Raw genomic sequence first — 110,046 nt, forward strand, 5'->3', positions numbered from 1 at the left:
GCTGATCAAGTTGCTGGCATCCAGTGTCGACTTCCAGTCGCGGCTCAATCCCACGGACCGCATCGAGGTGCTGTTCTCGCAGCCCGATGGCGACGACCAGGCGTCCGACGAATCCGAGCTGCTTTACGTCTCCGCGACTTTCGGCGGCACGACGCGAAATTTCTACCGTTTCCAGATGCAGGACGGCAGCACCGACTATTTCGACGAAAACGGCAGCAGTGCCGAGCAGTTCCTGCTGCGCAATCCCTTGCCCAATGGCCGATTTACATCCGGGTTCGGTGCGAGGCGCCACCCCATTTTGGGGTATGTGAAGATGCATACCGGCACCGACTGGGCAGCTCCCGTAGGATCGCCGATCATTGCCGCGGGCAATGGCGTCGTCGAAAAGGCCGGCTGGGCCGGTGGCTATGGCAAGCAGATCATCTTGCGTCACGCCAATGGCTACGAGACGTCCTACAATCACCAGAGCGCGTTTGCCAAAGGCATCGAGCCGGGTGTTCGCGTTCGCCAGGGTCAGGTTATCGGCTATCTCGGCTCAACCGGCCTCTCCACCGGTCCGCACCTTCATTACGAACTGATCGTCAACGGCACCAAGGTCGATTCGATGCGCGTCCGCCTGCCGGTCGGCAAGACGCTGAAGGGCGACGACCTCGTCGCCTTCAAGCGCGAGCGCGAACGCATCGACGACCTGCTCAAGCAGGAAGACAGCAATCAGTTGAAGGTCGCGAGCGCCAAGATCGAAGGCTGAGCCGACGTTTTTCGTGGTCAGCCGTGCTGATTCGCCGTGTCGCGCGCCCATGGCAGCCGCGTCCCGGAAACCGTCGTCCAGGCGGTGATTGCCGAAAGCAGGCAAAGCAGCGCGGTCACCGCGGCAACGGCTGCGAATGCCGCGTCGCTGGCGGCAAGTCGTGCCGCATCGAGGCCGGGCGCCAGGCCGGCGGGCGGCGGTTCGCCGAAACCCGGAAGGCCGGTGCCGGCACCGGTGCTGAGCACGCCAGCATAAACCCAGGCCGCCAGCGATCCCATCGCCGCCACGGCGATCAGGCCGCCGATCCGCGAGACGGCGTTGTTGATGCCCGAGGCCGCACCCGTATCCTTGTCCTCGACCGCCGTCATGATGGCGGTCGACAGCGGCGATACCACCAGCGCCATGCCGAACCCCATCAGAGCCATCAGCGGGAATACCCCCAGCCAGAAACTGTGGATGCCCCAATAGGCCAGCAAGGCAAGTCCGGCAAAGGCAAGAGCCACAACCAGACTGCCGCTGGCGATCGGAAAGCGAGGCCCGATGCGGTCGGACCACTGGCCAACCGGTCCGGATAACAGTGCCATCAACGCCGACAGCGGCAGGAATATAAAGCCGACCTCGGCCGGGCTCAGCCCCCATCCGGCGATCATGAGCATCGGCAGATAGAACAAATTGGCCGACAGGGCGAAATAAAGGAAGAAGGTCGCCACGTTGGCGCCCGCGAACGCGCCGATTCGAAACAACGACAGGTCAATCATCGGCTCGCGCCGCCGGCGCTCGAAGACGATGAACACGACGAGCAAAACCGCACCGGCGGCGATACTCGGGCCGGACATCAGCCCCTCCCCGTCACCACTCATCGAGGTCAGGCCGTAAGCGAGAGCTCCGAACGCCAATATGGCGAGTGCAGCGCCGCCGAGATCGAGGCTGCGCTTTTCCGCCGGCGCGTCGGCAGGGACCTTGGCCAGCAGAAGATAGATCGAGATAAGACCGAGCGGCAGATTGATGGCGAAGATCGCCCGCCAGATGCCGTTGCCGAACACCGACAGCACGAAGCCGCCCAGCACCGGGCCGAGCGCCGTCGTCAGTGCCGATGCCGCGGCCCAGATGCCGATCGCCCGGCCGCGTTCCTTTTTTGGATAGGCTTTGGCGATAATGGCCAGGCTGCCCGGCACCATGATGGCCGCTCCGATACCCTGGACAGCCCGAAATGCAATAAGCATCGCCGGGTTAGGCGCCAGCGCGCAGGCAAGCGAGGCGGCAATGAACAGGACGATGCCGGCGACGAAAGAGTGGCGCAGGCCGAAGCGATCGCCAGCGGCGCCGCCGACGAGAATGAGGGCTGAAAGCGTCAACGCATAGGCGTTGGAGATCCATTGCGCCTCGGCCAGGCTGGCGCCGAGATCGACGCGGATCGCCGGCGTCGCAATGGCCAGGACCGATCCATCGATAAAACCGAGTGCGGAAGCCAGAATCGCGGCGATCAGCACGAACCGCCGCTGCGCCTGCGGGCAGAACGTGTCGGCCGGAAGTGGCCCGGTCAGGGGAACGGCGCCTGTACCGACTTTGGTTGGCGTGTGCATGCCGCCTTACCTAGACCGCCGGCATGCCGCCGACAACCGGCCAGCAGGCTGCTCTCGTTGAAACCAGGCCGAACCTGGCCATACAGACAGGAGTACGCCAGTCCGGGTGCAAACGGTGGATGCCGTGCTAGATTTTCCGCAACGCTGCAACAAGGGGGAACTACCGCATGAAACGACCGCGCGAACCCTCGGCGGAAGGACGCGGGCGCGTCGTCGGCATCACCGACGGCGTGTTCGCCATCGCGCTCACGTTGATCGTTCTCGAGATCAGGGTGCCGGCGCATGAAACGGTGCATTCCGAAAGCGCGTTGATCGCCGCGATCACAGCACTGGCGCCGCGCTTCCTGACCTATGCGCTCAGCTTCCTGACGCTGACCATCTTCTGGTTCGGCCAGCAGGCGCAACACAGGTTGATCGCAAAATCCGACCGGCGACTTGCCACGCTGAACCTCTGCTTCCTCGGCTTCATCGCCTTGCTGCCGTTCTCGACCGATCTTTTGGCCGACTTCCTTGAATTCAGGACCGCGGTGCTCGTCTACTGGCTCAATCTTCTGATGCTGGGACTGACGCTGCTCGCCAGTTGGCGCTACGCGGACAAAAATGGATTCCTGGCCGATGGTGTCGACGCGGAGACCACCCGAACGGTCTATCTGCGCATCGTCAGGCACAGATCCTGTGGGCGATCGGCGCGGCACTGTGCCTAGCCAGCCCGTTGCTCAGCGTCGGCTTCATCCTGGTGGTGCAGCTGACCTATGCCGCAGCGCTGCGCGCCACTGCTGCGCAAGGTCATCGGGTGACATCGTTCATCGCAGTGGGCTGTCGCAAACCGTGGAAGTTGGCCGAGGCCCCTCAGCTTCGTCATCCCTGGGCGAAGCAGGAGCGAAGCTCCGTCGCGAAGACCCTGGGATCCATGCCGTGATCTCGGCCGAAGGGTGCGGCAGAGCAGAATTCCGCGCCGTCGCGGTGCTCCATCGTAACGGCATGGATCCAGGGGTCTGCGCCGCGTCGCTTCGCTCTTTGCTCCGCCCCAGGATGACGACACGATAGGGTTTCGGCAAATCTCCAAGGCTGGCGATCTGCGAAAGCATCCGACCTGCCAAACTTTTGAACCAGGGAAATTACTCGACGAACTCCACGATAACGCCGGGCGTCACGATCTTGGCGAGCTCGCGCGCATCCCAATTGGTCAGCCGCACGCAGCCGTGGCTTTCGGTCTTGCCGATCTTGGACGGATCGGGCGTGCCGTGTATGCCGTAGGTCGGCTTGTCCAGTGCGATCCAGACCGAGCCGACCGGGCCGTTCGGCCCCGGCGGGATGGTCAGGATCCTGTCGTTTTCGCCCTGCTTGAAATTGATGTTCGGGTTGTAGGTGTAATTCGGGTCCAATGCGACACGCGACACCGCATGCGTGCCGGACGGCGACGGCGTATCTGACGAGCCGATAGTCGCCGGATAGGCTGCGACAAGCTTGCCCGCCGCGTCGTAGGCACGGACCTGCTTGTTGGCCTTGTCAGCGATGATGCGCGCCACCGGCGTCGCCACCAGCCTGCCGAAATTGGCAACCTTGATGATGGTGCCCGGACGATTGAAATTGGCGTCCGGATTGAGCTGCTTCAGATAGGTTTCATCCATATGGAAGCGCTCGGCCAGCGCTTCGGGCACCGACGTGTAGCCCATGCGGTCGAGCTGGGCCTTTTGGCTGTAGTCCTCCGGTATCGAGGCAACATAAGGGCCGGCCGCATCCTCGGGCGTGATCGTATAGGAGGCGAAGGCATCGCCGCCGGATTGCGCCAGGGCCGCCTGGATACCGATCGCGTCGGTCGATTTCAGATTGCTGCCGGTGATCTCGTTATAGGCGGCGAGCGCCTTGTCGACATTCGAGCCGAAGCGTCCGTCGATGACACCGGGCGACGCACCGGCGCGGTCGAGCAGCACCTGCAACGCCGCCACGTCCTGGCGGGCGCCGAGCGAAAGCGACGGGTCGACCGCCTTCTTGCCGCCAGTGCTTGGCGGCGGGGCTGTGTTTGGCGGCAAGGCCGCCTGCTCATTCGGCACTGTCGGCTCGACCGGCTCGATCGAGGCCTCGTTGAGCGGCTGGCGCTCGATGGTGCGTGGCCTCACCGGCTGCGCTGCCTCCGGATAATCGTTGCCGTAGCCGTCATCCCGTGGCGCTTCGGGGAAGGCTTCCACCGAATTGTCGCCGTAGGGGTCGTACTCGTCGGCCGGCGGCACGATGATCCTGCCTTCGTCTTCCAACTGCCTGCGGCGGAACCGGGCCGTGTCCTCAGGGTCGTCGAGATAATAGGGATCGTCCTCCTCGACCGGTCCGAGGTTGCGCAAGCGCTCGCGGCGCAAAACACGGCGGTCGAGCCTGGTCTGCGGCGGCTGGATGGCGATGACCTTGCCGGTTTCCGCATCGACGATGACGCGGTTTCCCCTGGCGTCGTAGTAGATATCGAGATTGCCGTCCTGGGCGATCAGAACGCCGCCCGCATCGGCAGTGCGAACAACCCCAGGCGCGGTGTCCGCCAGGGGTGAGGCCATCGCATTAGACGCCAGCGTCCCGGCAGCGAGCGCTGAAAGGGTGAAGATGGTGCGCAGCATGGTGGCCAAGATTCTCCGGTCCGTAAATGCAGCCGTCGGCGTTGTCCCCTCGGAGCGCCGCGCGTCCTTTCGGACGCCAAGGTCGCTCCAACACCTAAACCTCCGCATCGTGCCATGCGAAAATCGAATCCGATCTTCGGGCCGATGCGGCAGGTGAACCCCTTCGACGGCAATCAGTTGTCAACCATAAGGTTCCAATATGAACCGGGCATGAAGATGGCGGATTTCTGACCGATTAACCGGCAGCGAATCCCAATTCCTTGCGCGCCTGCTTCGTCAGCTTCAGCACGACGAGACGGTGGCTTTCGCGCAGATAATCCTTCAGCGCTTCATCATCCATGCTTTCGCTTGTCCGGCGCTGGATCCATTTCATGCCGCGCGAGGCGAGATACGGCGCCGGCCGAAGGCCCGGCTGTTCCCTCAGCACGTCATAAGCGATCTCGGAGCATTTGAAGGTGACGAACGGCTCCTTGCCTTCACTCCAGCCGCCGATCGCAAACACCTTGCCGCCGACTTTCCAGACATGGGCGCCACCCCACTGCACGACATGGGTCGTCGAAGGCAGCGAGGCGCAGAAACTGTTGTAGTCGTCCAAAGTCATCTGCGCCCCGCCAGTGGTGTTAGACCATGGACCGACGGTCGGCGTAGCAAAAAGCGGATGCCGGTTTTTCGGAAAAGATCATGGTCGAAATTGAAGCTAGGAATTCCATCCCGATTCGATCGGGATGGAACAGGCTCTTGGCTTGAACTCAGGCGGCCGCCTCGGTTGCCACGACTGCGGGCTTCGAGCGGAAGTTCAAGCGGTCGGATCCGGCGGTGACCTTGACAGTCGAGCCGTCGAGGATCTCGCCGAGCAGTATCTTTTCCGCCAGCGGATCCTGCAATTCCTTCTGCATCACCCGCTTCAGCGGCCGCGCGCCATAGGCCGGGTCGTAACCCTTGGCCGCCAGCCAGTCGATCGCCTCCTGATCGAGCGAAAGCGATATCTTGCGGTCGACAAGCAGGTTTTCCAGCCGCTTGAGCTGGATTTGGACGATCTGGCCCATATCCTGGCGGCGCAGCCGGTGGAACAGGATGACCTCGTCGATGCGGTTGAGGAATTCCGGCCGGAACGAAGCCCTGACGACATTCATCACCTCGTCGCGCACGACGTCGACATCCTGGTCCTCGCCGAGATTGACCAGATATTCGGCGCCGAGATTGGACGTCATGATGATCAGCGTATTGCGGAAGTCGACCGTGCGGCCCTGCCCGTCCGTCAGCCGGCCGTCGTCGAGCACCTGCAGCAGCACGTTGAACACGTCCGGATGCGCCTTCTCGATCTCGTCGAACAGCACGACCTGATAGGGCCGGCGCCGCACCGCTTCGGTCAGCGCGCCGCCTTCCTCATAGCCGACATAGCCGGGAGGCGCGCCGATCAGCCGGGCGACCGAGTGCTTCTCCATGAACTCCGACATGTCGATACGCACCATCGCGCTCTCGTCGTCGAACAGGAAGCTGGCCAGCGCCTTGGTCAGTTCGGTCTTGCCGACGCCCGTCGGCCCGAGGAACATGAACGAGCCGAGCGGCCGGTTCGGGTCCTGCAGGCCGGCGCGCGCACGGCGTACCGCCTTCGATACTGCCTGCACGGCCTCGCCCTGGCCGACGACGCGCTTGCCGATCTCGTCTTCCATGCGCAACAGCTTGTCGCGCTCGCCTTCGAGCATCTTGTCGACCGGGATCCCCGTCCAGCGCGAGACGATATGGGCGACGTGATCGGGGCCGACCACTTCTTCGACCATGCCGGCCTTGCCATCCCTGGCTTCGGCCTGCTTCAGCTGCTTTTCGAGTTCCGGGATCTTGCCGTAGGCAAGTTCGCCGGCGCGCTGGAATTCACCCTGGCGCTGGGCGATGGCAAGTTCATTGCGCGCCTCGTCGAGCTGTTTCTTGAGGTCGGCGGCAAGCCCGAGCTTCTGCTTCTCGGCCTGCCATTTCGAGGTCAGCTCGGTCGATTCCTCCTCGAGGTTCGAGAGTTCCTTCTCGAGCCGGGCGAGCCGGTCCTTCGAAGCGTCGTCCTTCTCGACCTTGAGCGCCTCGCGCTCGATCTTGAGCTGCATGATGCGGCGATCTATCTCGTCCAGCGCCTCGGGCTTCGAATCGACTTGCATGCGGAGCCGCGACGCGGCCTCGTCGACCAGGTCGATCGCCTTGTCCGGCAGGAAGCGGTCAGCGATGTAGCGGTTGGACAGGGTTGCGGCCGCGACCAGCGCCGAATCCGAGATGCGCACCTTGTGGTGCTGCTCGTATTTCTCTTTCAGGCCGCGCAGGATCGAGACGGTGTCTTCGACCGTCGGCTCATTGACGAAGACCGGCTGGAAGCGGCGGGCAAGGGCCGCATCCTTCTCGACATGCTTGCGGTATTCGTCGAGCGTAGTGGCGCCGACGCAGTGCAGTTCGCCGCGGGCCAGCGCCGGCTTCAGCAGGTTCGACGCATCCATGGCGCCATCCGCCTTGCCGGCGCCGACCAGCGTGTGCATCTCGTCGATGAACAGGATGATGCCGCCGGCGGCGGACGTGACCTCGGAAAGCACCGCCTTCAGCCGCTCCTCGAACTCGCCGCGGTATTTGGCCCCGGCGATCAGCGAGCCCATGTCGAGCGCCATCAGTTGCTTGTCCTTGAGCGATTCCGGCACATCGCCATTGACGATGCGCAGCGCCAGCCCTTCAGCGATCGCCGTCTTGCCGACGCCGGGTTCGCCGATCAGCACCGGGTTGTTCTTGGTGCGGCGCGACAGCACCTGGATCGTGCGGCGGATCTCGTCGTCACGGCCGATGACCGGGTCAAGCTTGCCCGCGCGAGCGTCCGCCGTCAGGTCGCGCGCGTATTTCTTCAGCGCGTCGTAGCCCTGCTCGGCGCTCGCCGAATCGGCGGTACGACCTTTGCGTACGTCGTTGATGACCTGGTTCAGCTTCTGCGGCGTGACACCGGCCTTGGCCAGGATGTCGGCCGTCTTGGCCGATTTTTCCATGGCGAGCGCCTGCAACAGCCGTTCGACGGTGACGAAGCTGTCACCGGCCTTCTTGGCCAGTTCCTCGGCGGTCGAAAACACCTTTGCCAGCGGCTGGGCCAGATAGAGCTGGCCATTGCCGCCCTCGACCTTGGGCATTGCCTCCAGTGCCGTTTCGACACCGAGCTTGACGTCCCGGGCATTGCCGCCGGCACGCTCGATCAGCGACGCAGCCAGGCCCTCGTCGTCATCGACGAGGACCTTGAGGATATGCTCGGGGGTGAATTGCTGGTGATTGCGGGAAAGCGCCATGGTTTGCGCGGACTGGATAAAGCCGCGCACGCGCTCGGAATACTTTTCAAGATTCATGCCTGTCTCCTTCCGTCACCGGCCCGCTTCGCGGCACCGGATCAGATTGCGGTGACGGACCCGCCCGTTCGAGCCGGATCCTGTTCACGCAAGATATGGGACGCAAACCACGGACCCTCAAGACGCCTCGACACTGGCGAATGGATAATATTGCGAGCGCGCAAAACAAAAACGGCGGAGATTTCTCTCCGCCGTCCATACATGTCCCGCAAAAGTGCGCAGCGGTTTTGCGATAACGATATGCATCACAATAAGAACCTAACGCGTGTCGCATGAGGCCGGTCGAACGCGACGCGCTTTTGGGCTAAAGGATGCCCTAAGATCGGCCGAACGTTTTTTCGATCAATTCTCGACGTCTGCGATCACAGCTTGACCGCCGGGGCTTTCAGCCGGCGCTGCATCGACATTGCCAGCGTCGGTATTGCCAGTCTCGGTATTGCCAGACCCGGCATTGCCAGTCTCGGCATTGCCAGTCCCGGCATTGCTTGTCTCGGCACTCTGAGGGCCGGCGTTGTCGTTGCCGCCATTTGCCTGTTCGACATTGAGGCGCGGGCGACGCGGACGCCTGGGGCGGCGGGCCGGGCTGCTTTCGGCAGCGGCTTCGTTGAGCTCGGCCTGGGCGGCGAGACCCGCCGGCGAAAGGTTGTCGAATTGCTGTGCGGGCTCACCCACAAAGATCGGCTCAGCTGCCCGCACGGGCTCCGCCTGCGCCGGAACCTCGTCGCGCCGTGGCTGTTCGACGCGCTGGCCACCCTGCTGCTCGCCGCGCGAGCTATACTCGCCACGCTGGCCGTTCTGGCCGTAACCGCCATTGGGGCGACGGTCGCGGTGGCGTCCGCCATTATTGTCGCGGCCGTCACGGTTATCGCGGCCGCCGCGATTGTCACGGCTGTTTTCCTGGTTCAGCGCCAGCTCGGCCGGCGTGCCATCGATGACCGGCTGCGGGCCGGCCCCCTGATTGACCGTCGAGCCCGATGTCTCGTTGGCATTGTTGTTGCCGGCATTGTCGAACTCGTCGCGATCCTCGTCGCCATCATCGTCGAAATCATCGCGAATCTGCTGGGCGTTCTGGATCGGCATCTGCGCCTGAGCGGCTGCGATGATGCGGTTGTAGTGTTCTGCATGCTGGAGATAGTTTTCCGCCATCACCCGGTCGCCGGAGCTGTGCGCGTCACGGGCTAGGGTTGCGTACTTCTCGGCAATCTGCTGAGCCGATCCGCGGATCTTCACGTCCGGGCCGTTGCTCTCATAGTTGCGCGTCAAGGGATTCGGCCCCTTACGGTTGTTGTTGTTATTGTTATTGCCGCCGCCGCCATTGTTGTTGCGACCGCGCATGCGCCTGTTTTGCTGTTGTGGCCTCATTAGACTCTCTTCACTTTGAAATTTTCGAAAAACTCTTCACGAACGGAGGCGCTCATGCGGCCAGCCGTTTCGTTCCTTCACCGGCGTTCGCCCGCATCAATTGCGTTGGCGCCACGTGCCATCCTGTTCCGGTTACTTCACTTGCCGGACGATTCCCGCACGAAGCTTGGGCGTCGTTTGCGCAAGAAGGCAGCTATTTCCAAGGAAAACCGAATCGCTAAGAGCACTGCCTGCTTCGTCTCATCCGGTTAACGCGACCCTAGCCGCATTCCCCAGTATTGCCAAGCGCTTTTTTCGCACTGCATCACGGCTTCCACCGTTCGAACACAAGAACTCTGTCGTTTCCGCCGAGATCACGAAAAGCCCCGACCGAACGGTACCCGGCCGCGGAGAATATCTCCGTAACCTGTTGGTGCTGCGTATGGCCGATCTCGACCGCAATCCTGCCTTGGACTTCCAAATACGCTGCCGCTCCTGCGGCGAACTTCCTGTAGGGGCTCAGACCGTCCACACCGCCATCCAGGGCCAGGCGTGGATCGAAACCGCGGACCTCGTCCTGCAGATTTCCAATGTCGTCTGAGGGTATATAGGGAGGGTTTGCGGCAATTACATGGTACCGGCCAGAAACTTTTTCAAACCAGTCGGATTTGAGCGCCGTGAACCGGCTGGCCAGCCCCAATTGCCTGGCATTGCGCGTGGCGGTGGCCAGCGCTTCTTGCGAAATGTCGACGCCGGTGGCGGTCGCAGTCGGAACCGCGCTGAGCAACGCCAGCGCGATGGCACCGGTGCCGGTCCCGAGATCGAGGATGCGGCAACCGCCTTCGCGTGCCGCCATTGCCTTGACGAAAGGCAGCACCGCCTCGACCAGCGTTTCGGTATCCGGTCGCGGCTCCAGCGTTTGCGGCGAAAGCGAAAGGCGCAAGCCGTAGAATTCGCGGTAACCGAGGATGCGGTGCACCGGCTCGCCGGCGATGCGCCGGCGCAAGGCGGCATCGATTGCCGCCGTCACGTCCGCATCGACCGCGCACCCAGGATCGGCGATGGCCTGCGTGCGGTTGGTGCCGGAAAAATGCTCGACGATCAGCCTGGAATCGAGCGCCGGATCCGCAATCCCGGCTGCGGCGAGCCGGTTTCGCGCTTCCCGCAGCAGCGGCGCCAGAGTGGCGGGCAGGCTGTCAGCCATCGATGCCTATATCGGCGAGCAGCTTCGACTGGTGATCGGCTATCAGCGCGTCGATGATCTCGTCGAGTTCACCCATCATCACCCGGTCGAGCTTGTAGAGCGTCAGGTTGATGCGATGATCGGTGACGCGACCCTGCGGAAAATTATAGGTGCGGATGCGTTCCGAGCGGTCGCCCGAGCCAACCTGCGACTTGCGCGATTCTGAACGTTCCTCGTCCGCTTTGCTGCGTTCGAGGTCGTAAAGCCTGGCGCGCAGGATCTGCATGGCCTTCGCCCGGTTCTGGTGCTGCGACTTTTCCGCCTGCACCACCATGATGCCGGTCGGCAGATGGGTGATGCGCACGGCCGAATCGGTGGTGTTGACGTGCTGGCCGCCGGAACCCGAGGCCCGCATCGTGTCGATGCGGAGGTCTTCGGCCCGGATGTCGATGTCGACCTCTTCGGCTTCCGGCAGCACCGCGACCGTCGCCGCCGAGGTGTGGATGCGCCCGCCCGCCTCGGTCGTCGGCACACGCTGCACCCGGTGCACGCCGGATTCGAACTTCAGATGGGCAAAGACGCCCTTGCCCGAAACGGTGGCGATGATTTCCTTGTAGCCGCCGACCTCGCCTTCGCTGGCCGACACCGTCTCGAAACGCCAGCCATGCGCCGCTGCATAGCGCTCGTACATGCGAAACAGGTCGCCGGCAAAAAGCGCCGCCTCGTCACCGCCGGTGCCGGCACGGATTTCGAGGATGGCGTTCTTGTCGTCTGCGGCATCCTTGGGCAACAGCAGGATCTGGATGTCCTTTTGCAGCACCTCGATGCGATGCTTGACCTCCGGCAGGTCGGCCTCGGCCAAGGCGCGCATCTCGGCGTCGGTGCCCTTGTCGGCCAGCATCGCCTCCAGATCGGCCTGTTCGCGCTCGGCGGCACGCAGTGCCCTGATCTTTGCCACCATCTGCTGGATGTCGGCATATTCGGAAGCCATCCTCACATAGGCGTCCGGCGCCGGCCCGGCCGACATCTGCGCTTCGAGCATGTCGAAACGCTTGACGACTTGATCCATACGGTCGCGGGGCAGGTTGATCATGGTCCTGGAACTTCGATGGGATTCACGTCAGGGCGAGTCGAAAATGACGGATTTCGAGAACCGGAGCGGAATGTACATTTAAGTACATGAGCACCGGAAGCGCAGAAAATCGACATTTGCAGGCCGCCCTCACGTGAATCTACAGCGGTATGGAGCGGTCGTCGGCAAACGCCTGCAGCAGCGCCCGCATCGGCAGGCCATGCGCCGGCGCCATCAGATTGTCGTCGAAGAACGCTTCCAGCTCGCTGAGCGGCAGTTCAGTCAGCATCGCCTTGACCGGGCCGATCGATGCCGGCGACATCGAGATCGAGCGGTAGCCAAGGCCGATCAGCGCCATCGCCGAAATCGGCTTGCCGGCAAGTTCGCCGCACAGGGTCACCGGCGTATGGTTGCGCGCCCCGGCGTCGGCAATCTGCTTCAGGACGCGCAGGAACGGCGTCGAGAGCGGGTCGAAGCGGTCGGACAACTGGGTGTTGCCGCGATCCACCGCCATGACGAACTGGAACAGGTCGTTCGAGCCGACCGAGACAAAATCGACCGCCTTCATCAGTTCGTCGAGCTGGAACAGCAGCGACGGCACCTCCAGCATGGCCCCGAGTTTGAGGCTGGTCGGCAAATGATGGGCAAAGCGCGACAGATGCCGCACCTCGCGATCGATGATCTCGCGCGCCTGCGCAATCTCGCCGAGTTCGGTCACCATCGGCAGCATCAGCTTCAGTTCGCGTCCGCCGCACGCCTTGAGCAGCGCGCGGATCTGGGTACGCAGCAATCCGGGCCGGTCGAGCGTCAGGCGGATGGCGCGCCAGCCGAGCGCCGGGTTCTCTTCCTGGATCGAGCCCTTGAAATAGGGCAGCACCTTGTCGCCGCCGATATCGATGGTGCGGAACGTCACCGGCTTGCCGCGCGCCGCTTCGAGCACGTCACGATAAAGCCGCTCCTGGGCTTCGGCGCGCGGAAAAGTCGAGGCGACCATGAATTGCAGCTCGGTGCGGAACAGACCGATTCCGGCCGCACCTGCTTCGGCCAGTTGCGGCAAATCCACCGCCAGTCCGGCATTCATCAGAAGATCGACCTGGACACCGTCCTTGGTCACCGACGGCTTCTTGCGCAGCTCGCGGTAGACCTCCTGCCGCCGCGCCCTGAAGCGCACTTTCTCGGCATAGGCCGCCTCGAGGTCGGGCTGCGGGCGCAGATGGATCGCGCCTTCCTCGCCGTCGACGATGATGGCATCGCCGTTTTCCGCCATGGAAACCGCGCCCTTCATCTGGCCGGCGACGGGTATGCCCATGGCTCGCGCCACAATGACGACATGGCTGGTCGCGGCGCCGTCTTCCAGCACCAGCCCGCGCAGCTTGTCCCTGGGATAATCGAGCAGCTCGGCAGCCCCCATCGAGCGGGCGACGATGATGGCGTCCTTGGGCAGCGAGGCCGCGACGTCCTCCGGTCCGCGCCCCATCAGTTGCCGCAGCAGCCGATTGGCGAGATCGTCGAAATCGCTCATCCGTTCGCGCAGATACGGATCGGTCATGTGCAGCATGCGGGCACGCATGTCGCTCTGCACCTTTTCGACCGCCGCTTCGGCCGTCAGGCCGTTGCGGATCGCCTCCTCGAGCCGGCGCACCCAGCCGCGGTCGTTGGCGAACATGCGATAGGCTTCGAGCACCTGGCGATGCTCGCCCTCGAAGGCGACGTCGCGGCGCTCCAGCATGTCGTCGATGGACAGCCTGAGCGAGCCGAGGGACGCGTCGAGCCGCCTGACCTCTTCCTCGCTGTCCTCGTTGAACAGGTTGGTGACGACGATACGCGGCTCGTGCAGCACCACATGGCCGAGCCCGACGCCTTCATTGAAGGACAGGCCGGTAAAGCTTACCGGGCGACGCAGATCGAGCTCGAGGCCGGGCCTTGTCAGCCGCTCCAGATCGCCGGTGGCGATCATCTCGGCGATCACCATCGCCGTCGTTTCCAGCGCCTCGACCTCGTCGTCGCGATAATGGCGCATGGTCTTGTTCTGCACGACCAGGACGCCGAGCGTCCGCCCTGCCCGCAGCACCGGCACGCCGAGGAAGGAATTGTATATCTCTTCCCCTGTCTCCGGCAGGTAGGCGAAGGCAGGATGCTCCTGCGCGTTGGAGAGGTTGAGCGGCCGCGCCGAGGCCGCGATCGTGCCGACCAGGCCTTGGCCCAGCCTGAGCTGCGCCAGGTGGACGGCGTTCGGGTTCAGGCCTTCGGTGGCGTAGAGTTCGAGCACCGAATCGGCGCGCAGAACATAGAGCGAGCAGACCTCGGCAACCATGTTGGAGGCGATGTCGCGCACGATTCGGTCAAGCCGCTCCTGCGGCTCCAGCGGCTCTTGCATGAGCTCGCGGAGCCGTTTCAGCAAAACGCGCGGGCCACTGGCCGAATCACGCATCGCGGCTTCTTCTCCAATAGCGTTTCAACCGGTGCAGGTTGCCCTGCACAGCGGCACAAACGCAACAACTCAATTAGAGCGCCATCGTCCAATTGGACGCATAAAGACCGCTCCAAGCCTTTCGATCCGCCGCATCCGCCTTCCGAAAATCGACTCCGATTTTCGGGCCGATGCAGTCTGCTACTGCTTATCCAGACCGTACACGGAATGCAAAGTGCGAACTGCTAGTTCCGTATAGGGACCGTCGATCAGGATCGAAATCTTGATTTCGGACGTCGTGATGGCGCGGATGTTGATCGCGCGGTCGGCCAGCGCCTTGAAGGCGGTGGCGGCGACGCCTGCATGGCTGCGCATGCCGATGCCGATGACCGAGACCTTCGACATGCCGGCTTCCGACTGCACCACGTCGTAGCCGATCGTCGCCTTCAGCCGTTCGAGCACGGCAAGCGCCTTGTCGACGTCGCCGGATGGCACGGTGAAGGTCATGTCGGTGAACTTGCCGTCCTCGGAAATGTTCTGGACGATCATATCGACATTGATGTTGGCCTCGGCCAGCGGCCCGAAAATGCCGGCGGCGACGCCCGGCCGGTCGCCGACGCGGCGCAGCGAAATCTGCGCTTCGTCCTTGGCATAGGCAATTCCGGTGACGACCTGCTGTTCCACGATCTCTTCCTCGTCGCAAATAAGCGTTCCCGGCGGATTGAGCAAATCCCCCATTCCGGGTGCATCGGGATCGTCGAAGGACGACCGCACAAAGGTACGCACCCTGTGCACCATGGCAAGCTCGACCGAGCGCACCTGCAGGACCTTGGCCCCGAGCGACGCCATTTCGAGCATTTCCTCGAAGGAAATCTTGGCCAGCCGCCGGGCCTTCGGCTCGATGCGCGGATCGGTCGTGTAGACCCCATCGACATCGGTGTAGATATCGCAGCGGTCGGCCTTGACCGCCGCCGCGATGGCGACTGCGCTGGTATCGGAACCGCCGCGGCCGAGCGTTGCGATCCGGTTGTCCGGCCCGATGCCCTGGAAACCGGCGACCACCGCCACCTGGCCTTCGCCGAAGCGCTTGATCAGGAACGCACCATCGATATCGAGAATGCGCGCCGCGCCATGCGCGTTATCGGTCTTGATCGGAATCTGCCAGCCTTGCCAGGAACGGGCATGCACGCCGATGTTCTGCAGCGCGATCGCCAGCAAGCCGGCCGTAACCTGTTCGCCGGAAGCGACTACGGCGTCATATTCGCGCGCATCGTGCATTGGCGAGGCCTCGCGCGTCCATTGCACGAGCTCGTTGGTCTTGCCGGCCATCGCCGAGACCACCACAGCGACTTCATGCCCGGCATCGACCTCGCGTTTGACATGGCGCGCCACATTGCGGATGCGGGCGATGTCGGCGACGGACGTTCCGCCGAATTTCATCACGATGCGCGCCATGGAAGCGAAATGCCTTTGACTGGATGCCGGACCGAAGGCCGAAAAGTGGAAAAATGCGCCACGCTGTAGCGAGGCGCTCAATGCGCGGCCTCCTTAGCCAAATGACAGTCGTTTCGCAAGGCGTGCCGCCGCTGCCGGCCGGGCGACACACCAGCGCAGCATCGTGCCTGCCCTGCGTCTTGCCAATATGATGCGCGCTTCAGCCCAGCTGTGCCGTGGCTCTCCACAGGCGCGGATAGTCGAGGACGAAGCCTACCGGCGAGACCTCCAGCATCTCGTTGTAGCCGAACATCGGGGCGGCATAGGCGTAATGTGCCGCATCGACGCGCTGATAGGTCTGTTCCAGGCGCACGAGCCTGAGTTCGGGAAATGTCAGATAGGCTGCCGGCGCGGGCGTCGCCATACCGACATCGAGGGCAAAACGGCGAAGCGCCAAAAGGTTTGTGGCGGGCGTGAAGCCGAGATCGACATCGATGAGACCGTCGACTTCCGCTTGATGCTCGCCGTTCAGCGTCCATTGGCGCTCGGTCAGCCGATCGATCCCATAATGCAGCTGTTGCGTGCCGACAAAGCCGTCGGCGCGCGCCGAGCGTGTACGCCAATCGGCGTCGCAGTCCACTTCGTACGCGATGCTGCACGGCTTGCCGTCCTGGACGAAAAGCGCGTGTCCCCTTAGGTTCCACCCGGAACTCGCTTCCGACAGAAGGCAAGCGTCGTGGCCTTCCTGGTCAAGCCGGCGCCAAAGAATGGAAGCAACCGCTCGCATCATTGCGCACTCCTACAAACCCGATGTCTCTGCTTCGTCCGCCAGAGCTTAGGCGTTTCCTTCCGGCACACCATCAACTGACACGTGCTGACACAAATGCAGCGGGCAAAAGGCGGCGCCGGCAGGCATCGCGCGCATCGCGCAGCCGGCGGTGAATTTCGCGCCTTGACATTCGCAGCCTCGCGCCCGACTTCCTAGCGTCCGAGGAGACCACGCCATGCCTGAGCCCCGACGATCGACGATCGATGCCGGAGAGGTGGAACGCTTTTCCGCCCTTGCCGCCGAATGGTGGAACCCGAACGGCAAGTTCCGCCCGTTGCACAAGTTCAACCCGATCCGGCTTGCCTATATCCGCGACCAGGTGGCGGCCCGCTTCGGCCGCGATCCGCGTGCGGCACGGCCGTTCGAAGGCCTGCGCTTCCTTGATATCGGCTGCGGTGGCGGGCTTTTGTGCGAGCCGATGGCGCGGCTTGGCGCCGAAGTGGTCGGCGCCGATGCCTCCGCCACCAACATCGAAGTGGCCAAGCTGCATGCTGCGGAAGTCGGCGTGAGCGTTGATTACCGCGCCACCACCGCGGAAGACCTGGCCGATGCCGGCGAAAAATTCGACGTCATCCTCAACATGGAAGTGGTCGAGCATGTCGCCGATGTCGATCTGTTCCTGGCCAAATGCGGAGAGATGGTCAAGCCCGGCGGCATCATGTTCGTCGCCACCATCAACCGCACGCTGAAGGCCCTGGGCCTGGCCATCATCGGCGCCGAATATGTGCTGCGTTGGCTGCCACGCGGCACCCACCAGTTCGGCAAGCTGGTGCGCCCCGAGGAACTGGAAAAGGCGCTTGCAGGTGCTGGCCTGACCGTCATCGACCGCACCGGCGTCACCTACAACCCGCTCGCCGACCGCTGGCAGCGCTCGAAGGACATGGACGTCAACTACATGGTGCTGGCGGAGAAGGCATCCGTCTGAACTTACGCCTCCTCGCCCCTAGGTCTTCTGGCTTTGCGCCTTGGTGGTGATGAACACGCCGGCGGTGATGATGACGGCACCGGCCCAGGTCAGCAGTTGATAGCGCTCGCCGAGGAAGAGGGTCCCGGCAAACAGCCCGACCGCCGCCGCGACGTAGCCGATCTGGCTGAGATAGACCGGGCCGCCGACCGCTTGCAGGCGGAAGAAGAAGGCGAACATCGCCGAGGCTGATGCCACCTGTGCCGCAGCGACCAGCGGCACGCCGCCGAGCGAGCCGAATGCATTGCCTTCCAGCAGCACCAGAATGCCGGCAAGCAGCATCAAGGCTGCTGCCAGATGGCTGCCGACGGCGAGCTCGATCGGGCCGGTGCCTTCGGGCCAGTCGACGGTACGGTAAATGTTGCCGGCGGCGAGGCTGACGGGGATGAGCAGGCCCATCGCAACCCAGAAAAATTCGGCCGGCTGGCCCGCTTCGCCGCGCGTCACCGCCACCATGACTGCGCCCACGAAACCGACGGCGATGCCGACGACGCCCAGCGTGGTCGGGCGCCTGACGCCGAGCAGCATCGAGAACACCAGCGTGACGACCGGCGACAGCGTGAACATGATGCCGCTATAGCCGGCGCCCAGATGCGGAATCGCTGAAAACATCAGCAGATTGGGGATTGCGTAGGAGACGGCCGCGGTCACGAAGAAATAGCGCAGCCTGTGCAGCGTAAGCCGCATGCGCTGCCCGTTGAGCAGCAATGCGCACAAAAGCACGCCGCCGGCGCCAAGCGAGATGACGAAGGCCCAGACCATGGCGGGCACGCCGGCCGTCGTCGCGATCTTGCCGAACGGCAGCGTCAGGCCGAGCAGTCCGCCGGTGACGACCAGAAGGCCAAGCGCCGAGTCCCAGAGAAATTTCATCGCACCATCCCGTCGCCCGTTCGCGGCCCTTGGCCTACACCACAAGCTGAGGTAAGATAGTATAAAGATTCTTCACGTCAAGATACATAACGGTGAGAGACATGGATCGCGCGGCAAAAGCGATCGAGCAATGGAAAAAGGAACGGCCGGATCTCGATGTCTCGCCGATGGCCGTGCTTGGACGGTTGAACGAGGCCGCCTCGCTGATCGCACGAGAGCGGCTGGCGCCGCTGTTTGCAAGTTACGGGCTGCAATCCGGAGAATTCGACGTGCTGGCGACGCTGCGTCGTTCCGGGCCGCCATATGCGCTGACGCCGACGGCTCTGTACGAGGCGACGATGGTGACGTCGGGCGCGATGACCAACCGCCTCGATCGGCTCGAGAAATCCGGCCTGATCAAGCGCGGGCCGCACCCCGACGATCGCCGCGGGATTATTGTGCAGCTGACCGGGAAGGGCCTCGCTCTGATCGATGAGGCGGTGACCGCTCACGTCGCCAACGAGCACCAGATACTTTCTGGGTTAGCACGCCCGGAGCAGACCATGCTGGCACGCCTGCTCGAAAAACTGATCGCGAGCCTGAACTAACCGAACCGGCCAAGGGCCGGGCCGAGGGGATGGAAAAAGCTCAGATCTTGGTCGCAGAGCCTCGTTTGGGCCGGCGAACAGCTCTGATCTTGCCGCTGTTTCCGCCACCGCAGAAAAACTGGTCGCCGCCATCGGATTCGAGCCCCGACACGCCTGTTCCCGGCGGCATATCGAGCTTCTCCAGAACCTTTCCCGTTTCAGGATCGATCCGCCGGACATCGCTCTCCTCGCCCTCCCAAGTCCCATGCCACAGCTCGCCGTCGACCCAGCTGACGCCGGTGACGACGCGGTTGGAAACGATGGTGCGAAGGATTGCCCCTGTCTCGGGATCGACCTGATGAATCTTTCGGCCCCGATGCTGCCCGACCCAGAGCGTTCCTTCGGCCCAGGCGAGCCCGGAATCACCGCCATTGCCAGGCGCCGGGATCGACGCCAGCACCTGGCCATTCTTTGGATCGATCTTCTGGATGCGATCCTCGGCGATTTGATAGAGGTGCTGGCCGTCGAAGGCCGTTCCGGCGTGTGCCGCGACCTCGATCGAGCGCACCACTTTGCCGCTTGCCGGATCGAAGGCGTTCAATCTGTCGCCTGAGGCAAACCAGACATGCTCACCGTCGAAGGTAACGCCGTCTACGTGGTCGACACCCGGAAAGGGTCCGTATTCACGGATGATTTCGGCAGAGGATCGTTCCATAATTCCATCCTAGTAGCCCGGCAGTGGACCGGGGAGTAACAAGATTGTCGGGAAACCCGGCAGCGGCGGGGTCATCCAGCGACGCGCCCGTCCGCGGCCGAACGACTGCACCTTGCCGGCTTGGGCGAGCTGCTCGAGCGCCCGCTGCACGGTACGCGAACTGGCTCCAAGCGCAATCGCCAGGGCCGAACTCGACCAAGACTCGCCGTCAGCGAGGAAGGCGAGCACGGCGGCATGCTCTTCTTCGACGGGCGGCGCCAGCACGACGACCTCACCTGCGCGGCGCGGCGCCAGCGCAAACCCCCGCTTCGTCGCGCTCACATCGGCCAAGCTACGAAGCTCCGCGCGAAGCCGCCCGACTTCGACCCGTAACCGTGCGCGATGTGATTCGTCCGCGTCCTTTCCGCGGAAAGCGAGCGCGATAAGCGTCGATCTTGCCACGTCCCCCGGCCAGGCTTCGGCCAGCGCACGGGCCAGCGCGAACAGCACCGGGCGGGTCGCCAGCGAGACGACCGTATCTGCTACCCGCACGACATTGCGGCATGCATCCACCACGAGCGCCCCCGACGCCAGAAGCGCTTCGACTTCATCGAGCAGGAGGGGCCGTTCCTCACCACGGGCGATAAGGCGTGCCGCCGGCGTATCCAGCACCACCGACGCGCTCTCCACCTCCGCGATCAGCGCGGGAATGCCCGCCGCGCGCGCCCCACCCGCCGCCAGGCCGAGTGCGGCGCGCGCAGGACCGGTCCGCAAGCGGCGGATGGCGATGCCGGCGACAGCCAGCTCGTGGGCGGCCCGCGATGCCGGCGGCAGCGGCGAGGGATCGAAGCCGTCCAGCCTGCGCTCGGCTTCGTCGAGATGGCCGATCAGCAGCAAGCGCCGGACTTCGAGGTTGCGCGCATGTGCGGCATTGACGCGGTCGCCATGCCTTTCAAGCGTCGCCCGCGCGGCGTCGAGTGTCTTGGCCGCCCAGGCGAGGTCGCGCGAGACGAGCGCGATCTCGGCCTCGGCGACTATACACCTCGCGCGGGCCACGGCCTCCCTCGGACTGAATGCGTGTGCCGCCCTTTTTAGAAGAACCTTCGCCCGAACCAGATCGCCAAGCTGCGCCATTGCGATACCGCGCAACGCCAGTGCCGGCGCATCGTCGCGCAGCGCAACCCGCTTCAAGGCGCCGAGCGGATCGCCCGCCGCAAGCGCATGCGCCGCGGCTGTAATCAGCGAGTCCATCGGAATCCCGTCACACTTGTCACTCCCATGGCTTCGACATCCGGCGCTAAGTCCATCTCACCAACCAGTCGTATCGACAACGGCGACTGTAGCCAACCTGAGTTGCGGCGCGCCAACCTTGAGTCGCGGCTAGATTGTGCACTGGGCTCGAACGCAACGATAAGCACTAGGAGAGACGCAGTGAAGATCGAAGGTACAGCCATCCTGGTGACTGGCGCCAATCGGGGCATCGGTCGGGCACTGGTCGAGGAAGCCCTGAGCAGAGGCGTAAAGCGCGTCTATGCCGCAACCCGCCAATCCATGGCCCACCCGGACCGGCGTGTGACGTCCCTGACCATGGATGTGACCAACGTTGCGCAGATCCGGGAGGCCGTCGAGAAGATCGATGCTCTCGATATCCTCATCAACAACGCCGGCGTATCGCCCTTCGATGACCTCAGCGACCGTCGTGTGCTCGAACAACAGCTCGCCGTAAACCTCTTCGGATCGTATGACGTTACCCAGGCTCTGCTGCCGTTGCTGGCCCGGTCGCGGGGAGCCATCGTCAACATTCTGTCGCTGGCCTCGATTGCCGCCCTGCCGTTCAGTCCGGCTTATTCGATCTCGAAGGCGGCCTCATTCTCCCTGTCGCAGTCGTTGCGCACCCTTTTGGCCGGACGGGGTGTCAGCGTCCACAGGGTCCTTCCCGGCCCCGTGGACACGGACATGACCCGAGGCCTGGACATAGCGAAGGCCTCTCCGGAGTCTGTTGCGTGGGCAATCCTGGACGGCGTGGAGAATGGCGAGGAGGAGATCTTCCCCGATCCCATGTCGGAATCCGTGGCGGAGGGCTGGCGCAGCAGCGCGGTCAAGGCGCTTGAACGCCAGTTTGCAGCCTATGCGGAAGCAAGCCCGGCAAGTGAAGCAAGCCCGTCAGGCAGTGGGCATGAAGGAAAGAGCGAAACGATTACCCGCGAGGCCCATCCGTGCTGCTCGGCCTGAAACGAACGCTTGTGGAAGAGAGCGGCAGCATCGCCGCCCTCGACGCAGCCGGTCGCCTGTCGCCGACGACGGCGCCGACCTTCACGATCATGGCTCTGCCTGGCGAAGAATGCCTCGCTATGTCTGGAGCAAGTTGACCGATCAGTTGCGGTCGTCGGGGAAACTTGGAATAGGCAAGAATTCGACGCCATCCTCGGCCAGGCTCTTGGCCTCCTCCAGCGTCGCCTCGCCATAAATGCCGCGCGGATCGCTTTCGCCGAAATGGATCTTGCGCGCTTCCTCGGCAAATTTATCGCCAACATAATCGGCGTTCTCGCGCACCTTCTCGGCAAGCGCCTTGAGCTGCGCCAGCGCCTGCTTTTGTGCCTCGCCCATGGCCAGCGCGATCTTCTCCTGGCTGCGCCCGGTCGAGACGGCAGGCGCCATCAGCGCCTTCTCGACCTTGTGCGAGCCGCAGGCCGGGCAATCGATGAAACCGCGCCTCTTCTGTGTGTCGAAATCGTCGTTGCTGCGGAACCAGGCCTCGAATTCGTGCTCGTGTTCGCAGATCAGGGAAAAGCGGATCAAGAGGCGGCACCCCTGAGCGGCATTGCCTCCGCCGAACCGGCGTTTACGGCAAAATCGCGTGCGTTTTTGAGATTCGGTATCTTCTTGCGCGCGGCGACTGACTGCGCCGGGTCGATCTCGGCGACGATCACCGCCGGCTCGTCATGGGCAGCCTCTGCGACGATGCGGCCCCAGGGATCGACGATCAGCGAATGGCCATAGGTTTCGCGGCCGTCCTCGTGCACGCCGCCTTGCGCCGCGGCAACCACATAGGCGCCGTTCTCGATGGCGCGCGCCCTGAGCAGCACATGCCAATGCGCTTCGCCGGTCTGGCGGGTGAAGGCGGCGGGCACCGAAAGCAGATTGGCGCCGGCCAGCGCCTCGGCACGGAACAGCTGCGGAAAGCGTAGATCGTAGCAGACGGCAAAGCCGATCTTCACGCCATTGATTTCGGCGACGACGGCCTCGGTGCCAGGCTCATAGGCGGCGGATTCGCGCCAGCTCTCGCCATTGTCGAGATCGACATCGAACATGTGGATCTTGTCGTAGTTGGCAATCGTGGCACCGTCCGGCCCGAACAGAAGGGCGCGGTTGGCAAGCTTGCCGTCGGCGCGCAGAATGGCGGTCGAGCCGATATGCAGGAAGATGCCGAGCTCCTTGGCCAGCCTCCGCGACGTCGAGACGACGATGTCCTTGTCTTCGGAGGTGAAGGAAGCGGCCCGCGCTTGGCTGTCGCGGATCAGCGCGCCGGTCATTTCCGGCGTCTGGACATAGGACGCGCCAAGACCTGCCGCCTCGCGGACCAGCCGTTCCAGATCGACCGCATTGCGCTCCGGGCTGGTTCCCGAACGCATCTGGATCGCCGCTGCCTTGAAAGCACCCCCAGTCTTGAAAGCACCCATCGTCATGTCCTTACCTGGTCGAGCCGTTGGCGAGCAATCCGTCCAGCCGTCCTTCCGCCTCCAATTCGTGGAGATCGTCAGAGCCGCCGACATGCGTGTCGCCGATGAATATCTGCGGAAAGGTGGAACGGCCATGGGCCCGGGAAATCATTTCCTGGCGCAGTTCCGGCGAGAAGGAGGCGTCGTGCTCGGTATAGGCGACGCCCTTCCTGTCGAGCAGCCGCTTGGCCGCGGTGCAATAACCGCACATCATCCGCGTGTAGATCGTCACATCGACCATCGGTCAGCAATCCTGCCTCGTTCTGCTGTCATATAGGCTATATAGGCGCCGATTCGTCGGCCCGAAAGTCCCCCGGCAGCACGCGCGCGAAGGTCAGTACGTCGACCGCGCCGGCACCGCCCTTCGTCAATGCCCTGGCAACCGCGCGGACGGTGGCGCCGGTGGTGTAGACATCATCGATCAACAGCACCCGGCGGCCGGCGATTTCGATCTCCGCCTCATCCGGCACTTTGAATGCGGCGCGAACATTTTCCTCGCGTTCCCGCCGCTCCAGCCCGACTTGCTGGCGCGTGAGTTTGACGCGCTTGATGGCTGATGGCGCGAAAGGCCGCTCCCCGAGCTGCGCCACCGCCCGCGCCAGTTCCGCGGACTGGTTGAACTGCCGTCGGAAGAAACGCCGCCAGTGCAGCGGCACCGGCACGACCACGTCGGCCTCGGCGATGAGCTCGGCACCGGCGCGAAGCATCCAGCGCGCCATCCACGGCGCCAGATCGGTGCGGTCCTGGTATTTCAGCCCTTGCACCATCTGGCGGGCAACGCCGGAATAGGCGACCGCCGCCCGCGCGCGCTCGAACGGCGGCGGGTCGGCTATCGCCTCCGCCGACAGGAAACCCTCACCCATACTGTGGGTGAACGGCGTGCCCATCACCGGGCACCATGGCCGTTCCAGCAGCCTGAGTTTCGGCCAGCAGGCGCCGCACAACACGCCGGGCTGCGAGACATGGCGGCGGCAGCCGGCGCAGACCGGCGGGAACAAGAGGCGCGCCGGCCAGCCCAATGCCTTGCGGGCAATGCTCTTGATCGCAATACGCTTGATCTCTGGCATGGGATCGGCCACGTGGTTGGTCCTCCGCATCACTATATCAGAGAGCGAAGCACAAGGACCTGCCCATTGCAGCCTGTAATCGACACCTCGCTCTGGCTGGCGCGCAAGCGCCGGGCACTGACCCGTCCCATCGCCGGCACGGATTTCCTCATGCGGCGGGCGGCCGAGGATCTGGCCGACCGGCTCGGCGCCGTCGAACGCAGGTTCGGCAAGGCGGCCTCATTGTTTTGCCAGACGCCGGCAGCAGCAGAGGTGCTCGCCGAAAGCGGCAAGGTGACGGAAAACGTGCGCGTCGAGGCCGACGCCGCTTTCCTGGCTGGCCAGCCAGGAGTAGTAGCGCCGTTGGAAACCGTGCCATTCGAACCGGAAAGCCTCGACCTCGCAGTCTCGCTGCTGTCGCTGCAGGCGATGAACGACATTCCCGGCATGCTGGTGCAGATCCGCCGGGCGCTGAAGCCGGACGGGCTTTTCCTCGGTGCCTTCGCCGGCACAGGTACGCTTTCCGAGCTGCGCGAAAGCCTGCTTGCCGCCGAGACCGAGCTCTATGGCGGCGCCAGCCCGCGTGTGATCCCGTTCACCGACGTCCGCGACGCCGGCGCGCTGCTGCAGCGCGCCGGCCTGGCACTGCCGGTTGCCGACGTCGAGACGATCACGGTGCGCTACGATTCGCTATTTGGCCTGGTCGCCGACCTGCGCGCCATGGGTGAGACCAGCGCGCTTGTCGACCGCAGCAGGCGGCCGGGCACGCGAGCGCTGTTCGCGCGCGCCGCCGAAATCTATGCGGAGCGGTTTTCGGATGCCGATGGCCGCGTCAGGGCGAGTTTCTCGGTGGTCTGGATGTCAGGCTGGGCGCCCGATGCCTCTCAGCAAAAGCCGCTGAAGCCGGGCTCCGCAAAAATATCGCTGAAGACAATCCTGGAAAACCCCGGCGGCCCCTGAGCGTATCCTTGCGCAAAAGCTAAGCGTATCCCACCAAAGCCAAGCGGGTCACTGCGCAAAAGCGTTGGCAAGCCTGCTGCTGTTGTCGCTGAACAGCCACTGAATCGCATCGGCAGCCCGGCCGACACCAGCGACAATGGCAAGCGACAGCACGGCAACGATCAAACCATATTCGATAGCCGTCGCACCCCTCTCGTCTTCTAAAAATCGTTGCAGCAAGATTTTCATGGGCGCCCATCCCTCTTGCCCGAACCTAGCGCCGACCCGTTAAGAAAGGTTAACGCGACAGGCTTAACGCGCGGTGAACCAGCCGCATTCCAGGAAACAGCCGAATCCTAGATATCTGTTGAGGAGTCAGCAGTCGCCGCTGCTTCTGCCATCGGCCCGTATAACGCAGACCGAACTGGGCAGCGGCTGCAGCACGCTCTTGCGTAGCGTATAGCTATCGCGCTGGCCGATCGAGCCGGTGCTCATCGTATCAAGCCCGTCGCGGGCAAACTGCGAGCGGGTCCGGCTGTCGAGGTAGGGCGTCGCGATCAAGGCCAGAGCCACCGCGGCCGAGCCGAACAAAAGGGCGATGCGCAATATTCCCATGCCGGCATTGGCGGCACCAGGAAGGCGGTCGGGCCAAGGCGAGTCCCAGTCCTTGTCGAGGCTCATGCAAAATCGCTCCCCAGCGGTGGAATCGGCGTAACCGCCTAGCGTCAATTTTTCACGGCTAGATAAATCTTTCATTAACGCCTGCTGCCAGCGCGTTGCGGCGCTGCCCGCTTACGGAGGTCGGCCGTTAGAGCAGATCGATGAGGAACTGGATCAGGGGGGCATCGGCCGGCGGCATTGGAAAATCGCGCATCTGGCGCGGCCGCACCCATTTCAGCACCTGGCCTTCCTTCGGCCGGGCAATGCCGCGGAATCGACGGCAGACGAACAGCGGCATCAGCAGGTGAAAATCGTCGTAGGAATGGCTGGCGAAGGTGAGCGGCGCCAGGCAAGGAATATCGGTCTCGATGCCGATCTCCTCGTACAATTCGCGGATCAGGCATTGTTCCGGCGTCTCGCCGGGCTCGACCTTGCCGCCCGGAAACTCCCACAGGCCGGCGAGTTGCTTGCCTTCGGGCCGCTGCGCCAAGAGGACGCGCCCGTCGGCATCGACCAGCGCGCAGGCGGCGACCAGGAGCAGGCGTTTGCCGACCGTATCCAAGCCGCTCATGCGCCTTGTGGCCGGCGATAGTGATAGCGATAGACTTCGTCGAATCCGAGCGAGCGATAAAGCGCCAGCGCCGGCGCGTTGTCCGCCTCGACCTGCAGCCAGGCTTCCCGCGCCCCGCGCAGCCGCGCCCATTTCAATGCCGAACGGATGAGGTGGCGGCCATGGCCCTGATTGCGCACCGACCTGTCGGTGGCGATCTCGAACAGGCCGGCAAGGTCGCCGTCATGCACGCAGATCAACGTTGCCAGCGGTTCGCTGCCGGCCTCCAGCGCAAACAGCCCGGCCTCCGGCTGGATGGCGCCGATGATCTCCGACAGGCCCGGCCGCAGCGACACATCAGAACCGCTCACCTTGAGCGCCGCGCCGATGAAACGGCTGATGTCCCTCAACGGAATCTGGTCCATGGCATCGTCGAGCGCGGCGTCGGCCAGCGGCAGCCGCATGACCAGCGACTCCGCGAACGTGCTCCAGCCTTCGCTGTCGAGGTACTTTGAAAGATCAGGCCCCGACAGCGGTGAGATGCGAAAGGTCAGCGGCCTGCCATAAGCGTCGAAGCGGCGGCTGGCGCGACCGATGCGCTCGGCAATGTGCTGGATGTCGCCCGGATCGAGCGGATTGACCGAGTTCAGCCGCTTGGCCGGGTGGCCGGCCGTCAGCCGCACCACCCAGGTACCGTCATAATGGACGGCGGCCGCCGGCCAGGCGCGAAAGCCGGCCGCCTCATAGCGGCGCACGATCGCCAACACGCTTGCCGGATGTCTGGAAGCCAACGCCATCAGCTCCGATAATCGCCGTTTATGGCGACATATTCCTTGGTGAGATCGCAGGTCCACACCGTCGCCTTGCCGCGGCCGATGCCGATATCGGCGCGGATGCGGATCTCGTCGCGCTTCATATACGCCGAAGTCGCGTCCTCGGAATAGGCGGCGTCGCGCTCGCCCTGATAGGCTAGGCGGTTGTCGCCGAACCAGATCGACAGAAGGTCGCGGTCGGCCGGTTCGCCGGCCTTGCCGACGGCCATGACGACGCGGCCCCAATTGGCGTCCTCGCCGGCGACTGCCGTCTTGACCAGCGGCGAATTGGCGATCGACAGCGCGATGCGCTTGGCCGAGCGGGCCGATTTGGCCCCGGTGACGGTGACCTCGACCTGCTTGCGGGCGCCCTCGCCGTCGCGCACCACCTGCAGCGCCAGCGATTTCAGCACCTTGCCGAGGGCACGGCGGAAGGCGCCGAGGCGCGCATCCTTGGGGTCGGAAATTGCCGGCGCGCCGCGCCTGGCGGCAGCACCCGTGGCGAACATCAGCAGCGTGTCGCTGGTCGAGGTGTCACTGTCGACGGTTACCGCGTTGAAGGTCTTGGCCGTGCCGCGCGACAAGAGATCCTGCAGCACGGGTGCTGCGATCGGCGCGTCGGTGGCGACGAAGGAAAGCATCGTCGCCATATCGGGCGCGATCATGCCGGCGCCCTTGGCGATACCGTTGATGGTGACGTCGGCATCGCCGAGCTTGACCGTCACGGTCGCCAGTTTGGGATAGGTGTCGGTGGTCATGATCGCCTTGGCGGCTTCGGTCCACAATTCCGGCTTGCCGTCCTTGACCAGCCCGGCCAGCAGATGGCTGAACTTGCCGGCGTCGAGCGGTTCGCCGATCACGCCGGTCGAGGCCAGGAACACCTCGCCCGCTGTGCAGCCGGCCGCCTTCGCCGCCACCTCGCCCGTGAGTGCCGTCGAGGCGCGGCCCTTCTGACCGGTAAAGGCATTGGCATTGCCGGAATTGACCACCAGCACGCGTGCCTTGCCAGCCACGAGATTCTGCCGGCAGAAATCGACCGGCGCCGACGGGCATTTCGACCTGGTGAACACGCCGCCGACGGTGGTGCCGGCGTCGAACACCATGGCCAGCAAGTCGGTGCGGTTCTTGTATTTTATGCCGGCCTCGGCGGTGGCGATGCGCACGCCCTCGATCACCGGCATCTTGGGATATTTCTTCGGCGCGAGCGGCGAAACCTGTGCGGACATGGAAGACCCCGGGCGGGAAAAATCGCGAAAGGAACGCCGGTTTGCCCGATAGCGCGCGCCGGCGCAAGGCGTTTTCACAGCCGTTATGGCTACCGGAAGCCTGACACCGGCTCATGCCGCAAGCAGGCTGTTGCAAATTTGTTGGTGTCGCTGCGACCGATAGCGCTATGATCCTGCCCCATGGGCAGGCTTGTGGTCTTGGCATTGGCGTTTCTGGGCTTTCTGCTGCTGCGCGCCGATGCACAGACGGCGCGGCGCGTGGCGCTTGTGGTCGGCAACGGCAGCTACGCCGAAGCCGGCACGCTGGCCAATCCCGTCAACGATGCGCTCGACATCGCCGACAAGCTGCGCGCCATCGGTTTCGAGGTGATCGAAGGCAACGATCTCGGCAAGCGCGAGCTCGAGCGCAAGATCGGCGAATTCTCAGATGCGCTGCAAGGTGCCGGTGCCGGGCTGTTCTACTATGCCGGCCACGGCCTGCAGGTCGACGGGCGCAACTTCATCGTGCCGGTCGACGCCCGGCTGGACATGCCGGTCAAGCTGCAGCTCGAGGCGGTGCCGATCGACGAGGTTCTCGACATCATGGAGCAGCAGACCAAGGTCAGCCTGGTCTTCCTCGATGCCTGCCGCAACAACCCGTTTGCCCGAAGTCTCAGCCGCCGCGCCACGACGCGCTCGGCGACGGCTCTCGCCGGCCTTGCCCAGTTCGAGTCGACACGCGGCTCCTTCATCGCCTTCTCGACGGCGCCCGGCGCCGTCGCAATGGACGGGACGGGGCGCAACTCGCCCTTTGCCGCGGCGCTTTTGCGGCACATGGCGGAGCCCGGACAGAGCATCAACGATATGATGATCGCGGTGCGCCGCGACGTCGTTTCCGCAACGCGCGAGGCGCAGCGTCCCTGGGAGCAGGGGTCGCTGCTCGAGCGTTTCGAATTCGTTCCGGGCGGAGACACTGCCCAGCAACCGAAACCGGCCGTCAGCCCGGCTCCCGCGTCGCAGGTGGCTGCGCTCGAACGCTCCGTCGGCGACAAGAGCGCCATCGAGCAGTTTCTACGCGAAAACTATCTGGCGCCTGATGCCAGGAGAATGCGCGAAACCGTCAAGCGGCTTTACGGTTCGTCGGCCACCATCTACGGCACGCGTTACGACAGCGAGGCCATCGTCAAGGTCAAGACCGACTGGTTCGCGCAATGGGCGTCGTGGTCGTTCGGTCTCGAGCCCGGCAGCCTCGAGGTGACGCCGCACGGCAAGGATCGTGCCGACGTGGTTTTCGCCATGAGCTACGACTATGTGCCGAAAGACAAATCGGCGCAGCGCCTGACCGGCAAGGCGCGGGTGATGCTGGAACTCGTGCTGGCCGACGGCGAATGGCGCGTTGCGTCGGAAACGTCGCAAGCGCTGGAATGACCGTCACCGGACGGTCGGGTTGAGGAAGCCACGAAACATCCGCTGCACGCCCGGAATCAGTCCCCAAATCATGATCGAGACCATCAGCGGCGCGATGACCAGTGTACGCTGCCAGATCTGCCATTCCTGCGTCAGCGGAAAAACCACGTACAGAATGGCAGTGATCAGCGGATAGACGCCGAGCAGCACCAGCAGGGCGAAGCGCAGGCGCGAAAAACATGTGGCGACGGTCGAAGTCATTGCTGTCTTCCTTATCGTAACGGAACGTTCCGTTACGTATGAAACGGATCGTTTCGTTTCGTCAAGAGTTGTATATGATGGCTGCTGAAATCGCGGGCAAGGACAAAGAAATGGGCGAAATCACCGATCCCGGGCGCAAGTCGGCCGGCGCACGGCGCAGCCCCGAAAGCGCCGATGCCATTCTCGATGCCGCCGAGGCGGTGCTGGTCGAGGCCGGCTATTCCGGCTTCTCGATCGAGGCGGTGGCGCGCCGCGCGCGTGCCGGAAAACCGACGATCTATCGCTGGTGGCCAAGCAAGGCCGCCTTGCTGCTCGACGTTTACCAGCGGCAAAAGCGCGTCGACAATCCCGATACCGGGAGCCTTGCGGAGGATCTCGTCGGCTTCCTGAAGAGCTTGTTCGCGCACTGGCGCGACACATCGTCGGGCAGCGTGTTCAGATCGCTGATCGCCGAGGCGCAGTCGGACGAAAAAGCCGCCGCCGCCCTTGCCGAATACGCGAGAGGGCGTCGTATCCACACCGGCCAGATGGTCGAACGCGCCAAGGCAAGGGGAGAGGTGGCAGCCGATGTCGATGCCACTGTCGTCGCCGACCTGGTCGCGTCGTTTGCCTGGGCGCACCTTCTGACAGACCGCCTGGACGAGGACGAGGCGATCTTACGCAGGGCGGTCGGCTATATCTTGAAGGGCATCGTCGCTGAGGATGCCGGCGACGCCACGGCGGTCCGGCGGCGGCGTCGACGCATCCTCGCTCGCCCTACCAAATAGAAGCGACAGGGCGGCAGCGCGCCCTGTCGTAGCCCAATCTGGCTTATTTGGCGCTTTCCAACGCGTCGACCGTCTTCTTCAGGTTCGCATCGGGGATGTCGACCTTGGCGTTGGCACGCAGCGACTTGACCAGCGCGAAATACTTGTCGCGGATGACCGCCTGGCGCGCCTGGTCCTTGACCTGGTCGAACGCCGGCGGCTGCTTGGTGCGCTTGTCCTCAACCTTGATGACATGCCAGCCGAACTGCGACTGCACCGGCTGCTCGGTGTATTTGCCGACCGCCAGCGCAAACGCCGCCTTGTCGAACTCCGGCACCATCTGGCCAGGTCCGAACCAGCCGAGATCGCCGCCGCTGGTCTTGCCGCTCGGATCGCTGGTGTGCTCGTTGGCGAGTTTCTGGAAGTCGGCGCCGCCGTCGAGCTGCTTGATGATGGCGTCGGCCTCTTCCTTCGTCTTCACGAGGATGTGACGGGCGTGCACCTCGTTGGTGGGCGGCGTGTTGGCGATTTCCTGGTCGTAGCGGGCGCGGACCTCGGCATCGGTAACCTTGTCGATGACGCCCTTCTCGACCATTTCGCCATGCAGCGCGCGCTGCTGCAGGAAGGCCATGCGGCGCTGGAAGTCGGGATCCTTGTCGAGGCCGGTGGTCACCGCCTGAGCCGCCATGACGCGGATTTCGATCGCCGCCGACAGTGCCGCGGCGCGGCGCTGCTCGGGCGGAAGCTGCGCGAACTGCTGCGACAGCTCGCCCTCGGCAAGCCCAAGGTCTGCCTCGGTCAGCGTCTGGCCATTGATGGTGGCGACCACAGCGTTCGGATCGACCGGCTTGGCCGCCGGGGCGGGTGCTGCCGGCTGGGCAGGGGCGGCTTCCTGTGCCATCAGCGGCGACAGCGAGAGGGCCGAGAGGCCGAAAGCCAGACCAAGGCTGGCGAGCGACGCACGGCGGAACAACAAGGACATTACGATTATCTCCAAAGCGGGGTAGCTAGAGCGGAATGGCTTCCAGACCAGCAGGATTGTGGCGGAATTTGGCGCGGTCGACAGGGCGAGCGCGGCGTTGACATCGAATGAGCCCCCTCTTATCTGTCCAACGACTTTGCGTCCAGAACCGTTTTCCGGGCGCTTTTTGCGTTTGTCCGCGTTCACGTGGATTTGATGGGGCCAGCCGGCGCCTGTCGCAACGACTTGGAATGCTATCGAAAGGGCCATTGGATGGTCAGTCTCGGCGGTCTCGCCCGTAAGGTTTTCGGCTCCTCCAACGATCGTCGGGTCAAATCGACCCGGCCCCGCGTCGAGGCGATCAATGCCATGGAAAACGAGATGCGGGCGCTCTCCGACGCCGAGCTTCAGGCCCGCACCGACAAATTCCGCCAGGACATCGCCAACGGCGCCAGCCTCGACGACCTACTGGTGCCGGCCTTCGCTACCGTCCGCGAGGCCGCCCGTCGCGTGCTCGGCATGCGCCCGTTCGACGTTCAGCTGATCGGCGGCATGGTGCTGCACAATGGCGGTATTGCCGAGATGCGGACCGGTGAAGGCAAGACGCTGGTGGCGACGCTGCCGGTCTATCTCAACGCGCTCGCCGGCAATGGCGTCCATGTCGTCACCGTCAACGACTATCTGGCCACGCGCGACTCCGAATGGATGGGCCGCGTCTACAAATTCCTCGGCCTTAAGGTCGGCGTCATAGTCCATGGCCTGTCCGACGAGGAGCGCCGGGTCGCCTACGCCGCCGACGTCACCTACGCCACAAACAACGAGCTCGGCTTCGACTATCTGCGCGACAACATGAAGTACGAGCGCGCCCAGATGGTGCAGCGCGGCCATAGCTACGCCATTGTCGACGAGGTCGATTCCATCCTGGTCGACGAAGCCCGCACGCCGCTGATCATTTCCGGTCCGCTCGAGGACCGTTCGGAAATGTACAACACCATCGATACCTTCATCGTCCAGCTGCAGCCGCAGGACTACGAGATCGACGAGAAGCAGAAGACCTCGATCTTCACCGAGGAAGGCACCGAGAAGCTGGAGAACATGCTGCGCGATGCCGGCCTGCTCAAGGGCGAGTCGCTCTATGACGTCGAGAACGTCGCCATCGTCCACCACGTCAACAACGCGCTGAAGGCGCACCGGCTGTTCCAGAAGGACAAGGACTATATTGTCCGCAACGGCGAGATCGTCATCATCGACGAGTTCACCGGCCGCATGATGCCCGGCCGCCGCTATTCGGAGGGCCTCCACCAGGCACTCGAAGCCAAGGAGCATGTGGCGATCCAGCCGGAGAACCAGACGCTCGCCTCGGTCACCTTCCAGAACTATTTCCGCCTCTACAAGAAGCTCGCCGGCATGACCGGCACGGCGCTGACCGAGGCCGAGGAATTCGCCAACATCTACAATCTCGACGTCACCGAGATCCCGACCAACCTGCCGGTCATCCGCATTGACGAGGACGACGAGGTCTACCGGACGGTCGAGGAGAAATACAAGGCGATCGTCAAGGAAATCAAGGAAGCCCGCGCCAAGGGCCAGCCGACCCTGGTCGGCACGACTTCCATCGAGAAATCCGAGCAGTTGGCCGAGCGCCTGCGCAGGGAAGGTTTCAAGGATTTCGAGGTGCTGAACGCCCGCCATCACGAGCGCGAGGCGGCGATCGTCGCCCAGGCCGGCAAACCCGGCGCCATCACCATTGCCACCAACATGGCCGGCCGCGGCACCGACATCCAGCTCGGCGGCAATGCCGACATGCGCATCGCCGACGAGCTTGGCGACATGCCGGCCGGCCCCGAGCGCGAGGCCAAGGAAAAGGAAATCCGCGACGACATCGCCCGGCTGAAGGAAAAGGCGCTCGCCGCCGGCGGCCTCTATGTGCTGGCCACCGAACGCCATGAATCGCGCCGCATCGACAACCAGTTGCGCGGCCGCTCAGGCCGTCAGGGCGATCCCGGGCGGTCAAAGTTCTTCCTGTCGCTGCAGGACGATTTGATGCGCATCTTCGGTTCCGAGCGCATGGACGGCATGCTGCAGAAGCTCGGCCTCAAGGAAGACGAGGCGATCATCCATCCCTGGATCAACAAGGCGCTGGAAAAGGCGCAGAAGAAGGTCGAGGCGCGCAACTTCGACATCCGCAAGAACCTGTTGAAATATGACGACGTCTCCAACGACCAGCGCAAGGTGGTGTTCGAGCAGCGCCTCGAATTGATGGACGGCGAAGGCCTGTCCGAGACCATCACCGAGATGCGCGAAGGCGTCATCGAGGAGATCGTCGCCAAGAACATTCCCGAAAACGCCTATGCCGAGCAGTGGAACGTCGCCGGGCTCAAGGCCGAGATCGCCGAATTCCTCAACCTCGACCTGCCGGTAGAAGACTGGGTCAAGGAAGAAGGCATTGCCGAAGACGACATCCGCGAGCGCATCAGCCAGGCCGCCGACGCCGCCGCCAAGGAGCGCGCCGAGCGCTTCGGCCCCGACGTTATGACGTATGTCGAGCGCTCCGTGGTGCTGCAGACGCTCGACCATCTGTGGCGCGAGCACATCGTCAATCTCGACCATCTGCGCTCGGTCGTCGGCTTCCGCGGCTATGCGCAGCGCGATCCGCTGCAGGAGTACAAGAGCGAGGCGTTCGAGCTGTTCCAGGCGATGCTGGGCAATCTGCGCCAGGCGGTAACGGCGCAGCTGATGCGCGTCGAGCTGGTCCGCCAGGCGGCGGAAGCGCCGCCGCCAGAGGCGCCCGACATGTTCGGCAGCCATATCGACGGCTCGACCGGCGAGGACGATTTCGAAGGCGGCGACACGGCCGTCCTGGTCCGCCAGGAGACCAACGCCATCGTCGCCCCCGAAAACCGCGACCCGAAGAACCCGGCGACCTGGGGCAAGATCGGCCGCAACGAAGCCTGCCCCTGCGGGTCAGGGAAAAAGTACAAGCATTGCCACGGGGCGTTTGCGTAAGGCATTGCTTTGCTTCGCCCCGTTCGCGGGGAGAAGGTGCCCAAAGGGCGGATGAGGGGCAGCGGAGGCGTTGGCAATTAGCCAATCTCCGCACCTGAACGGGAGATGGCCGGCAGGCCAGAGGGGGCGCTCAGCCTTTTTGGCGATCTTAGGGCGACGCTCTGGCGTCATATTCTCGGCCCGCTTCGGGCCGCCTTTCGCGCCCAGCGCTTTCGCGGCAGGTCTTTACCGTCGTCAACCACGTCATCGGATTCCTCGCCTGTAGCAATACGCATGACGTGGACGGCATTGCCGATCACGTCGGCAGGACGCTTCTGGCCTTTAGGTCCGGTTGGCATTCCTAGTTCTCGGCATGGCTAAAGACGACAGCGCCGTTGTCCTTACGAACTTCAACGGACACGATTCCATCGTCACCCTTTCGGGTTTGAAACATGGAGGTTGCATGATCTTTCGCGGTCTTCTCGTCGTCGAAGATCAACTTGTCGACGATGCCCTGCCTTCCATACCAGATGACAGTGTAGACCATTGTTGCTGCCGTGCGTTCCGCTCAGCATATAGGCGTTTCGCATATGGGGCAAACGGGATAGGCGTTTCCGCGGATTTCAAACTGAGACACTCCCGAGCAGGTTGAAGGGTTGCGCGAATGATGAATATGAAGCAGCCAGCGCCGCGCCTCATCCGCCTGCCGGCAGCTTCTCCCCGTATAGAGACGGGGCGAAGGGAACTTCCCACCCAACCGTTTCTTAATGTGTCTCCGCTACACCAAGCCCCTGTAAATTGGCGGAAAACGGAGAGTATTGGGTGCGCTTTTCCGCGGCGACGACAGCCGGGCGGTTCCTGCCGCAGCGCCTTGCGCTGCGCATAAGGCCGCTGCTTGGCCTGATCGATGCCGTGCTGTTCACCGCCGGCGAGCGCGGCGAAGCCGGCCGCATGTCGCTGATCGCCTTTTCGGTCCGCATCGTCAGCGCCGTCATCGCCTTCGTCAGCCAGGTCCTGATGGCGCGCTGGATGGGCTCGTTCGAGTACGGCATTTTCGTCCTCGTCTGGGTGACCATGGTCATCGTCGGCAATCTCGCCTGCCTCGGCTTCCACACCTCTGTCATCCGCTTCATCCCCGAATATCGCGCGCGCGGCATGATGGCCGAATTGCGCGGCATCGTGCGGGCCAGCCGGCTGTTCGTGCTGATTGCCTCGACTGCGATCGCCGGCCTCGGCGCGCTCGCCGTCTGGCTGCTGTCGGCCTTTATCGAAGACTATTATGTCGTGCCGTTCATCCTCGGCATCATCTGCCTGCCGATGATCGCCATGTCCGACCTTCTGCAAGGGCTGGCGCGGGCCAATTCCTGGGCGCTGTTTGCGCTGTCGCCGACCTTTCTGGTGCGGCCGCTGCTGATCCTGGCGTTCATGGCGCTGATGCTGCTGGCGGGCTACGCGGCCGACGCCAGGACGGCGATCTTCGCCGCGATCGCCGCCACCTATGCCACCACGCTCGGTCAGCTCATCGGCGTGACGTCGCGCATGGACAGAAGGATCCCGGCCGGGCCGATGAAATTGCATTTCGGCCAATGGTTCATCGTCTCGCTGCCGATCTTCCTGGTCGAGAGCTTTTTCTTCCTGCTCACCAATGCCGACGTGCTGATGGTCGGCGCCTACCTCGATCCCAACGACGTCGCCGTCTATTTCGCCACGGTCAAGACGCTGGCGCTGGTGCATTTCGTCTATTTCGCGGTCAAGGCCGGCGTCGCCCAGCGCTATGCCCAGTTCACCCATGGCGAGCCGCAAAAGCTCGCTGCCTTTGCCCGCGAGACGGTGTCGTGGACCTTCTGGCCGTCGCTGGCGATGGCGCTGCTGGTGCTGGCACTGGGCGAGCCAATGCTGACCTTGTTCGGCCCCGAATTTTCCGCCGGCTATCCGCTGCTGTTCCTGCTGGTGTTCGGCGTCGTGGCGCGGGCCGCCGTCGGCCCTTGCGAAAGCCTGCTCACCATGAGCGGCAACCAGAACATCTGCGCCGCGGTCTACGCCCTGACGCTGGCCTTCAACATCGCGCTGAGCGTCGTGCTGATCCCGCTCTTCGGCCTGTGGGGCGCGGCGATGGCCACCGTCTTCGCCATGATCTTCGAGGCCGGCGCGCTGTCCTTCACGGTCTGGCGCAAGCTCGGCATCGTCATGGTCATTTTCGTATCAGCCAAAGGAGCCGCCTGATGGCTGCCGTCCCCCTGCTCGAGGAAACCAGCGGCGGCCCGGCCGGCGCCATGGTGTCCGGTCTTGCCGGGCTCGCCCGCGAGGCCGATCCCGCCCATATCGAGATCCTCGCCAACCACCGGCCCGAGCGCAAGCTCGCCATCTATCCAGCCTCCGCCGGCTTCGACCTGGTCGAGGAGCTCGACTATCTCTGCACCCGCACAATCGAGCCCAACGTCTTCTTCAACCCGCGCTTCCTGGCGCCGGCCATGCCCAGGCTGGAGGACCGTGAGGTGCGGCTGGCCGTCATCCGCGACGGCGACCAGTACCGCAACCGGCTGCGCCTGCTGGTGCCGTTCTCGGTCGAGCGGCCGGCGGTGCCGCTCGGGATTCCAGTCATGCGCACCTGGTCGAGCCCGTTCGGCCCGATCGGCACGCCGCTGGTCGACCGCGACGATCCGATCGGCGTGATCGAGGATTTCTTCTCGATGCTGTCGCGGCCGCACCTCAAGCTGCCGAAAGTCTTCGTGCTGCCCGACATAAGGCTGGACGGCCCGGTGGCCAGCCTGCTCGCCAGCGTCGCCGAAACGCGCGGCCTGACGCTGGTCACCACCGGCAAGGCCGACCGCCCGGTGCTCGAAAGCGCGCTCGACGGCGAGGAATATCTGAAAGCTTCGCTGCGCGCCCACCATTATCGCGAGTTCCGCCGCCTGAAGCGCCGCCTCGCCGACCTCGGCCGGCTGGAGCATGTGGTGGCGCGCGGGCCGGACGAGATCCGCCATGCCATCGAAAATTTCCTGACATTGGAGGCCGCTGGCTGGAAAGGCCGCGAGCGCACCGCCATGGCCATCGACCGCTACCGCGCCGCCTTCGCCCGCGAGGCGGTGCACCGGCTGGCCGAGCAGGATCTTTGCCGTATCCATTCGCTGACGCTCGACGGCCGCACCATCGCCTGCCTGGTCGTCTTCGTCGAGGCCGGCGTCGGCTATACCTGGAAGACCGCCTATGACGAAACGCTCGCTGCCTATTCGCCAGGCACGCTGCTGATGATCGAGGTAACCAGGCAGCATCTCGACGACCCCAACATCATGATGACCGATTCCTGCGCCGTGCCCGACCATCCGGTGATGAGCCGGCTGTGGACGGAGCGCAGGCCGATGGGCACGCTGGTGATCGGGCTGACGCCGGATGCCGACCGCCCTGCCCGCCAGGCGGCATCGCAGCTTCACCTCTACCGCGAGACCCGCAACATGGCCCGCCTGCTGCGCAACCGGATGAAGAGCCTGTTGCGGCGGCGGTAGGAGCGATCGCCTAGAACGCGTCTGCCGGCGCGAAAAAGCAGTTTTCGTGTTCTTCGGTCGGATGAAGGCAGATGTGAAAGTTGTCGTCGCCGGACGGAATTACGCTATCGTAGGGGACAAAATATCGGTTCTGATGAGTGACCTTCTGGTGGTCGCCTGGCCGCAAAACGATCACATAGCCGTCGGGCCGCGGTGTGACGGTTATGCTGGGAATCTTGCCGCACTCTCCTGTCAGCGGATCGCCGTAGCAGCAGGCCGGTGGATAAGTCCAACCGCCATCGGAACTATGCGCAAATGCCGAAACACTCCCAAGTGCTGCAGCCGTGGCGATCACGCCTGCCAAGCTGGCGTCCATCCATCGTTTTCCGACCGCATGCACCCGAACGGCTCCAACCGCCAGTGACATTTGCGGCAATCATACATCATTAGCGTGCGCTAATATAGCGAAGCGGGCGTTCCGGATATCCATTCGAGGCATAGGCAATGCTGCTTCCGGGCTGCGGCCAAATCAATGTCCAGCAAACTAACGCCGAGGCCCAACCTGTTCTGGTTTCTGTCCGTCTGGGTTCTTCCCGCGCCATGCGCTGGGCCGGCTTGGGCCTAGGTCGTCAGGGTTAATTCTCCCAATCACCGGAAGGGACTAGCATCAACGCAGTCCCAACAGGGATGAGGCGATCAATTTCGGCCGCGCGTCCAGCATCATTGCCGCCTCGGTCCTGCACGGCCAGAAGAAAAAACTGGGAGGAATGCATGACGAAACCAACTCACCTCAGGCATCTCGGTATCCTCACATTGGCAGGTCTCGTTGGCGCGTGTCTGAGCGCCGCCGCGCCTCGGGCCGCCGAACCCGACAAGGCCGAGATAGATGCCCTGCGTAAATCGCTGTCCAGATATGAAGATTACAAGGTTGCCGTTCGCGAACTTTATCTGTCGACGGTTGGATGCGTCTTCTACAACGGCGAAAAGGTGGAAGGGGCGATGGACTACCCGAAGGGCGCAATGGGCATCCATTTCGTCAATGTCACGACTGTCGGCCCGACCGCAGATCCGACGCGCCCCAATGTGCTGATCTATGAGCCGGTCGGTAACGAGTTGCGCCTGGTCGGCGTGGAATGGCTCGTGCCCTTGACGCCGGACACCAAGGAGCCGCCGAAGCTTTTCGGCCAGACATTCATGGGGCCTATGGAGGGGCATTATCCGCTCATCCCGAAGGAGTTCCACCACTACGACCTTCACGCCTGGCTGTTCAAGGAGAACCCGCTCGGAATGTTCAGTCCGACGAACCCGGACGTGAAATGCGACAATTATGCGTTTCCGATGCCGGAGCAGCCGACCAAGATGGTGCCGGGGCCGATGTAAGCGACCTCGTTACCGCTGAGGCTGTCGGAGGGGCCGGCCGCGGCCTCAATAGCGGTTATCCCAGGAGGAGGGCTCCTGGGATAACGCCAGCCGAGCTCGCGGTTTCTCAGGTGGGTGGTGCCCCTAGCCGGGATCGAACCAGCACTCCTTGCGGAACTCGATTTTGAGTCGAGCGCGTCTACCAATTCCGCCATAGGGGCTCAGGCCGAGCGGCCTGGATGGGCGCGGACTATACGGTTGGAGGCCTGTTCGTCAACTGGCCAAATCCCGACATCCGGGCTCGCTCAAGCCTCAGCCTTTCGATTTCGTGAAGCAGCTGCCATTGTGCAGCGCGGAAAATCTTTCTAGACAGGCGGCGCATGTCATTGAAGCGCACCTTGTCCGACGAGGTTGATGCGGGGCGCTTCCAAGTCTTGTTTGTACATGTCGTGATCCCAAGACCGCTTCTGGTTTGGGCGTGCATTAGGAGTGCCGATGCTTCGCGGACTTTACGACTGGACCTTGTCGCTGGCGGCGAGCAAATCCGCCGAATGGTGGCTGGCCTTCATCGCCTTCGTCGAGAGTTCGGTGTTCCTGGTGCCGGCCGACGTCCTCTATCTGCCGATGGCGCTGTCGCGGCCGGATCGCGCCTATCGTTACGCGCTGGTCGCCACCGTCGCCTCGGTGCTGGGCGGCATCGCCGGCTGGTTCATCGGCCATTATGCCTATGATGCGGTGGCGCGGCCGATCCTCGAATTTTATGGCAAATATGACGAGTTCGAAGCGATGCGCGTCTCATCGGGTGTCGGCTTCATCATCCTGATGCTGGTCACCTCCGGCCTCGCCCATCTGCCGCCGATCAAGGTTGTGACGATCCTGTCGGGCGTCATCGGTGTTCCTTTGCTGCTGTTCATCGTGCTGGCAATCGCGGCGCGCGGTGCTCGCTTCCTGTTTCTCGCGTGGCTGTTGCGCCGCTATGGCGAGCCGATCCGCCACTTCATCGAAAAGCGCCTTGGCCAGATTGCGGGCGCCGGCGCCGCTGCCCTGATTTTGCTCTATATCGTCGTCAAATACGCCGTCTGAACGGCATCGAACCGAACGGACTGGAGCCCGATGACAGCGACCGTGAATGCCGATACCGGACGCCAGCGGCTGCGCACCGCCCTGTTTCTCGCCGTCGCCATGACCGCCACGGTCGGCTCGGCGCTGGCCTTCCAATATCTCGGCGGCTACATCCCCTGCAAGCTCTGCCTCGAGCAGCGCACCCCTTATTATGTCGGCGTGCCCTTAATGCTGCTGGCGGTGCTTGCGTCGGCGCTTCGGGCGCCAGCCTGGGTAAGCCGTGGCCTGCTAGCCATTGGCGGCCTGCTGATGCTCTACGGCGTCTATCTCGGCGTTTATCACTCCGGCGTCGAATGGGGGTGGTGGCCGGGCCCGACCGATTGCACCGCAGCCGCCGGGCCGGTGGACACCGGCGGCAAGGGCGTGCTCGACGCGCTCGACAAATTCGTCCCGCCTTCCTGCGACAAGGCGGCGGTTCGCATCCTCGGGCTGTCGCTGGCGGGCTGGAATGCCATCGCCAGCTTTGTCCTCGCCGCAGTCGCGTTCCGCGGCGCCTTTGCCCGCGACTGAGTGGCACAACGCAGAATTCGTTCAGAAATTCGTCAGGCCGGAGTGCATGACGTAGTTTTCGAGAACCGGAGCGGAGCGTGCTAAACTACGTGAGCACCGGCCTACGCCGGCCGTAGCCTTAACTACCACGCCACGACCGCTCATGAATGCTTCGGCCGGCGAAGGCCGGAAGCGCAGAAAGCTGCGTCAGCCGACCGGCATGGCGGATTTCTGCCGAACTCTATGGTTCGAGTTCGACATCCCAGTACAGATAATCCATCCAGCTTTGGTGCAGATGGTTGGGCGGGAACAGCCGGCCGTTATTATGCAAATCATGCACCGTCGGCTGGTAGGGCTTCTGCAGCGGCCACATCTTGGCGTGGGCCGGCATCATGCCGCCCTTCCTCAGATTGCAGGGCGAGCAGGCAGCGACGACATTCTCCCACGTCGTGGCGCCGCCGCGATGGCGCGGAATGACATGGTCGAACGTCAGATCGTCCGGCGTGCCGCAATATTGGCACTGGAAACGGTCGCGCAGGAAGACGTTGAAACGGGTAAACGCCGGATGCCTCGACGGCTTCACGTAAGCCTTCAGGCTGACGACGCTCGGCAGCTTCATCGAAAAGGTCGGCGAAGAGACGGCGTGTTCGTATTCGGCGACGATATTCACCCTCTCGAGGAACACCGCCTTGATGGCATCCTGCCAGGACCAGAGCGACAGGGGGTAATAGCTGAGCGGACGGTAATCCGCATTCAGCACCAGCGCTGGAAGCCCATCCGGAGATACGGCAACCGTCACGTCGTTGACCTCCTTCACCCTAGAACCGGTCGACGCGGATACTGTAAGCCCGACATGACAGGGATGTGAAGCGGATTGTCGATCATGCCCGGTCTCAAAAACGCATGATTTCAATGCTTTTTTGAGGATTCAGGCCGGAGGCGCGGCATCCCTGCCCTTCAATTCGCGATAATAAGCCCAGAAAAGCCGCGATGCGACACCGCGCCACGGGCTCCATGATTCGGCAAGCCGGATCAGCATTTTCTCCGGCGGACGCGGGTCGATGCCGAGCGCATGGCCGACCGCGCTCTGCAAAGCGACGTCGCGCGCCGGAAAGATATCCGGGTGTCCGGCGGCAAACAAAAGGTAGACTTCAGCCGTCCACGGGCCGATGCCCGGCACTCTGGTCATGGCCGCGATAGCCTCGCTTGCATCGAGCTGGCAGAGGTGATCGAGGTCGAGCCCGTCGGCCACCGCCTGTGCGACAGCAATCAGGCCGCGCTGCTTGGGCCGCGACAGTCCCGCCTTGCGAAAGATCGCCTCATCGGCGGCAAGGATCGCCTGCGGCGTCAGCGGATCGAGCAGTTCCGTCAGGCGGCCGAAGATGGCATCGGCGCTCGCGCGGGACACTTGTTGCGAAACGACGATGGAAGCAAGGCTCCTGAACCCCGGCTCCGACAGCCTGAGCGGCACCTCGCCAGCCATGCCGCGTACTTTTTCCAGGCGTGGGTCGAGCAAGCATAGCCTATCCAGCCCTTGCGCAATGTCGTCGAGGCTGGCGATGCGTTGCATGTCTGCTTGTTCCAAAATCAAAAGTGCCGCACGTTTCGTCACGTGTCCCTCTGGACGCACGACGCCGCCGGCGCAAAGTAGCAATTGGCGAAAGCGCCGCACAACCCGATTGCCCGCCGGACAATGACACTGCTGACATTCCGCTTCGCGCCGAGCCCGAACGGCGAACTGCATCTCGGCCATGCCTATTCGGCGCTGCTCAATCAGAAATTGGCAAAGGCGGCGGGCGGACGCCTGCTGCTGCGCATCGAGGACATCGACACGACGCGCTGCACGCCGGAATTCGAGGCAGGCATTTTTCGCGACCTGAAATGGCTGGGGCTTGGCTGGGAGGAACCGGTGCGCCGCCAGTCCGAGCATTTTGCCGAATATCGGGCGATGCTCGAGCGGCTGATCGAAGCGGAGCTTGTCTATCCGGCCTTCATGAGCAGAAGTGAGATCCGCGCCTTCATCGCCGACAGCGAAAAGCGCGGCCGCGACTGGCCGCGCGACCCGGACGGCGTGCCGCTCTATCCCGCCGCCGACAAGGCACTGCCGCCGAGCGAACGCAAACGGCGCATCGCCGAAAATGTGCCATTTGCCTGGCGGTTGAACGTCGATGCGGCAATAGAGCGCGCCGGCAAGGACCTGTCGTGGGCCGAATACACGGACGAGACGCTCTCCGCGGCGCGTCGCGTCGAAGCCCATCCGCAGGATTGGGGCGATGTGGTCGTGGCGCGCCGCGAAATCCCGACCAGCTATCACCTCGCCGTCACCGTGGATGACGCGCTGCAGGGCGTCAGCCATGTCGTGCGCGGCCAGGATCTTTATTCCGCGACCAGCGTGCAGCGGCTGCTTCAGCAGCTGCTTGGCCTGCCGCAGCCGGCCTATTTTCACCATCGCCTGATCCTCGGCCCGGACGGACGAAAACTGTCGAAGAGTCTTGGCGATACCAGCCTTGCCGCCCAGCGTGCGGCGGGCGCCTCGCCCGACGATATTAGGCGGCTGGTCGGTCTCTAGCTAGACCGGCGAGCTGACGGCCATCAACGGCGCTCCTTCAATTCAAATGACTCTATGGATCAACCGTTTGGTTTTGCTTGCCGGCCCGAACGGCATTAAGCAGTCGCCGCAGTCGATCCCTCACCCGAATTCACCGCGGCCTCCTGAAAATGCACAGCCTCAAGCGGTTCATCCCCGCCTCTTTCGTCGTCCTGTGGGCGACCGGCTTCATCGGCGCGCGCTATGCCATGCCGTGGGCGGAGCCCTTTACTTTCCTGGCCGCGCGCTTTGTCCTGGCCGCAATCCTGCTTGTCGCTTTGATGGCCGCACTTGGTTCGAGCCGCGCCACCCGCGACGAGGCGCTGCACGCGACCGGCGCCGGCATCCTGATGCATGGGGTCTATCTCGGCGGCGTGTTCTGGGCCATCCACCGGGGCATGCCCGCTGGGCTTTCAGCCCTGATCGTCGGCCTGCAGCCGCTGATCACGGCAGTGCTCGCCGGCCGGCTTCTGGGCGAGGCCATCCTGCCGCGCCACTGGGCCGGTCTCGGCCTCGGGTTGATCGGCGTGGTAATCGTGCTCTGGCCGAAGCTCGGCGCGCTCGGCGGCGGGGTGACGGCCGAAACACTGGGCGCCTCGCTGGTCTCCGTACTCGGCATGAGTGCGGGCACGATCTGGCAGAAGCGTTTCGCCTCCGGCGGCGATCTGGTGGCTGCCACGTTCTGGCAATATGTCGGCGGCGCATCGGTGATGGCTCTGGCCTCGCTCGCCTTCGAGACCCGAACGGTCATCGTCAACGGCGAACTGATGTTCGCCATGGCCTGGCTTGTGCTGGTGCTGTCGATCGGCGCCATATTCCTGTTGATGGTGATGATCCGCGACGGCGAGATGTCGAAGGTCGCCTCGCTGTTTTACCTCGTGCCGGCCGTCACCGCGGTCATCGCCTGGGCATTGTTCGGTGAGCAGTTGAGCCCGCTCCAGATCGCCGGCATGGCAATCGCGACGCTCGGCGTCGGGCTGGCGACCGCTCAGCCGCCAAAAGCATGATCCCAAAAAGTGGGAACCGGTTTTCGGAAAAGATCATGCTTAACTCAGCCGACTCTCGCACGCGCCTCTAAATAGCGGCTGATCGCGGCGTTGAGCTCGCCACCGAGGATGAAGATCGCCGAGACGATATAGAGGAATACGACGGCGATCATGATCGAGGCGAGGCCGGCATAGGTCGTCACATAGGACGAGAAATGATCGAGATAGGCGGCGAAGATGGTCGACCCGATAAGCCAGCCGATCAGCGTGAAGATGATGCCCGGCACGATGGAGACGAAGCGGCGCTTGCCGGCCGGCAACCAGAAATGCACGGCGAACAGGCCGCCGATGATGACGACCGAGGCGATGACGTAACGCCACAGCGTGATCGTGCCCATGTAGGGCTTTATCCATTCGACATGCGACTCGGCCAGCCGTGCCAGCAACGGCGCGAAGACCAGCAGCACGCTGATCGCCAAAAACCCGGCCGTCGCGATCAGCACGAAGATGATGCTCTGCACCCGCCGGTAGATGATGCCGCGCGTTTCCGAGACACGATAGGCGCGGTTGAGCGAGGTGCGCAGCGCCTCGATGCCGTTCGAGGCGAAGTATCCGGCAAGCACGATACCGTACGTCAACAGGTCGCTGCGCCTAACGGTAAGCACGTTGAGCACTTCGCGTGCGATCGGTTTGGCGATCTGCTCGGGCCATGTGTCGAACACAAGGTGCACGGCGGTGTCGGCGAAGGCCTGCGCGCCGAAAAAACTCGCCAGCGTCGTAGCGAAGATCAGGAAAGGAAAAAGCGCCATCAGCGCGGTGATCGCCAGATGGCTGGCCATTGCCCAGCCGTCGTCGGTGTTGAAATGGCCGAGCGCGTCGTAGAGCACGCGTTTAAGGGCTACGATCTTCCGCAACAAGAACCGCGTTCCCTTCGATTGTCCGGACGCCGCGAATATGGGAAGGGTTTGCAGCAAATGACAACCCTAGGTCAAACCACCATTCCTCCCGGAAAAGAGTTGCGCACCATCATTGTCACAGGTGCCTCTTCCGGTATAGGCGCCTATTGCGCCCATGCTCTTAAGAAGGACGGCTGGCGGGTGTTCGCAACGGCCCGAAAGCCCGAGGATATCGCAGCGCTTGAGGCCGACGGCATTGAGGCCTTCTATCTGGACTACACCGAACCCGGATCGATCGAGGCGCTGGTGACGTCGGTGCTGGAACGGACCGGCGGCCGGCTCGATGCGCTCTTCAACAATGGCGCGTACGGACAGCCCGGCGCCGTCGAGGACCTGCCGGTCGAGGCTTTGCGGCAGCAGTTCGAGGCCAATGTCTTTGGCTGGCATGATCTCACTCGCCGCGTCGTACCGGTGATGCGCGGCCAGGGTCATGGTCGTCTCGTTCATTGCTCATCGATCCTCGGCCTCGCGCCGGTGCCTTTTCGCGGCGCCTACTCGGCATCGAAGCACGCTATCGAAGGGCTGATGCTGTCCCTCTATCAAGAACTCCGGGGTAGCGGCATCCATGTTTCGCTGATCGAGCCGGGGCCGGTAAAATCGAAGATCGCCAGCAACAGCCTCGCATGGTTCCTGGCGAATATCGATCACGAGAATTCCGTTCATCGCCTCGCCTATGCGGCGCAACTCAAACGCCTGCGGGCCGGCGGCAGCACATCGCGGCTCAAGCCCGGGCCGGAGGTGGTTTATGCCGCCTTGCACCATGCGCTTCTGTCGCGGCGCCCGCGCCCGCATTATGTGGTAACAGTGCCGGCCAGGATCGGCGCGATCCTTAAACGCATCCTGCCGGCATCTGCACTCTACCGTCTGCTCGCCAAACGCGCCTGAACGCAATTCAACTGGAACACACCATGGCAACCGTCTTCAACATCCTCGCCATTCTTGTCATGGTTGCAGTGGTGATCGTGCTGATCCGCGGCCTCATCAACATGATGCGCGGCGGCTCCAGCATGACCTCCAACAAGCTGATGCAGACGCGCGTGCTCTTGCAGTTCGTGGCCTTGGTGCTGATCATGCTGGCGGTGTATTTCACCCGTAAGTGACGCGGCACCAGCCGGGAGGTACCCCGTGGTCAAGCTCAACAAGATCTACACCCGCACTGGCGACGACGGCACCACCGGTCTCGGCTCCGGCGAGCGGCGACTGAAATCCGACCTTCGCATCGACGCCTACGGCACGGTCGACGAGGCCAATGCCTGCATCGGCATGGCCCGCATCCATACAGCGGCAGTAAATCCGGCGATCGATGCGATGCTCGGCCGCATCCAGAACGATCTTTTCGATCTCGGCGCCGATCTGGCAGTCCCCGATAATGGCAAGCCGCTGGACTACGAGCCGCTGCGCATCGTCGCCTCGCAGACCGACCGCGTCGAACGGGACATCGACCTCCTCAACAAAAATCTGCAGCCGCTCAAATCCTTCGTGCTCAATGGCGGCACGCCGGCCGCCGCCGCCCTTCACCTCGCCCGTACGGTCGCGCGCCGCGCCGAGCGCATCATGGTGGCGCTGTCGCAAGACCCAAACGAGCCCGTCAACCGCGAGGCAATAAGGTACATCAACCGCGTCTCGGACTTCCTGTTCGTTGCCGCGCGCGCGGTCAATGACAACGGAAACGCCGACGTGCTATGGGTTCCTGGCAAGAACCGCTGAAATCCGCCGAGCTGGGGACCCGATGTTCATCCCGCTTTACGACACCAACAGGCTGCGGCACATCAAGCTGCAATATGTGACCATCGGCCTGATCGCGCTCAATGTGTTGATCTACCTTGTCACCACGCTTGGCGGTGAGGACTTCTCCAACGCCGCGGTGCTGGGCCTCGGCTTCATCCCGTCGGTCGTGCATGACAGCGTCGAGCTCGCTCCGCAATTCGTCGTCATTCCCGAGAGCCTGAGCTACCTGACCTATTCCTTCCTGCACGCGGATATCTTCCACCTCGGCGGCAACATGCTGTTCCTGTGGGTATTCGGCGACAATGTCGAGGATGCACTCGGCCACATCCGCTACCTCATCTTCTACCTGCTTTGCGCCATTGCCGGCGCTTTCTTCCAGGGTCTGGTGGCCTGGGATTCGCAAGTGCCGCTGATCGGTGCGTCGGGCGCCATCGCCGGTGTGGTCGCCGCCTATCTGATCCTTTATCCCCGCGTAAAGGTATGGGTGCTGGTCTTCGCCCGCATCCCGTTGCGTATCCCCGCCTTCATCCCGCTCATCCTGTGGATCCTGTTCCAGATCTTCATGTTTGCCCAGGGAGGCGAGGATCAGGTCTCCTGGGCTTGCCATATCGGCGGCATCATCGCCGGAGCCGTGCTGGTGCTTGTCTTGCGCAGCCGCGGCGTGCCGCTGCTCGCCGCTGCGGATGAAGAGACTGTGGTGGTCGCCGGCCATGTGCCCGTTGCCGTAGAGCCGGCGCCAAGCGAACCACAACCTGCGCAGCAGGCGCCGCGCTGGGGCCGAGGAAGCGTTTCCGGTCCGGACTGAACTGATTTGAGTGCTTCGCCGAGGATCCGAGTGCGCCCGGATATTGACGCGCGGGGTCGCCGCAACTACGGAAGCGCCACCCTACTGGCGTGGCGAAGACCAGAATTCCGTCCGGAATGTCGGCTTTCGACAACTCTGAAGAGGTGCACGCTGCTATAGCGCGTCCGACGAGCGTGAGAGACTATCGTGAAAGAGGTGACAGGCAAATGAAGATCCTTGTGCCCGTGAAGCGGGTTGTGGACGCGAACGTCAAGGTCCGGGTGAAGGCGGACGGTTCGGCGGTGGAACTCGCCAACGTCAAGATGGCGATGAACCCGTTCGACGAGATCGCGGTGGAAGAGGCGATCCGGCTGAAGGAAGCTGGCAAGGCCGAAGAGATCCTCGTGGTGTCGATCGGGCCGCAGCAGGCACAGGAGACCTTGCGCACCGCACTCGCCATGGGCGCCGACCGCGCCATCCTGGTCAAGACCGACGAGCAGACTGAGCCGCTGGGCGTCGCCAAGGTGCTGAAGGGCGTCGTCGAGGCAGAACAGCCCGGCCTTGTCATTCTCGGCAAGCAGGCGATCGACGACGATTCCAACCAGACCGGCCAGATGCTGGCCGCACTTCTCGGCTGGGCGCAGGGCACCTTCGCCTCCAAGATCGTGCTCGACGGTGAAAGGGCCACGGTGACGCGCGAGGTCGATGGCGGCCTGCAGACGCTGGAACTGAAGATGCCGGCAATCATCACGGCGGATTTGCGGCTGAACCAGCCACGCTACGCGTCGCTGCCCAACATCATGAAGGCCAAGAAGAAGCCGCTCGACGAGAAGAGCCCTGCCGACTACGGCGCCGACGTCAAGCCGCGGCTTAAAGTGATCAAGACCGAGGAGCCGGGCGGCCGCAAGGCGGGCGTCAAGGTCAAGAGCGTCGCCGAACTGGTAGACAAGCTGAAGAACGAAGCCGGCGTGCTCTAAGGAAATCCGATGAGGCCGGCCGGCAAACGGCCGGTTTCTCCGCTTCCGGTGCTCACGTACTGAAGTACGCTCCGCTCCGGTTCTCGAAACCAACCGTTTTCGACTCAGCCTGACCGGATTTCAGGAGCCTCGAAGACGAAAGTCAGGAAAACATCATGGCTATTCTTCTGATTGCCGAACACGACAACGCGGCGCTTTCCGACCAGACCGCCAAGGCGCTTTCGGCGGCGCTGCAGATCGGTTCGGACGTGCATGTGCTGGTTGCCGGCAAAGATGCCAAGCCGGCAGCTGACACAGCCGCCAAGCTCAAGGGCGTTACTAAGGTGCTGCTCGCCGACGCTGACGAACTGACCGAGCGTCTCGCCGAACCGCTGGCGGCGCTCGTCGTTTCGCTTGCTGAGCCATACGAGACAATCATCGCGCCGGCGACCTCGTCGGGCAAGAACGTCGCGCCCCGCGTGGCGGCGCTGCTCGATGTCGCCCAGATATCGGAAATCATCGAAGTCTTGTCGCCCGACACCTTCAAGCGGCCGATCTATGCCGGCAACGCCATCCAGACGGTGCAGTCGAGTGACGCCAAGAAGGTCATCACGGTGCGCACCGCTTCCTTCCAGGCAGCACCCGAGGGTGGTTCCGCGCCGGTCGAGACGGTTCAGGCGGCGGCCAATCCCGGCCTGTCGAGCTTTGTCGAGAACAAGCTCTCCGAGACCGACCGTCCAGAGCTGACCTCGGCCAAGATCATCATCTCGGGTGGCCGTGCACTGGGCTCCTCCGAGAAGTTCCAGGAGGTCATCCTGCCGGTCGCCGACAAGCTCGGTGCGGCGGTTGGCGCATCTCGCGCCGCCGTCGATGCCGGCTATGCGCCGAACGACTGGCAGGTCGGCCAGACTGGCAAGGTTGTAGCGCCCGACCTTTATATTGCCGTCGGCATCTCCGGTGCCATCCAGCACCTTGCCGGCATGAAGGATTCGAAGGTGATCGTTGCCATCAACAAGGACGAGGAGGCGCCGATCTTCCAGGTCGCCGACTACGGTCTCGTGGGCGATCTCTTCGTCATTCTGCCGGAACTGCAAAAGGCGCTTTGACGCCTTCTGCCAAAGCGTATTAAATTCCGAGGGGTGGGGTAGACGAAGTCGCCCCGCCCTTTTAGTTTGCACTGCACAAAAAACGGGCCGCAAAGGCCTCGACGGGATCGGGTAATGAGCAAGATCGAGACGATCGGCATCATCGGCGCGGGCCAGATGGGTGGCGGCATCGCCCATGTGTCGGCGCTGGCGGGCTATAAGGTGCTGGTTTACGATATTTCGCCCGACCGCATCGAAAAGGGCATCGCTACGATCAGCGGCAACATGGCCCGTCAGGTCGGCTCCGGCAAACTCGAGGAAACGCTGCGCAATGAGGCGATGGCGCGCATTTCGGCGGCGCCGGCCATGGCCGATCTTGCGGGCGCCGATCTGGTGATCGAAGCAGCGACCGAGGACGAAACGGTCAAGCGCAAGATTTATGCCCAGCTCTGCCCGCAGCTCAACCCCGAGGCCATCCTGGCGACGAATACATCATCGATCTCGATCACGCGGCTGGCTTCGCAGACCGACCGGCCGGAACGCTTCATCGGCATACATTTCATGAATCCGGTTCCGGTGATGAAGCTGGTCGAGCTGGTGCGCGGCATCGCCACCGAGGACCAGACCTTCGAGGCGGCAAAAACCTATGTGAAGCAGCTCGACAAGACGATCACCGTCTCGGAGGATTTCCCGGCGTTCATCGTCAACCGCATCCTGCTGCCGATGATTAACGAGGCGATCTACACGCTCTATGAAGGTGTCGGCTCGGTCGACGCCATCGATACCGCCATGAAGCTCGGCGCCAACCATCCGATGGGGCCGCTGCAGCTTGCCGATTTCATCGGGCTCGATACCTGCCTGTCGATCATGCAGGTGCTGCATGACGGACTGTCGGATTCGAAATACCGCCCCTGCCCGCTGCTGGTCAAATATGTCGAGGCCGGCTGGCTCGGACGCAAGACCGGGCGCGGCTTTTACGACTATCGCGGCGAGCATCCCGTTCCGACACGCTGATTCTTATCGCTACCAGCGCACAAAAAGTCGTCCGCCGAGCGCCCCGAGCACGGCAAGGATGGCGACCGCGATCGTATACCAGGTGCCGACGAAAAGCGGCGAATCGTCGAAGCAATGCGCCGCATAGAAGGTCGCCGCCAGCCCGCCGGCAAGCAGGCCCGCGGCCGCACCGGCAAGCACCGGCCTTGTCGGCGCGCCATGGCGCAGGACCGCGAGAAAGACGGCAAGCGGGCCGATCCCGATCAACGGAATGAAGGTCAGGCAGATGACCATGTTCGTCCCGACCAGGCGTGTGCCCCAGTCGGCCGCAGGCACGGCGAAGAGTTCGAGAATCACGGCCACAATCACCAGCAGCGGGGCGGCGATCATCCAGCTTGCCGCCCGGCGGGTCGATGCACCGGGCGTCGACAGCGCATGCACCAGGGCAAAGGCGCTGGCCGAAAGAGCGATCGTGAAGACGAATTTGGACAGGAACCGCATCGTGTGCATGGCGATCGCAATGTCGAGGCGCGGGCCGATCGTCAGCCAGAAAACCGCGGCCGCGATCACCATGGCCGCACCGGCGGCAAGCCACCAGGCGGTGCCCAGCGGCAGCGCCTCGCTGCTGGCATCGGCGTCGAGCGCCTTGATGAGATCTTCGGTCCTCATTTTTATTCCCGTCCCGCCCCGAACCGTTTGGCAATGGCGGCAAGCCCGCGGTGCAGTGACACCCGCACAGCCGTCTCGCTGATGCCGAATTTGGCCGCCGTCTCGCTGATTGACCGGCCTTCGACCGATACGGCCGAGACGACGGAACGCTGTGCCGGCGACAGGCTGTCGAGCGCCCGGTTGACGTCGCGCTCGCTCACCGTCTCCGCTTCCGGCTCGGCAAAGGTCTCGGCGATTTCGTCGATCCCGACCTCGATCCGCCGGCCGCGCCGCCGGAACGCGTCGATCAGCTTGAAGCGGGCTATTGCATAGACCCAAGGCAGCACCGGCGCATTATGGCGCCAGGTGTGTCGTTTCACATGAATGGCCAGCAAGGTTTCCTGCACGACATCCTCGGGATCCACCCCACCCTGCACGATCTTGCGCCGGGCAAAGCCACGAACGAGCGCGGCGATCCGGTGCAGAAAGTCGGCATAGGCCCTTTCGTCTCCAGCGATCGCGGCCCGCAGCAGCCGTGAAAGCTCGGCTTCGTCCTTGCCGCTCACAAGAGTTCACTCCCCGATATTCGCGTCTCGGCGCTGATTTGTTACGGGGCCGGCGAAATAATGTCCAAGGCAAATTAGCTGAGCATCACGAAAGTTTGGCCTTTTGAGCAATTGAGCGGGCCAGCAATGTTGACTGCGCTAGTCATGTATTGCTAGGTGCAGCGTGCCAAGCCAACGACCATCGAAATCGAGGACGACGCCATGAAATATGCTCTTTCCGCCCTTGCCGGTGCGACAGCACTTGCAATCAGCCTGATCGCCGGCCCGGCAATAGCAGAGGACGAGGGCATCGTCGTCTACAACGCCCAGCACGAAAACCTGACCAAAGCCTGGGCGGAGGGATTCACCAAGGAAACCGGCATCAAGGTTACCGTCCGCAATGGCGGCGACAGCGATTTCTCCAATCAGATCGTTGCGGAAGGCACCGCTTCGCCCGCCGATGTATTCCTGACGGAGAATTCGCCGGCCATGGCATTAGTCGAGGCGGCCGGCCTGTTCGCACCGGTCGACACCGAGACGCTGGCCCAGGTTCCGCAGGAGTACCAGCCGGCGAGCGGCAAATGGGTCGGCGTCGCCGCGCGCAGCACGGTCTTTGCCTACAACAAGACCAAGCTGGCCGCCGACCAGCTGCCCAAATCGCTTCTCGATCTCGCCGATCCGAGCTGGAAGGGCCGTTGGGCCGCATCGCCCTCCGGCGCCGATTTCCAGGCGATCGTCAGCGCGTTTCTGCAGCTCAAGGGTGAGGCAGCGACGGCCGAATGGCTAAAGGCGATGAAGGAGAATTTTACCGCCTATAAGGGCAACAGCACGGTGATGAAGGCGGTCAATGCCGGCGAGGTCGAAGGCGGCGTGATCTATCACTATTACTATTACGGCGATCAGGCCAAGACCGGCGAGAACAGCAAGAACGTCGAGCTGCACTATTTCAAGCACCAGGATCCCGGCGCTTTCGTCTCAGTTTCCGGCGGTGGCGTGCTGGCCTCGAGCAAGCACCCGAAGGAAGCGCAGGCTTTCCTGAAATGGGTCACCGGCAAGGGCGGCCAGGACGTACTGAAGACAGGCGATTCGTTCGAATACGCAGTCGGCAAGGGCGCTGAGTCCAATCCGAAGCTGGTGCCGCTGGCCGATCTGCAGGCGCCGAAAGTCGACCCGACGACGCTGAACTCGAAGAAGGTGACCGACCTGATGACGGCGGCCGGCTTGCTTTAGCGGGCGTTCGTCCTAAAAGGGCAACCGACTGCGCTCCTGTGGGAATTCGCTTTCCGCGGGAGCGCTCTGTTTTCAAGATGGCATTTGTCCATGACCACAAGCTGCTCGCCGCATTCGCCGACGATTGTTTCCGCCTTCGGGCGGAAACGGCACAACGTCTGATCTGATGCAGTCGGCGATCGATCTTGCACCTTCAGGCTTGCCAGCCGATACGACGGCCGTGCGGGCACGTCGTTGGTCGGTCTCATGGATTGCACTGGCTGCCGTCTTTGTTTCGCTTTTCGCGCTGCTGCCACTTGCCTTCATCGTCTGGGTGGCGGTGCAGACTGGCTGGGAAACCGTGGCGGCGCTGGTGTTCAGGCCGCGCGTCGGGGAACTTCTGGTCAACACCAGTCTGCTGGTGGTGCTGACCGTGCCGATTTCGATCGTGCTGTCGGTGGCGCTGGCCTGGCTGACCGAGCGCAGCGATCTGCCGGGGGCCCGCCTATGGGCCTGGTTGTCGGTGGCGCCGCTCGCCATTCCCGCCTTCGTCCACAGTTACGCCTGGATCACCATGGCGCCCAGACTGCACGGCCTGTGGGCCGGCGTGCTTGTATCCGTCATCGCTTATTTCCCGTTCCTCTATCTGCCGATAGCGGCAGCTTTGCGCCGGCTCGATCCCGCTCTCGAAGATGCAGCAGCGGCCCTCGGGCTTGGCCCATGGCGCGTGTTTCGGCGTGTCGTGCTGCCGCAGCTCCGACTCGCCATTTGCGGCGGCTCGCTGCTGGTCGGCCTGCACCTCCTGGCCGAATACGGCCTTTACGTTTTCATCCGCTTCGACACCTTCACCACCGCGATCGTCGACCAGTTTCAGTCGACCTTCAACGGTCCCGCCGCCAACATGCTGGCCGGCGTGCTGGTGACCTGCTGCCTTGTGCTGCTCGGGCTGGAGGTGCTGGTGCGCGGCGAAGAGCGCTATGCCCGCGTCGGTTCGGGTGCTGCGCGCCAGCAGCAGCGCACGAGCCTTGGGCGCGCCACCATTCCTTGCCTGCTTATGCCCGCCGTTACCACGCTACTGGCGCTCGGCGTGCCGTTCGCCACCATCGGCCGCTGGCTCATGGCCGGCGGCGCCGATGTCTGGCGGCTCGACGAGATCGGCCTGGCGCTTGGCCAAACGCTGTTCCTGGCGATTGCCGGGGCGCTGCTCGCCACCGTCGCGGCAATGCCAATGGCGTGGATTTCTATCCGCGCGCCGGGGCGGCTGCAACGCGTCCTGGAGGGCTGCAACTATATCGTCGGCGCGTTGCCCGGCGTTGTCATCGCCCTGGCGCTGGTCACCATCGCCGTGCGTATCGCCATGCCGCTCTACCAGACCCTGTTCACCATCCTGGTCGCATATGCGCTGATGTTCCTGCCGCGTGCCCTGATTAGCCTCAGGGCGTCGATCGCACAGGCGCCAGTCGAGCTCGAACGCGCCGCCTCCAGCCTCGGCCGGTCGCCGCTCAAGGCGCTGTGGTCGACGACCATCCGCCTGTCGGCGCCGGGCGCCGCAGCCGGCATGGCGTTGGTTGCCCTTGGTATCATGAACGAATTGACCGCAACCCAGATGCTGGCGCCCAACGGCACCCGCACGCTGGCCATGGCGTTCTGGTCCTATAGCGGCGAGATCGACTATGCGTCGGCGGCGCCTTATGCCCTGATCATGGTGGCGATGTCGCTGCCTTTGACCTGGCTGCTCTACGTCCAGTCGAAGCGGATGGCCGGGCGATGAGCTTTCTCGAGCTGAGCGGCATCCACAAGCACTACGGCCCCGTCGCAGCACTTGCCGGCGTCGACCTCAGCGTGGCCAGCGGCAGCCGTACGGCAATTGTCGGGCCATCCGGTTGCGGCAAGACCACGTTGCTGCGGCTGATCGCCGGCTTCGAGGCGCCGGACCAGGGCCGCATCGTGCTCGATGGCGAGGTGCTGGCCGATGGCGACACGGCCGTGCCGGCGCATCGCCGCGGCATCGGGCTGGTGGCGCAGGACGGCGCTCTGTTCCCGCATCTGAGCATCGCCGCCAATATCGGCTTCGGCATGGGGCGTCACGAGGAAAAGCGGGGCGAGCGCATCGCCGAGCTCGCCTATGTCGTCGGGCTGGACAAAGGTATCCTGAAGCGCCGTCCGCACGAACTCTCCGGCGGCCAGCAGCAGCGCGTCGCGCTCGCCCGCGCCATGGCCATGAAGCCGCGGCTGATGCTGCTCGACGAGCCGTTCTCGGCGCTCGACACCGGCCTGCGCGCCTCGATGCGCAAGGCCGTGGCCGAGCTCCTTGAAACCGCCGGCATCACCACCATCCTGGTCACCCATGATCAGGCCGAGGCGCTGTCATTCGCCAGCCAGGTCGCAGTGATGCGCGACGGCAAATTCTCGCAGATCGGCACGCCGCGCGAGCTCTATTTCAGGCCGAAGGACAGGATGATTGCCGAGTTCCTCGGCGACGCCATCGTCTTGCCGGCCAGGATCGCCGATGGCTTCGCTACCTCGCCGCTCGGCCGGATCGCCGTCGACAGCACCGAGCGGCGCGACATCGCCCGCATCATGCTGCGGCCCGAGCAGGTGCTGCTGAAACGAACCTCGCGTGAAGGCATGTCGGGCACGCCGGACATGCTGTTCGGGGAGGTCACGGAATCCGAATTCGCCGGCTCGATTTGCACCATCGCCGTGCGTCTCTTGAACAGTCCCGATCCGCCCGACGCGGCCGCCATCGGCAACACGCCATTGATCCTGCGCAAGCCGGGCATGGACGCGCCGGCGGTCGGCGAGATCGTGCGGCTGACCGTGTCGGGCAAGGCGCATGTGTTTGCCTGAACGGTTTTGCGCAAGGCCGATTTCAATCGACCCGTTTGCCCGCTTGATCGAACCAATGCAGCTTTTCGGACCTGGCCACGACGCGCAATCGGTCGCCTGGCTTGGCGCTGGCGCGGCCTGAGACGCGCACCACGATACGGCTGCCGGCTGCCACGCAATGGAGGAAGCTTTCGGCACCGACCGGTTCGACCGCTTCCACTGTCGCCGGCAGCGCGAGCGCGCCGGCCGGCGCCTCTGCCGCGAAGGTGATATCGGCGTCCTCTGGACGAAAGCCTAGTGTCACCACCTTGCCCTGTCGAGGCGCCAAGCCAATCACCGTACCGTCGGCCAATACCGAGCTTGGGGAGGCCCCTGTGAGCGCCAGCAGATTCATCGGCGGTGCGCCTATGAACGAAGCGACGAAGGTCGAAGCCGGTTTCTCGTACACATCAAGCGGAGCGCCGGTCTGCTCGACCAGTCCGGCGTTCATGACGACGAGGATGTCGGCCAGCGTCATCGCCTCAAGCTGGTCGTGCGTGACATAAACCGAGGTGACGCCAAGCGAGCGCTGCAGATTCTTGATCTCGATGCGCATCTGCCCGCGCAATTTCGCATCGAGGTTGGACAGTGGTTCGTCGAACAGGAAGACCTTCGGGTTGCGCACGATGGCGCGACCCATGGCGACGCGCTGGCGCTGACCGCCTGAAAGCTCGCGCGGGCGCCGGTCGAGCAGCGCCGAAAGCTCCAGCACCTTGGCCGTCGAGCGTACCCTGCTGTCGATCTCGTCCTTCGGCGTGCCGCGGTTGCGCAGGCCATAGGCCATGTTGTCATAGACCTTCATATGTGGGTAGAGCGCGTAATTCTGGAACACCATGGCGATGTCGCGCTCGGTCGGGCCGATGGCGTTGACCACCTTGCCGTCGATGGCGACTGTACCGGCCGAAATGGTCTCCAACCCGGCGATCATCCTCAGCAGCGTGGACTTGCCGCAACCTGACGGGCCGACCAGCACGCAAAGCTCCTTGTCAGGAATGGCGATTGAGACGCCCTTCACGGCTTCGACGCCGCTGGGATAGACCTTCTTCACGTCCTTCAGATCGACGGTCGCCATCAGAGTCTCACTTTTCGGATTCGACCAGGCCACGCACGAACCAGCGTTGCATCATCACCACGACGAGAATCGGCGGCACGATGGCCAGCATTGCCGTGACCATCACGAGGTGCCATTGGGTGTCGGCATCGGCGAAGGAAACCATCTTTCTCAGCGCGATGACGATGGTGTTCATGTCGTTGCTGTTGGTGACGAGCAGCGGCCAAAGATACTGCGTCCAGCCATAGATGAAGAGGATCACGAACAGCGCGGCGATGTTTGTCCGCGACAGCGGCAGGAGGATATCAAAGAAGAAGCGCCATGGCCCGGCACCGTCGACACGCGCCGCCTCGACCAATTCGCCCGGTATGGTCATGAAGAACTGGCGAAACAGCAGCGTTGCAGTGGCTGAGGCGATCAGCGGGACGATCAGGCCGGCATAGGTATCGATCATGCCGAGATCGACCATCACCTTGTAGGTCGGCAGGATGCGCACCTCGACTGGAAGCATCAAGGTGATGAAGATCAGCCAGAAGAAGGTCATGCGCAGCGGAAAGCGAAAGAACACGATCGCGTAGGCCGACAGGATCGAGATGAAGATCTTTCCGACCGCAACGCCGAGCGCCATGATCGTGGTGTTGAGGAGCAGCCTGCCGACGCTGACCCCGCCGATACGGCCGATGCCGCCGAACAGCGCCTCGCTGTAGTTGTTCCATAGCTGGCTGCCCGGCAAGAGCGGCAGCGGCGGCCTAAGGATCGTTTGCAGCGTGTGCGTCGAGGCCACGAAGGTGTAGTAGATCGGAAAAGCCACGATCAATATGCCGAGGATGAGCACGGCATGGGCGATGAAGGTGCGGAGCGGGGACTGGCCGATCATCGCTGCCCTCAGCCGTAGTGGACTTTGCGTTCCACATAGCGGAACTGGATCGCTGTGAGCGCGATGACGATGGCCATCAGGATGACCGACTGCGCCGCCGAGTCGCCCAGGATCAGATTGACGAAGCCGTCATTGTAGACCTTGTAGACCAGCGTCTCGGTCGTCTTGCCCGGCCCGCCGCCGGTGACGGCATGAACGATGCCGAACGTGTCGAACAGGGCATAGACGGTGTTGACGACCAGCAGGAAAAACGTTGTCGGCGCAAGCAGCGGGAAGATGATGGTCCAGAAGCGCTTGGTTTCGCCGGCGCCGTCCATGGCCGCCGCTTCGATCAGCGTTTTCGGCACCGCCTGCAGGCCGGCGACGAAGAACAGGAAATTGTAGCTGATCTGCTTCCAGGCAGCCGCCGACACCAGCAGGATCATGGCGTGGGTGCCGTTGAGCAGTGGGTCCCATGCGATGCCGAGGCTTCTCAGCAAATAGGCCAACGAGCCTATCGAAGGGTTGAACAGAAACAGCCACAGCATGCCGGCGATCGCCGGCGCCACGGCATAAGGCCATATCAACAGTGTGCGGTAGAGGCCTTTGCCGCGCACGGCCTTCTCGGCCATGACCGCGAGCAGCAGGGCCACAACCATGGCAACGATCGCGGTCGCAAGCGAGAACACCACCGTGACCTTGATCGAGTTGAGGTAGGCCGGATCGGCCAGCACCTTCCGGAAATTGGCAAACCAGACGAACCTGCTCTTCAGTCCGAACGGGTCTTGCCTGAGCATCGACTGGTAAAGCGCCTGACCAGCCGGCCAGTAGAAGAAAACCAGGGTTATGGCGAGCTGTGGCGCCACCAGCAGGTAGGGCAGGATCTTGTTGGGAAAGACGACGCGTGGAGACAGGCTGATTTCCCTCGCTATCCAGGCATCGCCCACGCGCGCTCGCGTGGGCGATATTCCAACCGACTGACCGAGACGATCTCGTTAGTTGTCCAGGGCTTCCTTGATCGCGGCGTTGCCGCGCGCGACCGCATTGTCGAGCGCCTGCTGGGCGGTTTGCTGGCCGGCCAGCATCTTCTCCAGCTCCTCGTTCTGGATATCACGCACCTGCGGCAGATTGGGCAGACGCACGCCCTTCGAATTGTCGGTCGGCGACTTGCCGATCATCTGCAGGATGGGTGTCTCGCGGCCGGGGTTCTTGTCATAGAAGCCTGATTTCTTGGTCGCCTCGTACGCGGCGAGCGTCACAGGCAGGTATCCCGACTTCTGGTGCAGGTATTCCTGTACATCGGTCTTGGACAGATAGGCAAAGAAGGCGGCAACGCCCTTGTATTCCTCGTCCGACTTGTTGCCGAACACCCATAGGCTGGCACCGCCCGGCGTCGTGTTCTGCGGGGCACCCTTGGCGTCACTGTCGTAGGGAAGCTGGCCGATGCCATAGTTCATGCCGGACTTGACGATATCGCCGAGGCCGCCCGACGATTCGGTGAAGATGCCGCATTCGCCGGCGAGGAATATCTGCTTGGCTTCGGAGGTGCGTCCGCCATATTTGAACGTGCCGTCCTTGGCCAGGTCGGCGAGCGCCTGGAAGTGGTTGACGAAAATCGGCGCATTGATCTTGAGTTCGACGTCGCCGCCGGCCAGGCCATTCTGCTGGGTGGCCCAAGGCACGTCATTCCACGCCGCGAAATTCTCCAGATGGATCCAGGTCAGCCAGGTCGAGGTATAGCCGCAAGAAGCGGCGCCGCTCGTTTTGATCTTCTTGGCGGCTTCCCAAACCTCGTTCCAGGTCTTGGGCGGATTGTTCACGTCGAGGCCTGCCTTCTGGAAGATGTCCTTGTTGTAGTAGAGGATCGGCGAGGAGGAGTTGTAGGGGAAGGACAGCATGGTGCCGTCCGGCTTGGAATAATAGCCGACGATGCCGGGCAGATACTGGCTCTTGTCGAAAGTCATCCCGGCGCCGGTCATCACATCGGCCACCGGCTTTATCGCACCCTCGGCCGCCATCATCACGCCGGTGCCGACGTCGAACACCTGGAGGATATCGGGCGCTTGCCCGGCACGAAAGGCAGCGATGCCGGCATTCAGCGTCTCCGGATAGGTGCCCTTGAACACCGGAACGAGCTCATATTCGCTCTGGCTGGCGTTGAAATCCTTGGAGATCTTGGCGACGACCTCGGCGTTGGCGCCGGTCATGGCGTGCCACCAGCTGATCTGCGTGACGGCGAAGGCGGAGGTGGTGGAAAGCAGGGTCACGGTGGCGGCGATACCGGCCGCAAAGCCGAAGAACTTCATGTTTCATCTCCCGTTTGTCATTGGCGAAAGGGGCACCTCCGCAAAGCCAATATGTGGCGCTGATGACAATCGGACAACGGTTTTGTTGCCGATCAATGAACTCCATTCCTTCCTAAAGTGCACTCGCTACCGAAACCGGGCGTCAGAAACGACATCACCGCCTTTTTCGGCGCAGCGGCATCGGTTTTCCCCCGAAAAGACCCGCCTCATGGCCTACGGGTTAACTATTCGTTAAAATCTCCAAGAGCTAATCCGTCACACCTCCCTGTTAGTTTTGACCGAGTGAACCAGGATGCTGACGGTCTATAATTGTATCGTAAATCAGCACGACCTGAGACTGGTTGCGCTCGCCGCACTCGTCTGTGGAATTTCTTGTTTCTCTGCGGTTAATCTCCTTAAGCATGTCGGCCGATCGACCGAGCGAAACCGGCTTGTCTGGCTGATGATCGCCGCGGCCTCGACCGGGTTCGGCATATGGGCGACGCATTTCATCGCCATGACCGCGTTTACGCCGGGAATACCGAACGCATACAATCCGGGATTATCCGCCTTTTCGCTTGCCGCCGCCGTCATCCTGACCGCGCTTGGGATGTGGGTCGCCACCTTGCGGCGCGGCATCGACCATTTCCTCGTCGGTGGCGCCATTCTCGGCGGCGCCATCGCGACGATGCACTACATCGGCATGGCCGCTTTCGAGGTCGAAGGCCGGGTCGTATGGAACCTGCTCCTTGTCGCGATATCGCTTCTGGCCGGAGTGACCCTTGCGGCACTGGCGCTCCTGGTCGTCTTGCGCCGCCCGTCAGCACTCGCGACTCTCGGCGGCGCCGCGCTTTTGACGCTGGCCATTTGCAGCTTGCATTTCATCGCGATGACCGCGGTGTCGATCATTCCGGATTCCTCGATTGAAATATCCGAACATTCCGTCGAGCCCATTTCCCAGGCCTTTGCCGCAGCGGTCGCCAGCCTTGTAATCCTTGTGCTGTCAGGTGCGGCGCTGTGGATCGACCTGCGCTTTCGCCGCCAGAAGCTCGAGGCCGATCGCATGCACGATCTCGCCAACGCGGCGGTGGAAGGTCTGATCGTTTGCGATGGCACCCGCATCGTCAGTGCCAATGACAGTATGGCGAAGCTGACCGGAACAGCGACAGCCACCCTGAACACGATGCAACTCGGCGAGCTTTTCGAGGGACAGAGCGCAGCCGATATATCCGGCTTCGGCGAACAGGCGCAGGAAGCAACATTAAGGGGCAGCGACGGCGCGAGAGTTCCTGTCGAGCTGATCGCCAGGAAGATCACCTACTGCGGCAGGCCTCATACGGTGCTTGCCGTTCGCGACATCCGTGAACGCAAGAAGGCAGAAGAAGAGATTCTCCGCCTCGCGCATTTCGATCCGCTTACCGGGCTTGCCAATCGGCGGAGCTTTTCTTCCCGGCTGGAAGCAGAATTCGCCTCGATGGATCGTGGCGGCAAGGATGGATATCTGGCGCTCCTGCTGCTTGACCTCGACCGGTTCAAGCAAGTCAACGACCTCTACGGCCACAGCGCCGGTGACGCGATGCTGCAGAAGCTCGCGCACTGCATTTCCGGCATTCCGCGCCACGGACAGATGCTCGCGCGTCTCGGCGGCGACGAATTTGCCATCATAGCTCCGAACCTCCCCGACCCCCTGGCCGCAGGCCGGATAGCCGAGGACTTGCTGGCGGCGATCCGCGAGGAAAACAGGGTTTCGGTCGGCTCCGGCCTCGTCTCGGCCAGCATCGGCATCGCCTTCTTTCCGCTGGATGCCGAAGACCAGGCCGGCCTGATCAGCCACGCCGACACGGCACTCCATCGCGCCAAAACCGAAGGCAGGGACACTTACCGGTTTTTCGAGATAGCCATGGGCACCGCGGCCCGCGACAAGCGCGTGATGGAGCATGAATTGCGCCAGGCCATCGCCCGCAAGGAGTTCCACCTCGTCTACCAGCCTCAGAAGGAAATCCGCGGCGGCAGGATGATCGGCTTCGAAGCCCTGGTCCGGTGGCAGCACCCTGAGCGGGGTGACATTTCTCCGGCTGTTTTCATCCCCGTAGCCGAAGACAGTGGCGCGATCGCCCAGATCGGCGACTGGGTGCTGACGACGGCTTGTAACGATGCTGCTCGCTGGACAAATCCGCTGATGGTCGCCGTCAACGTCTCCGCCGTGCAGCTTCACAATCCGAACTTCAGCCGCAAGGTGCATGACGCACTGGCGAGGTCGGGCCTCGCACCCGGCAGGCTGGAACTGGAGATTACCGAAACAGCCCTGGTGAAGGATATGCCCCGCGCACTGGCGGCGTTGAGGCAGGTCAAGGCGCTTGGCGTGCATGTAGCGATGGACGATTTTGGCACCGGCTACTCTTCGCTGTCCAACCTTAGCGCCTTTCCCTTCGACAAGATCAAGATCGACGGCTCGTTCATCAAATCGGTCGACAAGAACGCCCAGTTCGCGGCGATCGTCCGCGCCGTGCTGGGGCTTGGACGCGGTCTCGGCCTACCGGTCCTTGCGGAGGGCATCGAGACGCCGGGTGAATTGAGGTTCTTGGACGCCGAGGCTTGCGAGATCGGGCAAGGCTATTACCTCGGCAAACCGGCTCCGATCGAGACGTTCGGCGAACTGACGGGCGTGGCTGCTCCGGCAATCCGCACAGCCAGCCGACGCGGCGCAAGCATTGCCGTGCTCAAGCCGCGCCTGCGCACGGTCTGAGCCTATCCCGGCTGAAGCGCCGCCTCGACCAGACGCTTGGCATCCGGCCCCGACCATTCGGCCGGGCCGTTCATATGGGCGATGAGGCAGCCTTGCCCATCGATCAGCATGGTGACGGGCAGACCTAGCGCCAGGCCGCGCGTCTTGACGTCGTTGAACAGCGCCATCGTGGCATCGCGATAGTAGCCGAGCGACTTGACGCCGGTGTCCTCCAGGAATTTCTTCGGTTTGGCATCGTCGCCGGCATCGACGTTGACGGCAATAACCTGAAACGCATCGCTGCCCATCTCCTTCTGCAGCGCATCGAGCGCCGGCATTTCGGCGCGGCAAGGTGCACACCATGTCGCCCACAGATTGAGCAGCACCGTCTTGCCTGCATGATCGGCGATCGTCGTCGGCTTGCCGTCGGGGCCGTTGAAGGTAAGGCTTTTCAGCGATTGCGGCGGATCCGCCGGCAAAAGCGCGGCAACCTGGCCGGTAGCAGCGGCGGCGATCTTCTTGGCACGGTCGGTCTTGGCGACGCAGGCGGCGTCGTCCTTGCCGCCGCCGGCGGCCACTGGCGCGGGCGCCTTGTTGCCAGAACTGCTTTCCCTGACATATACCGCGACCGCGCCGGCCAGCACGCCCGCAACCAAAGCGGCGAGGATGAGACGCAAAGCCGGGAAAAATCTATTGCCGTCTGCCATTTTTGAAAAACTGCTCCGGAGCACGGGTTATAGCGATGAACGACAAGAAGGCCAGCAACCAGATGTGGGGCGGACGTTTTGCCTCGGGTCCGGCCGCAATCATGGAAGCGATCAACGCGTCGATCTCGTTCGACCGCAAACTCTATGCGCAGGATATTCGCGGCTCGATCGCCCATTGCCAGATGCTGGCGCAAACGGGCATTATTTCGGCGGCCGATCAAGAAAAAATCACTCACGGGCTGAACACGATCCTGGCAGAGATCGAGACCGGCACATTCGAGTTCTCCACCAGGCTGGAAGACATCCACATGAATATCGAGGCCCGTCTGGCCGATTTGATCGGGCCCGCAGCTGGCCGCCTGCATACCGCCCGCTCGCGCAATGACCAGGTGGCGGTCGACCTCAGGCTGTGGGTCAAGGACGAGTGCTTTCGCGTCGCCGAGGCGCTGAAGGGCCTGATCACGGCGTTCCTGGATCGCGCCGAGGAGCATGCGGCAACGGTGATGCCGGGCTTCACCCACATGCAGGCGGCGCAGCCGGTGACCTTCGGCCATCACTGCATGGCCTATGTCGAGATGTTTGCGCGCGACCTGTCTCGCGTCCGCGATGCGATTGAGCGTATGGATGAAAGCCCGCTCGGCGCTGCCGCCCTTGCCGGCACCAGCTTTCCGATTGACAGGCACGAGACAGCGAAGGCGCTTGGCTTCCGCGAGCCGATGCGCAATTCGCTCGACAGCGTTTCGGATCGCGATTTCGCGCTCGAGTTCCTGGGCGTAGCAGCGATCTGCGCGACGCATCTGTCGCGACTGGCTGAAGAGATCATCATCTGGTCGACGCCGCAATTCGGCTTCGTCAGGCTGTCGGATAGTTTCTCGACGGGTTCGTCGATCATGCCGCAGAAGAAGAATCCCGACGCTGCCGAACTGGTGCGCGGCAAGACCGGCCGCGTCACCGGGCACCTCGTCGGCTTGCTGACAGTAATGAAGGGCATGCCGCTGACCTATGGCAAGGACATGCAGGAAGACAAGGAATCCGTCTTCGACGCGGCCGAGACGCTCGACCTGATGCTGGCGGCAATGACCGGCATGGTGCGCGACATGACGGTGAACACTGCGGCGATGAAAAAGGCTGCCGGCGCCGGCTATTCGACTGCGACCGACCTCGCCGACTGGCTGGTGCGCACGCTCGGCCTGCCGTTCCGCGAGGCGCACCATATCACTGGCCGGGCGGTGGCGCTGGCCGACGACAGGAAGATCGGGCTCGACAGGCTTTCGCTGGAGGATCTGCAGTCCATTCACCCCGGTATCAGCGCCGACGTGTTTTCGGTTCTTGCCGTGCAGAATTCTGTAAAGAGCCGCACGAGCTTCGGCGGCACCGCGCCGTCCGAGGTGCGCAAGCAGATCCGCTACTGGAAAAAGCGACTCGCCAAAGCGTAAGACGCGGGGTGCAATGGCCGCAAAACTCGGCTAGAAGCGGCTGCGGGCAACAGTTTCGGACGGATGGCACGATGACCGAAAGCAGGATTTTGGTGACGCTGACGCTGTTGGCAGCAATGGCCACCGTTGCGGCCTGCGGCAGGAAGGCTGCGCTCGATACGCCCTACGCGGCCGCCGTGCAGGCCCGCAAGGACGCCGAGAAGGCCAAGCAACCTTTGCCGCCGGAGCCGGAAAAACCTGTTGAGGACAAGAAATTCATCCTCGACCCGCTGCTCTGATTTTTCGGACCAATCTCGTGAACCATTTCGACTACCGCGACGGCGCGCTGCATGCCGAGGACGTGGCGATATCAGACATCGCCGCCAGCGTCGGCACGCCGTTCTATTGTTATTCGACGGCGACGCTGACCAGGCATTTTCGCGTCTTCACAGAGGCCTTTGCCGGGCTCGACGCCCTCGTCTGCTATGCCATGAAGGCGAATTCGAACCAGGCCGTGCTGAAGGTGTTGGCAAGACTCGGCGCCGGCGCCGACGTGGTCTCGGAGGGCGAATTGCGCCGCGCTTTGGCGGCCGGCATTCCGGCAAGCAAGATCCTGTTTTCGGGCGTCGGCAAGACCGGGCGCGAAATGGATTTTGCGCTCTCGGCCGGCATTCTCTGTTTCAACGTCGAATCCGAACCGGAGCTGGAGCTGCTGTCGGCCCGCGCGACCGCGCTGGGCAAGATCGCGCCGATCTCGCTGCGCATCAATCCGGATATCGACGCCAGGACGCACAACAAAATTTCGACTGGGAAGGCCGAGAACAAGTTCGGCATTCCCTGGCAGCAGGCACGAAAGGTTTATGCCCGCGCGGCTGAGCTGCCGGGCATCAAGGTCACCGGCATAGACACCCATATCGGCAGCCAGATCACCGAATTGCAGCCCTTCGACGAGGCCTTTGCGCTGCTGGTGGAGCTGGTCGGCGCCCTGCGCTCCGACGGTCATGCCGTCGAGCACATCGATGTCGGCGGCGGCCTTGGCATTCCCTACCGCGTCGACAACAACCCGCCGCCTTTGCCCGATGCCTATGCCCGGATCGTCAGAAAGCATGTCGCCGAGCTCGGGCTGAAAGTGATGTTCGAGCCAGGCCGGCTGATCGTCGGCAATGCCGGCATCCTGGTCTCGGCGGTGATCTTCGTGAAGGAGGGCGACGCCAAGAACTTCCTCGTCGTCGACGCCGCGATGAACGACCTGATCCGGCCGACGCTTTACGACGCTTTCCACGACATCAAGCCGGTGGCGCAGCAGCCGGCCGCAGCACCGCGCATGAAGGTCGATGTCGTCGGCCCGGTTTGCGAGACCGGCGACTATCTCGGGCTCGACCGTGACCTGCCCCGGCTGAAATCCGGCGACCTGATCGCTGTCGCCACCGCCGGCGCCTATGGCGCCGTCCAGGCCGGCACCTACAATACCAGGCTGCTGGTACCGGAAGTGCTGGTCGACGGCGACCGCTTCCACGTTGTGCGCCCGCGCCAGACCTATGACGAGCTGATCGGACTGGATTCGGTGCCGGACTGGTTGGAGTAGAACTCTGCAGCTACAGGCGGTGCTGAATGAGCGCCCTGGTTTCGGCGATCCTGTTCTCGTTCCGGCGATAGAATGTCCACTGCTTGATGCGCTTGCTGCGCAAAAGCCCTGCCTGGGTCAGCACACGCATATGTTCGCTGAGCGTCGCCTGGGTGATCCCCAGCTTTTCCGCGATCAGCAGCGCGCAGACTCCGTCGTCGACCAGATCGCCGTCCGCCTGCGGCGGAAAATGCGCGCGCGGGTCCTTGAGCCAATCGAGGATCTGCAGCCTGCGCTCGTTGGCAATCGCTTTGAAGACATCGACCTCTTGCATTTAGCTACTTTGCCAAGTTACTAAGTAATGTCAACTCTGAATGTCAGCCCTGGGAGTGAATGCATGCTGCACGGCCACACGATCACACGCGAGCGCATTGCGGCGATGGAACCACGCATCCGGCCCTTCGTGCGCCACACGCCGGTGCTGCGCGTCGACATGGCCGATTTCGGCCGTCCGCCTCTGCCGGTCGACCTGAAGCTTGAGTGCTTGCAGCATTCCGGCTCGTTCAAGGCGCGTGGTGCGTTCACCAATCTCCTCGAACGGCCGGTTCCTGCGGCCGGCGTCGTCGCCGCATCGGGCGGCAATCACGGCGCCGCCGTCGCCTATGCCGCCATGCGACTCGGCCACAAGGCGACCATCTTTGTTCCCGAAGTGAGCCCGCAGGCCAAGCTGGACCGCATCCGCGGCTACGGCGCCGAGCTGATCGTCGGCGGCGCCCGTTATGCCGAGGCGCTGGCCGCCAGCGAGAGCTTCGCCGAAAAATCCGGCGCCCTGCAGATCCACGCCTTCAACCAGGAGGAGACGCTGGTCGGGCAGGGCACGCTCGGCCTCGAAATCGAGGCCGACCTGCCGGAGCTCGACACCCTGCTGGTCGCTGTCGGCGGCGGCGGCCTGATCGGCGGCATCGCCGCCTGGTTTTCCGGCCGCATCAGGATCATCGCGGTCGAGCCGGAGGGTGCGCCGACGCTTCATCGCGCGTTCGCGGCGGGCCGACCCGTCGACGCGCCGGCTGAGGGCGTCGCCGCCGATTCGCTCGCGCCAAAGCGTGTCGGCGAAATGATGTTTCCTATCGCCGAGGCATTCGTCGAGCGCTCGATCCTGGTCGGCGACGACGACATTGTCGCCGCCCAGGCGGCGCTGTGGGACCGCGTGCGAATCATCTCCGAGCCGGGCGGTGCGGCCGCCTTCGCGGCGCTCCTGTCCGGCCGCTACGCACCGGCTAGAGGCGAGCGCGTTGCCGTACTGGTCTGCGGCGCAAACGCTAATCCGGCGAAATTCTGACAATATCCGGGGCATTATTGTTCACGTTTTGGGGAACCGCCTCGCCTTCGCCGTGTTTGTTGGTATCCTTAGGGCGATGTGCATCCGCTTGGACGCACGAAGTACGCGCTAAGATTTTAGGTCTTCGCATCGTGCTTCCCGGAAATCGACTTTTCGGGCCCATGCGATAGACTCGTGAGGCCTGGGCTATCCCGCCCGGCCAGGAAGGGCCGATGACGCAACGACCCATTTTCACCAGCGATCGCAGTCTGGCTAGGCGCCTTGCCTTGAGCCGGCTGGGGACGCAGGTCTCGATAATCGTCGAACGCGGCTGGCCATTGCTGCTGCCGCTGATCATCGTCGCCAGCCTGTTCCTCAGCATTTCGTGGCTCGGCCTGTTCCCATTTTTGCCCGATCTGGCGCGGATCGGTCTTATCACGGCATTCGGCGTCGCAGCGCTTGCCGCACTCTATCCGCTGCGTTTCTTCCGCACGCCATCCAGTGCCGAGGTCGACCGCCGCATCGAGGCGGCCAACCGGCTCCTGCACAGCCCGGTGCAGGTCCAGACCGATCGTCCGAGCGGCAAGGAAAGCATTTTTTCGCAAGCCCTGTGGCGCGAGCATCAGCGGCGCATGGCTGACCGGCTGGGCGAGCTTGGCGGCGACGTGCCGCGCACACGCGTGCCGGAACGCGACCCGTGGGCGTTGCGCGCCGTTGCGGCGCTTTTGTTGGTCACTGCCTTTGCCTTCTCCTTCGGGCCGTCGGGCGGCAGGCTGGGCGACGGCTTTGTTGCCCGTACCGCCCGCGACGTCGTGCCGCCGCGCATTGATGCCTGGGTGACGCCGCCGGCCTATACCGGCAGGCCGCCGATATTCCTGAACGCCCCAGTCCTTGCCAACAACGCCACTCAAGCGGCGCCGACCTTCACCGTTCCGGAGGGCAGCGATGTGTCGCTGCGCGTCACCGGCGGTTCGGGCGAGGAAACGCTGAGCTACGCCGACACCGGCGGCAACACCCGCGCCATCGATCCGACCGGGCCGCAAGCCGCCAAGACTGAGGCAGCTCCGGCAACGCCTTCCACCGTGCGCCAGTTCAGCGGCAAGTTGACGGCCGACGGCACGCTGACGCTGCAGTCCGGCGACGGCGAGCTCGGCCGCTGGGCCTTCGCCATAATTCCCGACAAGCCGCCGCAGATCCGCTTTGTCGGCGAGCCGAAGCGCGCCGTCAACGGCGCCTTCGAACTCAACTACCAGATCGACGACGACTATGGCGCGGCCTCCGCCAAGGCGGTTTTCGCATTGGCCGATCCGCAGGCGCCCAACGCGCATCCGCTCTATGGCCCGCCGGAAATGCCGCTGACGTTGCCGCGCCGCGGCGGCAAGGCCAATGCCGCTAAGACGACGAAGGACCTGACCGACCATGCCTGGGCCGGTGGCAACGTCAAGCTGTCGCTTGTCGCCACCGACGGTGCCGGACATACGGCGACCAGCGAAACCAAGACGCTGGTGATGCCGGAGCGGCCATTCTCCAACCCGTTGGCGCGGGCTGTGGTCGAGCAGCGCCGCATGCTGGCGCTCGACGCCTATGCCAAGGACCGCGTGCTCGACCTGATGGATGCGATCACGCTCAGGCCCGAAGACACGTTCGACAACATGACGCACTACCTCGCCATCATGAGCGCCCGCACCCGGCTGAAGATGGCCGACAGCGACGATCAATTGCGCGACGAGGTCGCTTACCTCTGGGAGATCGCGCTCGGCATCGAGGAAGGCAATCTGTCGGCGGCCGAGAAGCGGCTGCGCCAGGCGCAGCAGGCGCTGCAGGATGCGATCAAGAACGGCGCCAGCGACCAGGAGATCGAGAAGGCGATGAAGGAACTGCGCGAGGCGATGAACCAGTTCCTGCAGGAATTCGCGGCGCGGGCGCAGCAGAATCCGAATGCGCCACAGATGCAGCAGAACGGCCGGGAACTGCGCCAGAGCGACATCGACCGCATGATGGACCAGATCGAGAACCTGGCGAAATCCGGCAATCGCGACCAGGCGCAGCAATTGCTGTCTGAGCTGCAGGACATGATGAACAATCTGCAGGCAGGCCGCCAGCAACAAGGCGGTCAGCAGGACAGCGAGATGCGTCAGCAGATGGATAAGCTGGGCGAGATCATGCGGCGCCAGCAGGAGATGATGAACGACACCTTCCGCATGGACCAGATGCAGCGTGGCCAGCAACAGCGCGGGCAGAACCGCGACGAGCAGCTCGGCGAGAACGGTGAGCCGGGCCCGATGGACGAACAGGGCAAGCCCGGCCTGGGCGACGACCGCGATCCGCTCGGCCGGCCGGGGCAGATGACGCCGCAGGAATTCGCCGATGCGATGAAGCAGTTGCAGGAAGGCCAGGGCAAGCTGCAGAGCGAGCTCGATCAATTGAGGAAGAGCCTCGAAGGCATGGGCCTCGACCCCAATGAGGGGTTTGGCGAGGCCGGCAAATCCATGGGCAATGCCGAACAGGCGCTCGGCGAAGGCGAAGGCGACCAGGCCGTCGGTCACCAGGGCCGCGCATTGGAAGCCTTGCGCAGGGGCGCCAAGGACATGATGAAGCAATTGCAGGCGATGCAAGGCGACCAGGGCGGCAACGGCCAGGGCGGACGACAGCAGAATGCCGACCGTGACCCGCTCGGGCGGCCCCGCACCAGCGAGGGTCCCGATGACGGGAGTTCGGTGAGAGTGCCTGACGAGATCGACGTGCAGCGTGCCCGCCAAATCCTCGAAGCGATCCGCAAGCGGCTCGGCAATGCACTCAGCCCCGATATCGAGCGCAGCTATCTGGAGCGGCTGCTGGAGCTGAAGTAAGGCTGCCTGTATTCGGAAGATCGCCGCGCGCGGTCCGTGCTGGCCGCCACCGCCGGACTGAGCGGCATTCTTTAACGGTTGGTGAAAGCCTCGCGGATCGCCTCTTCCATGCCGTCGATGGCCTCGCCGGAAGCGTTCGGGTTGCGCCGCAGCACCACGTTCGAGGAATCGATGTCGCCGAACCCGTCGGCGGTCGTAAGCTCGCGGCAGCCGGCCGGGATGTTGCTGCGCGAGATCGGCGCAATCGCCAGCCCGGAGGTGACGGCGAGCCGCAGGCCGCCATTGGTATCGCTGGTGTAGGCGACACGATAGGCGAGATCGCGCTGTTCCAGCGACTTTATCGCGAAATCCTTGCACCAACCGGCACGGTTGTAGAGCGCGATCGGCACCGGCCGCTCCTCATGCATGTGATGCAGCTCTGACGTCACCCATACGGTCGGGTCATGCATCAGCACCTCACCGCCCGACAGATCCTGCCATTCGAACACCACCGCCAGATCGAGCTCGCCAGCGGCGAGCGCCGCGATCTGCGCACCGGAATGCGCGTAGCGGACGGTGATGTCGACCTGAGGATGGCGCTTGGCAAAGGCGCCGAGCGCGCGCGACAGAATCGCGTGGCCATATTCCTCCGGGATACCGATGCGCACCGGCCCGCCAAGCGGCGCCGCGACCATCGATGCCGCCGTCTCGTCGAGCAGTGAAACGATGCGCCTGGCGTTGGCGATGAGCTCGCCGCCGCGCCGTGTCAGCGCCACACCGCGCGAGCCGCGCTCGAACAGGCTGTCGCCGATCATGCCTTCAAGCTTCTTCATCTGCATCGAGACCGCCGACTGGGTGCGGCCGGCCCGCTCCGCCGCCTTGGTGAAATTGCCACTGTCGGCGACCGCCACGAAGGTTCGCAACAGGTCGCTGTCGAGATTGGGTCGCATGTGCCCGCCATAAGAAAATCTGATTGCTGGCATCATTCCAATTCGTTTGCAACATGTCAAACGGCGGACAATAGTTCGCCTTACCCATTGGATATGCGGCCGCGAAATCGGCCGCGGACCAATCAAAAGTCCTCACTCGTACCCGCTGCCCGAAATGGCGGCGGGTTCTTTTTACCCGGATGCAGGCCTGCGTTCGGCCGCGCACGCGGGGACAGGAGCGCCTATGCAGAATCGGCTTGTGCTCGGCATCCTCAGCCTCTGTCTCGGCGTACTGGTCTTTTCGCTGCAGGACCCGCTGGTCAAGGCGGTGTCGAGCCACTATCCGGTCACCGAGGTGATGGCGATCCGCTCGATCGTCGCCTTGCCGATCCTGGTTTTCCTCGTCCACGCCGATGTCGGATTGCAGGCAATCCTGTCGAAGCGGTTCGGCATGCTGACGATGCGCGCCTTCATCCAGTTCACCTCCTACACGGCCTACTATCTGGCAATCGCCGCCCTGCCGCTGGCTGACGCGGTGGCGCTCTATTTCATGGCGCCGCTGTTCATCATGGCGCTGGCCGGCCCCTATCTCGGCGAACGCGTGTCCTGGCAGGCGCTCGCCACCGTCCTGGTCGGCATGCTCGGCGTGCTGGTGATGGTGCGCCCAGGCGCCGGCTTGTTCGACTGGGCGGCGCTGCTGTCACTAGGTTCGGCTCTGCTCTACGGTTTCTCGCAGCTGATGGCGCGCAAGATCGGCGACACCGAATCCTCGACCGTCATGGCGTTCTATCAGAACGGCGCCTATCTGGTCGGCGCGGCCTTGGTAGCGGCATTGTTTTGGCTGGCAGGCATTGACCACGCCGTGCATCCGAGCCTCGAGTTCCTCGTCCGGCCATGGGCCTGGCCGGCGACGCCGGATCTCCTCAAGATGGGGGCATGCGGCTTCGTTGCCTCGGCCGGAATGATCCTGTTGTCGCAGGCCTACCGGCTGGCGCCCGCCAACAGCGTCGCTACCTTCGAATACACCGGTATCATCTGGTCGCCGCTATGGGGTTTTCTGTTCTTTGCCGAAATGCCGCGACCAGCGACGGCGGCCGGCGCAGCCCTCATCATCGGCGCCGGGCTTTTTGCGCTCAATGCCGGCCGGCGCCGGAGCGGCGAGCCAGCCATTGCGGCGACCGGCGACCCTGCCTGAAGGCGGTCGACCTTAGGCTTTAGGCGAAGCAGGCGAGCGCCTGTTCGACGCGGGCGCGGATTTCAGCCAGCGCGAACGGTTTTTGCACGACGTCGAGAATAATGCCGTCCAATTCCTCGGCGCGCTCGCGTTGGTCGGCATAGCCGGTCATCAGCACGATCTTCACCGCCGGGAACAGCGCCACTGCCGCCTTGGCCATCTCGATGCCGTCCATCTCGGGCATGCGGATGTCGGACAGCACAAGGTCGTAGCCCCCCTGCGCCGCCCCGATCAGAGAAAGACCGTGCGCGCCATCGGCGGCAACAGTGACATTATGCCCGGCGCGTTCGAGCGCACGGGCGGCGAGGCTGCGGACGGATTCATCGTCCTCGACGATCAGGAGCTTTGCCATGGGCAGGATATTTGGCGAGGAAAAGTTGATGTTTCCTGAACCGCGAGCGGCGACAACCCAACTAGGCGTCGCCCTTGACGATGCCGACGAACGGCAATTCGCGAAACGCGTGGGCGACGTCCATGCCATAGCCGACGACGAAATAATCGGGGCAGTCGAAGCCGACATAGTCGGCGTTGAGCGTGGTCTGGCGGCGCATGCGCTTGTCGAGCAGCACGGCGATGGCACAGCTCCTGGCGCCGCGCGAAAGCATGAGGTCGCGGGTGAAACTCAGCGTTTTGCCGGATTCCAGAATGTCGTCGATGAGAAGCACGTCGCGACCGGCGACCTCGTTGTCGATGTCGCGCAGCACCCTCACCTCACCGCTGGTCGTGCCGGCGCCATAGCTGGAGATGAAGATGAACTCGACCTCCGGCGACAGGCCGACATCGTGCATGGCACGGATAAGATCGGCGGCGAAGATGAATGATCCCTTCAGCACCGAGATTACCAGAAGGTCGTGGTAGTCGTGCCCGGCGATCTCCTTGGCAAGTTCCAGGTTCCGCCGCGCAATGGCGGACGCTGAAAACAGGACTTCGATGTCCTTGCCGCGCACAACTGGCATTGGCTGCCCTTCCAGAAATGATCGCCGTGTAGGCGAAGCCGACCGAAAACGGTCTTCAACCCCGTTTCTAGGCATGTCGAGCCGGCTGGCAAGGCCAAATCTTTCGCAGGACGCCCGCGAACCGTCGGATGCCCCCAGCGCGTCGCGAATCGTTTACCTGGTGACCTGTTGATTTTCTGGCGCCGTTCTAACGAACCAGCGCATGGCCGCCCGACATCCAGAAGGCGGCAAAGGCGGCACCGACGCCGATAATCCAGAAGATCGGCCCACCGTGCACCCACAACGGCCGTTCGACGGCGGTTTCGGGCTTGCGCAACATATCCATGCCTTCAATCGGAGGCGTGGAAATCATGCGCGAAGGCGGCGGCGCAAAGTCTGGACGTGTAAAATGGCGGGGCAGCACCTCAAAGTCGGCATCGATGACGTCGGCGGTCACCTCGTGCATGATGCGTTCCGGCCCGGCGGCCGGATCGGTCATGATTTCGCCGGAAACCGGGCGCGCGGTTCGATCCTCAGCCATCATGGCCTGACACTACAGCACCTGTTCGCTGTTCGTTTCTTTTGGGTAAACGGAAATGGTTAACGCTTCCCCACCGGGACCCCTGTGACTCGCTCGAAAAGCCGCCAAATTAACCGTCGGTTAACCATGCCGGCCGATGGTCTTACCACAGAAAGGGCTGGCATCTCGCCGCCAAGAATTTCAGGTCGTCGAAAGTGATCCGCTTCGAAAATGTCGGCCTCCGCTATGGCATGGGTCCGGAGATTCTCCGCGACATCTCCTTGCACATTCCGGAGCGCTCCTTTCAGTTCCTGAGCGGACCTTCAGGCGCCGGCAAGACGACGTTGCTGCGGCTTTTGTTCATGTCGCTGAAGCCGACGCGCGGCCTGATCACCATTTTCGGCAAGGACCGTTCGCGCATCTCGCGCACCGAATTGCCGCATCTGAGACGGCGCATCGGCGTGGTGTTCCAGGATTTTCGCCTGCTCGACCATATGACCACCTATGAGAACGTGGCCTTGCCGCTACGCGTGCGCGGCCGCGAGGAGGCGACCTACCGCACCGACGTCACCGAGTTGCTGAAATGGGTCGGCCTCGGCGAGCGCATGCATGTGCTGCCGCCGGTGCTGTCTGGCGGCGAGAAGCAGCGCGCCGCCATCGCCCGGGCGTTGATCGAGCAGCCCGAGATCCTGCTCGCCGACGAGCCGACCGGCAATGTCGACCCGCCGCTGGCGCGACGCTTGCTGCGGTTGTTCATCGAGCTCAACCGGCTGGGGACAGCCGTGGTGATCGCCACCCACGACCTCGGCCTGATGGAACAGGTCGACGCACGGCGAATGATCCTGGCCGGCGGAAGGCTGGACATCTATGACTGAGCTCTCCGTAGAACATTTCGAGGGTCAGGACGCCGCGGCGGCAAAGCCCCGCGTCCAGCGCAAGATGGCGCCGATCGTGCCGGCGCAGAACATCGCCGGCCGGGCGCTGGTGCTGGTCATCGCCATCATGACGTTTCTGTCCTGCCTGACGTTTGGCGCAGTCACGCTGGTGCGTGACACCGCCTCCGTCTGGGAGAATCAGATCTCGCGCGAAGCGACCATCCAGATCAAGCCCGTCGACGGCCTCGACATGGAGGCCGCACTTGCGCTTGCCTCGCAGATCGCCGGCGAGTTCCCTGGCGTGAAAAGCGCCAGGATCGTCGATCGCGAAGCAACGGCCCGACTGCTCGAGCCTTGGCTAGGCTCGGGCCTGAACATCGATGAGCTGCCGGTACCGCGCCTGATCATCATCACTATTGACGAGAACAGTCCGCCCGATTTCGCCGCACTGCGTGCGGCAATCACGCCGAAGCTGCCGAGCGCCTCGCTCGACGATCATCGCACCTGGGTCGACCGGCTGGTTGCCATGGCCCGCACCACCGTAACGATCGGTATCGCAGTGCTGGCGCTGATGCTGTCTGCGACGGTGCTGACCGTTGTATTCGCGACGCGCGGCGCCATGGCCGGCAATGGTCACATCATCGAGGTGCTGCATTTCGTCGGCGCCGAGGCGCGCTTCATCGCGCGCGAATTCCGCCGGCATTTTCTGGTCACCGGCATGAAGGGCGCCGCGGCGGGCGGCGCCGCGGCGATCCTCGTCTTCATCGCCTTCTCCTGGTGGTCGTCACGCAATATGGCGACACCGCAGGCCGACCAGGCGACCGCCCTGTTCGGTAATTTCGCCATCGGCTCGGCGGGTTATCTCGGGGTCGCTGTCATGGTGCTGGTGATCGGCGCGCTGACGGCGGCAACCTCCCATTTCACCGTGGTTACCTATCTCAGCGACATCGATATTCGCCAGCCGGACGCCGGCTAAAGTAAAGATCGATCACGGATGAAAACGCCTCGTCACGAAAATTGCATTTTTTTCCTACCAAAGGCCGTATTTCGGGATTAACCATTTCATGATGGACGTTCGGGACTCGACCGATACCGCTGGGTGCATGCCAGTGCTGGTTGCGCGTCCGCATGAATTCGCCGGGCCTGATGAATATGCCAAGCCGGATCAATCCGCCAAACATGGGCGGCTGCTGGCAGCCCGCTCCTTGCGCCTCTCGGCTCTCCTTCTGCTCGCCCTTGTGGCGTTGTTTGTTGCCGGCTTCGGCTGGTTCGCCAATACCGTCAGCCGTCTGACGACGCCCGCCAATCCGGCAAGGGCAGACGCTATCATCGTGCTGACCGGCGGCCAGTCGCGACTCGACGCTGCTATGGGCCTGCTTGCGTCAGGCAAGGGCGAGCGGCTGCTGATCAGCGGCGTCCATCCTTCCGCCAGCCGCCGCCAGCTTCAAGCCGCGACCGGCGGCGACAAGAGGCTGTTTTCATGCTGCGTCGACATCGACCGCGCTGCGCTCGACACGATCGGCAATGCCGAGGAAAGCGCCAAATGGGTCGAGGACCATGCCTACGGCACGGTCATTCTCGTCACCAACAATTATCACATGCCGCGCAGCCTGCTGGAAATGGGCCGGCTGCTGCACGGCGCAAGGCTCGAGCCCTATCCGGTGGTCAACACCAACCTCGAGAATGGCGGCTGGCTGACCAAGCCGGAAGCGCTGCGTGTGCTGTTCACCGAATATAACAAATACCTGCTGGCGCTGGCGCGCGGCATCATGCCGGTGAAGCAAACCGAGAGCGTCGCGCTGGCCGACGCCGCAGGCGGAAGCTGAACGGCACCGGCACTTTTTATCCCCTGGCTCTTATCCCCTGGCTGCTGCATCCGATCGCAAGCGTGCGATCTCCTGTTCGAGCCGTTCGATGCGCTTGTCGCGTTCGCCCAGCGCCGCCGCCACGTCGGCCGCTTCGAAACGCTGCGGGATGTGCTGCGAACAATTTGAATCCCAAGCCGAAACCGTAAACAGGATAACCTGCTCGGGTCGCGCCCTATAGTCTTGCGGCATCAGCTTTGCCGTCAGCTCGGCATCGCCCTCGACGACTTGCGCTTTGCCCCAGATCTTGATGCGCTGCCGGTGCGCATAATCGATCAGAAACAGGAAAGCCTGTGGGTTGTCGCTGAGGTTGCCCTGGGTGATGAACTGCCTGTTGCCGGAAAAATCGGCAAAGCCGATCGTCCATTCGTCGAGCACCTTGAGGAAACCGGCAGGCCCGCCGCGATGCTGGATGTAAGGCTGCCCGTCCGCATTGGCGGTCGACAGAAAGACGCTGGTCTGCGCCTCGATGAAGGCGGCGAGATCGGGCGTGATTGCCGCCTGCCAGCCGCCACGCTCCTCGACACGGGCATAGGCCTGGCGCGAGCCCTTGCGGGCCTGGATCGCCTTCACCGTCGGGGTGAAGGCGACATCGCTGGTGTGAGCGTTCATGAAGATCTCCTTAGGCGCCGACTGCGCTGCATTGTTCGCTTACGAGAATAGGGCCTTCCGTCTTCGAGATGCAGATGCCATATCTGCAACCTATCCTTCCGTTTTTCGGAAGGGCAAATTTTCGGTAGAGCTATGGATCGCCTCCAGTCCATGTCGCTTTTCGTTGCCGCGGCGGAGACAGGCAGCCTCTCGGCTGCCGGGCGTCGCTTCGGCATTCCGCTGACGACGGTCAGCCGCAAGGTTTCGGACCTGGAAAAGCACCTGAAGACACGGCTGTTGAACCGCTCGGCACGGCAGCTGTCGCTGACCGATGCGGGCCACGCCTATCTCGCCGCCTGTCGTCGCATTCTCGATGAGATCGGCGAGGCCGAGCGAATGGCCGCCGGCGAATACAGCGCCCCGACCGGCGAACTGATCGTCACTGCGCCGATCGTCTTCGGCCGCCTGCATGTGCTGCCGGTCGTCACCGGCTTCCTCTCCGTCTATCCCGAGGTAAGTGTGCGGCTGACACTCGCCGACCGGATAACCCAGCTGATCGAAGAGCACATCGACCTCGCCATCCGCATCGGCGAGCTTGCCGATTCGAGCCTGATCGCCACCCGCCTGGGTTCAATCCGTCGCGTCGTTTGCGCGAGCCCGGCCTATCTAGCCGACCACGGCACACCGAAAACGCCGCAAGAACTTGCAGGACACAGTGCAATCACCTTCGAAGGGCTCACCGCCGCCAGTTGGAGCTTCGCCACCGGCAAGGCTGAATTCAGCGTGCCGGTCCGCTCCAGGTTACGGGTCAACACGGCTGAGGCAGCAATCGATGCGGCGATTGCCGGCGTCGGCGTGACGAGGCTGCTTTCCTACCAGATCGCCCCCGCCGTCCGGTCTGGTACGCTGCGCCCGGTGTTGCAGGAGTTTGAGCCGGACCCATGGCCGGTGAGTCTCGTGCATGCCGGCCAGGGTCTGCTGCCAGTGAAACTGCGTGCGTTTCTCGATTTCGCCGCCCCGCGCCTGAAGCAGCGGCTGGCACAGTCGACGTGGTAAATCCAGAGCAAAGGAGCGGACACCGGCTCATTGCCGGCCACTGCAGCGTTTCCTTTTTGCCGGCGCTTGGTGTAACCAACGCACACCTCCTCACCGGGCACTTGCTGTATGCTCTATTTCCGCTCGCTGGCGTTCAATCTCGCCTTCTATCTCAACTTGATCGTCCAGATGATCCTCTGGGCTCCGTATTATTTCCTGTCGCCGCGCCATCGCGCCTGGTTTGTGCCGAAATTCTGGTCGCGCACCAGCATGTGGCTCTACGACAAGATCGCCGGCACCAGAAGTGAGATCACCGGCCTGGAAAACCTGCCTGAAGGCTCCTTCATCCTGGCGCCGAAGCACCAGTCCTTCTGGGACACGATCGCTTTCCTGCCGTATCTCGACGATCCCGTTTACATATTGAAGCGGGAGCTGACCTGGATCCCGTTCTTCGGTTGGTACATCTTGAAGATGCGGATGATTCCGGTCGATCGCGGCAGCCGCTCGAAGGCATTGAAGATGGTGATCGCCGCGACCAAACAGGAATTGGCGCGCAATCCGCGCCAGCTCATCATCTATCCCGAGGGCACGCGCCGTGCGCCGGGTGACGAACCGGTCTACAAATACGGCATCGTCGAACTTTATGCGCAACTTGGCATTCCAGTGGTGCCCGTCGCTCACGTCGCCGGCCTCTATTGGCCGCGCCGCAAATTCCTGCGCTATCCCGGTACGATCAAGGCGCGCTTCCTGCCGCCGATCCCGCCGGGCCTCGGCAAGGAAGAATTCATGCACCGGCTGATCGGCGAGACGGAAGCCGCCTGCGACCAGCTCCTCGTCGAGGCGTCGCAGACGCCGAACCCGCCGCCGATGCCGCCGACGGCGGTGAAAAGGCTTGGTGAGCTGGACGCGAAACGTGAGTTGAAAGGCTGAGACACCCCGCCGCGAATGCCAGAAGGGCTCACGGCAAGACAGCCAGGGCGGCTGTTGCAATCAGCGTCACGGCAAACACCAGATTGATGATCCGCGACGCCAGCGGTTTGCGCAGCAAACGTGCAAACGCCGCGCCGGCGAGAAGCCACAAGAGATGAATGGCAACGATCATCAAGGCGAGGACCGCCAGCTTGGCTGAAATAGCAAGACCGCCGGTGCCGGACGACGCGCCAGCAAACACGGCGGCAATCGCCACATAGGCTTTCGGATTGGCAACGGCCAGAAGGAACCCGCCAAGGAAAGTGGGAAGCGCTGCCCTACCGACGCGTGCCGCCAGTGGCGGCGCCGTCGCTATCTTGAACGCCAGATAGAGGATGTAGGCTGCCGAGGCGACCGCCAACAGAGCTGCGAGCTTCGGCAGCGCGGTGAGAACGGCCATGATGCCCGTCGCCACCACCAAAAGCACGAGGACCGTGCCGACAACGATTCCCGAGGCATAACGGAGCGAATCGCGCAGGCCGAACGCGGCGCCGATCGCGGTGACACTTATCGTCGCCGGCCCCGGACTGCCCATAACGATGGCCGATGCCAGCACAAGCGCCAGCAATTGCTGCCATAGCTGCTGATCGAGAAGACCCTGTCCGGCCATGCGGCGTCCCGGCATCCTGTGACGATGCAGGGACGGTAGGGCAAGGCAGCGGAGCGGGTCTTGAACGATGGTGCGCGGCTATGCGCTGCCCTTGTCGAGCTCGGCGATATCGTCCGGGCTGAGCTGCAACGACGCGGCCCGCACCAGGCTGTCGAGCTGGTCGAGCGTCGTCGCGCTGGCGATCGGAGCGGTGACGCCGGGCCGCGCCATCACCCAGGCAAGCGCCACTTCCGCCGGCGTGGCCGAATGTCTGGCCGACACGGCATCGAGCGCTGAGAGGATGCGCATGCCGCGCGTGTTGAGATAGCCTTTCACACCGCCACCGCGCGGGCTTTTGCCGAGGTCGGACTCGCTGCGGTACTTGCCGCTCAAAAATCCCTTGGCGAGGCTGAAATAGGTGATGACGCCGATGTCCTCGGCCACGCACAGATCGCGCAGCGGACCATCGAAGGACGAGCGGTCGTAGAGGTTGTATTCCGGCTGCAGCACCTCGTAGCGCGGCAGGCCGCGCAGGCTTGCCACGTCGAGTGCGGCGCGTAACTGGGCGGCGTCGAGGTTGGAAGCGCCGGCATAACGGATTTTGCCCTTGTCGAGCAGTTTCTGGTAAGCGCCGAGCGTTTCCTCATAAGGGGTCGCCGGGTCGGGCCAGTGCGACAGATTGAGATCGACGCTGTCGACCTGCAGCCGCGTCAGCGAAGCATCGATGGCCTTTTCGATATAGGCGGCCGAAAGGTCCCTCTTGCCCTGTCCCATATCCGAGCCGACCTTGGTGATGACGACGACCTTGTCGCGGTTGCCACGGCTCTTCATCCATCTGCCGATGATGGTTTCCGATTCGCCGCCCTGGTGGCCGGCAATCCAGCGCGAATAGGAGTCCGCCGTGTCGATGGCGTTGAAACCGGCCTCAATGAAGGCATCGAGCAGGTCGAACGAGGTTTTCTCATCGGCGGTCCAGCCAAACACATTGCCGCCCAGAACCAATGGCGCGATGGATAGGTCGGTGCGACCGAGACGACGTTTCTGCAAGACTGATCTCCATGGTGATTCATGCTGGGGCGGATGGGAGCCGCCGACTGGGCTAACCTATGTCGCGCCGTGGCAACGTCAAACGCATAGCCTCCTTGCCAACCCGCCGGCGCTTCACAAAGCCGCGACCCGTCGCGCCGTGTCCGGCTCAAGGCGCTGGTCCCGGATATCCAAACCAGCAGCCTCTGAAGAAACGATCTGGCAAATCTGGCACATAGATTGTCAAATCTGCCAATTCTGACTTTTGCCGGCCGACCGTAGGTTCCGCCGCGCCGACGCGGTCGGGCCGGGCCCAGACTGTTGGCCTGGGATCATTTGTTATGGAGAACGGCATGAAAGCAATCGTATTTGACGCCATCGGTTCGCCGCGCGACGTGCTCTACATGGACGACCTGCCGATGCCGCGCATCGGCGACGGCGAGGTGCTGGTCAGGATGGTCTCGGCTTCGATCAATCCGGGCGACTTCCTGTTTATCCAGAACCTCTATCCCGAACCGAAGAAGCCGCATTTTCCCCGGCAGATCGCGGGAAACCACGGTGCCGGCATCGTCGAAGCCGTTGGCGCGAACGTCTTGCTGGAACCGGGCACGCTTGTCGCGTTCAGCTATTATGGCAGTTGGGCCGAGTACGCGGCCATTCCCGCCGAATGGCTGATCCCGTTGCCTGCCGGCTATTCGGTCGAACGCGCCGGGCAGATGGTGAACCCCATTACCGCGTGGGATTTGGTGGTGGATTCCCGCGTGCGGCCTGGGCAGTGGCTGGCTGTCACGGCCGGCTATTCGTCGATTTCGACAATGGTGATGCAGTTCGCCCAGCGACGCGGCATCAACGTCATCGCGCTGGTGCGGCGCTCGCACCAAAGCTTCGATCTGAGACGCTTGGCGCCGCCGCCATTCTTGACTTTTCGGACTTGAAGGCAAGCATCCGGGAAGCGCTGATGGATATCACCGGCGGCGCCGGATTGAACGGGATTATCGACAATGTCGGCGGACCTGTCAGCGGCGAATTGATCCGCACCCTGGCGCTTGGCGGACAGATCGTGATCAATGGCGGCATGAGTGCCGAGCGCTTCGAACTGCACAATTTCGATGTCTTGCTGAGCGGTGTCGAGATCAGGGCGAATATTTATCGCTATTTCTTTTCACCACCGGCCGAAGCCGACCGGCCTGTCCTACGCGAGATCATCGACATCTTTGGCCAGCCGGGCTTCCACGTTCCTGTCGGCGGTCTCCACGCGCTGACCGAGTTCAAGCTTGCGGTGGCAAACAGCCTGGATCGCGCCGATCTTGGTAAACAGATTTTCAGGATGTAGCCCGCGTCACGACACCGAAAACATCATGGTAACGCGATAAAAGGCGCTATGTCGTGATCCGTCTCGTCACGTCTTCCAGCCAATGATCGCTTATACCCAGTGCTTCGAGGTGCTCCAGCGTGCTGAGCACGTAATCCTCATTCCTCCCCGACTGGCCAACGGCGCCGCGAACGACGGCCGCCGCCTCGGCCGGGTCGAGCGCACCGGCATATTGCTCGTGGCTGCGGTCCACGACATAGGCGATGGCTTCGACCGTCCCGCTCCCATCCGTTTCACTCTTGTCGAGGCGAACGCTGAGCACACGTTCGAGATAGACGTTGGTGACCAGCTCGCGTTCGCGCAGATAGGTGATGGCCTCGTTGCGCAGCTCGCCTGGGACCCGGAACGCCAGCCCGATGCAGGAGCCGCCGCGGTCGAGTCCGAGCACCAGGCCCGGCCGTTCGCGCGTGCCGCGATGCACGAAAGAATAGACACAGAGCGAACGGCGGTAGCCATGCAGGCGGGCACGCCGCGTCTCGACATGCGCGAATCCCGGCCGCCAGATCAGTGAGCCGTAGCCAAAAACCCAAAAATCGCCCATATCGCCAAGCCTGATTGTGACGAGCCACTCCACCGGTGGTGTTTCAGTCCGTCTACCTGTTGTTGCCGCAAGCGACAGCCCGCCCGTGCCACCCGCGTTAACGAAAGCCGCAGCATGACGTCAAGTGACGAGCGCCCGCCGCCCAGCCAGCGTCGCCGCCTGTTGTGGCTTGCCGCTTTCATTCTCGTGCTGTTCGGCATCTACAGCGCGGGCTGGTTCTACCTGGCGGATCTGGTCGAGAGCGCCACCGACAAGGCGGTCGCCGATCTCGATGACAAGGGCATCAAGGCCGACTGTGCCAATCTCGCGGTCAGCGGCTATCCCTTCAGCTTCACCCTTTCCTGCGACAGTCTGGCTTACGAGGACGACAGCCGCAACGTCGCGGCATCGACAGGCAAGATCAACGCTGCCACCCAGATCACGCGGCTTCTGTCGCCTGCCGCCGAGCTCAGGGGGCCACTCAGGACCTCCGTTCCCGGCATGACCCCGCTCTGGATCGACTGGGATGATCTGCGGGCCGACATGAAGCTGTCCTGGCCGCTGCCGAGACGCCTCTCGCTGCAGGCAGAAGGCCTGTCCGGCCAGACCGATCCGGCAGACGATGCCGATCCCGTCTCGCTGTTCAGCGCCGGAACTGCCAGCGGGCAATTGCGCCCAAACGGCCCGGACATCGACTATGCCGGCAATTTCACCGATCTCGAAATCGACGCGGCGGCCATCGACGGGCGCGTCTTGCCGCCGCTCGATGGCAGCGGCGATGTGACGCTGAAGAACGGCGTGACGCTGATCAAGGCAAACTCGAAGAGCCTGCGCGGCCTCGCGGCCGAAATCCACGAGCTCGATCTGTCGTCCGGAACTGCGCGCATCACCGTTTCCGGACCGCTGTCGGTCGATGACGACGGTCTCATAAATGCCGATCTGACGATCAAGCTCAATGATCCAAAGGCCGTGGCGGCGATCCTTGCCACCGCCATCCCCGAGCAGAAGAAAGAGATCCAAACCGGCTTTGCCGGACTGGCGCTGCTCGGCAACCAGCCGTCGATGCCGCTGAAGATCGTCAGGGGCAAGGCCTCGCTCGGCTTCATCCCGCTCGGCAAGATCAAGCCGCTTGACTAGGCGGTCGGGACTGCGATCGGCCTGCCGCGGCTTATCCCTTCGGCGGGTGTTCGACTGCCTGGCGACCGAAATCCGGTACGTCGATGTCCTGGCCGGCCTCGATGATCGAGCGGCGGACGGCGCGGGTGCGGGTGAACAGGTCGAACAGCTTTTCGCCGTCGCCCCAGCGGATCGCCCGCTGCAGCGAGGACAGATCTTCCGAGAATCGCGCCAGCATTTCGAGGATGGCGTCCTTGTTGTGCAGGCAGACGTCACGCCACATGGTCGGGTCGGACGCCGCGAGACGGGTGAAGTCGCGAAAGCCGGAAGCCGAGTATTTGATGACCTCGGACTTGGTCACCGACTCCAGATCGTCGGCGGTACCGACGATGTTATAGGCGATGATGTGCGGCAGGTGCGAAACGATGGCCAGCGTCATGTCATGATGCTGCGGGTCCATCGTGTCGATGTTGGAGCCGCAGCGGCGCCAGAATTCCGAGAGCCTTTCCAGTGCCGCGGGATCGGTGCCGGGCAGCGGCGTGAAGATGCACCAGCGGTTCTCGAACAGTTCCGCAAAACCGGCATCTGGTCCCGACTTTTCGGTGCCGGCCAAAGGATGGCCGGGAATGAAGTGCACGCCATCAGGCACATGCGGCTGCATCTGCGCGATCACCGATGCCTTGGTCGAGCCGACATCGGTAAGGATGGCGCCCTTCTTCAGCGTCGGCGCGATTTCCGCGGCGACGGTACCCGAAGAGCCGACCGGCACCGAAACGACGACCAGATCGGCATCGCGAACCGCCTCTTTCGCATCCATCGTGTAGGTGTCGCCGAGGGCGAGTAGGCTCGCCCGCGCCAGCGTCGCTTCGCTGCGCGTCGAAATCGCGACTTGGCCGGCGAGCCCCTCACGGCGGATGACGCGCGCCAGCGACGAGCCGATCAGGCCGATGCCGACCAGCGCGATCTTTTCGAACATCGGTGAGGTCATGGTGTTCTAGCTTTTCAGGAATGTCGCGAGTGCTGCGACAACGCCGCGGTTGGCCTCTTCGGTGCCGATGCTCATGCGCAGCGCGTTCGGAAAACCGTAGCCGGAAACGCGCCGCAATATGTAGCCGCGCGCACTGAGGTAGTCATCGGCGGCCGCCGCCGAATGCTTTTTGTCCTCGGGAAAGTGGATAAGGATGAAATTGCCGACACTCGGCGTCACCCGCAGACCAAGCCCGCTTAATTGCTCGGTCAGCCATGCCAGCCAGGTCTCGTTATGCGCCACGCTGCGCTCGATATGGCCGCGGTCGCGGATCGCCGCGATACCGGCCTCGATAGCCGTCGCATTGACGTTGAAGGGTCCGCGCACGCGGTTGATCGCGTCGATGATATGCATTGGCGCATACATCCAGCCGATCCGCGCCCCGCCCAGGCCCAATTTGGAGAAAGTGCGGGTCATGACCACGTTTTCCGCGCTGCCCACCAACTCGACGCCGGCTTCATAATCGTTGCGCCGGACATATTCGGCGTAAGCTGCATCCAGCACCAGAAGCACGTTTCGCGGCAGGCCGGCATGCAGGCGGCGCACCTCCTGGAACGGCACGTAGGTGCCGGTTGGATTGTTTGGATTGGCAAGGAAGATGACCCTGGTGCGCGGCGTCACCGCGGCGAGGATCGCATCGATATCGGCGCGTTCATCGGTCTCCTTGACCGTCACCGGGACGGCACCGGCCGACTGTATGTAGATCTTGTAGACCATGAAGCCGTGTTCGGTGATGATCGCTTCGTCGCCGGGCGCGAGGTAGGTCTGCGCCAGCAGGCCCAGAATCTCGTCGGAGCCGTTGGAACAGACGATGTTCGCCGGGTTGAGCCCGTGCACCTCGGCGATCGCTTCCCTCAGGCGCCTGGCGCTGCCGTCGGGATAGACCGCGAGCTTGTCGGCGACCGCGCGCGCGGCCTCTATCGCCTTTGGCGAAGGGCCGAGCGGGTTCTCGTTCGACGACAATTTATGGACGTTGGCGACACCTTCAGGCGCCGCGCTCTTGCCGGGCACATAGGCTTCGATGTCCATGATGCCGGCGCGGGGCCTTGGACGTGTCTGATCCGGTATCTGGCTCATTCCATGAAATCCGTCGAGATTGCCTCCATCCGGAGGCCGCAGCGGAAATACAAGCCGTGGCCCGGAATGTCGAGGGGCGGCAATTCGGGATCAAGAACTTGCCGTTGACGAAGCCATGCGTCGGTCCTAGAAGAGCAGCGAAAGTTCCGTGGTGATTTGGCCGGTCGGCTTGCAGCCACGTTAAACAACTTGCTAAAGGGCCGTTTGCATCTTGTAACCGGCTTTGCGAAGGCATGGCCGGTTTTTTGTTGCCCTGGCTGGTTGTTGCCCAGACCGGCGGTGGACAACTGAAGGCCGGGCAAGGAGATGTGATGGTCGCTTTGCGCGCGCGAAAAACCAACAACGAGGCCGACCAGCCGTCGAGCCCGGTGTTGCGTTTCGGCGCCGACAAGCCGCTCAAGCTCGACGCCGGCACGCTGCTGTCGCCGTTCCAGATCGCCTACCAGACCTATGGCACGCTCAACGACGAGCGCTCCAACGCCATCCTCGTCTGCCATGCGCTGACCGGCGACCAGCATGTCGCCAACACCAATCCCGTGACCGGCAAGCCGGGCTGGTGGGAAGTGCTGATCGGCCCCGGCAAGATCATCGACACCGATCGTTTCTTCGTCATCTCGTCCAACGTCATCGGCGGCTGTCTCGGCTCCACCGGCCCCGCCTCGACCAATCCCGCCACCGCCAAGCCCTACGGGCTCGACCTGCCGATCATCACCATCCGCGACATGGTGCGCGCGCAGCTGATGCTGGTCGAGCATTTCGGTATCGAACAGCTGTTCAGCGTGCTGGGCGGCTCGATGGGCGGCATGCAGGTGCTGCAATGGGCCTCGAGCTATCCCGAGCGCGTCTTCTCGGCGCTGCCGATCGCCACCGGCGCCCGCCATTCTTCGCAGAACATCGCTTTCCACGAGGTCGGCAGGCAGGCAGTGATGGCCGACCCGGACTGGCATGGCGGCAAATATTTCGAGCACGGCAAGCGGCCGGAAAAGGGGCTGGCGGTGGCGCGCATGGCCGCTCACATCACCTATCTGTCGGAAGCAGCGCTGCACCGCAAGTTCGGCCGCAACCTGCAGGATCGCGAAGCCCTGACCTTCGGCTTCGATGCCGACTTCCAGATCGAGAGCTATCTGCGCCATCAGGGCATGACCTTCGTCGATCGCTTCGATGCCAACTCCTATCTCTACATGACCCGGGCGATGGACTATTTCGATCTCGCCGCCGACCATGGCGGCCGGCTGGCCGATGCCTTCGCCGGCACCAAGACGCGCTTCTGCCTGGTTTCGTTCACCAGCGACTGGCTGTTCCCGACCGAGGAGAGCCGCTCGGTCGTGCACGCGCTGAACGCGGCCGGCGCCTCGGTATCGTTCGTCGAGATCGAAACCGACCGTGGCCACGACGCCTTCCTGCTCGACGAGCCGGAACTGTTTGCCGCCATCAAAGGCTTCATCGCCTCGGCGGCGCGGGCCAGAGGGCTCGGCGCATGACCCCGAAAAGCTGCAGACTTTTCGGATCAGGATCACGCGCCAGGCATCAGCGCATGACCCCGAAAAGTTGCAGACTTTTCGGATCAGGATCATGCGCCAGGCAGAAGGCGAGCCCATGAGCGTCAACCGCGCCCAGCGCGTCGACCTCGAGGTCGTCGCCGATCTCATCCCGCCGCAGTCGCGGGTACTGGACGTCGGTTCCGGCGACGGCCTGTTGCTCGAATTGCTGCAGGCGACCAAGAAGGTCGACGGTCGCGGGCTGGAACTGTCGCAGCGCGGCGTCAACGAATGCGTGGCGCGCGGCCTGTCGGTCATCCAGGGCGATGCCGACAAGGATCTCCAATTCTATCCCGATAAGGGCTTCGACTTTGTCGTTTTGTCGCAGACCTTGCAGGCGACCCGCAATCCGAAATTGGTGCTCGACGAACTGCTCAGGATAGGCAACCGCGCCATCGTCTCATTCCCGAATTTCGGTCACTGGCGGGTGCGCTTTTCGCTGCTGTTCAACGGCCGCATGCCGGTGACCAAGGACCTACCCTATTCCTGGTATGACACCCCCAACATCCATTTCTGCACCATTCGCGACTTCGTCAATCTGTGCGACGAGCTTGGCGCGACGGTGGAAAAGGCAACCGCGCTCGACGCCAACGGCCAGCGGATCGGCTTCTCCATGCCTTGGTGGTTCTGGAACTTTTTCGGCCAGCAAGCGGTATTCCTGCTGAAACGATAAGAGCCAATCGTCGCAGATCGTCCCCTTCTTCGAGAACGTCGGTGGCCTTGTGCGGGTGCTGGACGCCATCGACCAGGACCACGTCGGACTGAGAATTCTCGGTGCGCAGCGGCAAGATCTCCTGATAGGCGGGCGAGCGGTACCATGCACGCACCTGCTGCATGTCTGGAAATTCGATCATGACGAGGTGGCCCGGCCAGGTGTTTTCAACGACTTCCACCTCGCTGCCATGCACGATGAAGCGCCCGCCAAACGGCTCCAGCGTGGCATCGATCTTGTGCAGGTACTCGACGATCTGCGGCCCCGGCGTGACCTGGCGCATATGCGCGACGGCGTAGGCGGTCATGGCTGTACTCCCTGGTGGTCGAAGCCGGACAACCGGCTTGATGGGAGCAGTTTGCCGAGACCTTGCGCGTTGGTCGATTACCCCCGCGGTAATGACCCTGAATACAAACCGACGCGCCTCTGCCGTTGCTGCCCCGAACAGGGCCGTGCGCGAGCCCTGCTGTCACCTGAAAAATATTTCCCCCTGGCACCGATGATTTCCACCCCCCTGCGCTGTCCTTGTCGATGAGGGCGCCTGGATGGTCCGGCGGCCGGGAACAGAGAGGTGATCCATGGGATCGTTGCAAGGTCAGAATGTTGTAGTTGTCGGAGGCAGCCGTGGGGTCGGCCGCTCCATCGCGGAGGCCGCCCTCAACGAGAGAGCGACGGTGCTGGCCGTCGCCCGCGGAAAACAGGCCCTGGCGCAATTTGCCTGGGAGGTCTCGGGCGTGAAGACGCTCGCGGTCGATGCGACGGTGGACTCCGCCCCCGATAAGGTCTTCGCCGCGCTGGAGCCGGACGTGCTGGTAATCTGCGCAGGCGCGCTGGCCCCTTCCGCGCCGCTGCACGAACAGAACTGGAAGGCGTTCTCCGCAAATTGGGACACGGACGTCAAGGCATCGTTCCTGTTTTGCCGGGCCGCTCTGCGGCGTCCGTTCAAGCCGGGAACCCGTATCGTTCTGATCTCCAGTGGCGCGGCCTTGACCGGCGGGCCACCCAATACCGGCGGCTATGCCGGCGCAAAACGCATGCAGATGTTCCTGGCCGGTCATAGCCAGAAGGAAGCCGACCGACTCGGCCTCGGCCTTCGCTTCATGGCGCTCGCGCCGATGCGCATCATGCCGGAAACCGGCGTGGGCAAGGCCGGCGTCGACAGCGTCGCTGCCTATATGGGCATCCAGCCGGCGGACTTCATCGCCGCCATGACCGACATGCAAACCCCGGCCGACGTCGGACGGGCGGTGGTCGCGCTCGCCACCGGCCAGCCGCAAGGCAGTTCCTTCATGGTGAGCGGGAGCGGGCTTGCACCGGCCGCCTGAGGCGCGCGTAATGCAAAGCTCACTCGTAACCGCACAGCCGCATGACAGACGCTCAACCACCTCTGGAACCAGCACGCCAGCCGATCCTCGATCGGCTGGCCTTCGAGAAGGTCATGGCCGCCCATCGCCGCGAGCTCAAGCTGCATTGCTATCGCATGATGGGTTCGCTGCACGAGGCCGACGACCTCGTCCAGGACACGTTGCTTCGCGCCTGGCGCGCCAGGTCGGAGTTCGACGGGCGAGGTTCGGTTCGTGGTTGGCTCTACATGATCGCGACCAACGCTTGCCTCAACGCCATCAAGGCGAGGTCGAGGGCGCGTCGCATTCTCCGGGAACCCGGACGGCCGCCCTCGCACGGGGCGGCCATAGGCGGGCCCGTAGCCGACATCGCCTGGCTGGAGCCCTACCCCGACGCCGAGCTTCCAGACATTGCCGGCAGCGAGCCAGGTCCGGAAGCTCGTTACGAGAGCCGCGAGGCCGTCCAGCTCGCCTTCGTCGCCGCGATCCAGGATCTGCCGCCCAGGCAGCGCGCCGCGCTGCTGCTTGCCGACGTCCTGGGATGGTCGGCCGTCGAGACGGCGCGTTTGCTGGGCGGATCGACGGCTTCGATCAACAGCGCGTTGCAGCGCGCCCGCGCAACGCTGGCGGCGCGCTATCCCCAGGGACGGCCGGCCAGCCGATCACGGCCCAGCCCCGAAGAAGGCCTGCTGCTCGAACGCTACATGCAGGCCTGGCAGGCCGCCAATCTCGACAGCTTGATCGAGCTGCTGCGTGAGGACGCCATCTATACAATGCCGCCTTGGCGCGAATGGTATCAAGGCCGCGAAGCGATCCGCGGTTTCTTCGAGACCGTCTGGCCGAGGTTTGGCGGCTTCCGCACGCTGGCCACTCGGGCCAATGCCCAGCCGGCGGTCGGGGTTTATTCCCGCAGCCACGATGGCCCTGAATGGCGGGCCCATTCCCTGCATGTGTTCGACGCAGCCGAGGGCGGGATCGCTTCCTTGACGATCTTCATAGGGCCGCTCGGGCCATCTCTGTTCCCGGCCTTCGGCCTGCCACCGGCCTAACCTACCCCTCGGCCAGCCTTATCGGTCGAGTTCCGGGAAATATGGGTCCGAGAAAAACCGCCGGTCGCGCTCGCCTTGCAGGCAGTCGATCGGTGTGTCGATGCGGATCGTCCTCGGATCCACCTTGGGATACTCGATGCCGCTGACCTCGAGGATCAGTTTGCGGCGAGTGGCGGTGGCGAATTCGGAAGCAGCATAGATCGGCAGCACGAACGAGCCCGGCCCGCCGGTGACGCATTCGGCATAATACCGGTCGAGATGGCTGAAGGTGGGTGACGGGCTGATCAGGATCGGCAGCCCGTTGATGACGATGCCCTTCGCCAGCGCCGCATCGCGTGCCGTTGTGACCGGCAAGCCGGTGTTGTTTGGGCCGTCGCCCGAGACGTCGATGACGCGACGTTTGCCGGTGAAGGCCGTGCCGTTGAAAAGCTCGGCGCCGAAAGCCACTGCGCCGGAAATCGAGGTGCCGCGAAAGCTTCTGAACGGGCGGGCCGCGATCTTGTCGGCGAAAGCGTTGGCGCTCTCCTTGCTGTCGACGACCTGCCAGGCAATGACCGCGTCGTCGCGGATGGTGCCGGCCCATTCGAAATAGGCAATGGCGATGCGGCCAGAGGTGCCGGCACGCACGGCGTTGATGAAGTCGGGATGGCGCAGCGCCGCGACATAGCCGGCGCGCTGCAGGGCAAACTCCCTTTCATCCATCGACTGCGAGATGTCGACGGCCAGCACCAGCTCGACATCGACGGCAAGTGCATTGGCCGGCGCGGCCGCAGGTGCTGCGGGGGCGCAGGCAAGGCAGGCGAGCAGGGCGAGAGCGTCAAGCATGGCCGATCGGAACGTACCCATCTGAAACGATCGCGACAGTTTTTCGCCGCGATCGCGGCGAAATAAAGCTTGCCCTTCTATTTCTTGCCGCCGGCCGAGGCGATGGCCGGAGGCGGTTCGATGGCACCTGCCCTGATACGGACCGGCTTGAGGGGCGGTTGGCCGGCATCCTTGACGATGGTCAACGCCCGCCGGAAGAAGCGGGCATTGTGCTGGCCGCGGCCGATGTTGAGGATCGCGGCGTCCGGAAGGCGCTTCTCCAGCATCGACAGCACTTGCCTCAGCGTCGGGCCGTCGAACGCATCCAGCGCCTCGTCGATGATCACCCATTTCGGCCGTCGCAAGGCCAGCCTGGCAAAGGCCAGCAGACGCTGCTCGTCGTCGCTGAGCTCACGCTCCCAGCGCGCCGAGCGATCGAGCGAGGACGACAGGCGTTGCAGCCCGACATCGGCCAGCACCTCCGAGATCTCGGCATCGCTCGCCTCCGCCGCGCCGCCTGAATGGTTGAGCACCTCGCGCAGCCTGCCGAGCGGGAAATAAGGGGTACGCGGAACAAAGATCGGCGCTTCTCCGGCCGGCATGCCGATCCGTCCGCTGCCCCATGGCCACAGACCGGCAATGGCCCGGAAGAACAGCGTCTTGCCGGCGCCCGGATCTCCGGTGATCATGACGCGGTCGCCGGCGCGGATTTCGACATGCGGCTCGGCAAGCTTGGTGCATCCCTCCGGCGAGGCGACCTCGAGTTTCTCGAAGGTCAGGCTGCCGTCCGGGTTTTCGCCGAACGAAATGCGCCTTTCCGTATGGTGCAGCGCGTCGGTGTCGCCAAGCGCGATGCGGAAGTCGGCGACCCGCATCAGCGTAGCGCGCCAATCGGCGATGCCGCCGATATTGTTAATGAACCAACGCAGCGAAGAATGGACCTGGTTGAAGGCACCGACTGCCATCATCAGACCGCCAAAGCTGATATCGCCGGCGAAATAGACCGGTGAGGCGACCAGGATCGGCGCGACGACAGTGATCCAGCCGTAGGTGTCGGTGACCCAGGAAAGATTGATCTGGGCGCGGTAGATGTGCCGCATGGCGCCCAGCACCATGCCGAGATCGAATTCGAGGCGGCGCCTGGCATCGGCCTCGCCATGCGCCAGCGCGATGGCATCGACATTCTCGTTGACGCGAACCACCGAAGAACGCAGCTCCGCTTCACGCGTATAGCGATCGTTGTTGAAGCGGATCAGCGGCCGCCCGACCAACCAGCTCAACCAGGAGGCGGTGCCCGCATAAAGGATCGCCGCCCAGACCATGTAACCGGGTATGGCCAGCGAATGGCCGCCTATGTGGAAGACGAAGCCGGAAGACAGCGACCACAAGACGCCGACGAATGAGGCAAGCAGGATGCAGGACTGCAGCAGGCCGATGCCGAGGCCGGTGGAAAGATCCGAGAGATGCGCGACATCCTGCTGCAGGCGCTGGTCGGGATTGACGCCGATGGCGCCGGCATGGGCCAGCCGGAAGGCGCGCGCCGGCCGCATCCACTCGCCGATCAGGTCGAGCGTCAGCGCCTCGCGCAGCTTCAGGCGGATCATCTGGTCGAGCCAGGTCTGGCCCACGTTAAACAGAAGCAGCCCGCCGGCTATTGCCGCAAAGACCAGAAGCTGATGCAGGAAGGCCGGCATGTCGCGCCGCGCCAGCGCGTCGAAGAACGGCTGGTTCCAGCGATTGAGCAGAATCTGCCCGACCGAGGTTGCGACAATGACGGCGACGATGCCGATTGCGGCCCAAAACAATTGTTTTCGCACTGGCGAGGTGGTCAGCGCTATCTTGATTGTTGCCAGCTGCTCACGCAGGCTGCTGGCTTCGATCGACGCGGCAAGCTTCTGGGCGCTGGCCTCGACATCCGGATGATCAGCCATGAGTGAATCCTTGCATTCGGAAGCGGTGCCGAAGCCCGGTCATAGAAATCGCCGGTCATAGAACCGATTGCGTATGCCTTCAATCGGGCAGCGAACCCGTCCGCGACAGATAGGTGAGAAAAAGCCTGCGTCGGATCACGAACGCGTCATCCTGGCGGCGCCGGACGTTTGGCCCGCGACAGCCCGGCCAAGCGTCGGCGCGCCATGCGGCGAGAGAACCGGCACGAAGACGCGGCGGGACGCGCGCTGGGCAACCGGCACGCCTTGATAAAGCCGCTTCTGCGCCTCGACGACGATAACGCCCGAAAAGATCGGCCAGAAGCGCCGGCCGGCGCGTTCCAGCACATTGTGGAACTGCATCATGAAACGTCGCGGCGACGGCGGGAAGAACAGCGCATCGGACCATGCCGCCGGCGTGAAATTCGCTTCGCGTAGCAATTCGGTGAGCTGGCCGCGCGAGAACGGCCGGCCATTGCCGAAAGGCGTATGCTCGAAGCGCGCCCAGACGCCGCGCCGGTTGGGCACCACGATGACGACACGGCCGGCAGGCGACAGCACCCGCCAGATCTCGTTCAGCGTCTCGCGCGGGTTCTCGACATGTTCGAGCGAATGGACGAGCAGCATGCGGTCGATGCAGGAATCGACCAGCGGCAGTTCCTCGTCGAACACCAGCGCGGTCGCCGTCGGCCCCGTCGCCGGCCAGACCACCGCGCCCTGTGTTGCCGGCATGAAGGCAAAGACACGCTCGGCATCGCTGCCGAAGCGTTCTAGCCACGGCAAGGTATAGCCGAGGCCGACCAGCCGCTCGTTGGGCACTACGGCCCATATCGAGGACAGCGCCATGGTGATCGAGCGTTCGGCCAGGCGGCCGAGCGTGGTCGAATAAAAAGAACGGAGATCGACAATGTCTGAATGCATGCGCGGAACGGTAGCTTCGAAGCAGTCCAAGTTCAACAAAGGCAGATGACATCGGCTGGCAGGCGCCCTATGTCTGCGGCAATAAAGGGAGAGATGCGATGCCGGTCGAGATCGAACAATTCATGTGCCGCAGCGACAATTTCGGCGTGCTGGTGCACGACCCGAAAAGCGGCCAGACGGCGCTCATCGATGCGCCCGAGGAGGCGCCCATCCTGGCGGCCATCAAGCGCACCGGCTGGACCCCGACGATGATCCTGACCACCCACCACCATCTCGACCATGTCGAGGCCAATCTGGCGCTGAAGGAGCGTTTCAAGCTGCGCATTGTCGGTCCGGAAGCCGAAAAGGCAAAGATTCCCGGCATCGACGAAACCGTCGAACAGGGCTCGGTTGTCCGCCTCGGCGACGAGCGGATCGAGGTCATCGCCACGCCCGGCCACACTGCGGGCCATGTCACCTATCATCTGCCGGCGTCGAAAGTGGCATTCGCCGCCGACACGCTGTTTGCGCTCGGCTGCGGGCGGCTGCTCGAATGCAAGCCGCCGGTGATGTACGAATCCCTGAAGAAGCTCGCGGCGCTGCCGGCCGACACGGTCGTCTATTGCGGCCATGAATATACGCTGGCCAACGCCCGTTTCGCGCTGACCGTCGACCCGACCAATTCGGCGCTGAAAGAGCGCGCCGCGAAAGTCGAGGCGTTGCGCGCCGACGGCAAGCCGACGCTGCCGACGACGATCGGCGAGGAACTGTCGACCAATCCGTTCCTGCGCTGGCACGATCCGGCGATCCGCAGACATCTCGGCCTGGAGAAGGCCTCCGACGCCGAAGTGTTCGCCGAGATTCGCAAGCGCAAGGACAATTTCTGAGCGGCGCCAGGAGCTAGGGTCATGACCAGTTCCGCCGAAATCATCGCTCTGCTCGGCCTGAAGCCGCATCCGGAAGGCGGCTGGTATGCCGAGACCTTTCGCGACGGCGCGGCAGGCACGCGCGGCCATTCGACGGCGATCTATTTCCTCCTCGAGAAGGACCAATTGTCGGCCTGGCACCGGGTCAAGGACGCGGCCGAGGTCTGGCATTTCTATGACGGTGCGCCGCTGGCGCTGTCGATACATCGAGAAGGCGGTCCCGTCATCGAGGAGATCCTCGGTACCGGGCTCGCTGCAGGCGAGCGGCCGCAGATCGTCGTGCCGGCAGGCTGGTGGCAGTCGGCACGCAGCCTCGGCGAATGGACCCTGGTCGGCTGCACCGTGGCGCCGGGTTTCGATTTCGCCGCCTTCGAACTTGCCGAACCAGGCTGGCTGCCGGGAACGCCATAGTGATGAAGACCTGACGCTTGGTATCCAACGACCACATCCGATGGAAACTACCCTTGCTATTCAGGGGACAGCCGATATGTCCCAACCCTTTCTGCGAAACTACCCGACGATGATCACTTGGCCGGTGATGGCCCCTTCCACGCTCTTCGCATAGGCCAGCCCTACCCGTTTCGACGAAACGGGCTCGTGACCGGGAAACCATTCGCCATATCTCGGCACGGACACGTCCAGAAGTCCGGGGCTCACAACATTGATGCGGAGACCGCGCGGCATCTCGATCGCCGCACCAAGAACAAAACCGCCGAGCGCGCCGTTTGCTGTTGCTGCCCCTGTTCCCATCCGAATGGGGTCGCGGTCGAGCACTCCGCTAGTTAGTGTGAACGAGCCGCCATCGCTGACAGTGGCCAACCCTGCCAACACCAGATTGACCTGGCCCATGACCTTATGGCGCAGGCCAATCATGAACGTCTCTTCGGTGTACTTGCCAAGCGGCCCGAAATGAACATTGCCTGCGGTCGAGATGACGGCATCCACTTTGCCACATTTGGCGTACATGGCGTCGAGCGATGCACGGTCAGCCATATCAACCTGAATGTCGCTACTAGAACGGCTGGCCTTGATGATCGCGTGGCGGGAACCCAACTCCTCGCAAACCGCTTTCCCGATGTCACCTTCCGCGCCGACGACAATAATTCTCATGACACTTCTTCTGCCATCTCGTTATATCGTTTGAGCTTGTAGCCAAGAAGCTCGGCGCAGCGATCCAAGGCAGCTCGCCGCATGTCCAGATGCGCTGCATGGTCAAGAAGAACCGCTTTCCGTTCGGGCAGAGTTTCGCGGCCCCGCTGATAGAGCCGCGCAAAGTATCGCATCTGCTCCATGGGCATACCTGTCTCGCGTAGCGAGGACAGGAGTATTAGCCATTCGACATTTTCTGCCGAGAAGTCACGCCTCCTGTCACGTCCTCGCCCGACCTTCGGAAGCAAACCCAATTTTTCATAGTAGCGGATGGTGTCGATACTCAGTCCGCTTGTAGCAGCCGCCTCCGAAATGCGCATGTGTCTACCCTGCCGATTGTGCGCTACGCTAACAAGCTGGAGCAGCTCTAGGTCAAGCGAGAATTTTACCCTCTGATCCGACGACCTCGAGGATAACGTCACAAAGGCTTGGAGTGCCCGTAGTGGATAAAGGTCGCGAAAATCGCGTCTAAGACGACGGCTTGGCGCCTGACTTTTGCGACACCGCATGAAGCAAGTTTCGCAACACCATCCGCTGGCCGCAGTCGGTCGGTTCCCGCCATTCCCATGGGCACCATGCGTTGGATCTTTCGCGGTTCCCAGGCTGGGATAACGTGAATATCGACAGACCTAGCCCAGCAGGAAACCCAGCGTGATCGCCAACTGGCCGACGTAATACAGCGCCCATGCCGCATGGCGCACCCAAATGCGATGCGGCGAGAGGGCGGGCAGCAGGAACTTTTCCACGGCGTGCAGCCCGTCGGACAGGATGAGCAGGACGATGCCGCCAATGACCCCGACGCTGTTCAGGGTGAGCGCCGCAATGCCCATGGCAAGCAGTGCCGCGGCATGCACGCCGATCGGCAAACGCAAGGCAGGGCCGACGCGGCGCCGGAGCGCGAAAACCATCGCCAGCACCGACACGGCCATCGCCAGCACGATCGCTGCTCGCCACGGCTCGGCCAAAAGCAGCCCGAGGCCGCCGCCGGCACGCAGGAACAGCACGACGTAAAGCACATGCGCGGCAAGAAAACTGGCGGTGCCGCCGAGAAATGCCTTCTCACCGTCACGCGACAGGAGGGCGTCGCCGACGGCACTGACGCCGAGTGCGGCGCCGAGCAGCCATGGGCCGCCCTGCTGCACGACCAGCACCGCAAGCATCGCCACCGCCAATGCCCTTGCCGCCGACCGCGAAAGGCGCGGCGCCATGCCGAGGCTGAACGCGTAAATCACCGCCGCCGCCAACGAAAACACCAGCGTCGCATTGGCATTGGCATCGATGCCGCCGGGAAACGGCATCAAGCGTTTGCCTCGCTCGTAGCCCTCTTGCGCAGGAACAGCGATTTCGCCGCGAGTGCCGCGCCGCCGGTGATCAGCACGCAGGCGGCGAGGATGCGCCATGACGGCTGGGCGAAGCCGGCGGCGATCAGCACCAGGGTGGACAGCAGCGGCGCGGCATAGCTCGCCGCCCCCAGCACCTGGATGTTGCCGCGCTTGACGCCGATGTCCCAGGCATAGAACGCCGCCCCCACCGGCATCAGACCGAGGCCGAGCACGGCCAGCCACTGGCCGGCGCCGGCGGGCAGCACCGTCTGTTCAAGCAATAGGTGGCAGACCAGCGAAAGGACCGCGGTGGCGGCGCAGAACCAGGTAACGATGCTGGTCGGCACCGACGGGAAGCGCCGCGACAACAGCGAATAGGACGACCACAGCACCGCGCAGACGCCGGCCATGGCGTAGCCGAAGGCATAACGCGCGTCGAAGGCAAGCCCGCCGCCTTTGGTGACGATCAGGACCGTGCCGGCAAGGCCGAGCAGCGCGCCGGCGACGTGGTTCCAGGCCAGCCGCTCGCCCGGCATCAGCGCCGACCCCAGCACGATCAGCAGCGGCCACAGATAGGCGATCAGGCTGGCCTCGACGGCCGGCGCATTGCGCAGCGCGGTGAAGTAGAAGAAGTGGTAGCCGAACAGGCCGGCAATGCCGATCACCCAGACCTGGCGCGGTATCTTCGCGGCGCCATCGGCTGCCGGCATCAACAGCCGGGCAACCAGCCCGACGCAAGTGCCGATCGTGAAGGTGATTGCTGAAAGCAGGAACGGCGGCACGGCGCCCGAAGCATCCGTAAGCAGCGCCAGCAGCGCCCACATGGCGACCGCGGAGAAGCCGATCAGTGTTGCGCGCGCCATATCCGTCGCCCCGTGCCCCGTTGGCGGCGCACCATCACGCCTATTCGTTTGCTTCGAACCGCTCCGCGCTGATCGTCAACGGACCGATTTGCGTGCTGACCGTGGCGCGGATCGGCGCATATACGCCGCTTTGGCCGACTGGTGCAAACGTCACCATGATGCGGCTGCGTTTCTTCAGGTAGTTCAGCGCCTTGCGGTTCTTGCGGTAACCGGCCACCGGCTCGAAGCCCAGCCTGCAAGTGACCGTATCGCCCTTGTAGCCGGCCACCGAGATCGACCCTTTGGACTCGTAGGTCAGTTTGAGATCGGCACGCATTTCGCCGTCATAAAGCTTCACCGTGCGCCCGCAGACTTGGTCGAGGCTGTCGGCATGGATGACGGTCGCGGCCATCGGATCGAGGACCGATACGAGATCGCTGCCGGCCAGCGGTATCCAGTTGTTGGGATTGCGCTTCTTCGGCTCAGGCACGACCTTGGTCGAGGTGACGACGCCGTTGGCAAACCGGATGTCGATCATCGATGCCTTCTTGCCGGACGTGTAGTCGGCGTGGAACGCCTGCGGCTGCAACCGCTTGCCCGAAATCTTGCCCTTCGACGAGATCGTGCCTCGCGTATCGTCGAACAAAGTGGCGAGCCCGGCAGCGGAGACGCTGCCCTCGATCGAATAGGTGTCGCCCTCGTAGTGGCTGGAGAATTTCGCTTTGGCCACGGAAAGGCCGAGGAACGACACCGAATACTCGCCCGTGAAGGATTGCGGCTCGGCGGCCGAAACCGTCGTCGACAGCGCGACGGCCATCAGCACGACCAGGGCATGGAGGAAAGAACGAGGCATGGCGGGTCCTTGATTGTCGACCGGACGGGCTGCTCCGGTCTGGCATGTCCCTGTGCGACCGCTTATAGGCTGAATTCCGGCCTTAATGTGAAAGGCGGCGTCGGCAGGGAACGCTGGGGAGGGTCCAGGGCCAGAAAAAAACCCGCCTCGGCGGGCGGGTCGTCGGTGCGAATCAGCACCATACCTAAATTAGTAGCATAGTTGCCGGCACAAAGCAAGAACAAAATGCGGCCATCGACAAATTTGCGGATCTGCCTCGGCCCGGATGAGGGAAAGGGTTGCGGCTTCACTCCAGGTTGGGCTCCTCGCCCCCGAAAGTGGGGAGAGGGCAACCATCATGCGGTGGGCGAGGAACCCAGGTCTTGAGAGATCCGTGGGACAGCGACATCTCCTCCTGAGGAGAGCGACCAGCAGCTTCACCGACGACACCTACTCCGAAAGTGCGATTCCCCATCCCCGAAGCGACCCCAAGCTTGACGCCTCGGCGAAATGCAACTATGGAACGCCAACTTTTTCCATGAGGCCGCCTGACCGAAACCGCGCGCCACCCGGCGCGGGTCGAATGTTTGGCCAGGACCGAGAACCGAAGGTTAGTATCATGTCCCGCACCTGCGAACTCACTGCCAAGGCAGTCATGTCCGGCAACAATGTGAGCCACGCCAACAACAAGACCAAGCGTCGCTTCCTACCCAATCTCGTCAATGTAACGCTGATCTCGGAAGCGCTGAACCAGAATGTGCGCCTGCGCATTTCGGCCAACGCGCTGCGTTCGGTCGAGCATCGCGGCGGCCTCGATGCCTTCCTGGCCAAGGCCGATGCCAAGGAATTGTCGCAGCGCGCCCGCCTGTTGAAGAAGCAGATCGCCAAGAAGCTCGCCGAACAGCCGGCCGCCTGAGTTTTTCGGCGGCAGCCGCCTTCCAGGGCGTGACCCGGGTTCCGGATCGCGTTCCGCTGGTTCCATTACCCAGGATAAAAAAATGATTTTCCTCTCGCGGTACCTGCCCTTCGTGGCGGCCATGGCGCTTGTCGTCGTGGCCTCGAACATCCTTGTGCAGTTCCCGATGCAGGGTGCAATCGGCGGGCTGTCGCTGGCCGACATCCTGACCTGGGGCGCCTTCACCTATCCGTTCTCATTCCTGGTCACCGATCTCGCCAATCGCCGTTATGGGCCGGCGGTGGCGCGCAGGATCGTCTTTGTCGGCTTCATGACAGCGGTGATCTGCTCGATCGTCATCCCGCCGCTGCTGTTTCGCCACGGCCTGATCGAATTCGAGACCGCCGCCGACCGGCTGGTGCGCATTGCCGCGGCCTCAGGCGCCGCCTTCCTGACCGCGCAGTTGCTCGACGTCACCGTGTTCAACCGGTTGCGCCGGCAGAGTTGGTGGCGCGCGCCGGTTGTCGGCACGCTGGTCGGCTCTGTCTTCGACACGGTGGTGTTTTTCACCGTCGCCTTTGCGGCGGCTTTCGCCTTCGCCGGACCGAACGACGGCTTTGCGTTGGAAACCGCGCCGCTGATGGGCGTGTTGCCCGTCGAGACGATGCGCTGGGTATCCTGGGCGATCGGCGATCTCAGCGTCAAACTGGTCATAGCGGTGGTGGCGCTGATCCCTTACCGGCTGCTTGCCGCCCGCTGGAGCCAGCCGGCACTGGCGGCCTAGACCATGACCCCGAACCGAAGGTCGGCGTTAGCGGAAAGTGGGAACCGGTTTTCGGACAAGATCATGGTCGAACAAAGGGGCAGTCTTTGATCCCCTGGCTCCAACTGGGCTCGACAAAAACGCCTGACGGCGGACAGGAACTTCGCCTGAAACGGCGCGGCGGCGAATTCTCAATCATGCTTGGTGCGAACGAGCTGATGAACAGCCGGCTCAGCGGTTCCGAAGAGGCGCTGGCGAAACTGTCCTGTCAAAGGATTGCCGGCCGCCGGAACCCAAGCATCCTGATCGGCGGCCTCGGCATGGGCTTTACCTTGCGTGCAGCGCTGGCCGAGCTTGGCGACGACGCCCAGGTCACCGTTGCCGAACTGGTGCCGGCAGTCGTGATTTGGGCTCGGGGCCCGATGGCCGAGCTGTTCGCCGGCTGCCTTGACGATCCGCGCGTCAGCATTCGTGAGGCCGATGTCGGTCAGCTCATCCGATCGTAAGCTTCGGCCTGGGACGTGATCCTGCTCGACGTCGACAACGGCCCCGAGGGCATCGTCTACAAGGGCAACGACGCGCTCTACAGCGGCGGCGGCCTGAACTGCGCGAGAGCAGCTCTCAAGCCCGGCGGTGTGCTGGCGGTCTGGTCGCAAGGCCCTGACGCAGGCTTCACCCGGCGGCTCAAGCAGGCGGGCTTCACGGTCGAGGAGATCAAGACCCGCGCCAACGGCAAGCGTGGCGCACGCCACGTCATCTGGCTCGCGAGCAAAGCCTAGCGGGAGCAATTTTGGGCGGATTGCTGTTTGGGCTCCGCCCGGCACACCGACTACTGCGGTTTCTGAAGCTCGGCGACGAGCGCCTGCAGCAGCCCGCGATCGCGCGTCAATCCTCGTGCAGGATGAATTCCAGGTAAAGATTGCGCTGCAGGATCGAGTGATTGTCGTCGGACATCATGGACACGATCAGCGCGCCATCGTCGCGGGTCCAGACGTCGAGCGCTTCCATATTGTCGATCTGGTAACCCATGTCGGCTTCGAGCAGCACCGGCCCGTCGGCGACGGCGCCCTTCTCGACGCTTTCGCCATAGATGCGCCGCAGCCGCATCTTGACCCCGCCGGCCATCGAAAAACTGCGCTCCAGAAGCAACAGGTCGCCATCCGGCAGGAAGGCGCCGTCGGTGATGTCAAAATCGCCATTGCGCTTGACGGTGAAGACGCCCTTGTGCGGCCCTTCGATGATCGCGGCAAAGATGTTACCGGCCTTGTCGAGGCTCTTTTCCGACACCACGACCAGCCCGCCCGCGTGCTGTCCGTAAGGATGGGCACGGGTGACGGTCTCGAAGCCGCGATTGCGCCGAAGTTCCCAGGCCGGGATCAGGAAGTCCAATTGCCTGAACGGCGCCTTCATGTCATCCGGATCGATCTTGAACTCTGCGATACGGTGATCGCGCTCGAAACCGACCGTGGCAATGCCGTCCTGGACCGCGAGGCCTTCGGCATCGACCGCCCATTTCTCGTCGATCGGCTGGCCGGCCGCATCGACCATCTGCTGCATGCGAAAATTCTGGATGCCGGAAGGCCGCTTGTCGGCATCGTGGACGAGGGTGCCGAAGAACCAGAAGCCGGTGTCGGCGACGCCGATGAAATCGCTGCCGGGCTTGAGGAACCGAAGCGCCGACAGCGCGCCGAAATCGCGCGTCGACGAGGTCATTTCGAGCCCGCCGACGAATTCGAGCGGACCGAACTGTTTGTCCGGCCGGCCGATGTGGAATTCGCTGATCGGCCGTGCCGTGATTTCGGCCGGCTCGACCGAGGCCGGGCCGGCAGCGACAGCCGGCGCCAAACTGATGCCTAACAACGCAATGGCGGCCAAAAGCTTCTGCCAAAAGCCGCCGCGGGAAAAAATCATCCGGCGCGCCGTATGCCGCCGCGCCGCGTGTCGCGCACGGTTTCCTCGGCGAACAGCGAGGCCAGCTGCTCGGTCATGGCGCCGGCCAGTTCTTCGGCATCGACGATGGTTACAGCGCGGCGATAGTAGCGGGTGACGTCGTGGCCGATGCCGATGGCCAAAAGCTCGACCGGCGAGCGCGTCTCGATGAGCTCGATGATGGCGCGCAGATGCCGCTCGAGATAATTACCCGGATTGACCGACAGCGTCGAATCGTCGACCGGCGCGCCGTCCGAGATCATCATCAGGATCTTGCGCTGCTCCGGCCGCGCGATCAGCCGGTTATGCGCCCACAGCAGCGCCTCGCCGTCGATGTTTTCCTTGAGCAGGCCCTCGCGCATCATCAGCCCGAGATTGCGGCGCGCCCGCCGCCACGGATGATCGGCGGATTTGTAGATGATGTGGCGCAGATCGTTGAGACGGCCGGGGTTCGGCGGCTTGCCTTCCTTCAACCATTTCTCGCGCGCCTGTCCGCCCTTCCAGGCGCGGGTGGTGAAGCCGAGGATTTCGACCGAGACGCCGCAGCGTTCCAGCGTGCGCGCCAGAATGTCGGCGCAGGTCGCGGCGACCGTGATCGGCCGGCCGCGCATCGAACCCGAATTATCGAGCACCAGCGACACCACGGTGTCGCGAAATTTTGTATCACGCTCCTGCTTGAAGGACAGAGGCTGCATCGGGTCGATGACGACGCGCACCAGCCGTGCCGGATCGAGATAGCCTTCTTCGAGGTCGAAATCCCAGGAGCGGTTCTGCTGCGCCATCAGCCGGCGCTGCAGCCGGTTGGCCAGCCGCCCGACCACGCCCGAAAGGTTGGCGAGCTGCTTGTCGAGGAAGGCGCGCAGCCGGTCGAGCTCCTCCTCCTCACACAGTTCCTCCGCACCTACGGTCTCGTCGAAGGCGGTGGTGAAGACCTTGTAGTCGATCTCTTTCGGCAGATTGGTGAAGGGATTGTCGTTGCGGCGCGCCTCGCCGGGCGTCTCTGCATCGGCATCGTCGTCGTCGGAGAGATCCTCGGCGGTGGCGTCGGAGGCTTCGGTCTCGGCCGATTGCTCGTCGTCGGACGATGCCTCGGTATCCTCTGACTGCGACTGCTCGGAGCCGGAATCGTCTTCGCCGCCCTCCTCGCTCTGCTCCTCGCCTTGCGGCTGGTTTTCGTCGTTGTCCTCGGAGTCTTCCGTCTCCTGGTCGTCGCCGAGCTCCTCCGCCATTTCCATGGAGGCGAGCATCTCGCGCACGACGCGGGCGAACGCCTGCTGGTCGTCGAGCTTTGCCGACAGCCCGTCGAGATCGGCACTGGCTTTTTCCTCGACCCAAGGGCGCCAGAGATCGACCAGCCGTTCGCCGCTCTTCGGCACAGTGCGGCCGGTCAGCTTTTCGCGCACCATCAGCGCCAGCGCCTCCTCGATCGGCGCGTCGGCCTTGTCCTTGACGTCGGCGAGGTTGGCCCTGGCGTATTTGTCCTCGAGCATCGAGCCGATATTGTCGGCAACGCCCTGCATGGCGCGGCTGCCGATCGCCTCGACCCGGGCCTGCTCGACCGCGTCGTAGATGGCGCGGGCCTGTTTGCCTTCCGGCGCCAGCCTGGTGTGGATGCGCGTATCATGGCAGGCGCGCTTCAGCGCCATGGAATCGCCGAGCCCGCGGGTAATGGCGATGTCCGCCTTTGATGCCTTCTTCGGCAGTTCCGGCAGCCGGGCGCGGCTGCCGGCCAGCGCCGGCCGGTCCTTGGCGAAACCGACCTCGAGATCCTTGTCGCCGGCGATGGCGCGCATGCAGACGGTAACCGCGCGCTTGAAGCTGTCGGCCTCAGCGCCGGTCTTGGATTTGTTTCGCGTGTTGTCGCCCGGACCCGCCATCGAGACTCTGCTTAGCCCAGCACCACATTCGCCGCCGATTCCGGCAAATCTTCGCCGAAGGCGCGCTGGTAGAATTCGGCGACCAGCGAGCGTTCGAGCTCGTCGCATTTGTTGAGGAAGGTCAGCCGAAACGCCATGCCGATATTGCCGAAGATTTCGGCATTCTCGGCCCAGGTGATAACCGTGCGCGGGCTCATAACCGTCGACAAATCGCCGTTGATGAAGGCCGAGCGCGTCATGTCGGCGACACGGACCATCTTGTTGACGATCTCCTTGCCCTTGCCGTCGCGATAGTGCTTGGCCTTGGCCAGCACGATGTTCACTTCGTTGTCGTGCGGCAAATAGTTCAGCGTGGTGACGATCGACCAGCGGTCCATCTGCGCCTGGTTGATCTGCTGGGTGCCGTGGTAGAGGCCTGTGGTGTCGCCGAGGCCAACCGTGTTGGCGGTCGAAAACAGCCGGAAGGCCGGATGCGGGCGGATAACCCGGCTCTGGTCGAGCAGCGTCAGCCGGCCCGACGATTCCAGCACGCGCTGGATGACGAACATCACGTCCGGGCGGCCGGCATCGTACTCGTCGAAGCACAGCGCGACATTGTGCTGATAGGCCCAGGGCAGGATGCCGTCGCGGAATTCGGTGATCTGCAGCCCGTCCTTGACGACGATGGCGTCCTTGCCGACGAGGTCGATACGGCTGACATGGCTGTCGAGGTTGACACGCACGCAAGGCCAGTTGAGGCGGGCGGCGACCTGCTCGATATGCGTCGACTTGCCGGTGCCGTGATAGCCCGACACCATGACGCGGCGGTTATAGGCAAAGCCGGCGAGGATCGCCATCGTCGTGTTCTTGTCGAACAGGTAGTCCGGATCGATGTCGGGCACATGCTCGCTCGTCACCGAATAGGCCGGCACCACCATCTTGGAGTCGAAGCCGAATGTCTCCTTCACCGACACCGTGGTGTCGGGCAAGTTGGCGATGTCGCGATCGACCTTGTTCATCTCTATCACGTCTCCACAAGCGAAACGCCGCGTTTCGCTGGTAATCGATTTTGTTCGGGGGCGGTCTTAGAGCCTTTTCCAACCCTATGAAAGTTGGAAAGCGACACGAACCGTAAGGTCGCTCAGCACAAACCTGCCTGCTTGAGCACGCGATACGCCTGGAGCACATCGCGGAACCGGTCTTCCGAACCTCTGTCGCCGCCATTCGCATCCGGATGGTGGCGTTTCACAAGTTCCTTATAGCGCGCCTTGATATCCTTGCCACTTGCCTTTGTATCAAGGCCAAGCGTTTCCAGTGCCTTGGCCTCAAGCGGCTTGGCCTTGCGCTCGCGTGCTTCGCGCGGGTCCTTCGGGCCTTTGAACAGGTCGAAGGGATCGCGCATGCGATTGTAGTAGCCGGCACGGCCGGAACGCGCCTGGGCGAAGTCGGGCGAGGAGCGTGTCGAGGCGCCGTTGACGCCCATTTTCCAGGTCGGCCGGTGGCCGGTCATGGCTTCCTTCTGGAAGCGCGCGATCTCGGTGTCGGGAACGCCCGAGAAATAATTGAAGCCCTTGTTGTACTCGCGCACGTGGTCGAAGCAGAACTGGAAATACTCGCCTTCCTTCATGCGTCCGACCGGGGCGCGGTGGGTACCGGCCTCCTTGCAGCCATCCCACTGGCAGATCGGCGAACGCGACTTCAGCTCCGCGTCCTTCTCCGGGCGGATACGAATCTTTTCGAAATATTTTGGGTACGGCTTCATCTCACCCATTTATGGGCCGTTCGCGGATGCGAAACAAGAATTGACATTTTCGCGATGATCGCCCTAACCGCTGAATCGCGGCATAAAACCGGCGAATGGCGAATTTTGTGCGATGACATAGATGTGGTGAAGGGAAGCGGCGATGTCCATACAGGCAACGATGGAAGATAAGCTGAAAAAGGCGTTTTCGCCGGAACGGCTGGACGTCATCAACGAAAGCCATCTCCATGCCGGTCATCATCACGTGGATTCCGGCCATCACGCTGCCTTCGACGGCGCCGGCGAGACGCATTTCCGCGTCCGCATCGTCGCGCCAGCCTTTGCCGGCATGAGCCGCGTCGAGCGTCACCGTGCAGTCAACGATCTGCTGGCCGAAGAGTTGAAATCCGGCGTCCACGCCCTGGCGATCGAGCCGGCGGCGCCCGGCGAAAAGACCCGCTGGTAGATCAGCCGAGGCTCGCCCTCAGGAAAGCTATCACCGCCGCTGTCAATGCATCGCCTTCGGTGCCGAAGTCGCGATTGATCGACATGTGCGAATAGGCGCTGCCGTCGAACAGCGTGACCCTGGTTCCGGTGGCGCGCAGACGCCCGGCGAAGGCCTGCGCGTCCGCCGCGCGGGCTTTCGCCCGTGAATGGGCGATGAAGGTCGGCGGGTGCTTGCGGCCTTCCACATAGGTGACAGGCGACAGCGCGCGCCACTGCGCCGGATCGGGAAAGGCGCGGGCATAGACCCCTGCCATGCCGCCGCTCCTGGCCAATGCCTCCAGGTCGTAAGCCCTGGTGTCGTCGAGGATCAGCGCCGCGACCCCGGGCAGGCCGCCGCGCAGGCCGGTCAATGCGACGAGATGGCAGCCGGCCGAATGGCCCATCGCGACGATCCGGTCCGGATCGCCGCCATGCCTGGCGATGTTGGCGCGGACGTATCGATAGGCCAGTTCGACATCCGCCGCCTGGGTGGCGACGTCGGCCTCGGGCAGCATCCGGTAGTCGATCGAGACGAAGCAGAAGCCATTGTCGAGCAGGAATTGCGGCTTGGCATTGACGTTGCCGCGACTGCCGACCCGCCAGGCGCCGCCATGGACGAAGAAGACGACCGGCAGGCCGCTTGCGCCCGCGCGGGAATAGATGTCGAGCTTGGCCGGCCCATAGTCGAAGGTTTCGGGCAACGGCGAACGCAGCTGCAATGCCGCCGCCTGCCCCGGCAACAGCGCCGCCATCGACACCAGAAGCAGGCTTCGCCGATCGATTGTCATAGACTCCTGACTGCCCAAGGCTGCCACACGGTGCGCACTGTCATTCGCCAAGCATCGCCGGCTTGATCCTCAGCCGCGCGATACGGTTCTTGTCGCGCTTCATGACGACGAAGCGCTTGCCGTGAAACGTAAAGGCCTGCTTTTCGTCCGGGATCGACTGCGCCTCGTGGATGACAAGGCCGGCAATGGTGGTGGCTTCCTCGTCCGGCAGGTTCCAGTCGAGCGCCCGGTTAAGGTCGCGGATCGGCACCGTGCCGTCGACGACGACGGAGCCGTCGGCCTCCTGCTTGACGCCCTGGATGTCGATGTCGTGCTCGTCGGCGATCTCGCCGACGATCTCCTCGATGATGTCCTCCAGCGTCACCAGCCCTTCGACCTCGCCATATTCGTCGACGACGATGGCGAAATGCGCCTTGCGGCGCAGGAAGGCGTTGAGCTGCTCCTGCAGCGTCGTGGTGTCGGGCACGAACCACGGTTTCGACGCGATCTTCATCACGTCGATCCGGGAGAAATCGTTGCCGACCTCGTTCAGCGCGCGCAGCAGATCCTTCGCGTGCAGCACGCCGACAATGTTGTCGAGCGAGCCCTTCCACAACGGCATACGGGTGTGCGGGCTCTGCAGGATCTCGCGAACCACCGCTTCGGGCGGGTCATCGGCATTGACCGAGCGCATATTGGTGCGGTGGACCATGACGTCCGACACTTCGAGCTCCTCGAGGTCGAACAGGCCGCCGATGCGGGCGCGGTCCTCGCGCACCACCTGGCCGTCGCGGCGGAAATCGTCGACGGCGCCGCGCAGTTCCTCGCGCGCCGAGCGCTGCGGCTCGATGCGCTGCAGCTCATAGCCGAAGGCGGCGAGCAGGTGCCGGCGCAGGACGAAGCCCAGCAGGCCGAGGCCGGCGAGCACTGCAGCCGCGATCCAGCCGGCCTGACTCATCCCGGGCGGCTTTCGTGCCGACCCGGATGGTTCTCCCTGAGGAACGCCAGTACTTCCGAGGCCGGCACATCCCTGGCGATGAAGGCCTGTCCGACGCCGCGCGTCAGGATGAAGGTCAGCGCGCCGCGCGACACCT

The 110,046-nt window shown here is 63.5% G+C and carries 114 protein-coding genes, 1 tRNA gene, 2 pseudogenes and 1 riboswitch (2 of these 118 only partly in view); of the genes and pseudogenes, 52 read left to right on the forward strand and 65 right to left on the reverse strand.

All coding sequences use genetic code 11. The features are described 5' to 3' along the window. Positions 1–748, forward strand: the end of a protein-coding gene (locus NKH17_RS05310) for a M23 family metallopeptidase (protein ID WP_352897574.1). 1,211 nt of this gene lie to the left of the window's left edge; the window shows 748 of its 1,959 coding nt (coding positions 1,212–1,959); its start codon lies off the left edge, out of view; the stop codon is at positions 746–748. Between the two features lie 17 nt (positions 749–765). On the opposite strand, the gene NKH17_RS05315 is transcribed toward NKH17_RS05310, so the two are convergent. After that, positions 766–2,331, reverse strand: coding sequence for an MFS transporter (locus NKH17_RS05315; RefSeq protein ID WP_352897576.1), 1,566 nt, complete (start codon positions 2,329–2,331; stop codon positions 766–768). Positions 2,332–2,498: 167 nt separating this feature from the next. Here NKH17_RS05315 and NKH17_RS05320 point away from each other — a divergent pair, with 167 nt between their 5' ends. Further along, the gene (locus NKH17_RS05320) at positions 2,499–3,035 is read left to right on the forward strand and encodes a TMEM175 family protein (protein ID WP_352897578.1); all 537 of its coding nucleotides are present in this window, start codon (positions 2,499–2,501) and stop codon (positions 3,033–3,035) included. Between the two features lie 8 nt (positions 3,036–3,043). Then, positions 3,044–3,250: a hypothetical protein gene (locus NKH17_RS05325; RefSeq protein ID WP_352897580.1), complete on the forward strand. Its 207-nt coding sequence runs from the start codon at positions 3,044–3,046 to the stop codon at positions 3,248–3,250. Positions 3,251–3,449: 199 nt separating this feature from the next. Here NKH17_RS05325 and NKH17_RS05330 read toward each other — a convergent pair whose 3' ends face one another. The 9 genes from NKH17_RS05330 to NKH17_RS05370 form a co-directional block, all read right to left on the reverse strand. Further along, entirely contained in the window at positions 3,450–4,934 is a 1,485-nt protein-coding gene (locus NKH17_RS05330) for a L,D-transpeptidase family protein (protein WP_352897582.1), read from the reverse strand. Positions 4,935–5,169: 235 nt separating this feature from the next. Further along, on the reverse strand, positions 5,170–5,535 hold the full coding sequence (locus NKH17_RS05335) for an MmcQ/YjbR family DNA-binding protein (RefSeq protein ID WP_352476322.1): 366 nt from the start codon (positions 5,533–5,535) through the stop codon (positions 5,170–5,172). 148 nt (positions 5,536–5,683) lie between these two features. After that, positions 5,684–8,290, reverse strand: coding sequence for an ATP-dependent chaperone ClpB (clpB, locus tag NKH17_RS05340; RefSeq protein ID WP_352897584.1), 2,607 nt, complete (start codon positions 8,288–8,290; stop codon positions 5,684–5,686). A 342-nt stretch (positions 8,291–8,632) separates the two neighbouring features. Beyond that, the gene (locus NKH17_RS05345) at positions 8,633–9,625 is read right to left on the reverse strand and encodes a DUF4167 domain-containing protein (RefSeq protein ID WP_352970290.1); all 993 of its coding nucleotides are present in this window, start codon (positions 9,623–9,625) and stop codon (positions 8,633–8,635) included. 331 nt (positions 9,626–9,956) lie between these two features. Beyond that, positions 9,957–10,835, reverse strand: a complete 879-nt coding sequence (prmC, locus tag NKH17_RS05350) for a peptide chain release factor N(5)-glutamine methyltransferase (protein WP_352897588.1) — start codon at positions 10,833–10,835, stop codon at positions 9,957–9,959. Further along, on the reverse strand, positions 10,828–11,907 hold the full coding sequence (gene prfA / locus NKH17_RS05355; RefSeq protein ID WP_352897590.1) for a peptide chain release factor 1: 1,080 nt from the start codon (positions 11,905–11,907) through the stop codon (positions 10,828–10,830). The genes prmC and prfA overlap by 8 nt, the downstream gene beginning before the upstream one ends. A 139-nt stretch (positions 11,908–12,046) precedes the next feature. Further along, positions 12,047–14,317 (reverse strand): phosphoenolpyruvate--protein phosphotransferase, encoded by a 2,271-nt coding sequence (gene ptsP, locus NKH17_RS05360; RefSeq protein WP_292661374.1) that lies wholly within the window; start codon positions 14,315–14,317, stop codon positions 12,047–12,049. Between the two features lie 180 nt (positions 14,318–14,497). Further along, the gene (locus NKH17_RS05365; RefSeq protein WP_254816709.1) at positions 14,498–15,751 is read right to left on the reverse strand and encodes an aspartate kinase; all 1,254 of its coding nucleotides are present in this window, start codon (positions 15,749–15,751) and stop codon (positions 14,498–14,500) included. A gap of 199 nt (positions 15,752–15,950) precedes the next feature. Further along, complete coding sequence (locus NKH17_RS05370; protein ID WP_352806679.1) at positions 15,951–16,520, reverse strand: putative glycolipid-binding domain-containing protein; 570 nt, start codon at positions 16,518–16,520, stop codon at positions 15,951–15,953. Positions 16,521–16,734: 214 nt separating this feature from the next. On the opposite strand from NKH17_RS05370, the gene ubiG reads away from it, so the two are divergent. Then, positions 16,735–17,484, forward strand: coding sequence for a bifunctional 2-polyprenyl-6-hydroxyphenol methylase/3-demethylubiquinol 3-O-methyltransferase UbiG (ubiG, locus tag NKH17_RS05375; RefSeq protein ID WP_254816707.1), 750 nt, complete (start codon positions 16,735–16,737; stop codon positions 17,482–17,484). Positions 17,485–17,502: 18 nt separating this feature from the next. On the opposite strand, the gene NKH17_RS05380 is transcribed toward ubiG, so the two are convergent. After that, positions 17,503–18,393 carry a DMT family transporter gene (locus NKH17_RS05380; RefSeq protein WP_352737569.1) on the reverse strand — a complete coding sequence of 297 codons (891 nt, stop codon included), beginning with the start codon at positions 18,391–18,393 and terminating at the stop codon, positions 17,503–17,505. 101 nt (positions 18,394–18,494) lie between these two features. Between NKH17_RS05380 and NKH17_RS05385 the strand changes: the two genes are divergently transcribed. Continuing rightward, entirely contained in the window at positions 18,495–18,980 is a 486-nt protein-coding gene (locus tag NKH17_RS05385) for a MarR family winged helix-turn-helix transcriptional regulator (RefSeq protein ID WP_352897593.1), read from the forward strand. Between the two features lie 40 nt (positions 18,981–19,020). On the opposite strand, the gene NKH17_RS05390 is transcribed toward NKH17_RS05385, so the two are convergent. Then, on the reverse strand, positions 19,021–19,674 hold the full coding sequence (locus NKH17_RS05390) for a Vgb family protein (RefSeq protein WP_352702566.1): 654 nt from the start codon (positions 19,672–19,674) through the stop codon (positions 19,021–19,023). A 9-nt stretch (positions 19,675–19,683) separates the two neighbouring features. Beyond that, positions 19,684–20,904 carry a helix-turn-helix domain-containing protein gene (locus tag NKH17_RS05395; RefSeq protein ID WP_352970296.1) on the reverse strand — a complete coding sequence of 407 codons (1,221 nt, stop codon included), beginning with the start codon at positions 20,902–20,904 and terminating at the stop codon, positions 19,684–19,686. 180 nt (positions 20,905–21,084) lie between these two features. On the opposite strand from NKH17_RS05395, the gene NKH17_RS05400 reads away from it, so the two are divergent. Beyond that, on the forward strand, positions 21,085–21,885 hold the full coding sequence (locus NKH17_RS05400; protein WP_352899295.1) for an SDR family NAD(P)-dependent oxidoreductase: 801 nt from the start codon (positions 21,085–21,087) through the stop codon (positions 21,883–21,885). A 141-nt stretch (positions 21,886–22,026) separates the two neighbouring features. On the opposite strand, the gene NKH17_RS05405 is transcribed toward NKH17_RS05400, so the two are convergent. The 4 genes from NKH17_RS05405 to NKH17_RS05420 are packed head-to-tail and all read right to left on the reverse strand — an operon-like array spanning position 22,027 to position 24,451. Further along, on the reverse strand, positions 22,027–22,452 hold the full coding sequence (locus NKH17_RS05405) for a DUF1178 family protein (RefSeq protein ID WP_254816701.1): 426 nt from the start codon (positions 22,450–22,452) through the stop codon (positions 22,027–22,029). Further along, complete coding sequence (locus NKH17_RS05410; RefSeq protein WP_352899298.1) at positions 22,449–23,333, reverse strand: carbon-nitrogen hydrolase family protein; 885 nt, start codon at positions 23,331–23,333, stop codon at positions 22,449–22,451. The genes NKH17_RS05405 and NKH17_RS05410 overlap by 4 nt, the downstream gene beginning before the upstream one ends. A 10-nt stretch (positions 23,334–23,343) precedes the next feature. Then, entirely contained in the window at positions 23,344–23,613 is a 270-nt protein-coding gene (gene grxC / locus NKH17_RS05415; protein WP_254816699.1) for a glutaredoxin 3, read from the reverse strand. A gap of 37 nt (positions 23,614–23,650) precedes the next feature. Further along, positions 23,651–24,451 (reverse strand): ComF family protein, encoded by an 801-nt coding sequence (locus NKH17_RS05420; protein WP_254816698.1) that lies wholly within the window; start codon positions 24,449–24,451, stop codon positions 23,651–23,653. Positions 24,452–24,505: 54 nt separating this feature from the next. Between NKH17_RS05420 and NKH17_RS05425 the strand changes: the two genes are divergently transcribed. Beyond that, positions 24,506–25,378 carry a methyltransferase domain-containing protein gene (locus tag NKH17_RS05425; protein WP_352899301.1) on the forward strand — a complete coding sequence of 291 codons (873 nt, stop codon included), beginning with the start codon at positions 24,506–24,508 and terminating at the stop codon, positions 25,376–25,378. 48 nt (positions 25,379–25,426) lie between these two features. On the opposite strand, the gene NKH17_RS05430 is transcribed toward NKH17_RS05425, so the two are convergent. The 5 genes from NKH17_RS05430 to argJ all read right to left on the reverse strand — a co-directional run bounded on the left by NKH17_RS05430 (position 25,427) and on the right by argJ (position 28,605). Further along, the gene (locus NKH17_RS05430; RefSeq protein ID WP_352505142.1) at positions 25,427–25,606 is read right to left on the reverse strand and encodes a Flp family type IVb pilin; all 180 of its coding nucleotides are present in this window, start codon (positions 25,604–25,606) and stop codon (positions 25,427–25,429) included. Between the two features lie 126 nt (positions 25,607–25,732). After that, a complete protein-coding gene (locus tag NKH17_RS05435; protein WP_352505141.1) occupies positions 25,733–26,038 on the reverse strand; it encodes a hypothetical protein in 306 nt (101 codons plus the stop codon). Between the two features lie 127 nt (positions 26,039–26,165). Further along, a complete protein-coding gene (locus NKH17_RS05440) occupies positions 26,166–26,588 on the reverse strand; it encodes a (deoxy)nucleoside triphosphate pyrophosphohydrolase (protein WP_254816694.1) in 423 nt (140 codons plus the stop codon). After that, positions 26,585–27,364: a GNAT family N-acetyltransferase gene (locus NKH17_RS05445; protein WP_352649341.1), complete on the reverse strand. Its 780-nt coding sequence runs from the start codon at positions 27,362–27,364 to the stop codon at positions 26,585–26,587. Before NKH17_RS05445 ends, NKH17_RS05440 begins: the two co-directional genes overlap by 4 nt. Next, positions 27,364–28,605, reverse strand: a complete 1,242-nt coding sequence (gene argJ, locus NKH17_RS05450) for a bifunctional glutamate N-acetyltransferase/amino-acid acetyltransferase ArgJ (RefSeq protein WP_352899304.1) — start codon at positions 28,603–28,605, stop codon at positions 27,364–27,366. Before argJ ends, NKH17_RS05445 begins: the two co-directional genes overlap by 1 nt. A 180-nt stretch (positions 28,606–28,785) precedes the next feature. Between argJ and NKH17_RS05455 the strand changes: the two genes are divergently transcribed. Next, positions 28,786–30,012: a caspase family protein gene (locus tag NKH17_RS05455; protein ID WP_352899307.1), complete on the forward strand. Its 1,227-nt coding sequence runs from the start codon at positions 28,786–28,788 to the stop codon at positions 30,010–30,012. 3 nt (positions 30,013–30,015) lie between these two features. On the opposite strand, the gene NKH17_RS05460 is transcribed toward NKH17_RS05455, so the two are convergent. Then, positions 30,016–30,252, reverse strand: coding sequence for a putative antibiotic biosynthesis monooxygenase (locus tag NKH17_RS05460; protein ID WP_352505137.1), 237 nt, complete (start codon positions 30,250–30,252; stop codon positions 30,016–30,018). Between the two features lie 110 nt (positions 30,253–30,362). Here NKH17_RS05460 and NKH17_RS05465 point away from each other — a divergent pair, with 110 nt between their 5' ends. Further along, complete coding sequence (locus NKH17_RS05465) at positions 30,363–31,019, forward strand: TetR/AcrR family transcriptional regulator (protein ID WP_352899440.1); 657 nt, start codon at positions 30,363–30,365, stop codon at positions 31,017–31,019. A gap of 43 nt (positions 31,020–31,062) precedes the next feature. Here the strand turns inward: NKH17_RS05465 and NKH17_RS05470 are convergent, their stop codons facing one another. Continuing rightward, positions 31,063–31,980 (reverse strand): peptidylprolyl isomerase, encoded by a 918-nt coding sequence (locus tag NKH17_RS05470; protein WP_352476303.1) that lies wholly within the window; start codon positions 31,978–31,980, stop codon positions 31,063–31,065. A gap of 252 nt (positions 31,981–32,232) precedes the next feature. On the opposite strand from NKH17_RS05470, the gene secA reads away from it, so the two are divergent. Further along, the gene (gene secA / locus NKH17_RS05475; protein WP_352899309.1) at positions 32,233–34,965 is read left to right on the forward strand and encodes a preprotein translocase subunit SecA; all 2,733 of its coding nucleotides are present in this window, start codon (positions 32,233–32,235) and stop codon (positions 34,963–34,965) included. A 340-nt stretch (positions 34,966–35,305) separates the two neighbouring features. On the opposite strand, the gene NKH17_RS05480 is transcribed toward secA, so the two are convergent. Continuing rightward, positions 35,306–35,491 carry a hypothetical protein gene (locus NKH17_RS05480; RefSeq protein ID WP_254816687.1) on the reverse strand — a complete coding sequence of 62 codons (186 nt, stop codon included), beginning with the start codon at positions 35,489–35,491 and terminating at the stop codon, positions 35,306–35,308. Positions 35,492–35,766: 275 nt separating this feature from the next. Here NKH17_RS05480 and NKH17_RS05485 point away from each other — a divergent pair, with 275 nt between their 5' ends. After that, positions 35,767–37,167, forward strand: coding sequence for a lipopolysaccharide biosynthesis protein (locus NKH17_RS05485; protein WP_352649336.1), 1,401 nt, complete (start codon positions 35,767–35,769; stop codon positions 37,165–37,167). Further along, positions 37,167–38,447, forward strand: coding sequence for a GNAT family N-acetyltransferase (locus tag NKH17_RS05490; protein WP_254816685.1), 1,281 nt, complete (start codon positions 37,167–37,169; stop codon positions 38,445–38,447). Before NKH17_RS05485 ends, NKH17_RS05490 begins: the two co-directional genes overlap by 1 nt. 10 nt (positions 38,448–38,457) lie before the next feature. On the opposite strand, the gene NKH17_RS05495 is transcribed toward NKH17_RS05490, so the two are convergent. Further along, positions 38,458–38,802, reverse strand: coding sequence for a hypothetical protein (locus NKH17_RS05495; RefSeq protein ID WP_254816684.1), 345 nt, complete (start codon positions 38,800–38,802; stop codon positions 38,458–38,460). Between the two features lie 395 nt (positions 38,803–39,197). On the opposite strand from NKH17_RS05495, the gene NKH17_RS05500 reads away from it, so the two are divergent. Further along, positions 39,198–39,806, forward strand: coding sequence for a hypothetical protein (locus NKH17_RS05500; RefSeq protein ID WP_352649334.1), 609 nt, complete (start codon positions 39,198–39,200; stop codon positions 39,804–39,806). A 115-nt stretch (positions 39,807–39,921) separates the two neighbouring features. On the opposite strand, the gene NKH17_RS05505 is transcribed toward NKH17_RS05500, so the two are convergent. Next, a tRNA-Leu gene (locus NKH17_RS05505) sits at positions 39,922–40,006 on the reverse strand. A gap of 274 nt (positions 40,007–40,280) precedes the next feature. Here NKH17_RS05505 and NKH17_RS05510 point away from each other — a divergent pair. Together NKH17_RS05510 and NKH17_RS05515 are read left to right on the forward strand one after the other, a co-directional pair. Beyond that, positions 40,281–40,868, forward strand: a complete 588-nt coding sequence (locus NKH17_RS05510) for a YqaA family protein (RefSeq protein WP_352649333.1) — start codon at positions 40,281–40,283, stop codon at positions 40,866–40,868. 30 nt (positions 40,869–40,898) lie between these two features. Continuing rightward, complete coding sequence (locus NKH17_RS05515; RefSeq protein ID WP_352899314.1) at positions 40,899–41,417, forward strand: disulfide bond formation protein B; 519 nt, start codon at positions 40,899–40,901, stop codon at positions 41,415–41,417. A gap of 220 nt (positions 41,418–41,637) precedes the next feature. Here NKH17_RS05515 and NKH17_RS05520 read toward each other — a convergent pair whose 3' ends face one another. After that, positions 41,638–42,195: an HNH endonuclease gene (locus NKH17_RS05520; RefSeq protein WP_254816681.1), complete on the reverse strand. Its 558-nt coding sequence runs from the start codon at positions 42,193–42,195 to the stop codon at positions 41,638–41,640. A 129-nt stretch (positions 42,196–42,324) separates the two neighbouring features. Then, positions 42,325–42,966, reverse strand: coding sequence for a DNA-3-methyladenine glycosylase family protein (locus NKH17_RS05525; protein WP_352899316.1), 642 nt, complete (start codon positions 42,964–42,966; stop codon positions 42,325–42,327). A 123-nt stretch (positions 42,967–43,089) separates the two neighbouring features. On the opposite strand from NKH17_RS05525, the gene gluQRS reads away from it, so the two are divergent. Further along, complete coding sequence (gene gluQRS, locus NKH17_RS05530; protein ID WP_352899318.1) at positions 43,090–43,965, forward strand: tRNA glutamyl-Q(34) synthetase GluQRS; 876 nt, start codon at positions 43,090–43,092, stop codon at positions 43,963–43,965. Between the two features lie 149 nt (positions 43,966–44,114). Beyond that, on the forward strand, positions 44,115–44,990 hold the full coding sequence (locus tag NKH17_RS05535) for a DMT family transporter (protein WP_352899320.1): 876 nt from the start codon (positions 44,115–44,117) through the stop codon (positions 44,988–44,990). A 44-nt stretch (positions 44,991–45,034) separates the two neighbouring features. Here the strand turns inward: NKH17_RS05535 and NKH17_RS05540 are convergent, their stop codons facing one another. After that, positions 45,035–45,886 carry a YihY/virulence factor BrkB family protein gene (locus NKH17_RS05540; RefSeq protein ID WP_352899323.1) on the reverse strand — a complete coding sequence of 284 codons (852 nt, stop codon included), beginning with the start codon at positions 45,884–45,886 and terminating at the stop codon, positions 45,035–45,037. Between the two features lie 57 nt (positions 45,887–45,943). Here NKH17_RS05540 and NKH17_RS05545 point away from each other — a divergent pair, with 57 nt between their 5' ends. The 7 genes from NKH17_RS05545 (at position 45,944) to NKH17_RS05575 (ending at position 51,492) form a co-directional block, all read left to right on the forward strand. Beyond that, entirely contained in the window at positions 45,944–46,810 is an 867-nt protein-coding gene (locus NKH17_RS05545) for an SDR family oxidoreductase (RefSeq protein ID WP_352899326.1), read from the forward strand. A gap of 23 nt (positions 46,811–46,833) precedes the next feature. After that, positions 46,834–47,025 carry a twin transmembrane helix small protein gene (locus NKH17_RS05550; RefSeq protein ID WP_352899328.1) on the forward strand — a complete coding sequence of 64 codons (192 nt, stop codon included), beginning with the start codon at positions 46,834–46,836 and terminating at the stop codon, positions 47,023–47,025. A 25-nt stretch (positions 47,026–47,050) separates the two neighbouring features. Further along, positions 47,051–47,632, forward strand: coding sequence for a cob(I)yrinic acid a,c-diamide adenosyltransferase (locus tag NKH17_RS05555; RefSeq protein ID WP_352899330.1), 582 nt, complete (start codon positions 47,051–47,053; stop codon positions 47,630–47,632). 22 nt (positions 47,633–47,654) lie between these two features. Beyond that, a complete protein-coding gene (locus tag NKH17_RS05560) occupies positions 47,655–48,458 on the forward strand; it encodes a rhomboid family intramembrane serine protease (RefSeq protein WP_352899333.1) in 804 nt (267 codons plus the stop codon). A 206-nt stretch (positions 48,459–48,664) separates the two neighbouring features. Beyond that, positions 48,665–49,414: an electron transfer flavoprotein subunit beta/FixA family protein gene (locus tag NKH17_RS05565; protein WP_352899336.1), complete on the forward strand. Its 750-nt coding sequence runs from the start codon at positions 48,665–48,667 to the stop codon at positions 49,412–49,414. Between the two features lie 155 nt (positions 49,415–49,569). Then, positions 49,570–50,499 carry an electron transfer flavoprotein subunit alpha/FixB family protein gene (locus NKH17_RS05570; protein ID WP_352899338.1) on the forward strand — a complete coding sequence of 310 codons (930 nt, stop codon included), beginning with the start codon at positions 49,570–49,572 and terminating at the stop codon, positions 50,497–50,499. A 114-nt stretch (positions 50,500–50,613) separates the two neighbouring features. Continuing rightward, positions 50,614–51,492, forward strand: coding sequence for a 3-hydroxybutyryl-CoA dehydrogenase (locus NKH17_RS05575; protein ID WP_352476291.1), 879 nt, complete (start codon positions 50,614–50,616; stop codon positions 51,490–51,492). A 9-nt stretch (positions 51,493–51,501) separates the two neighbouring features. Here NKH17_RS05575 and NKH17_RS05580 read toward each other — a convergent pair whose 3' ends face one another. After that, positions 51,502–52,140 (reverse strand): NrsF family protein, encoded by a 639-nt coding sequence (locus NKH17_RS05580; protein WP_352899341.1) that lies wholly within the window; start codon positions 52,138–52,140, stop codon positions 51,502–51,504. 2 nt (positions 52,141–52,142) lie between these two features. Beyond that, positions 52,143–52,685, reverse strand: a complete 543-nt coding sequence (locus NKH17_RS05585) for a sigma-70 family RNA polymerase sigma factor (protein WP_352899344.1) — start codon at positions 52,683–52,685, stop codon at positions 52,143–52,145. Between the two features lie 201 nt (positions 52,686–52,886). On the opposite strand from NKH17_RS05585, the gene NKH17_RS05590 reads away from it, so the two are divergent. From NKH17_RS05590 to NKH17_RS05600, 3 genes are all read left to right on the forward strand, one after another. After that, entirely contained in the window at positions 52,887–53,894 is a 1,008-nt protein-coding gene (locus tag NKH17_RS05590) for an iron ABC transporter substrate-binding protein (protein WP_352505108.1), read from the forward strand. Positions 53,895–54,060: 166 nt separating this feature from the next. Further along, a complete protein-coding gene (locus tag NKH17_RS05595) occupies positions 54,061–55,644 on the forward strand; it encodes an ABC transporter permease (protein WP_352899347.1) in 1,584 nt (527 codons plus the stop codon). After that, the gene (locus NKH17_RS05600) at positions 55,641–56,723 is read left to right on the forward strand and encodes an ABC transporter ATP-binding protein (protein WP_352899350.1); all 1,083 of its coding nucleotides are present in this window, start codon (positions 55,641–55,643) and stop codon (positions 56,721–56,723) included. Before NKH17_RS05595 ends, NKH17_RS05600 begins: the two co-directional genes overlap by 4 nt. A 22-nt stretch (positions 56,724–56,745) precedes the next feature. Here the strand turns inward: NKH17_RS05600 and ugpC are convergent, their stop codons facing one another. The 4 genes from ugpC to ugpB form a co-directional block, all read right to left on the reverse strand. Then, positions 56,746–57,813, reverse strand: a complete 1,068-nt coding sequence (gene ugpC / locus NKH17_RS05605; RefSeq protein ID WP_352476284.1) for a sn-glycerol-3-phosphate ABC transporter ATP-binding protein UgpC — start codon at positions 57,811–57,813, stop codon at positions 56,746–56,748. 7 nt (positions 57,814–57,820) lie between these two features. Then, positions 57,821–58,669, reverse strand: coding sequence for a sn-glycerol-3-phosphate ABC transporter permease UgpE (gene ugpE, locus NKH17_RS05610; RefSeq protein ID WP_352476283.1), 849 nt, complete (start codon positions 58,667–58,669; stop codon positions 57,821–57,823). A gap of 8 nt (positions 58,670–58,677) precedes the next feature. After that, complete coding sequence (gene ugpA, locus NKH17_RS05615; RefSeq protein WP_352476439.1) at positions 58,678–59,562, reverse strand: sn-glycerol-3-phosphate ABC transporter permease UgpA; 885 nt, start codon at positions 59,560–59,562, stop codon at positions 58,678–58,680. 81 nt (positions 59,563–59,643) lie between these two features. Then, positions 59,644–60,954, reverse strand: a complete 1,311-nt coding sequence (gene ugpB / locus NKH17_RS05620; protein ID WP_352476282.1) for a sn-glycerol-3-phosphate ABC transporter substrate-binding protein UgpB — start codon at positions 60,952–60,954, stop codon at positions 59,644–59,646. 292 nt (positions 60,955–61,246) lie between these two features. Here ugpB and NKH17_RS05625 point away from each other — a divergent pair, with 292 nt between their 5' ends. Beyond that, a complete protein-coding gene (locus tag NKH17_RS05625; protein ID WP_352899358.1) occupies positions 61,247–63,679 on the forward strand; it encodes a bifunctional diguanylate cyclase/phosphodiesterase in 2,433 nt (810 codons plus the stop codon). Positions 63,680–63,681: 2 nt separating this feature from the next. Here the strand turns inward: NKH17_RS05625 and tlpA are convergent, their stop codons facing one another. Then, positions 63,682–64,365: a thiol:disulfide interchange protein TlpA gene (gene tlpA, locus NKH17_RS05630; protein WP_352899361.1), complete on the reverse strand. Its 684-nt coding sequence runs from the start codon at positions 64,363–64,365 to the stop codon at positions 63,682–63,684. A gap of 35 nt (positions 64,366–64,400) precedes the next feature. Here tlpA and argH point away from each other — a divergent pair, with 35 nt between their 5' ends. From argH to lysA, 3 genes are all read left to right on the forward strand, one after another. After that, positions 64,401–65,801: an argininosuccinate lyase gene (gene argH, locus NKH17_RS05635; RefSeq protein ID WP_254816662.1), complete on the forward strand. Its 1,401-nt coding sequence runs from the start codon at positions 64,401–64,403 to the stop codon at positions 65,799–65,801. A 71-nt stretch (positions 65,802–65,872) separates the two neighbouring features. Next, positions 65,873–66,079, forward strand: a complete 207-nt coding sequence (locus NKH17_RS05640; RefSeq protein WP_352476279.1) for a hypothetical protein — start codon at positions 65,873–65,875, stop codon at positions 66,077–66,079. Between the two features lie 17 nt (positions 66,080–66,096). After that, positions 66,097–67,365 (forward strand): diaminopimelate decarboxylase, encoded by a 1,269-nt coding sequence (gene lysA / locus NKH17_RS05645; RefSeq protein ID WP_352899364.1) that lies wholly within the window; start codon positions 66,097–66,099, stop codon positions 67,363–67,365. A 10-nt stretch (positions 67,366–67,375) separates the two neighbouring features. Here the strand turns inward: lysA and NKH17_RS05650 are convergent, their stop codons facing one another. Then, positions 67,376–67,678: an ArsR/SmtB family transcription factor gene (locus NKH17_RS05650; RefSeq protein ID WP_254816660.1), complete on the reverse strand. Its 303-nt coding sequence runs from the start codon at positions 67,676–67,678 to the stop codon at positions 67,376–67,378. A 63-nt stretch (positions 67,679–67,741) separates the two neighbouring features. Here NKH17_RS05650 and NKH17_RS05655 point away from each other — a divergent pair, with 63 nt between their 5' ends. Both NKH17_RS05655 and NKH17_RS05660 read left to right on the forward strand, forming a co-directional pair. Continuing rightward, positions 67,742–68,683 (forward strand): threonine/serine dehydratase, encoded by a 942-nt coding sequence (locus tag NKH17_RS05655; protein WP_352476277.1) that lies wholly within the window; start codon positions 67,742–67,744, stop codon positions 68,681–68,683. A 212-nt stretch (positions 68,684–68,895) separates the two neighbouring features. Continuing rightward, positions 68,896–71,511, forward strand: a complete 2,616-nt coding sequence (locus NKH17_RS05660; protein ID WP_352899368.1) for a TIGR02302 family protein — start codon at positions 68,896–68,898, stop codon at positions 71,509–71,511. 71 nt (positions 71,512–71,582) lie between these two features. On the opposite strand, the gene NKH17_RS05665 is transcribed toward NKH17_RS05660, so the two are convergent. After that, positions 71,583–72,440 (reverse strand): LysR family transcriptional regulator, encoded by an 858-nt coding sequence (locus tag NKH17_RS05665; protein ID WP_352649318.1) that lies wholly within the window; start codon positions 72,438–72,440, stop codon positions 71,583–71,585. Positions 72,441–72,663: 223 nt separating this feature from the next. Between NKH17_RS05665 and NKH17_RS05670 the strand changes: the two genes are divergently transcribed. Then, positions 72,664–73,614, forward strand: a complete 951-nt coding sequence (locus tag NKH17_RS05670; protein WP_352805550.1) for a DMT family transporter — start codon at positions 72,664–72,666, stop codon at positions 73,612–73,614. 19 nt (positions 73,615–73,633) lie between these two features. Here the strand turns inward: NKH17_RS05670 and NKH17_RS05675 are convergent, their stop codons facing one another. The 3 genes from NKH17_RS05675 to NKH17_RS05685 all read right to left on the reverse strand — a co-directional run bounded on the left by NKH17_RS05675 (position 73,634) and on the right by NKH17_RS05685 (position 75,087). Beyond that, entirely contained in the window at positions 73,634–74,005 is a 372-nt protein-coding gene (locus NKH17_RS05675) for a response regulator (RefSeq protein WP_352476273.1), read from the reverse strand. Positions 74,006–74,066: 61 nt separating this feature from the next. Beyond that, the gene (gene hpt / locus NKH17_RS05680; RefSeq protein ID WP_254816654.1) at positions 74,067–74,609 is read right to left on the reverse strand and encodes a hypoxanthine phosphoribosyltransferase; all 543 of its coding nucleotides are present in this window, start codon (positions 74,607–74,609) and stop codon (positions 74,067–74,069) included. Positions 74,610–74,796: 187 nt separating this feature from the next. Then, on the reverse strand, positions 74,797–75,087 hold the full coding sequence (locus NKH17_RS05685) for a hypothetical protein (RefSeq protein ID WP_352899373.1): 291 nt from the start codon (positions 75,085–75,087) through the stop codon (positions 74,797–74,799). Between the two features lie 236 nt (positions 75,088–75,323). Between NKH17_RS05685 and ftsE the strand changes: the two genes are divergently transcribed. The 3 genes from ftsE (at position 75,324) to NKH17_RS05700 (ending at position 77,809) form a co-directional block, all read left to right on the forward strand. Next, a complete protein-coding gene (gene ftsE / locus NKH17_RS05690; RefSeq protein ID WP_023677923.1) occupies positions 75,324–75,983 on the forward strand; it encodes a cell division ATP-binding protein FtsE in 660 nt (219 codons plus the stop codon). After that, positions 75,976–76,959 carry a cell division protein FtsX gene (locus NKH17_RS05695; protein ID WP_254816652.1) on the forward strand — a complete coding sequence of 328 codons (984 nt, stop codon included), beginning with the start codon at positions 75,976–75,978 and terminating at the stop codon, positions 76,957–76,959. Before ftsE ends, NKH17_RS05695 begins: the two co-directional genes overlap by 8 nt. A gap of 88 nt (positions 76,960–77,047) precedes the next feature. Further along, the gene (locus tag NKH17_RS05700) at positions 77,048–77,809 is read left to right on the forward strand and encodes a YdcF family protein (RefSeq protein ID WP_352476271.1); all 762 of its coding nucleotides are present in this window, start codon (positions 77,048–77,050) and stop codon (positions 77,807–77,809) included. A 30-nt stretch (positions 77,810–77,839) separates the two neighbouring features. On the opposite strand, the gene NKH17_RS05705 is transcribed toward NKH17_RS05700, so the two are convergent. Continuing rightward, positions 77,840–78,460: a pyridoxamine 5'-phosphate oxidase family protein gene (locus NKH17_RS05705; RefSeq protein ID WP_352476270.1), complete on the reverse strand. Its 621-nt coding sequence runs from the start codon at positions 78,458–78,460 to the stop codon at positions 77,840–77,842. Between the two features lie 132 nt (positions 78,461–78,592). Here NKH17_RS05705 and NKH17_RS05710 point away from each other — a divergent pair, with 132 nt between their 5' ends. Both NKH17_RS05710 and NKH17_RS05715 read left to right on the forward strand, forming a co-directional pair. Then, on the forward strand, positions 78,593–79,495 hold the full coding sequence (locus NKH17_RS05710) for a LysR family transcriptional regulator (RefSeq protein WP_352476269.1): 903 nt from the start codon (positions 78,593–78,595) through the stop codon (positions 79,493–79,495). A gap of 108 nt (positions 79,496–79,603) precedes the next feature. Continuing rightward, positions 79,604–80,404: a lysophospholipid acyltransferase family protein gene (locus NKH17_RS05715; RefSeq protein WP_352899378.1), complete on the forward strand. Its 801-nt coding sequence runs from the start codon at positions 79,604–79,606 to the stop codon at positions 80,402–80,404. 28 nt (positions 80,405–80,432) lie between these two features. Here the strand turns inward: NKH17_RS05715 and NKH17_RS05720 are convergent, their stop codons facing one another. Next, entirely contained in the window at positions 80,433–81,053 is a 621-nt protein-coding gene (locus NKH17_RS05720; RefSeq protein WP_352476268.1) for a LysE family translocator, read from the reverse strand. A gap of 78 nt (positions 81,054–81,131) precedes the next feature. Beyond that, the gene (locus tag NKH17_RS05725) at positions 81,132–82,079 is read right to left on the reverse strand and encodes an aldo/keto reductase (protein ID WP_352899381.1); all 948 of its coding nucleotides are present in this window, start codon (positions 82,077–82,079) and stop codon (positions 81,132–81,134) included. A gap of 332 nt (positions 82,080–82,411) precedes the next feature. Between NKH17_RS05725 and NKH17_RS05730 the strand changes: the two genes are divergently transcribed. Both NKH17_RS05730 and NKH17_RS05735 read left to right on the forward strand, forming a co-directional pair. Further along, positions 82,412–82,993: a quinone oxidoreductase family protein gene (locus tag NKH17_RS05730; RefSeq protein WP_352970322.1), complete on the forward strand. Its 582-nt coding sequence runs from the start codon at positions 82,412–82,414 to the stop codon at positions 82,991–82,993. Between the two features lie 23 nt (positions 82,994–83,016). Continuing rightward, positions 83,017–83,391: an MDR/zinc-dependent alcohol dehydrogenase-like family protein gene (locus tag NKH17_RS05735; protein WP_352476265.1), complete on the forward strand. Its 375-nt coding sequence runs from the start codon at positions 83,017–83,019 to the stop codon at positions 83,389–83,391. 46 nt (positions 83,392–83,437) lie between these two features. Here the strand turns inward: NKH17_RS05735 and NKH17_RS05740 are convergent, their stop codons facing one another. Next, positions 83,438–83,971, reverse strand: coding sequence for a gamma-glutamylcyclotransferase (locus NKH17_RS05740; RefSeq protein WP_352476264.1), 534 nt, complete (start codon positions 83,969–83,971; stop codon positions 83,438–83,440). A gap of 114 nt (positions 83,972–84,085) precedes the next feature. On the opposite strand from NKH17_RS05740, the gene NKH17_RS05745 reads away from it, so the two are divergent. After that, positions 84,086–85,087: a DUF2125 domain-containing protein gene (locus tag NKH17_RS05745; RefSeq protein WP_352476263.1), complete on the forward strand. Its 1,002-nt coding sequence runs from the start codon at positions 84,086–84,088 to the stop codon at positions 85,085–85,087. Positions 85,088–85,118: 31 nt separating this feature from the next. Here NKH17_RS05745 and NKH17_RS05750 read toward each other — a convergent pair whose 3' ends face one another. Together NKH17_RS05750 and hisC are read right to left on the reverse strand one after the other, a co-directional pair. Then, the gene (locus NKH17_RS05750) at positions 85,119–86,054 is read right to left on the reverse strand and encodes a prephenate/arogenate dehydrogenase family protein (RefSeq protein ID WP_352476262.1); all 936 of its coding nucleotides are present in this window, start codon (positions 86,052–86,054) and stop codon (positions 85,119–85,121) included. A gap of 6 nt (positions 86,055–86,060) precedes the next feature. Continuing rightward, entirely contained in the window at positions 86,061–87,170 is a 1,110-nt protein-coding gene (hisC, locus tag NKH17_RS05755; RefSeq protein WP_352899389.1) for a histidinol-phosphate transaminase, read from the reverse strand. Between the two features lie 138 nt (positions 87,171–87,308). Next, a riboswitch (SAM riboswitch) is annotated at positions 87,309–87,386 on the forward strand. A 95-nt stretch (positions 87,387–87,481) separates the two neighbouring features. Between hisC and metX the strand changes: the two genes are divergently transcribed. After that, on the forward strand, positions 87,482–88,651 hold the full coding sequence (metX, locus tag NKH17_RS05760) for a homoserine O-acetyltransferase MetX (RefSeq protein WP_254816640.1): 1,170 nt from the start codon (positions 87,482–87,484) through the stop codon (positions 88,649–88,651). A gap of 115 nt (positions 88,652–88,766) precedes the next feature. Further along, the gene (metW, locus tag NKH17_RS05765) at positions 88,767–89,381 is read left to right on the forward strand and encodes a methionine biosynthesis protein MetW (RefSeq protein ID WP_254817066.1); all 615 of its coding nucleotides are present in this window, start codon (positions 88,767–88,769) and stop codon (positions 89,379–89,381) included. A 28-nt stretch (positions 89,382–89,409) separates the two neighbouring features. On the opposite strand, the pseudogene NKH17_RS05770 reads toward metW, so the two are convergent. Further along, positions 89,410–89,727: pseudogene (locus tag NKH17_RS05770) on the reverse strand (DUF1330 domain-containing protein); the annotation flags it as partial. Positions 89,728–89,998: 271 nt separating this feature from the next. Between NKH17_RS05770 and NKH17_RS05775 the strand changes: the two are divergent. Continuing rightward, positions 89,999–90,745: an SDR family NAD(P)-dependent oxidoreductase gene (locus NKH17_RS05775; RefSeq protein WP_352970327.1), complete on the forward strand. Its 747-nt coding sequence runs from the start codon at positions 89,999–90,001 to the stop codon at positions 90,743–90,745. 41 nt (positions 90,746–90,786) lie between these two features. Beyond that, complete coding sequence (locus NKH17_RS05780; RefSeq protein WP_352476259.1) at positions 90,787–91,812, forward strand: RNA polymerase subunit sigma-70; 1,026 nt, start codon at positions 90,787–90,789, stop codon at positions 91,810–91,812. Positions 91,813–91,830: 18 nt separating this feature from the next. Here the strand turns inward: NKH17_RS05780 and NKH17_RS05785 are convergent, their stop codons facing one another. The 3 genes from NKH17_RS05785 to NKH17_RS05795 form a co-directional block, all read right to left on the reverse strand. Further along, on the reverse strand, positions 91,831–92,637 hold the full coding sequence (locus NKH17_RS05785; protein ID WP_352899395.1) for a DUF1194 domain-containing protein: 807 nt from the start codon (positions 92,635–92,637) through the stop codon (positions 91,831–91,833). Between the two features lie 77 nt (positions 92,638–92,714). Beyond that, positions 92,715–94,547, reverse strand: a complete 1,833-nt coding sequence (locus NKH17_RS05790; RefSeq protein ID WP_352899398.1) for an ABC transporter ATP-binding protein/permease — start codon at positions 94,545–94,547, stop codon at positions 92,715–92,717. 135 nt (positions 94,548–94,682) lie between these two features. After that, on the reverse strand, positions 94,683–95,465 hold the full coding sequence (locus tag NKH17_RS05795; RefSeq protein WP_352900068.1) for a class I SAM-dependent methyltransferase: 783 nt from the start codon (positions 95,463–95,465) through the stop codon (positions 94,683–94,685). A 98-nt stretch (positions 95,466–95,563) separates the two neighbouring features. Here NKH17_RS05795 and gloB point away from each other — a divergent pair, with 98 nt between their 5' ends. Both gloB and NKH17_RS05805 read left to right on the forward strand, forming a co-directional pair. Next, positions 95,564–96,331 (forward strand): hydroxyacylglutathione hydrolase, encoded by a 768-nt coding sequence (gloB, locus tag NKH17_RS05800; protein ID WP_352649302.1) that lies wholly within the window; start codon positions 95,564–95,566, stop codon positions 96,329–96,331. 21 nt (positions 96,332–96,352) lie between these two features. Beyond that, positions 96,353–96,781, forward strand: a complete 429-nt coding sequence (locus NKH17_RS05805; protein ID WP_352805589.1) for a cupin domain-containing protein — start codon at positions 96,353–96,355, stop codon at positions 96,779–96,781. 99 nt (positions 96,782–96,880) lie between these two features. Here NKH17_RS05805 and NKH17_RS05810 read toward each other — a convergent pair whose 3' ends face one another. The 6 genes from NKH17_RS05810 to NKH17_RS05835 all read right to left on the reverse strand — a co-directional run bounded on the left by NKH17_RS05810 (position 96,881) and on the right by NKH17_RS05835 (position 100,826). Further along, entirely contained in the window at positions 96,881–97,480 is a 600-nt protein-coding gene (locus NKH17_RS05810) for a short chain dehydrogenase (RefSeq protein ID WP_352899406.1), read from the reverse strand. After that, positions 97,477–97,839 carry a MerR family transcriptional regulator gene (locus tag NKH17_RS05815; protein WP_352649299.1) on the reverse strand — a complete coding sequence of 121 codons (363 nt, stop codon included), beginning with the start codon at positions 97,837–97,839 and terminating at the stop codon, positions 97,477–97,479. Before NKH17_RS05815 ends, NKH17_RS05810 begins: the two co-directional genes overlap by 4 nt. A 309-nt stretch (positions 97,840–98,148) precedes the next feature. Beyond that, the gene (locus tag NKH17_RS05820) at positions 98,149–98,817 is read right to left on the reverse strand and encodes a lysoplasmalogenase family protein (RefSeq protein WP_352899410.1); all 669 of its coding nucleotides are present in this window, start codon (positions 98,815–98,817) and stop codon (positions 98,149–98,151) included. After that, positions 98,817–99,704 (reverse strand): aromatic amino acid exporter YddG, encoded by an 888-nt coding sequence (gene yddG, locus NKH17_RS05825; protein ID WP_254816632.1) that lies wholly within the window; start codon positions 99,702–99,704, stop codon positions 98,817–98,819. The genes NKH17_RS05820 and yddG overlap by 1 nt, the downstream gene beginning before the upstream one ends. Positions 99,705–99,744: 40 nt before the next feature. After that, complete coding sequence (locus NKH17_RS05830) at positions 99,745–100,536, reverse strand: DUF3108 domain-containing protein (protein WP_352649297.1); 792 nt, start codon at positions 100,534–100,536, stop codon at positions 99,745–99,747. Positions 100,537–100,598: 62 nt separating this feature from the next. Beyond that, the gene (locus tag NKH17_RS05835) at positions 100,599–100,826 is read right to left on the reverse strand and encodes a hypothetical protein (protein WP_352899414.1); all 228 of its coding nucleotides are present in this window, start codon (positions 100,824–100,826) and stop codon (positions 100,599–100,601) included. Between the two features lie 308 nt (positions 100,827–101,134). Between NKH17_RS05835 and rpmB the strand changes: the two genes are divergently transcribed. From rpmB to NKH17_RS05850, 3 genes and pseudogenes are all read left to right on the forward strand, one after another. Continuing rightward, positions 101,135–101,431 carry a 50S ribosomal protein L28 gene (rpmB, locus tag NKH17_RS05840; RefSeq protein ID WP_006328411.1) on the forward strand — a complete coding sequence of 99 codons (297 nt, stop codon included), beginning with the start codon at positions 101,135–101,137 and terminating at the stop codon, positions 101,429–101,431. 82 nt (positions 101,432–101,513) lie between these two features. After that, positions 101,514–102,194 (forward strand): queuosine precursor transporter, encoded by a 681-nt coding sequence (locus NKH17_RS05845; protein WP_352899417.1) that lies wholly within the window; start codon positions 101,514–101,516, stop codon positions 102,192–102,194. Positions 102,195–102,280: 86 nt separating this feature from the next. Then, positions 102,281–102,952, forward strand: a pseudogene (locus NKH17_RS05850) (spermidine synthase). Between the two features lie 106 nt (positions 102,953–103,058). Here NKH17_RS05850 and NKH17_RS05855 read toward each other — a convergent pair. The 4 genes from NKH17_RS05855 to NKH17_RS05870 form a co-directional block, all read right to left on the reverse strand. Next, positions 103,059–104,084 carry an esterase-like activity of phytase family protein gene (locus NKH17_RS05855; RefSeq protein ID WP_352899420.1) on the reverse strand — a complete coding sequence of 342 codons (1,026 nt, stop codon included), beginning with the start codon at positions 104,082–104,084 and terminating at the stop codon, positions 103,059–103,061. Beyond that, on the reverse strand, positions 104,081–105,979 hold the full coding sequence (gene cobT, locus NKH17_RS05860; RefSeq protein WP_352805597.1) for a cobaltochelatase subunit CobT: 1,899 nt from the start codon (positions 105,977–105,979) through the stop codon (positions 104,081–104,083). The genes NKH17_RS05855 and cobT overlap by 4 nt, the downstream gene beginning before the upstream one ends. Positions 105,980–105,990: 11 nt before the next feature. Beyond that, positions 105,991–106,977, reverse strand: a complete 987-nt coding sequence (gene cobS / locus NKH17_RS05865; protein WP_023721131.1) for a cobaltochelatase subunit CobS — start codon at positions 106,975–106,977, stop codon at positions 105,991–105,993. 122 nt (positions 106,978–107,099) lie between these two features. Next, positions 107,100–107,729, reverse strand: a complete 630-nt coding sequence (locus tag NKH17_RS05870) for a J domain-containing protein (RefSeq protein ID WP_254816626.1) — start codon at positions 107,727–107,729, stop codon at positions 107,100–107,102. Between the two features lie 133 nt (positions 107,730–107,862). Between NKH17_RS05870 and NKH17_RS05875 the strand changes: the two genes are divergently transcribed. Beyond that, positions 107,863–108,165: a BolA family protein gene (locus NKH17_RS05875; protein WP_352476246.1), complete on the forward strand. Its 303-nt coding sequence runs from the start codon at positions 107,863–107,865 to the stop codon at positions 108,163–108,165. 1 nt (position 108,166) lies between these two features. Here the strand turns inward: NKH17_RS05875 and NKH17_RS05880 are convergent, their stop codons facing one another. The 3 genes in view from NKH17_RS05880 to aroB are tightly spaced (at most 40 nt apart) and all read right to left on the reverse strand, a layout consistent with a single transcriptional unit that may run on beyond the window. Continuing rightward, positions 108,167–108,973 carry an alpha/beta hydrolase gene (locus NKH17_RS05880; RefSeq protein WP_352476245.1) on the reverse strand — a complete coding sequence of 269 codons (807 nt, stop codon included), beginning with the start codon at positions 108,971–108,973 and terminating at the stop codon, positions 108,167–108,169. A gap of 40 nt (positions 108,974–109,013) precedes the next feature. Then, positions 109,014–109,910 carry an HlyC/CorC family transporter gene (locus tag NKH17_RS05885; protein ID WP_352476244.1) on the reverse strand — a complete coding sequence of 299 codons (897 nt, stop codon included), beginning with the start codon at positions 109,908–109,910 and terminating at the stop codon, positions 109,014–109,016. Beyond that, a protein-coding gene (aroB, locus tag NKH17_RS05890) for a 3-dehydroquinate synthase (protein ID WP_352899425.1) crosses the window boundary here: on the reverse strand, positions 109,907–110,046 show its 3' end. 1,003 nt of this gene lie beyond the right edge of the window; 140 of the gene's 1,143 nt are visible here — the last part of the coding sequence; its start codon lies off the right edge, out of view; it ends in the stop codon at positions 109,907–109,909. The genes NKH17_RS05885 and aroB overlap by 4 nt, the downstream gene beginning before the upstream one ends.

The sequence above is a fragment of the Mesorhizobium sp. M1334 genome (assembly GCF_040317995.1).
Taxonomy (GTDB): domain Bacteria; phylum Pseudomonadota; class Alphaproteobacteria; order Rhizobiales; family Rhizobiaceae; genus Mesorhizobium.

Bases quoted from the DNA above. Each gene is read 5' to 3' on its own strand.
- NKH17_RS05315 (WP_352897576.1), bottom strand. From the start codon at position 2,331: ATGCACACGCCAACCAAAGTCGGTACAGGCGCCGTTCCCCTGACCGGG.
- NKH17_RS05320 (WP_352897578.1), top strand. From the start codon at position 2,499: ATGAAACGACCGCGCGAACCCTCGGCGGAAGGACGCGGGCGCGTCGTC.
- NKH17_RS05330 (WP_352897582.1), bottom strand. From the start codon at position 4,934: ATGCTGCGCACCATCTTCACCCTTTCAGCGCTCGCTGCCGGGACGCTG.
- NKH17_RS05335 (WP_352476322.1), bottom strand. From the start codon at position 5,535: ATGACTTTGGACGACTACAACAGTTTCTGCGCCTCGCTGCCTTCGACG.
- clpB (WP_352897584.1), bottom strand. From the start codon at position 8,290: ATGAATCTTGAAAAGTATTCCGAGCGCGTGCGCGGCTTTATCCAGTCC.
- NKH17_RS05345 (WP_352970290.1), bottom strand. From the start codon at position 9,625: ATGCGCGGTCGCAACAACAATGGCGGCGGCGGCAATAACAATAACAAC.
- prmC (WP_352897588.1), bottom strand. From the start codon at position 10,835: ATGGCTGACAGCCTGCCCGCCACTCTGGCGCCGCTGCTGCGGGAAGCG.
- prfA (WP_352897590.1), bottom strand. From the start codon at position 11,907: ATGATCAACCTGCCCCGCGACCGTATGGATCAAGTCGTCAAGCGTTTC.
- ptsP (WP_292661374.1), bottom strand. From the start codon at position 14,317: ATGCGTGATTCGGCCAGTGGCCCGCGCGTTTTGCTGAAACGGCTCCGC.
- NKH17_RS05365 (WP_254816709.1), bottom strand. From the start codon at position 15,751: ATGGCGCGCATCGTGATGAAATTCGGCGGAACGTCCGTCGCCGACATC.
- NKH17_RS05370 (WP_352806679.1), bottom strand. From the start codon at position 16,520: ATGATGCGAGCGGTTGCTTCCATTCTTTGGCGCCGGCTTGACCAGGAA.
- ubiG (WP_254816707.1), top strand. From the start codon at position 16,735: ATGCCTGAGCCCCGACGATCGACGATCGATGCCGGAGAGGTGGAACGC.
- NKH17_RS05380 (WP_352737569.1), bottom strand. From the start codon at position 18,393: ATGAAATTTCTCTGGGACTCGGCGCTTGGCCTTCTGGTCGTCACCGGC.
- NKH17_RS05385 (WP_352897593.1), top strand. From the start codon at position 18,495: ATGGATCGCGCGGCAAAAGCGATCGAGCAATGGAAAAAGGAACGGCCG.
- NKH17_RS05390 (WP_352702566.1), bottom strand. From the start codon at position 19,674: ATGGAACGATCCTCTGCCGAAATCATCCGTGAATACGGACCCTTTCCG.
- NKH17_RS05395 (WP_352970296.1), bottom strand. From the start codon at position 20,904: ATGGACTCGCTGATTACAGCCGCGGCGCATGCGCTTGCGGCGGGCGAT.
- NKH17_RS05410 (WP_352899298.1), bottom strand. From the start codon at position 23,333: ATGGGTGCTTTCAAGACTGGGGGTGCTTTCAAGGCAGCGGCGATCCAG.
- grxC (WP_254816699.1), bottom strand. From the start codon at position 23,613: ATGGTCGATGTGACGATCTACACGCGGATGATGTGCGGTTATTGCACC.
- NKH17_RS05430 (WP_352505142.1), bottom strand. From the start codon at position 25,606: ATGAAAATCTTGCTGCAACGATTTTTAGAAGACGAGAGGGGTGCGACG.
- NKH17_RS05435 (WP_352505141.1), bottom strand. From the start codon at position 26,038: ATGAGCCTCGACAAGGACTGGGACTCGCCTTGGCCCGACCGCCTTCCT.
- NKH17_RS05440 (WP_254816694.1), bottom strand. From the start codon at position 26,588: ATGAGCGGCTTGGATACGGTCGGCAAACGCCTGCTCCTGGTCGCCGCC.
- NKH17_RS05445 (WP_352649341.1), bottom strand. From the start codon at position 27,364: ATGGCGTTGGCTTCCAGACATCCGGCAAGCGTGTTGGCGATCGTGCGC.
- argJ (WP_352899304.1), bottom strand. From the start codon at position 28,605: ATGTCCGCACAGGTTTCGCCGCTCGCGCCGAAGAAATATCCCAAGATG.
- NKH17_RS05455 (WP_352899307.1), top strand. From the start codon at position 28,786: ATGGGCAGGCTTGTGGTCTTGGCATTGGCGTTTCTGGGCTTTCTGCTG.
- NKH17_RS05460 (WP_352505137.1), bottom strand. From the start codon at position 30,252: ATGACTTCGACCGTCGCCACATGTTTTTCGCGCCTGCGCTTCGCCCTG.
- NKH17_RS05465 (WP_352899440.1), top strand. From the start codon at position 30,363: ATGGGCGAAATCACCGATCCCGGGCGCAAGTCGGCCGGCGCACGGCGC.
- NKH17_RS05470 (WP_352476303.1), bottom strand. From the start codon at position 31,980: ATGTCCTTGTTGTTCCGCCGTGCGTCGCTCGCCAGCCTTGGTCTGGCT.
- secA (WP_352899309.1), top strand. From the start codon at position 32,233: ATGGTCAGTCTCGGCGGTCTCGCCCGTAAGGTTTTCGGCTCCTCCAAC.
- NKH17_RS05480 (WP_254816687.1), bottom strand. From the start codon at position 35,491: ATGGTCTACACTGTCATCTGGTATGGAAGGCAGGGCATCGTCGACAAG.
- NKH17_RS05490 (WP_254816685.1), top strand. From the start codon at position 37,167: ATGGCTGCCGTCCCCCTGCTCGAGGAAACCAGCGGCGGCCCGGCCGGC.
- NKH17_RS05495 (WP_254816684.1), bottom strand. From the start codon at position 38,802: ATGGACGCCAGCTTGGCAGGCGTGATCGCCACGGCTGCAGCACTTGGG.
- NKH17_RS05500 (WP_352649334.1), top strand. From the start codon at position 39,198: ATGACGAAACCAACTCACCTCAGGCATCTCGGTATCCTCACATTGGCA.
- NKH17_RS05510 (WP_352649333.1), top strand. From the start codon at position 40,281: ATGCTTCGCGGACTTTACGACTGGACCTTGTCGCTGGCGGCGAGCAAA.
- NKH17_RS05515 (WP_352899314.1), top strand. From the start codon at position 40,899: ATGACAGCGACCGTGAATGCCGATACCGGACGCCAGCGGCTGCGCACC.
- NKH17_RS05525 (WP_352899316.1), bottom strand. From the start codon at position 42,966: ATGCAACGCATCGCCAGCCTCGACGACATTGCGCAAGGGCTGGATAGG.
- gluQRS (WP_352899318.1), top strand. From the start codon at position 43,090: ATGACACTGCTGACATTCCGCTTCGCGCCGAGCCCGAACGGCGAACTG.
- NKH17_RS05535 (WP_352899320.1), top strand. From the start codon at position 44,115: ATGCACAGCCTCAAGCGGTTCATCCCCGCCTCTTTCGTCGTCCTGTGG.
- NKH17_RS05545 (WP_352899326.1), top strand. From the start codon at position 45,944: ATGACAACCCTAGGTCAAACCACCATTCCTCCCGGAAAAGAGTTGCGC.
- NKH17_RS05550 (WP_352899328.1), top strand. From the start codon at position 46,834: ATGGCAACCGTCTTCAACATCCTCGCCATTCTTGTCATGGTTGCAGTG.
- NKH17_RS05560 (WP_352899333.1), top strand. From the start codon at position 47,655: ATGTTCATCCCGCTTTACGACACCAACAGGCTGCGGCACATCAAGCTG.
- NKH17_RS05565 (WP_352899336.1), top strand. From the start codon at position 48,665: ATGAAGATCCTTGTGCCCGTGAAGCGGGTTGTGGACGCGAACGTCAAG.
- NKH17_RS05570 (WP_352899338.1), top strand. From the start codon at position 49,570: ATGGCTATTCTTCTGATTGCCGAACACGACAACGCGGCGCTTTCCGAC.
- NKH17_RS05575 (WP_352476291.1), top strand. From the start codon at position 50,614: ATGAGCAAGATCGAGACGATCGGCATCATCGGCGCGGGCCAGATGGGT.
- NKH17_RS05580 (WP_352899341.1), bottom strand. From the start codon at position 52,140: ATGAGGACCGAAGATCTCATCAAGGCGCTCGACGCCGATGCCAGCAGC.
- NKH17_RS05590 (WP_352505108.1), top strand. From the start codon at position 52,887: ATGAAATATGCTCTTTCCGCCCTTGCCGGTGCGACAGCACTTGCAATC.
- NKH17_RS05595 (WP_352899347.1), top strand. From the start codon at position 54,061: ATGCAGTCGGCGATCGATCTTGCACCTTCAGGCTTGCCAGCCGATACG.
- NKH17_RS05600 (WP_352899350.1), top strand. From the start codon at position 55,641: ATGAGCTTTCTCGAGCTGAGCGGCATCCACAAGCACTACGGCCCCGTC.
- ugpC (WP_352476284.1), bottom strand. From the start codon at position 57,813: ATGGCGACCGTCGATCTGAAGGACGTGAAGAAGGTCTATCCCAGCGGC.
- ugpE (WP_352476283.1), bottom strand. From the start codon at position 58,669: ATGATCGGCCAGTCCCCGCTCCGCACCTTCATCGCCCATGCCGTGCTC.
- ugpB (WP_352476282.1), bottom strand. From the start codon at position 60,954: ATGAAGTTCTTCGGCTTTGCGGCCGGTATCGCCGCCACCGTGACCCTG.
- NKH17_RS05625 (WP_352899358.1), top strand. From the start codon at position 61,247: ATGCTGACGGTCTATAATTGTATCGTAAATCAGCACGACCTGAGACTG.
- tlpA (WP_352899361.1), bottom strand. From the start codon at position 64,365: ATGGCAGACGGCAATAGATTTTTCCCGGCTTTGCGTCTCATCCTCGCC.
- argH (WP_254816662.1), top strand. From the start codon at position 64,401: ATGAACGACAAGAAGGCCAGCAACCAGATGTGGGGCGGACGTTTTGCC.
- NKH17_RS05640 (WP_352476279.1), top strand. From the start codon at position 65,873: ATGACCGAAAGCAGGATTTTGGTGACGCTGACGCTGTTGGCAGCAATG.
- NKH17_RS05650 (WP_254816660.1), bottom strand. From the start codon at position 67,678: ATGCAAGAGGTCGATGTCTTCAAAGCGATTGCCAACGAGCGCAGGCTG.
- NKH17_RS05655 (WP_352476277.1), top strand. From the start codon at position 67,742: ATGCTGCACGGCCACACGATCACACGCGAGCGCATTGCGGCGATGGAA.
- NKH17_RS05660 (WP_352899368.1), top strand. From the start codon at position 68,896: ATGACGCAACGACCCATTTTCACCAGCGATCGCAGTCTGGCTAGGCGC.
- NKH17_RS05665 (WP_352649318.1), bottom strand. From the start codon at position 72,440: ATGCGACCCAATCTCGACAGCGACCTGTTGCGAACCTTCGTGGCGGTC.
- NKH17_RS05670 (WP_352805550.1), top strand. From the start codon at position 72,664: ATGCAGAATCGGCTTGTGCTCGGCATCCTCAGCCTCTGTCTCGGCGTA.
- NKH17_RS05675 (WP_352476273.1), bottom strand. From the start codon at position 74,005: ATGGCAAAGCTCCTGATCGTCGAGGACGATGAATCCGTCCGCAGCCTC.
- hpt (WP_254816654.1), bottom strand. From the start codon at position 74,609: ATGCCAGTTGTGCGCGGCAAGGACATCGAAGTCCTGTTTTCAGCGTCC.
- NKH17_RS05685 (WP_352899373.1), bottom strand. From the start codon at position 75,087: ATGACCGATCCGGCCGCCGGGCCGGAACGCATCATGCACGAGGTGACC.
- NKH17_RS05695 (WP_254816652.1), top strand. From the start codon at position 75,976: ATGACTGAGCTCTCCGTAGAACATTTCGAGGGTCAGGACGCCGCGGCG.
- NKH17_RS05700 (WP_352476271.1), top strand. From the start codon at position 77,048: ATGATGGACGTTCGGGACTCGACCGATACCGCTGGGTGCATGCCAGTG.
- NKH17_RS05705 (WP_352476270.1), bottom strand. From the start codon at position 78,460: ATGAACGCTCACACCAGCGATGTCGCCTTCACCCCGACGGTGAAGGCG.
- NKH17_RS05710 (WP_352476269.1), top strand. From the start codon at position 78,593: ATGGATCGCCTCCAGTCCATGTCGCTTTTCGTTGCCGCGGCGGAGACA.
- NKH17_RS05715 (WP_352899378.1), top strand. From the start codon at position 79,604: ATGCTCTATTTCCGCTCGCTGGCGTTCAATCTCGCCTTCTATCTCAAC.
- NKH17_RS05720 (WP_352476268.1), bottom strand. From the start codon at position 81,053: ATGGCCGGACAGGGTCTTCTCGATCAGCAGCTATGGCAGCAATTGCTG.
- NKH17_RS05730 (WP_352970322.1), top strand. From the start codon at position 82,412: ATGAAAGCAATCGTATTTGACGCCATCGGTTCGCCGCGCGACGTGCTC.
- NKH17_RS05735 (WP_352476265.1), top strand. From the start codon at position 83,017: ATGGATATCACCGGCGGCGCCGGATTGAACGGGATTATCGACAATGTC.
- NKH17_RS05740 (WP_352476264.1), bottom strand. From the start codon at position 83,971: ATGGGCGATTTTTGGGTTTTTGGCTACGGCTCACTGATCTGGCGGCCG.
- NKH17_RS05745 (WP_352476263.1), top strand. From the start codon at position 84,086: ATGACGTCAAGTGACGAGCGCCCGCCGCCCAGCCAGCGTCGCCGCCTG.
- NKH17_RS05750 (WP_352476262.1), bottom strand. From the start codon at position 86,054: ATGACCTCACCGATGTTCGAAAAGATCGCGCTGGTCGGCATCGGCCTG.
- hisC (WP_352899389.1), bottom strand. From the start codon at position 87,170: ATGAGCCAGATACCGGATCAGACACGTCCAAGGCCCCGCGCCGGCATC.
- metX (WP_254816640.1), top strand. From the start codon at position 87,482: ATGGTCGCTTTGCGCGCGCGAAAAACCAACAACGAGGCCGACCAGCCG.
- metW (WP_254817066.1), top strand. From the start codon at position 88,767: ATGAGCGTCAACCGCGCCCAGCGCGTCGACCTCGAGGTCGTCGCCGAT.
- NKH17_RS05775 (WP_352970327.1), top strand. From the start codon at position 89,999: ATGGGATCGTTGCAAGGTCAGAATGTTGTAGTTGTCGGAGGCAGCCGT.
- NKH17_RS05780 (WP_352476259.1), top strand. From the start codon at position 90,787: ATGACAGACGCTCAACCACCTCTGGAACCAGCACGCCAGCCGATCCTC.
- NKH17_RS05785 (WP_352899395.1), bottom strand. From the start codon at position 92,637: ATGCTTGACGCTCTCGCCCTGCTCGCCTGCCTTGCCTGCGCCCCCGCA.
- NKH17_RS05790 (WP_352899398.1), bottom strand. From the start codon at position 94,547: ATGGCTGATCATCCGGATGTCGAGGCCAGCGCCCAGAAGCTTGCCGCG.
- NKH17_RS05795 (WP_352900068.1), bottom strand. From the start codon at position 95,465: ATGCATTCAGACATTGTCGATCTCCGTTCTTTTTATTCGACCACGCTC.
- gloB (WP_352649302.1), top strand. From the start codon at position 95,564: ATGCCGGTCGAGATCGAACAATTCATGTGCCGCAGCGACAATTTCGGC.
- NKH17_RS05805 (WP_352805589.1), top strand. From the start codon at position 96,353: ATGACCAGTTCCGCCGAAATCATCGCTCTGCTCGGCCTGAAGCCGCAT.
- NKH17_RS05810 (WP_352899406.1), bottom strand. From the start codon at position 97,480: ATGAGAATTATTGTCGTCGGCGCGGAAGGTGACATCGGGAAAGCGGTT.
- NKH17_RS05815 (WP_352649299.1), bottom strand. From the start codon at position 97,839: ATGCGCATTTCGGAGGCGGCTGCTACAAGCGGACTGAGTATCGACACC.
- NKH17_RS05820 (WP_352899410.1), bottom strand. From the start codon at position 98,817: ATGCCGTTTCCCGGCGGCATCGATGCCAATGCCAATGCGACGCTGGTG.
- yddG (WP_254816632.1), bottom strand. From the start codon at position 99,704: ATGGCGCGCGCAACACTGATCGGCTTCTCCGCGGTCGCCATGTGGGCG.
- NKH17_RS05830 (WP_352649297.1), bottom strand. From the start codon at position 100,536: ATGCCTCGTTCTTTCCTCCATGCCCTGGTCGTGCTGATGGCCGTCGCG.
- rpmB (WP_006328411.1), top strand. From the start codon at position 101,135: ATGTCCCGCACCTGCGAACTCACTGCCAAGGCAGTCATGTCCGGCAAC.
- NKH17_RS05845 (WP_352899417.1), top strand. From the start codon at position 101,514: ATGATTTTCCTCTCGCGGTACCTGCCCTTCGTGGCGGCCATGGCGCTT.
- NKH17_RS05855 (WP_352899420.1), bottom strand. From the start codon at position 104,084: ATGATTTTTTCCCGCGGCGGCTTTTGGCAGAAGCTTTTGGCCGCCATT.
- cobT (WP_352805597.1), bottom strand. From the start codon at position 105,979: ATGGCGGGTCCGGGCGACAACACGCGAAACAAATCCAAGACCGGCGCT.
- cobS (WP_023721131.1), bottom strand. From the start codon at position 106,977: ATGAACAAGGTCGATCGCGACATCGCCAACTTGCCCGACACCACGGTG.
- NKH17_RS05870 (WP_254816626.1), bottom strand. From the start codon at position 107,729: ATGGGTGAGATGAAGCCGTACCCAAAATATTTCGAAAAGATTCGTATC.
- NKH17_RS05875 (WP_352476246.1), top strand. From the start codon at position 107,863: ATGTCCATACAGGCAACGATGGAAGATAAGCTGAAAAAGGCGTTTTCG.
- NKH17_RS05880 (WP_352476245.1), bottom strand. From the start codon at position 108,973: ATGACAATCGATCGGCGAAGCCTGCTTCTGGTGTCGATGGCGGCGCTG.
- NKH17_RS05885 (WP_352476244.1), bottom strand. From the start codon at position 109,910: ATGAGTCAGGCCGGCTGGATCGCGGCTGCAGTGCTCGCCGGCCTCGGC.